Below are 115,343 nucleotides of genomic sequence, written 5' to 3'. Positions count from 1 at the left end.
AGAAATCACGGGGGCGGGTGTCGGAGAAGAAGATCCGGCCAATACGTTTCAGATTTTTAACACCGTATTTGACGGGAATGATCAGCCGAAGCGGTGCCCCATGCGGAGCCGTTATCGGTTGTCCATTCAGTTCGTAGGCCAGTATCGTTTGCGGGTGCATGGCGCTTTCCATGTCGATGCCTACGTAATAGCCCTTATCGGGGGTTTCCATGCCAATATGGGCAAACAGGTCGCTTGTATTGTCAGGGTTGGGCGCGTTGCCGCTTTTGGTACCCAGCTTGTATTTCTCCAGAAAATCGGACAGGCGGGCACCACTCCAGTGCTGCACCTGACTCCAGCCCTCAATGCACTTGAACTCATACACCATGTCATGTTTGGGCAAGGCTTTAATGTCGTCGATGGTGAGCATTAACGGTTCGGCACCGGGCCGGTCAATTTGCAGTTTCCAGTCTTCCGGAATGGGTGTCTTGATGCCATCATACCCATTGACCCGCGCTTTTTGCGCAGCCTCTCCGACCGGAAACGTGGGTACCATATGCGTGTTGCTGAAATAGGTGCGGGCGACTTGCTCATTCACGTCGAGCACGCGCCGGAAGGGTTTCTTGACACCCAGCAGCTTGGGACTGTGGGTAATCCATTCGTAGACACCTACGGGAACGGTGGCAGCCAAAGCAAACCAGCCAAATGATTTAAGCATCCGCCGACGGGCTACCGATTCGGGAATGTCGCTTTCGGGGAGTTTGGGTTCGGTCGACTGGCTCATGATAAAACTGGTTTAGGAGTTGGCGTAACGGGTTCTGTCGGTAACTCACTGGCGGGTTCGGGGGCTGCGGCTGGCCGCTCGGGATCATTCCGTTTGATCACTTCAAAACCCGTTACCATCGACTGAAAATTGTGCCAGCCCGCGCGAATCACCTGCCCGATATGCACGAAAAAGAACAGCACATAGCCGACCGTCAGGACGAAATGTTCAAGTCGGGCCGCTTTGTAGCCGCCCAGTAAAGTGGTCAGCCACGAAAACTGAGTGGGTTTATAAATGGCAAAGCCCGTCAGCACCGACCCCACGCCCATGAGCATGATCGAGAAGTAAGCAATCTTCTGAGCCCCGTTGTACTTCACGAAAGGCGGTTGTGTTTTGCGCAGGCCCATGTCATAGAGCGTCACCTGAATCGCTTCGCGAAACGAGTTTCGGTTGGGCACCAGGTGCCGCCATTCGCCGGAGGCAAAGGTGTAGATCACGTACGCCAGACCATTCAGTATGAACAGCCACATGAACACCCAGTGCCAGGCCATACCCTCGGCCAGCCGACGCGGAACATTTAGAAATTCGTAGAAACCATCCGGGAAAAACGAGATTAGCGTGTAACTGCCGATCGTGATCTTATAGGGGTCGTAGGCCCAGTAGATCAGCAGCCCGCTCCAGATCATGACGAACAGAACGGGGAAGTTGATCCAGTGAAACCACCGGATGGCCAGCGGGTGTTTGTGAACAATTCGTTTCATGCGATAGGGCTTAGGGGAGTGAAAGGTTGATTGCGTCAGGCAATTATATAACGAATAATCCGGGAAGTTCGATTCCTTCTTCGGCCTTTGTCGTAAAAATGAGCTATGTTTCTCTGACCGTTCATGCGGCAGGCATGCGTTAGAGCGATGCTTCGGCTGCGGCTTTCAGCAGTTTAGCCGGCATCCGCTCTTTGAAGTTGGGGTTAATGTATTCAAACTTAATAACGCCCTGTTGATTTAGCAGGAAAACGGCGGGTACGGGCAGTAGTTTTTCAGTATTCTTGCCACCGCTGCCTTTTTCCAGGGTTGAACTGTAGGAGATAGGCGCTTTAAAGGCGATACCAAAGGCTTTGGCTGCCGTTACCTCCGCATCGGATAGCAGGGTGTACGTTAGCTCCGTTTTGTCGAGTGTGCTTTTCAGGTTGGCGGGGCTGTCGGTACTGATGGCAATGAGCTGATACCCCATTTTGGCCAGATCGGGCTCCAGCGTGCGTAGCTCCGCTAATTGCCGGCTGCAATAGGGACACCAGCCACCCCGGTAAAAAACCAGAACCGTTGGCTTTTTGGCAACTTCGGTAAGCAGAGCTATTGATTGCCCGTTGATGGTTTGCAGCCGTACATCCGGAATCGTTTCCCCAATTAGCAGGGGGCTGATGTCTTCCGGCTTTTGGGGAATAGTATCCGCCATTGTGAAGGCAGTTAGAACGGCGGCCAGGGCTACAGAAAAAATAGACGTCATGGTTTTTATCGAGTTGGTGATGAGTAAAGTCCGGCCAGACACAAACGCCGGCCGGACCGTTTTTTTAGGCCTCAACGGTTTCGAGAACCGGTGCCGCCGGGAAATCGACGGGAATCTGGGTGAGGCTGTGGAGGTAATTCGAGATGATTTTATCACCAACCATCAGGATAAGGTCAACGATGCTGTTTTGCGGATAGCCAGCCGCCATGTAGGCATCGACCAGGTCAGCCGCCGGATGGCCTTTGGTTTCGGTGATGGCTTTGGCCAGTTTAACCAGCGCGTCGAGTTTAGGGTCGAAGTCGGCGTAACCGGCGCGGAGTTGCAGGATCTGTTCGTCGGAGAAACCATTCATTTTGCCCAGAGCCGTGTGGGCGGCCAGACAATACACGCAGTTGTTTGCCTGCGAGACGACCAGATTGATGGCTTCCCGCTCTTTGGCTCTAAACGCACCTTTGGTCTGGCTTTGCTGAAACGCCAGGTACGACCCCAGACCATTGTCCGACAGGCCAAAGGTGGCGTAAAGGTTCGGAACAAAGCCGAGTCCTTTCTGTAGATTATCAAATAATTGCTGGTTTTGCGCTGAAACCTGATCCCGGGTGGGTACTGTGAAGGTGGCCATGATCGTGTCGTTTTCGTTTATCGTTTTGACATTGCAAAGGTGCGGCATCAAAACGCGCCTGAAAATGACTGGACTACCCGCCCTGTTATCAATTCTTCCCGACGGATGAATGAATAGCCAGATTATGTTTGATCTGCTCTTTAAACTCCGATGGAGGCAGGTTAACCTGTTTCTTGAAAAAACGGCTGAAATGCGGGACTTCCTCAAAGCCCAGTTCAAAGGCAATTTCTTTGGTCGACTTATCGGTATAAAGCAGTAACCGTTTGGCTTCCAGTGCTATCCGTTCGTGAATGAGTTGCAATGGACTTTTCTGATTATAAAGTCCAAACAGGTTCGACAGTGTCTTTGGGGATTTGTTCAGCAGATCGGCGTAGTCGCTGACGGCGTGCAGCCGGCGATAGTGAATTTCAACCAGCAGATTGAACCGGCGAACAATGTCGAGGTCTTTTTCCCTCAGTTCCGGGTCGAGGTACTGGTCTTTAGCCAGCCGCGTGAGCTTAATGATCAGACGCTTTAGCAACATGCGAAGCATTTCACCCTGAATGGTATCCTGAGTCGAGAACTCATCGAAGAAAACCGTCAGTAAGGCGTTGAACTTCCGCTGTTCGCTATCGTCCAGCCGAAGAAAAAGTGGGTCTTTGGCACCGTAAAAGAGAAACCCAACGCAGGACACTTCTTTATCATGATCGACAATACAGTAAAACGCCTGGTCGAATTGCCAGGCTACTATGTCGGCTGGCCGTTCGAACGTGACCGTTTGGCTGATCATCAGGGGCAGCACCGTTTGCGAAGGGAATCGATAATCGATGCCGTCGATGTTGACTGTTTGGTCATGACCTGTATTCCAGGCAATGGTCAACAGTCGGTTTTGACGTTCCTTAAAGAACTGCCGCCCAAATGTGGCCTCCTGGCAGATCAGGTTCAGGGTGCCTTCGGTTTTAGGTTCGTGATAGGTGTATAGCATACAGTAGTGAATTAGCTGGTAAACGTTTTTTGCCAGCAAAAAGTCGCCCGGCCAAAACCTGCCCTTTGGTCGCTTTTGACTTGCTCATGGCCTGAAAGGAACGTCTATGTTTAAAGGTATCGTAAGCTGTTCACTTAATTCATAAGTGCCTTAACATCTTTGGGTTAAATGTTTAAATAACTCGATATGACTATTATATTCAGCCTTTTATCTACGCCCAAACGACATGATTCGCTTAACAATAGTGCTACTGGTTTTTCTGGCTGTATCATCCGTATCAGCACAGCCCGTAGTTCATCCGGTTTCCGGGCAGCTTGTCGAAATGGGGCCGAGTGCATTTATTCTGGATGATCCTACCCAGCGGCTCACGTTTGCTGACATAGCTGCTTATCCGGATTCCGCTTTTCGACGCAGCCAGCAGCAGAAACTTAATTTTGGGCACACATACTCGCGTATCTGGCTGAAGTTTCGCGTGACCAATACCTTAGCTGATCCTCTTTTTTTTCTGTTCACAACGCAGGATGTTGATTATGTCGATCAGTATGTGGTTAGTGAAACGGGCGTGGTGACAGAGCGGCATTCGGGTATGTTACAGCCTTTCGAAAATCGGCATTTTCTGACAAATACCGTCGTTTTACCACTTGGTCAGCGCCCCCGTACCGTATTTCTGGCTTTGCGCGACGATAACATTTTACACTTCTCCATACTGATGGCACCGGTTCAGCCTGTTGTCAGCCATTTACAGAAAGAGTCGCTTTTTAACGGAGCTGTTATGGGGCTGATGCTGGTTATGGTGCTCGTCAACTTGTTTGTGTATGGTCTGGTTCGCGACCGGGTTTATCTGCTCTATGCTGTTTACGTGACCCTGTCGTGTCTGACGTTCATGTCGTTTGAGGGATTGTTATACGATCTGCTCTGGCGAGCTGTACCGGCCCTGAACAATGGGCGGCTTTACTTACTCATTACGGCCATGACCTTTGGCGCGGCCATCTGGTTTTCCATGGTTTTCCTGCGAACCCGCGAGTTCTTACCGGTATTTTACCGCTATTTCAAGGGTCTGCTAAGCCTGGTGGCCTTAACAACCGTACTGCGTTTACTCGATGTGCCGGGGCTGGAACGGATCTTTTACGGACTTACCTTACTGGGTTTCGTGTCACTGCTGGTGTTGGGCATCCGAACCTATCGGCAAGGCTACCGACCGGCCCGCTATTACCTCCTGGCCTGGAGCTTTTACATTGCCGGAGCTATGACGAGTGTGCTGGCCCTGCTCGATATTCTGTCGTTTACGCATCTCTGGGTTGTCTATGGCTATCAGATCGGAGCGGCTTTTGAGGCAATCCTGCTCACGCTGGCGCTGGCCGACCGACTTCAAACTTACCAGACCGAATACCAGGCCGCCCAGCAACTGGCCCTTCTGCGCGCTGGTGAAAATGAAGAGCTACTGGCCCGGAATAATAAATTGCTGGAAGAGAAGATCCAGCAAGAACACCGTCAGGAACCCTTGCCCGACGATATGCTTAACCTGTTGCGCAGCATGAAGGAGGACCGCGACCGGATTCGGAAACTACCCATTCCCACCCTCGACGGCATACTGCTGTTCCCGGTGGGCGACATCACCTGGCTGGAAGCTGCCGGTAGTTACACGACCATTCATTTTTCTAACCAGAAAACCGTATTAGCCTCGCGGGGGCTGGCCGAATTCGACCACCTATGTGGAGAAGGAGACCCCTTTTTTCGGACCCACAAGTCACATATCGTTAACCTTAACCACGTCGTCAAATACCTGCGGGGAGAAGGGGGCCAGGTCGTACTTGATGACGGTTATACGGTCGATGTATCCCGGCGTGCCAAGCCCGACCTCATGAAGCGGCTGGTTGGGGAGGAGTGACGGGCCAGGTGTTAAATGAGTTTGAAGCGACAAACATGCGTCATCCCGAATTCTAGCTGTATAGCTATACCGGAGCGAGCGTTCTGTGTCCTGTGAAGTCGGGTTCTTCAACCCGACTTGGGTAGGTTTTGAGAAACCTACCCGATATCTATTCAGTAGGTTTTGAGAAACCTCCCCAAGTCAGGTTTGAGAACCTGACTTCACGACTCCGCCCGGTTCTGCCATCCGTAGGCGCTATATTTAAATTCGGGATGACGCATGTTTGTCGTTCCTGTTATCGCCAAAAAGCCTCCGTTTATCAACCCAATCCCTCCATTACACAATTGAACGTAGTGTTTGAGGACTTTTGCGGCCACTTTTGATCCACCATTTAGCGTGTGCATTGACGGTCTGTAAGGCATTGGCCATGTAATGACCAGACCGGCGGGAGGGGTAAGGTGGTATATAGGTTTTCGACATTCTATCCACACCATCACTGTATGAAACACCACCTTACGCTCTGCTTCGCCCTGCTGATCTGTAGTTCTTATTCGCAGGGTCAATCGCCAAAGCCCACCTTTTTTTTACGGCGCTACGTGGCTCACATCCGGCTGGAGTCGACCGCCAGCCAACAAATGGGTGTACTGTTTGACCTTACCGACTCCACACTGATTTTGGCCCCTATCCACGACCTAAAGGCGCAGATCAACACCCTGCTGGCGGCTCACAGGGGCGTTCTGCCACCCACCGATTCGCTGATGTCCGTTTTGTCGTTGCGAGCGTACCGATATGCACAGATCAGGCGGATCACGCTGCACCGGCGGGGGAGTGGCGGCAAGGGCTTTCTTCTCGGGGCTGGCATTGGCATCGGGCTGGTTTTAAGTGCTGGCGGTGGAAGCCGTGACGGCTATACAACCCCTGTCCAGAACGCCCTGGCCGGTGTTGTTTTATTCGGTATACCCGGCGCGATAATTGGAGCCAGTATAACCAAACACATTGATGCCAGGACGTATTCTGTCGCATCGGAAACAGAAAAACGGTTTCGGACTAACACGATCGTCGATCAGGTTAAGAAGGCCACTCTTTACGTAAAGTGAAAGCATACCCTACACATCCAATCCCTGTAAACGGACTGATATTACCCTGACCTATCCTTAAGCCTATATCTCATGAAACAACTTTTATACATCCTCGTTGCCCTGTTGTGCCTCAACTGCACGAAGTCAATTTACCACGTAGCCTCGGTGGAGTCTGAGCAGGTGAAATTAGTTGACAATGATTTTGTCTATGAAAACGAACAGTTGGCAGTTGTTTACAACTTCTGGGAAGAAGGCGGCCGCATGCGTTTTCTGCTTCATAACAAAACAGACCAGCCCATTTACATTGACTGGTCGAAAAGTTCGGTGGAGCGCAACGGAGTTACAACGATGTATAGTCAACTTCCTCAACCCAAAAGCCGGTTCGCCGACACCGCTCGGTACACCTACCGAAGCGAAAAAGTGGAGCCCTACCGACTGACGGCGCAGGGAACTACGCTGACCGAAATTCCACCAGAGCGATATGTCGCTATTGCCGACTTTCCCATTCAGCATACGATTCAGCCTGTCGATGCCAATACGAAAGTATTCAGCTACACGAAAAGCAACTCGCCACTCCGGTTACGGCAGCAACTGGTCTATTCATTCGATAAATCGCTGACCAACGGTCAACGGATAGACAATACGTTCTGGGTCGATAAAATTAGTTTGCTGCGCCATGGTGAATTAATGAAAGCCTATGGATCGCTGCAAAAAGGCCAGCCGGGTGCGTTGTATGCCATTGAGAAACGCCCGGCACCGGGCGGAACGATAGCCCTTGTTGTTGCAACGACGGCCGCCCTGGCCGGGGTAGTTCTTGTTGCCCTTAGTCAGCTAACCTTTACGGTGGGTGGGATCTAAGTATGAATGGTGAGATGGTTAGTAAGGTTTGCACAAAGCGCGTAGCCCTCTTCAGATACGTTGTTGATTGTACAATCTAATGCCCTAAATACGATTGAAACGCAGCCTCGCGGGCGGCTTCTGTATCATCGGGTTCCAGAAAGCGAATGATACGGGCCGGTGAACCCGCCACAACGGCGTAGGCCGGTACATCCTGCGTCACAATTGTTTTGCTGGCCACAATGGCACCCCGACCGATGTGCACGCCCGGCATGACAACAGCCCCGAAACCTACCCAGCTGTTATCGTCCAGCACGACGGGAGCGGGGGCGGTGCCGGGAATAAGATACCGTTCCAACGTATGCGCCACACCCTCCAGCAACGCCCGTCGCTGTTGGGCGGTAACGGCGCGTGAATCAAGCCAGGTATCGGTAATGATGGAACCCCAGGCCAGCATGCAGTGATTGCCAATGGTGATCTGGTTGTTGCAGATCAACTTCGTTGCGTTCAGTACGGAATAGTCGCCAACGGTGATTCGCCCTTGCGGGCCGGTAATAAAACAGGGGTTGTCGTAGCAGCCACTCGCCATACCAATGGCCAGGCCCGGTTGCAACTCCGACCGAAATTCGGCAAATCCATACGAGGTGTCGATGTACACACTGTCGCCCAGGTCAACATTGGCGGGTATGCCCCAGTTGCACCAGTCATCGGGCAGATATAGGCGGCCGTCATCACCCAGTTGACCGGTTACGGTTATATTTTCTCTCATGCCGCGTCGACGGGTTTGGCCGGGTTGCCCGACACGGTGCTGTTAGGAGCTACATCCCGAATGACCACGGCACCCGCTTCGATAACGGCGTTTTCACCAACACGGACGCCTTTCATGATCGTCGCGTTAAAGCCAATCCAGACGCCGTTCTCAATAACGATCGGTTTCGACGCTACCGCGGGCCGGTGCTGGTGATTGCCCAGGGGCGAGGTCGCGATGGTATCGGCCAGCCGGGCCGCCGGGGCAATGGGGTGAAAGTCAGAGTCGGCAATGGTAACGCCCCCGGCAATGAATACGTGCGATCCAATGGTAATGCGTTCGGTACACACCAGGGCGGCATTCGACACGTAGCAATAATCCCCAATTTCAACAAGTCCCTGCGGTTCGGTGGCTATTGAAGCCCGGCACAGCGTTACATGATCGCCGATAACAAGGCCCGGCTCACGTTTGGAAAAGAAATGCTTAAACGTCGATGCCGAGTCGATTACGGTGTTTTCGCCAATCCGGATGTTGGGCGGGATGCTGCCCTTATACCAGTCATCGGGCAGTCGTTCACCGGGCGTAAGCGGGTAAAAAATGGATTCTGTCTGCATACGGCAACGCCGGTTGGGACTAGGCGATCTGTTGATGATTGAACATGTCGGCGTAGGTTTCTCCCTTGCCCAGCAAATGGTGGTGCGTACCGCTCTCCACCACAACCCCATCTTTGAGCGTGATGATCAGATCGGCGTGTTTAATGGCCGACAGGCGGTGCGTGATGATGAAAACGGTTTTGCCGCGTGTAATATCGGCCAGGGCTTCGAAGACTTTAGCCTCCGTCAGCGCATCCAGGGCCGAGGTGGGTTCATCCAGAATCAGGATTGGTGCTTTTTTCAGGAAGGCGCGGGCCAGCGATATGCGTTGCTTTTCCCCACCCGAAAGCGACAAGCCCGACTCGACAATAACGGTGTCGTAGCCCTGCGGAAGTTTCAGGATAAAATCATGCGCCTGAGCCGCCCGGGCTGCCTGTTCGATGTCTTGGAAAGACGCATCGGGGTTGCCAAAGCCAATGTTCTCGGCAATGCTCATCGGGAACAAAAAGGGGTCCTGCAATACCAGCGCCATGTTTTCCCGCAGCCAGTGCAGGGGCATGTCACGAACATCGTACCCATCAATGAGCACCCGCCCCGACCAGGGATCATAAAAGCGGGACAGTAATGAAATGAGTGATGTTTTGCCCGCGCCCGTTGGCCCCACAATGGCCACGGTTTGCCCTGCGTCGACCGTCAGATTGATGTGTTTCAGCGTCGGCCGGTTAGGTTTGGTGCCATAGCCAAACACAACGTCGTCGAGCACAACCACACCCTGAAGCCGACTGGGGGCTATGGGTGTGGTACTCTCGATGACCGTTTCATCGGAGTCCAGAATCGAAAACAACCGTTTGCTGCGCGAGCCGATCACCACCGCCGTGCCCACCGCCGTCGACAGGGCGTTTACGGGTCCGAACAGGGCCGTGATATAGCCCAGAAAGATGTAGAGGTCGCCCGCCGATAAGGTCCCGTCAATACCCTGTTGCGCGCCCAGCCCGACAAGCGCTACAGCGGCTAGTCCGGTTATCAAGGTAGAGACCTGGTTGTAACCCGCCGATATTTTGGTGGCCGTCTGAAACGCCTTGTTGTATTCGACCGCGTGCGCTTCCATTTTCTGCCGCATATACGACTCCCGGGCAAAGGCCTGAATGATGCGCATCGACGCCAGACTTTGCTGCACAAAGGCAGAAAAGTTACCAAACTTCTCATATTGGAGCTCCGTTGTCCGGTCCATCGGTTTCGAAAAAGCGGCCAGCGCGATAGCTAGAAAAGGCACCACCGACAACGCCACCAGTGCCAGCGACAGGCTGATGGTAGCCATCACGTAGAACATAGCGCCCAGGCAAACCAGCGACGTAATGGCGGGCATAATGATCTGCGCCACCAGAAAGTAGACCACGAACACATCGCTGCTCATGCGCTGCAACAGATCCCCCACTTTGTTTTTCGAGTGGAACGAAAGTGAGAGCTGCTGCAGTTTGGCGTACAGATCAATGGAAAGATCGTTGACAAGCCGCTGGCAGAGCCGGGCTGTAAAACTGGTGACCAGAAACGCAATAAGCGTAGCCCCAACCGTGCTGATGAAGATGACGCCCAGGCAGATGATCAGTACCGATTGCTTATTGGCCACCGAGCCCGTGATGCCCAGCAACTGTTGCGCCACTGCGGGCAACGGCTTGTTGCCCAGCACGGAGTCGATCACGATCTTGAGCGGAAGCGGCTTCATCACTTCGAAGCCAACCCCTATCAGCGCAATCGCGATCAAACCGGCCAGCTTACTCCAATAGGGCGACACATAGCGAAATAGCCTTACTAAAAGCTGTATGTTGTTCATGAATGACTAGCGCATATTCCCGATGGAGACCAACTCTTCCAATTCCTCCTGAACAGCGGGTTTGCTGTCGTCAGATTCCGTTTCCCCAATTGGAAGTAAAAACGCGTTTTTCAGGGTTGCCATCGCGCGGGCCGTACCGCTGAAGTAGTCTTTTAGAATTAAGCCTGCCAGCAAACCCAGAATGGTCCCAACAATCGGCTGACCGCTCACGACCGCCAGAGCAGCCAGACCCACCAGAATGGCCAGAATGATGTTACTGGCCATGGAGTATTTTGTCCAGCATTTAAAGCGCAACAGCTGCTTGCCCGCACCATGTTCTTCAATCACCAGCACCCCCCGGACTACTGACGAAAAGCCCCCGCCAATCTGAAGGTCCCATTTGTCGAACGTGCCGCCGGGACGGATGCGCACCGACGACTCCAACAGGGTTTTCTCCATGGTTGTCAGCCACTCTTCGGTAGAATACCAGGTCTCCGACCATTTGGTTAGCACGGTGGCATGGCGGAAGAGATTACTGAAATGGTACGGATCCGGCCCGCGCCGACGCCAGGGGGTTAGCCCGTAGGTAAACCGTCCGTACAACCGGGCCAACGGCTGAATAAAGTGAAGCCAGGTCGTTAAAGACCAATATTTAAGGCGCTGAATACTGGATTGAGCCGGTAAATCAGCTTTGGCGGCACTTATACCCGCCTGCAGCAGCAAAACAGACAACGCCAGCAGCGCCACGGGGGCCGCCCAGATCAACGGTGCCCAGACGAGGCTAAGGACAGACAGAAAACCCAGGAAACCAATTAACAGGTACCATTCGGGCATCAGCGGCAGGAGGGCGATCAGGTTAGGAGCTGGCTGATAAACGGACTGGAAGGGAGCGGTTCCCCAGATACCATGAAAGATCTTGCCGCGACGAGTTTCGAGCGGCTGCGTCAGCCCATTTCCATAAATCTGTCCGGTCCAACTCAAGTGGCCAAGCCGGTTATAGCGTTCGGGCCACTTCTGTTCCAGCAAGGCTTCGGCACGTCCGTAACCTTTCTGCTGTTTCCAATACGCTTTAACCGAATTTCGGCGGTGGTGCCAGACCATTGCTGACGGGTGAAACCCAATGGTTCGGCCGGTGAGCTGAACACGCCAGCAGAGGTCAACATCGTCCCCCGCCGACCGGTAAATTGGGTCGAGGCCGTCAATTTCCAGCAGAACGTCACGCCGGAACGACATGTTGCAGCCCGGTATGTGTTCGGCAATTTCGTCGGTTGTCAGTACGTGAACCGGTCCGCCCGGCGCATTGGCGACACAGGTGGCAATAGGGCCATCGTTGGCGGGTAATAAATTAGGCCCGCCAATGCCGCCGTGGCTGGTGGTCAGGTAGCTGAAGGCCAGATACCGCAGCCAGTGAACATCGGGGTAGGCGTCATCATCAATGAACGCCACAATGTCGCCGGTAGCGGCATAAATGCCTGTATTTCGGGCATTGCTCAGTCCCCGGTTTTCGGTCGATATAAGCTGAAAAGGGTATTCACTGACAATCTCTGCCGTTTTATCGGTCGAGCCATCGTTCACAACAATCACCTCAAAATCGGGGTAATCAACTTTTAACAGCCCTTCCATGGTGTCGCGGATGGTCGATGCGCCGTTGTAGGAGCAAACCACCACCGACATTTTTGGCAGTTGTTGCTGGCTGGCAAAGGGTGCTTCTTCAAACGCTTTTGCTACAGCAGCCAGCGCGGGTTTGGGTTGCCGGTCCCGGTCAACGAGGCCGAAGTCCCAATCGTCGATGGGAAATCCACCACGCCACCATTCATCTGTCCAGGCAAAAACGAACGTCCCGGCGCATCCTTTGCCCAGAATGGTTCGGATCTGCCAGTCGAGTACGTGGGCCTGATGGTCGAGGCTATTTCGCTGGCTGTCCAGCCCGATTTCGGCAAGAACCAGGGGGCGGTCGCCGGTCAGATTGTGCAGACGGGAGAGGTATATACTTAACTTTTCTTCTGTTTCGAGGTAAACGTTGAAACAGTCGAAATCCAGAAAGGGCAATTGAAGGTATTCGGTCGTTGGGTAGTTAACGTAAGTCACCAGGCCTTCGGGGTCAACGGCTTTGATGGCTTTGTAGAGCGTATGAATAAATTTCTCCACACGTTCGGGTCCATACCAGCGAACGATAGGAGCGGGAATTTCATTGCCGACCGTGTAACACAAAACGGCGGGGTGGTTTGAACAACTGCGTACACCCTCCTGCACACGTCTGATAATATCCTGCACCCGACTGTCGTCGTCCAGAAACGTGATGTGCTGCTCCCAGGGTAGGCCGACCATTACTTTCAGGCCGTGCTGCCGGGCCAGATCGAGCAGGTAAGTGGGGGGGACTGTATAGGTGCGAACGGAATTAATACCATGCGCTTCCATCAGGGCGAAATCCTGCTCAACTACATACGGTTCCGGGAACTGAACCCCCTCGTCGTTTGGCGCAAACGTACCATAGGTGACGCCTTTAATATAAAATTTTTCATTGGCTACTGTGATGAATTTACCCTCGACTTTGGGTCGATTGGTAGACAAGCTACTTAATTGTTTATCAACCATGTTAAGTTAAGAATCAGCCTGTTAAGCTATTTTATATTAATAATTAGACATAGTAATTCATTGAGGATAGAATGATGAACAGAAAGGTGCTGGAGATAGATACTAAAGAGCGTAATCCGTAAATAAAGTGTGGAAATTCACGGATATGTAATATATACTTAGACTGTAACGGACGGTTTCGTTCGTTGGTATGTAGCTCTATTTCTTTCTTTCATTGGGAAAGGCACATTAAATAGTAACAAGAGTTTACCACCTTTATTGAAAAAAGTATATTAAGCGGTAGAATAAATGATATTAATTAAAAAAATATCATTTATGTAAATATAAAATCGTCATAAATGTTATAACTGTGAATGTTATGAATTTTATTTTGTAGTTTACTGAATTTGTATTTAGGTATCTTATAGTGTGTACTAATTCGAATGATTTGTTTTTTCGGGCAATGCTTCCTGTGTGTATAACCTGTAAAAGTACTTATGATCAATGACCACTCATCTGCTGATACCGGTTTGTGACGAAAGGCCGGGCCAGGTCGGCGATGCCTGGTATCTTGTATGTTCAATCGCTGGCCGGTTTGTTGGAGGTGTTTTGAATAACCCAGCCAGAAGCTGCCGAACAATCAGCCCGGCATGTTATTTCAGGGGTATATTGGGTTAGCGCCCGCCTGCATACTTCCAACGGAACCTCTTCCCTAAGCCATTTTCTCCGCCATTGGGCAATCCTAAAGCCCCTAAAAACGCTCCGTTGGTCAACTCAAGCCTTCCGTTCCTGAACTGGGTCTGTTTCTTCTGAAAGGCGTCTGCCATTTTTGGAGAGTCAGATGGGCAGTGTTGCTTCGAGACGCTGCCATGCTTTTATCCACACTCTTTCAACATATGCCCTGTTTCTATCCACACTCTTTTTTACCTTTTGTCCAGTGAAAAAAAGCCTACTACTGTTGTTTGTACTCTGTGTGTCGATGTACACATATGCCCAGTCGACCTACCAGGTCGCTTCGATGCAATCAGACCAGGTGAAGCTTGTTGAGAATGATTTCGTCTATGAAAACGATCATTTAAAAGTCATTTATAATTTATGGGAGGAGGGAGGCCGGATGCGTTTTATGCTCTACAATAAAACGGATCAACCCATATACATCGACTGGTCGAAAAGTTTTATCGAGCGCAACGGCTTTGTCACAGTTTATAGTCGACTGGCAGAGACAGCTAGAAATAGTTCGGCAGACGTCGGGCAATATATTTACCAGAAAGCAGAGGTACAGCCTTTACGAAGAACGGCACGAACCAATCCAATCGCAAAGGTTCCACCACATACGTACGTGGCTATTGCTGATTTTCTCATTAATCATGTCCAGGAACAAACCTATCCGTTAGGGGAAGTTTATACCTACACGAAAGGGAACTCCCCTTTGCAAGTAGAACACCGATTAGCTTATTCCTCCGACAAGTCTTTAGCCGATACCCTGATCATCTCGAATTCATTTTGGGCTGAGTCAATTCATACGCTTGGAAGAGACGAATTAAGCCGTCTATACGGATCACTACAATTCGGCAAGCCCAATGCCTTGTATGCCCTTCATCGTCAGCCCTATGAACCTATATCCAATTATGAGCGCAGCCGTGGAGACAGGGTGACCAGTCGTATTCTTTTAGGTATTTTAAGCGTCGTGGTTTATATAATAATTAATGTTAGACGGTAATTGTGGTTATCAGGTTAAAAGCTACTGTCCTGGTTTTCTTCTTATTTAATTTCTCTCACTTATCCTCATCGCTCAGTCAATGATTACACGTCTAACACTTGTCTGTTTACTGCTTTCTATTCATTGTCGAGCACAACTGACCCAAACGCTGCGTGGTCGGGTGGTCGACAAAGAATCCAAATACCCGCTGGCTGGCGCTACGGTGCAGATCGTCGATCAAAAAGGAGGGACAATAACCGATTCGATCGGGGTGTATCGCGTTGCCAGTGTGCCGGTTGGTCGACGAACCGTTCGCATAACGCTGGTGGGCTATAAAGAGGTACTGCTCAATAACATCATTGTCGATGCGGGTCGAGAAACCATTCTGGACGTCGACATGGAAGAAAGTATCCAGCAACTAACCCTTGTTACGGTTAAGGCGCAACGCACGGGAGAGGCCCGCAATGATATGGCGGTGGTGTCGGCGCGGCAGTTTTCGGTAGATGAAGCCGACCGCTATGCCGGTAGCCGGGGCGAACCGGCCCGGATGGCGTCTAACTTTGCCGGGGTGCAGGGTGCCGATGATTCGCGCAACGATATCGTTATCCGGGGCAATTCGCCACAGGGTGTACTCTGGCGGCTCGAAGGCGTCAGCATTCCCAACCCCAACCACTTTGCCATTGCTGGTACATCGGGTGGGCCAGTGAGCATTATCAACAACCGCTATCTGGCCAATTCTGATTTTTTTACGGGCGCCTTTCCCGCTGAGTTTGGCAACACCGTGGCGGGTGTGTTTGATCTCAAGCTTCGTAACGGCAACAATGAAAAGCACGAAAAAACGGTTCAGTTTGGCTTTTTAGGTACCGAAGCCATGGTCGAAGGTCCTTTGTCGCGTAAGTCTGGCAAGTCCATGTCGGGAGCTTCCTACATGGCATCCTTTCGTTACGCCAACCTGGGTTTGTTCAATAAGATTGGCCTGGACATTGGCACCCAGGCCGTCCCTTCCTATCAGGATGGTTTCCTTCGGCTGAACTTCCCCCTCAAAACCCGCACGGGGGCACCGGCCGGTAGTATCGCCCTTTGGGCGCTGGGGGGGACGAGTACGGTAGATATTCTGGTGAGTGAGCAGAAAGCCGACGACCGGAACATTTTTGGACAGAATGACCGGGATCAGTACTATACCTCCCGCATGGGCGTGGCGGGCCTGACCTATACGCGCCCGGTCAGCAAACAAACGTTCTGGAAGACTACGCTGGCCGTGTCGGGCAATGTGCAGGATGCCAACCATAATTACCTGTTTCTGCGAAAAGATGGTGTCGGCAACCCCATCGTGCAGAATAGCCGCTTTGTGATCGACTCGCTCCGACCCATTCTGGACTACCGGTTTCAGGAAATTAGGTACACGGTTTCCTCCTTTGTCAACCACAAAATCGGGTCGAGGAGTACCCTTAAGCTGGGGTTGAATACCGACATTATTCATTTTACGGCCTTCGATAGTGTGCGGACGTTTGAGCCGCCAACCTCCACCCGATTCACGCGCTGGGAAAGTCGGTGGAACACCAATGAGTCGTTTGGTCTTATCCAGCCTTACGTGAGCTACCGCACCCGCCTGTCGGACAACCTGACGCTGACGGCGGGTCTCAACGCCCTCATCATGACGCTGAATCGCAACAGCATTTCTCCGCTCGAACCCCGGCTTGGCCTGAGTTATGACTTGCCCAACCGCCAGAAGCTGAGCGTAGCCATGGGCTTACACAGCCAGATGCAACCCACTTATACGTATTTCTATAAAACACCTGATCGGACCTCGTCAACCTACCCGAGTCCGCTGGTAGAAGAAAACCGGAACGTGGGGCTGACAAAGAGCTGGCACTATGTCGCCAGTTATAACCGGCTGGTGGGGCAAAACATGCGGCTGCTGGTCGAAACCTATTACCAGCGGTTAGTCAACATACCCGTTGAGCGGGTCGAATCGTCGTTTTCGATGGTTAACTCCGGGGCCGCTTTCTCGCGTATTTTCCCCGGCCCGCTGGTCAATACCGGCGTTGGACGTAATTACGGCGTTGAACTGACGCTGGAAAAGTTCTTTAGCGACAACTACTACTTCCTGGTGACAGGCTCCCTGTTCGACGCGAAATACAAAGGCTCTGACAATGTCTGGCGGAACACTGACTTTAACGGTCGCTACGCCTTCAATGCCCTTTTTGCCAAAGAGATACCCTTCCGGCGGTCCAGCTTGAGTGTGGGGGCTAAATTTACGGCGACGGGCGGGCGCTGGTATGGTCCGGTCGATGAAGCGGCTTCGCGCCGGAACCAGGAGATTGTCTATGCCAGTGCGACCCGCAACTCGCTCCAGTTTGCGCCCTACCGCCGATTTGATTTGAAGATCGACTACAAGATCAACCGGCAGCGGCTCACGCATACCATCGCCGTCGATCTGGTGAATGTGCTGAGTATTAAAAACCTGTTGACCCTGAGTTACGCCCCCCAGCCCGATGGTACATTCGTTAAACAGGAATATCAGTTGGGCTTTCTGCCGGTGTTTTACTACCGGGTAAACTTCTGACGAGTGCGTTTTCCGGCAATTGACAGAAAAGTATAACTTGCCGAAAATCTTGCTTATGACTCTTCAAACCCTGGATACTGGTCTTTTTAAATTGGACGGGGGCGCCATGTTTGGTGTGGTGCCCAAGTCGATCTGGCAAAAACAAAGTCCTGCCGATGAGCGGAATCTCTGCGACTGGGCGCTGCGATGCCTGTTGGTTGAACAGGGAAATCGGTTGATGATCGTCGATACGGGTGTGGGCGACAAGCAGGATGCTAAATTCTTCGGCTATTATGACCTGCCCAATGGCAAAACCCTGACCGGTGCCGTGGAGCAGGCGGGTTATTCGATCAATGATATTACCGATGTACTGCTGACCCACCTGCATTTCGATCATGCGGGCGGAGCCGTTCGCTACCGCGACGCCAGCCGGACAACACTCGAAGCGACCTTTCCCCAGGCCACCTACTGGAGCCATAGCGGGCAGTGGGACTGGGCTACCAATCCTAATCCACGCGAGCGGGCTACCTATCTGCGGGAAAACTTCATGCCCTTGCAGGCCAACGGTCAGCTGCAGTTTCTTGACCGGGATGAGCTGAACCTGCCGGGTGTCGATTTTATTTATCTGGATGGCCATACCGAAAAGATGACGCTGCCCGTATTTCAGCTCGGCGCTAACACGGATAAGCCCCGCACGGTTGCTTTCTGTGCCGACCTGATTCCGTCGGCCGCTCATATACCTATTCCTTATGTAATGGGCTACGACGTTCGGCCGCTGGTGACGATGGATGAAAAGACGAGCTTTCTCAACCGGGCCGTCGATGAGAACTGGTTGCTGGTGTTCGATCACGACCCCATCTGCGAAGCGGCTACGCTGGAACGCACCGAAAAAGGAATCCGGATAAAGGATAAAGGAACGCTGGCAGAACTGCTGTAGCGTTGATATGGCGCATGGGCAGCCGACCGCCCACGCGACAAACCAAACCTTTACGTCTTTCGTTAAAGAAACACGTTTATTTCATTCATTAAGCTATGAGAATTGGTCTGGCATTATCGGGGGGAGGGGCGCGTGGTATTGCGCACCTGGGTGTTATCAAAGCCCTTCAGGAACTGGGTATTCGCTTCGATCAGATTTCGGGAGCCAGTGCCGGTGCCATTGTGGGGGCGTTGCTGGCGCAGGGCTATACACCCGACGAGAGCCTGAAGATCATCGAATCCTCCTCTTTTGTCCGTCACATCCGACCGGCCTGGAACCGGATGGGGCTGCTGCGACTGGATACGGCTGTTGATTTATACCGCAAATACATTCCGCACGATTCCTTTGAAGGGCTGAAAATTCCGCTTCACGTCGTAGCCGTCGATTTGAATGCTGGTGAACAGGTAATATTCGAAACCGGGGAACTGATCAGGCCAGTGCTGGCTTCCTGCTGCCTGCCGGGTATTTTTGAACCGATGCTCATTCATAAGCGTCAATTTGTGGACGGGGGTGTATTGAATAACCTGCCCATTGATGTGATCGAGAATAAGGTTGATTTTCTGATCGGCTCACATTGTAACCCGTTCGGTACAACCCGCCCCATTCGATCGATGCGGGGTGTGATTGAGCGAAGTATCATTCTGGCCGTCCAGAGTAAAACAAGGGAGCGTTTTGCCCGTTGCAATATTCTGATTGAACCTCCTCAACTCACCCAGTACGGAACAACCGATATTAGTAAAGCGCGGGAGTTATTCCGGGCTGGATACCAGTATACACGCTCCATATCGGCTGAGATTGGTAAAGCGCTGGATAAACCGACGGTGGAAACATCCTAGTCGGTAGAGTGCCAAATTAGTGTACAAAACCAAAAAACGCCGGACTACTCAGTTCGGCGTTTTTTAGTTGAAGTGTTTCAGGAAAAAATATAAAGTTCTAGTGATAAGTATAAAATAAGTAATCCAAATACGGTTTTTATAACTCAATCAAATCATGGCTCCAGCCGAGTTGTATTCAGTTTATTTAAGTATAAATACGCGTAATTAACCAAATTTTAATCCTGATTTCTGGGGCTTTGTGGGTTCTTTATCAAAATAATATTTTGAATAAGCTCCTGTTGATGTGATGAAATTAATACTGTAATGCATTTATGTAAAATTTTGATAGATAGATTGCTTAGTATACTTTTGTTGAAAGTACTCATTTCTTAACTTACTAAATAGCAGCATTTATGAGGAAAATTTTACTGATGAGCTTACTGCTTGTATGCTCATTTTGGCTCCCGGCCCTGGCTCAGGAGCGAACAATTACAGGTAAGGTAACAGCCTCTGAAGATGGTTCGCCCATGCCTGGAGTATCTGTCGTTATTAAGGGCACAACACGAGGAACAAATACAGATGCGAATGGTAGCTATTCCATCAGTGTTACCGAAAAAGGCAGTCGGTTGATTTTTAGCTTCGTAGGTTCTGCCTCGCAGGAGCTTGAAATTGGCAATAAGTCGGTCATCAATGTTGCTCTGGCCAATGATGCCAAGCAATTGGGCGAAGTTGTTGTAACAGCTTTGGGACAGCAGCGGGATAAAAAAGCGCTCGCTTATGCCGTCTCCAATGTAAAAGGAGATATACTTCAGCAACGCTCCGAGCCAGATCCACTACGGGCGCTGTCAGGTAAAGTACCGGGTGTAAACATTACGGCCGGTAACGGAGCACCCGGCGCGGGTACCCGGATCACCATCCGGGGTAACAACTCTTTCACAGGCAATAACCAGCCGCTGTTCGTTGTCGACGGTATTCCTTTTGACAACTCGGTAAATACACCCCAAAACGGTAGCCAGGGGTATAATACAAATACAGTAACGACAAACCGCGCCTACGACATCGATCCGAACAACATCGAAGCGATGACTGTATTGAAAGGTGCGGCTGCATCGGCTCTGTACGGTTCACGGGCTGCCAATGGTGTAATCGTGATCACGACCAAATCGGGTAGCAAATCGGCCCGGAAAGGTCTTGAAATTAATTTCAACTCGTCGTACTCGGTCGAGAACGTATCCACAATTCCAGAATACCAGGACACCTATACGCAGGGCTCTAACCAGACTTACAACGGTGGATTTATTGGAAACTGGGGAACCGTTTTCCCTTCAGAAGTTGACCGCATTAACGCAAGTTTAGGTTTTGAGCGGTATTCTAAAGTAGTTGACCCCGATTATCCGGCGGGTACCATTCCTCATCCACTGGTCGATGCAACGGTCCCTTACGGCGCTGCCCGTTACCAGACGGCTTTCCCTGAATTGCTGCAGTCAAATGGCCGGGGTATTGCCGTACCCCTTAAGCCTTATGATATCATTGGTGGCTTTTTCAAGACCGGTAAAGTGATGGAAAATGGTATCCAGATCACCTCTACCGGCGATAAGACGTCGCTGAACGCATCGGTGTCGAAGACCAAAAATGAGGGGATTATCCCCAATTCCTTCACCGATCGTACTACCCTGAGCTTTGGCGGTAATGCTCAACTTAGCAACGGTGTGAGCGTAGCCGGTAGTGTTGCCTATACGAACACGAATCAGCAAAGCCCACAGTCGGGAGCTGGTTACTATGCTGACTACGGCGGGCTGGCTTCTGCCGGTTCCATCTATAGCCGTTTGTTTTATCTGCCCCGTAACTTTGACCTGAATGGCTATCCGTTCGAAAACCCGGTTGATGGCTCGAACGTATTCTACCGGGCGCTGGACAATCCGCTCTGGACCGCTAAGTATAATCTCTATAACTCCAGCGTAAACCGGGTTTACGGGAACATGACGCTGACCTACGATATAACACCCTGGCTGAACTTTACCGCTCGTGGTGGTATCAATACCTATTCCGAAACGCGTAGAAACGTGCTCCGTCCCGGTGGTTCGTTTTCTCCGCTCGGTTCAGTATCGCGGACTGATCTGACGAATACAGAAATTGATTTCACCTTTCTGGCGACGGCACAGCACGATTTTTCGGAAAAGATTAATGCCAAGCTGCTGGTTGGTTTCAACCCAAACCAGCGGACCTACACGGAGTCTTCGGTTAGTGGAGCGCCTGTTATCGATCCAAACATCCTGACCATTGGCGGTACGCTGAACCAGAACGCGGCCGATTACCGGAGCCAGCGTCGGTTATACGGAATTTTCAGTGAGTTGACGGTAGGGTATGGCAACTTCCTGTTCCTGACGGCTTCGGTTCGGAATGACCAGTCTTCGACACTGCCTGCCGCCAATAACAGCTACTACTATCCGGCCGTATCCGGTTCGTTCGTATTCTCCGATGTGCTGAACCTGCCCAAGAACATCATCAATCTGGGTAAATTACGGGCTAACTACGCCAAAGTAGGTAAAGATGCTTCGCCCTACCAGGTGTTTACGGCGTATAACCTCGGTCGTACGTTCTACAATGGCACCGCCATTTCAACGGCCAACCTGCCAAGCCAGTTGAACAACGTTAATTTGAAGCCTGAGTTTACAACTGAGGTAGAGTTAGGTACTGAGCTCCAGTTCTTTAACAACCGGATTGGTATTGACGCGGCTTATTTTGATCGTGTATCGACTGACTTGATCGTTACCCGGGAGTTACCCCGCACATCGGGTTTTGCTACCGAAATAACCAACGCCGGTAAAATTTCCAACAAAGGTTGGGAAGTGGGTCTGACGCTTGTTCCGCTGCGCATGGCCAATGGTCTGACCTGGACGTCTTACTTTGCGTTCACAACCATCAAGTCGAAAGTGGAAGATGCCGGTCCCGGTGGTGAAATCTTCATTGGTGGTACCGGTCTTACGTCGCTGGGAACCATTTTCCGGAATGGCCTGCCTTACGGACAGATCATTGGTTCGAAGAACGCTCGTGACGATGCCGGTAACCTATTGATCAACCCAAGCACGGGTCTTCCCATCCGGGCTCCCAAGTCAGATATTATTGGCGATCCGAATACGAAATACCAGGTGGGCTGGACCAACACGGTAAACTTTAAAAATTTCTCGCTGAGCGTATTGATGGACTACAAAGCTGGTGGTAGCCTGTTTTCCAGCACAGCGGCTTCGCTGCTGTTGCGTGGCCAGCTCAAAAACTCCGAAGATCGCGAAGGTATGCGGGTAATTCCGGGGGTGTTGGGTGATCCGGCTACCTACAAGCCACTGGTTGGTGACAATGGCCAGCCCATTAAAAATACCATCGCTATGTCGGCTTTCCAGTACCACTTTACGGATGGATACGGGGCTTACGGTGCTGACGAAGTAAACATCTACGACGCTACGGTTGTGCGCCTGCGGGAAGTATCGCTGGGCTATAGCGTACCGAAAGCCTTTCTGAAGCGCTATGCGAAAGTATTTGGCAGCCTGCGTATGTCGGTATCGGGTCGTAACCTGTGGTTCTATGCGCCGAACATGCTGAAAGGACTGAACTTCGACCCCGAAGTGCTGTCTAACTTCGCCGATTCGAACATCCAGGGCTTCGACCTGGGCGCTTCGCCATCGACCCGTCGTTTCGGTATTAACCTCAATGCTTCATTCTAACTACGGTCAGGGAAATTTATTGGATAAATCTCCCTCAGTAAAAAATCAAACTAAGCAGTTACAATGATCAATACTAAAAATAGTATCAGGACACTGGCACTGGCTGGATTCATCAGCATAGCCAGTTCGTGTAGCTACACCGACCTGGATATCAATACCGATCCTAATAAACCAGCATCCGGTTCGCTGGGTCTACTGCTACCCGTAGCGGAAAACGCAGCCCGTGATGCGTTCACGAGTGTCAATAGCAGTGCTATGGGTTTTGCGGGACTCTGGAATTCCAACGATGCCTATAACCTGAGCAACACCAGCTTTCAGGGAACCTGGAATGATGCTTACCGAAACCTGCAGAGCATGGAGGAAATGCTGAAGGCTACGGAAGATGGTAAGAACCCCCGCTATCGGGGTATTGCCCTGGTGCTGAAGGCCTATGCCATGGGTAACTACGTGGATATGTTCGGCGATATGCCGTACACAGAAGCCTGGAAAGGTAACGCAGCCAAACAGAACACGTCACCTGTATTCGATAAGGACGCTGCCATTTACGAGGATCTGATTAAACTGTGCGATCAGGCCATTGTGGAGCTGGCTAAACCCCAACCGGTTGCGGTTATCAATGATTACATGGGTGGGGGTAACGCCACTACCTGGACGCGGATCGCCAGAACGGTAAAGCTGCGCCTGTTGCTGAACTCTCGCAAAGGCCGCACCAACGGCAATGCCGAACTGAAAGCCGCTTTCGACGCGGGCGGGTTCATTTCAACCCCGGCGCAAAACTGGTCTTACCTGTATTCAAAGCAGATTTCACCCGAGCGGAATACCCACCCCTGGTTCATTACCTATACCGGAACCTCGGACCCGACTTACATCAACCACCAGTTGATGGGCGAAATGATTCTGAACAAAGATCCACGTCTGCCTTTCTACTTCTACCGGCAAACGTCACGGATTCTGGACCAGAACAACCCAACCGACCGGGGTACTACACCGTTTGGTGGCTCATACCTGCCGCTGCGGGCGTCATTCCTTGATGACTACAAGAGCGCATTTGGTATCACGGGTGCTATTCCTGCCGCTGACCTGGCTTTCATTGCCGGTTACTTCGGCCGGGATCGGGCCGACGTATCGGGTGCCGCTGCCGATGGTCCATTGCGCACGGCTCCCGGTACCTATCCGGCGGGTGGCGTTTATTCTGACCGGACTGTGGCGGCTGTCGCTCTGACGGGTCAGGCGGCACTCAACTTTGGTGGTGATGGTATGTGGCCGCTGATCCATAGCTGGAACACGAAGTACTACCAGGTGGAAGCCATTCTAGACGGAACCGGTGTAACGGGTGACCCCAGGGCTCTTTTTGAAGCTGCTATGCGGGAACAGATTGCCGTGGTAGTAGCTCAGGGTCTTAAATCAGATCCTACCCGGGCTAAAGCCCCCGCGCAAGCCGAAGTCGATGCGTATGTGAAAGCATGGCTGGATTTATATGATGCGGCAACGTCTACCCAGTCTAAACTGAACGTAGTAGCCAAACAAATCTGGTTCTGCTCCTGGGGACAGGGCATGGATATGTGGAACCTGCAGCGCCGGACCGGCTATCCTATCCAAAGCCAGTTCAAGCAGTTCTCGGTAGGTATTCAGGCTCCTATTTCAAAGCCGCCCCGTCAGTATGCCTTGCGCTTGCCCTATCCGCAGTCGGAAGGTGCCCTGAATCCGAATGCCGCTAAATACGTTTCCGATGTGATTTTCGACCGGGATCCAATCTTCTGGGACAAGGTAAAAGTTAAGTGGGAATACTAAGAAAATCATAGCCCCCGGCTACGCACATGCGTAAGCACGTAGCCGGGGGCTCAACCAGATAACGACAGCAATGAAACAACTCTTTTTATATGCATTAACAGCCGCAGTTATGCTGCTGGTCGGTTGCCAGGATGAGTCACTCAATCCTAACAAACCCTGGGAGCCAGGCGTACACGCCCTGGGTGTTTTTGATGGAGTATCCGAAACTGCCAAAGCCAATTTTGCGGCCAATGCCAGAACCTTCCCGCTTACAGGGCAGGATGCGTCAAAAATTGACTTCAAAATTCGGTGGGTATCGCTTGATAATAAGCTCACCGTCAGTAAGATAGTGATTAAGGTGGACATGATCGAGTCGTATACTGACCCCGATGGAAACCCCAAAACGGTATCGTTGGGTAGCGGAGGTCGAGTCGTGAAAACGATTGACGCACCGACGGCGAACCGCCAGTGGAATGCATTCAGCATTTCTCCCGCCGATATCTATGCACTCTATAAAGATGCTACCGTCAAATACGACAAGGTGAACGCAGTAAAGGTATTTGAAAACCCCGCCCGTCCCCGCCCTGCTGGCGCGCGCTTACAGGGACCTCAGGTTGTAGGTGGTAAAACGGTTGCCAGTGCCGACGCCTTTGTAATTACCTGGGAGCTGACCACTACGGATGGTCTGGTATTTAAAGTGTGGAACGAAGACAGTATCTGCCTTGATCCAACGCCGGTATCGCAGGCCAACTCCAACTGCCGCCTGAACTTCATAGTTCGGTAGTAGCCTTAACGATTCATTGACTAGCAGCAGCGGGGTAACCCGTTGCTGCTATTTTTGTATATTCGACTACCATGAAGAAGGGGCCATTCGAGATCTTACTGTTTTTGTTGCTGACCGCTCCTGTGCTGCTGGCTCAGACCCCCACCTATACGGTTGATATACAGCCTATTCTGGCTCAGCACTGTGCACCCTGCCACCATCCTGGCGGCTTGGGACCGTTTAGCCTGCTCACCTACGAAGACGTTGCCAAACGGGGTAAGTTCGTTGCGAAAGTTACCCAGATTCGCTATATGCCGCCTTTTCCGGCCGACCGCCAGTTTCAGCACTATGCCAACGAACGGGGCCTTTCGGAAACCGAAATCAATACGATTCAGTCCTGGGTAAAAGGGGGAATGGTGCGCGGCAAAGAGCAGAGGGGAAGTAGCAAAGGGCAGGAGATAGCGGGAAGCCTGGCCGGTACGTTACCCCCCGCCCGAACGCCGGATCTTGTTCTTCGGATGAAGCCGTATGGTATCAGGGGCGATGCCCGGGAGGACTTTCGGTATTTTCATGTGCCTATGGGGCTAACGAATGACGTCTGGGTTGATGCCATTGAGTTTGTGCCAGGCAACCGGAAACTGCTTCATCACAGCCGACTCATGATTGATTCAACCGCAACAATGGCCGGTATTGACGGCATTACGGAAGAAGACCCTCGCTTGCGCAACTTTCAGAAAACACCCCTGGCTGATGAGTTTTTATACGGGTGGGTACCGGGGAATGACCGGGTAACATTTCCTGAAGGAGCCGCCAAGCGTATTCGGGCAGGGAGTGACCTGATCCTTAATATCCATTATTCGCCATCAGCGAAAGTCGATCAGGACCAGTCGGAGGTACGGCTGTATTTTGCCCGAAAACCAGTGGAGCGGATTGTAAAAACGCTTACGCTCACGGAGAATAATGTGACTAATCAACCGTTCCAATTGCCTGCCAACACCAAGCCTACGTTCTATATGAATTACGGTCCCCTAACCGATACGGTTCGGTTGTTATCTGTGTTGCCGCACATGCACCGGCTGGGTAAATCGGTGCGGGCGTTTGCCATTACGCCCGATGGCAACGTGATTAATCTGATAAAAATCGATGCCTGGGATTATAACTGGCAGTTATCCTATTTCTTTAGAGAGCCGCTCGTTGTGCCAAAAGGGTCGACGATCATTGCCGAAGCGAATTATGATAATACCGATCAGAATCCACTCAACCCCAATCGCCCCGCCCGAACCGTAGGCTACGGCTGGAACTCGACGGATGAGATGATGAATCTGGTTTTCTATTACATAAATAAGTGAGCAGATTTATTTCATAAGACTAGTAATCCCTACGGGGCAATCTGAATGATGAACCGATCAACGTTCAGTTCAATAAACAACCAATAGCTTCAGTCCAGGCCGGCGTAACTGCCTGATTAGCTATCAACGCATCGAGTGCATGTCGTAAGTAAGCATTTGTTACCTGCGGCCGACGTTTGCCCAGAGATACATACCAGTCGTCAATGGCACCCTGATAACGTATTGCCCCATTTTCCTGCATAACCACTACTTCGGGTGTGGTGCGCACCCGCAACTGCCGCGCCAGTCTGGCGTCCTTATCCGGACGGCCAGCAAAGGTGATCCTGTAAGCTGAGCGGAACTGCCTGATACGTGCCCGCGAATCGGTCGAAAGTGGAAAGACGGCCACAAACTGCACACCTGATACCCTGAAACGCTGATGTAAGTCTTCCAAAGTCTGGCTGTACTGCTGGCTGATGGGGCATTCCGTACTGAGAAACGCATAAACAGTCAGCCGGGGCGTAGCGGGCTTTGACTGAACAAACAAAAGCAGCAGGCAAGCTAAAGCGAACAGGTTCCTGAGTGGGTTATGCTGATTGATGGACATCTTATTCATATACGGCTCGTTCAGTGGAATTGGCTTGGTTAACCCGCTTGCTCTAAAGCTAGCTCTGTGCAGGTGTAGTTGCTTAATCTACACCTGCTAATGTATGTGATTAGACATAGAACTTTAACAGCATCAGGTGACTAATGTCCGATAATGGCCCTGGCTAAGCTTCTGACTGTGGCACGGTAGGTGTAAAACGTATATATGAGTACGTACATTTTCTTTAGCGAAATCACTTTGCCTTATCAGGTAAAAGCCAGCTGATCATACGCTAAAAATTATGTAATTAATCAGCAAATATCTTAAAAAGTAGGGCGTGAAGTAAACAAATAAGCGCCTGTCAGCTACGTATAAATTTTGTTTGTTTATGGACTTTTCTAATGTTGCTAAACAAGAATAAATTCTAAATGTAGATAACTATCCTTTCAGAGTGAAAAAATGGGAAAAGTATGATAAAATCAACTGACCTTAGTTATTAAAATCAGTTACTAAACACGTTAAAATAGATAAATTATGCACTTTTTGCTAGTCATAAGCGTGTCATTTATAATAGAAAGACATTCGTTACGTCGCAAAAGCAAATTATATATGGTTGTCTTTAATCTAATTTTAATGAGTCAATTGTACATTAATGTGTTGAATGTAATAAACATATTATAATATCTATTATTAAAAGCCCATTAAAATATTAATATTTAAATAAAATATTTTTTTTAACTAATTTTTCTTTCGTATGGTAGATATGTTAAAAATTAAATGTAAAGGTAAATAAATTGAATTATTCTACTTTTTTTCAACTTCTGCAAAAATTACTTAAGCATATTTTCTTCTGCGATTGTCGAAAATCTGAGTTACAATAATCTTTATCTATTTATAAGTTTTCAACGAAACAGAATTATATTTTGTTTTGTAACGATTTATGCAAATAAAGGTTTGATATAATGCTGACATTAAAAACTTTGTGTTGCCTTTTATTAATATTAGTTTTGTAGACAGGGAAAAGTACTTAATCTAAACTAACGACAAACATGAGTAGAATTCTATTATTGACTTTCCTTTTGGTGAGCTCAATTTGGTCCAGTGCATGGGCCCAGGAAAGAAGGATAATTGGTAAGGTTACATCGGCTGAAGATGGCTCATCCCTCCCAGGTGTTTCTGTCATTGTAAAAGGTACATCTAAAGGGACTAGTACCGATGCAAATGGTATTTACGACTTGACGGCACCTGCCAAAGGGGCTACACTAGTGTTTAGCTTTGTCGGAACGGCAACGCAGGAAATCAAGCTTGGTAACGAATCGGAAGTTAACGTAAGTCTGGTATCTGATTCCCGGCTGCTGACCGAAGTGGTTGTTACTGGTAGCGGGGTGGCTACCAGCAAAGCCAAGCTGGGTATCGCGGTTGAAAGTGTTTCGGCCAAAGATCTTCCTCAGACGCCTACGGCCTCCATTGATCAGGCACTCGTCGGAAAAATTCCCGGCGCTCAAATTTCCTCTACCAGCGGTAACCCCGGCGATCCGGTCAATATTCTGCTGCGTGGTATCAACAGCGTGCAGGGTGGTACCAAACCATTGATCATGGTGGACGGTGTGCAGGTTGCTGCTACCGACATTAACTCCCTTGATCTAAGTAACGTTGATCGTATTGAGGTGGCCCAGGGGGCTGCTTCGGCGTCTATTTATGGGGCTCAGGGTGCCAACGGCGTTATTCAGATCTTTACCAAAAAAGGTAAAAAAGGTCGGACGGCCATTAACTTTTCCTCAAGCTACTCGGCCAATGAATTTCTGAACACGGGTAACGTACACAAGGCAGATTTACACCCTTATTTGACCGATGCCAATAATAATATCGTTGACGCCAAGGGCAACATTCTGGATTACACCGAATACGGCGCTATCACGGGTATTTCCTATCAGTACGGTGGTGCCACCCGTTATGCTATTCAGGATATTCGGAACGTAGCCGATAAGCCTTATAATGCCAATCTGAAATATTACGATCACTTCAAGCAGGTGTTTCAGACGGGTATTACGACAAACAATACTATCAACATTTCAGGGGCCTCAGAAAAGAGCGACTTCAACATCGCAGCCGCTCACAATCACACAACCTCGCCTATTCTGACTAAAGACAATGGCTATATCAACCGTAGCAACCTGTCGGCCAATATAGGCACTGAGTTGTTCAAAGGGTTCACGCTGCGTTCGACCACCCAACTGGTGTATACCAAAAATACCCTCAAGCCTGGTCTTGGCGCCATTTACTCACCCTTTAATGGCGGAAGCGGCAATGTAGGTCAGGTATATGGTTTCTTAAACACTTCACCGTTTTTCGACCTGACCCGCAAGCTGGCTGATGGCACCTACCCGGTCTACCCAACGGCTGACTTCCTCAGTGTAAACGCCGGTAATCCTTACTACCAGGCCGAATATACGGATGCGGTCAACAACAAAGTGGACGTTCTGCAGAACTTCAACGCGAACTATAAAGTCAACAAGTTTCTGGAACTGGATGCCAAATATGGTATCAACTACCGCAATGAAACCGCTCGCTGGACCTACTTTAACCAGTCGCAGAATATCAGCACGCAATATTACGAGTCCTGGGCAAGCAACTATGCTCCGGATGATAAAGGTGAAATTGACAACTTCCAGTACAATAACACCTTTCAGAACTTCCTGGGTACCGCCTATATCCGTACCGATTTTCAGGATGACTTCCATATTAAACTGCCTATCCAGACCAGCACGCAGATCTCGTTCGATTATCGTAAGAACAAGTCAAGTCAATATGATACCTATGGGGTTGGTTTGAGTACGGCCCCCCCCTACAACATTGCTTCTACGTCGTCGCAGGCGGTCGCTAATGATGTCACAACGCCCTTTATCACGTATGGTTATCTGGTCAATCAGAAAGTAGATTTCGGTGATTATGGCGGTATTACAGCCGGTTTCCGGAGCGACTGGTCGTCGGCGTTTGGTGGTGGCTCAACGCCCTTTACCTTCCCGCACTTCGATGGACATATTGCTCCGCTGTCGTTCTTTAAAAACAGCGCCCTGTCGAACGCGTTACCGTATTTCAAATTGCGGGCGGCTTATGGAGAGGCCGGTATTCAGCCGGGTGCCTTTGATCGCTATCCGGTACTGAGCCAGCGTAACCTGGGGTCAGGGCTGGTCTATACCATTCCGACAACGACGCAAAATCCGAATTTGAAGGTTGAGGTATCGAAAGAATTGGAAATTGGTACTGACTTTATGATTGGTGGAAACGCGGGCCGTACCTGGCTGAACTCCATCTCGGGTTCGTTCTCCTACTGGAAGCGGTCCAGCGAAAACGTGATCTACACCGTAAGTGTGCCGCCATCCTTAGGCTCCACGGGGCAGTTGACCAACGCCATCAACATGTCGTCGAACGGGGTTCAGTTCTCGCTGACCTTGCCGGTTTATAGCTCCAAGAACCTGAAGTGGGATTTCACGACCAACTTTGGACACCAGGTCTCCAAGATCGACGCCATCTCGGGCGGTGCTGACATCATTCTGACATCAGCCGCTGGTAGTACAGCGCTGGTACTGACGCCGGGTCAGCCAATCGGTCAGGTGTACGGTTATAAAGCACTTACCAGTCTGGATTTTGTGAATCAGGCAGGTGTAAAATATATCTCGGAAGCCGACAAGGGTAACTATACCCTCGTTGATGGCCGGGTCGTGAGCAAAACCACCTACCAGCCTCAATTTACCAACGAGACTTACCCACTGATGAACCCGAACCCGAAGTTCAACGCATCCTTCATCAATGGCATTAGCTTCAAAAACTTCCTGACGCTGAACTTCCAGTTTGACTGGGTCTATGGCAGCCACCTGTACAACCAAACCAAAGAGTGGATGTACCGAGATGGGATCAGCGGAGACTTTAGTAAGCCTGTCACCATTGGCGACAAGACAGGGGCTTTCCCTGCCTACTGGTCGGGGGCTTATTACAACCTGTGGGGAAGCACACGCGGTGCCGGTAACAACGCCACGAAAGATTTCTTCGTAGAAGATGCTTCGTTTGTACGTCTGCGCAACATTTCGCTGGCCTTCGACGTGGCTAAACTGGTTAAGCTGCCCGCTCTGAACAAGTGTCAGTTGGTGTTCACCGGACGTAACCTGATGACGTTCACCAAGTATACGGGCTACGATCCGGAAATCAGTTCAGGATCATCGAACTCCTCGTTCGACCGGGGTGTCGATCACAGCACACTGCCGAATACGAAATCGTATCAGGTGGGTCTGAACATCGGATTCTAATCACTTAAGTTATAAAGCGTAGTAAATGGCGCTCTCTGACCGTCAACCAGGTACTGCTTTACGATTGATTACTGACAACTTAATTTCTTTTAAGATGAGACTTCTTTCTAAAAATAAAATTTTCTCCACGGTACTATTCTCGACCCTGATGCTGGCCGGGGTGTCCTGTAAGGAACAACTGGACGTAGGTAACCCCAACGCACCAACCGTTGCGGCCAATGTGAATACCGAAGCCGGTATGATCGCTTATGCGCAGGGTGGCGTATATGTTAATGGTTTTCTGAACGGCGACGGCTGGCTGGGAAACAGCTACTTTTCGCTCCCCTGGGGGTATAGCGAACTGATGGCCGATAACGTGGGAGCTGATGCCTCCAACAACCAGATTACGACCATTGGTGTACCCGATTACATCGTCCTGGACGATGGTACGAAGGTAACTAACCCCGCTCCCCAGGTGAGCATCATCCGGGCGTATAACAGCCGGGCCGCTACAGGGGCGGGTAATAATCCGCTTTATTATCAGTGGTTGAATATGTATGCGCTGAATAACGTCTGTAATCAGATTCTGGACCTGGTAGGTACTATTCCCTTCTCGGGTGACAAGGCCAGCAAAGCCAACACCGTTAAAGCGTGGGCTTACTGGTGGAAAGGATATGCGTATGCCTCTATTGGTTCGATGTATTACGCCGGTCTTATTGCTGATAAAACCGGTGCAACGGATGGTACATATGTGCTGCACGATGCCATTATCAATCAGTCGAATACCTTTTTTAACCAGGCGGCTACAACGCTGACGTCAATTACCAGCGCCAATGATTATAAGGAGGTTCTGGGCCAGTTGATTCCGTCGTTTACCCAGGTGGGCAATGGGGGTGTACCAACAGTCGATATGTGGAAACGCAGCATCAATACGATGCTGGCCCGCAACATTCTGGTTAATAAACTGGCTCCGTTTGTAAAGGGGAATCCTGCGGCAACGATTTCTAAAGCGTCGACCACCGCAATGACTGCTGCCGACTGGAACCAGGTACTGACACTGTCTACAAACGGGATCAAAAAGGGTGACATCGTCTTTACGGTTCGGAGCACGGCTTCTAACTCGCCTTTTTCACCAACAGGCGGCACGGTCGCTGCGTTGACATCGAACATCAACACCAGCTCGACCTTCAAGATCAGTGAGCGGTTTATGCAGTCGTTTAATGCCGGTGATCAACGGGTAGCGAACAACTTCAATACCAAAACCACCTACAAAAACAACTATACGTTCACAACCCGTTATAGCATGGTGCCAAATGGTAATGGCATCGCTGGTGTATACGTGTATGGTTCCAAAGATGTTGGCGCACACGAAGTGTTCATGGCAGGCAGCTACGAAGAAAATACCCTGATGCTGGCCGAAGCCAATATGCGTCTGGGTAACATCGAAACGGGTCTTGGGTTTGTCGATGAAGTTCGTGCCTATCAGGGAGCCGGTGTGGCTGCTACGAAAGGCACAGGCTTATCGCTGGCAGGAGCGCTCACCGAGCTGACGAAGGAAAGAAGGGTAGCCCTGTTCAACCGTGGACTGGCGTTCTATGACCTTCGTCGTTGGGGCTGGACGTATCCGATCGCTAGTGGTGGTGGCAGCTACGGCAACACAGTGATCACCAACGCCGGTGCTACGATCAACAAGAATGTGACGATTGATTACAACTTCATGGATTACTGGGACGTCCCTGCCGATGAAACCGTGTTGAATCCAACAACCGGCGCAGCCATCAAAAACCCTAATTTTTAAGTTGATTCCCTAAGCAAAAAACAAATACCAGTGGCGGAGGCCCTCTAACTAGTTAGAGGGCCTCTTTTTGTGTAACCGTGTCAAACAACTGCATCGAACAACCAATTATTCGCGTATATAAAGAGTATAAATACACAGGGAGAGAACTTACAAAGTGAGTTTCCGGGCGTTTACAAAGGCAAAATCAACCACAGAATATACTGGCGTTGAAGCCTCAAATACCTAATGGAATTATACGACGAACGTAAATTTTTCGTTTGGAAAAATAGTAGCTTGCCACTTTTCCCCTATATTGTTTTGTTTCGTGAGCGTGCCTGAACGTTAAATGATTTTACTTGGAGTATAACGTATACATGAGGAAATTTTACAGTAGTGTCATTTGGTCAGCCTTGCTGATCATGTTGCCCGGCTATTTGCTTGCCCAGAGTCAGCGTATAACGGGTAGGGTAACATCACAACAGGATGGGCTGCCGGTACCGGGAGTGAATATTGCGGTTCGGGGGACGACCAATGGGGTTAGCACCGATGCGAATGGTAATTATACGATCATGGTTCCGGGCAGTTCGGCCGTGCTTGTGTTTACCTCGATCGGACTGGTGCCGCAGGAAATAACGGTGGGCAGCCGTACCGTTATTAACGTGCCCATGAAAGAAGCCGTTAATGAACTGAGTCAGGTGGTCGTGACGGGCTACAATACAACCCAACGTAAAGACATCACCGGCTCCATCGCATCCGTCTCGCCCGAAAAATTCAAAGATATTCCCGTTGCCAGTTTCGATCAGGCCCTGCAGGGGCAGGCCGCCGGTGTGCAGGTGACGCAATCGTCGGGTACGCCGGGTGGCGGACTCACCGTGCGGGTGCGGGGTAATACCTCCATTTCGGCCAGTAACCGTCCGCTGTTTATCGTCGACGGTGTTCCCGTGGCCGATGGTGGCCTGTCGGGCCGGGAGTTTGGCGGGCAGTCCGATAACGCACTGTCGCTCTTTAACCCTAACGATATTGAATCGTTTCAGATATTGAAAGATGCTTCGGCAAAAGCAATCTATGGCTCACGGGCCGCCAACGGCGTGGTGCTGATTACGACCAAACGCGGAAAAGCCCAGAAGACAAGCTTTACGCTGGATGTGCAGCGGGGTATGACCGATGTGGTGAAGCGACCTGATTTGCTGAATGCAACGGAATTGCTGGAATTACAACGGGAAGCCGTTACCAATGCCAATCTGGATCCCGATAAACTGGGTTTGATCAAAGGCGTTACCGACGGACAAAATACGGACTGGATAAATTCTGTGCTGCGAAAAGGAATTTACCAGCAGTACCAACTGTCGACCCAGGGCGGCAACGACCGCACTCAGTTCTACCTCAGCGGCAGCTACCGCGACGAGCAGGGGGTGCAGTTGAACAACCAGTTTACGCGCTACACGGGCCAGTTAAAACTGGATCACAAAGCGACGGATAAACTTTCATTCGGCACCAACCTGACGTTGTCCAGAGCGCTCAACAAACGGGTAAAGGGCGACAATTTTCTGGATGGCGTGTACTCCGGCGCCATGAAAAGTTTGCCGTATTATTCGCCTTACAATGAGCAGGGGCGGCTTTATGGTCCTGCCGACGCTGAATATCCCGGATTCCCGAACTTTAACCCGGTAGCCCAGGCTCTGTTGCCGCGATTTAACGCCTACACGGTTAAACTGCTGGCCGGTTTGTATGCCGAATACGAAATCCTCCAGAACCTGCGCTTCCGGTCGAAAGTAAGCATCGACTACAACAACGTAACCGAAGATCAGTTCGAACCGTCAACGACAGCCATTGGCGGGTTTTTGTCCAGTGTAGGTGGTCAGGGGTACGGGGTGTACATCAACCAGTCTTCATCGACCTTTGTCAATACGAATACGCTCACGTATAATTTTCAGATTGCCGAGAAACACCAGTTCAACGCCCTGGCCGGGGTGGAGATCCTGCAGGCTACTGCCCGGGACGGAAATGTTCAGGGACGGGTATTTCCCAGCGATGACTTTACGTATATAAACTCGGCCGGTGTTGTCGACCAGGGCGGTTCGTCGGTGACGAACAACGGGCTGTTGTCCACCTTTGGCGAAGCCCGTTATAGTTATGACGAAAAATACCTGGCCACCATTACGGCCCGCTACGACGGTTCGTCACGGTTTGGACAAAGCCGGCGGTTTGGGGTGTTTCCATCCGCATCGGTTGCCTGGCGTATTTCGAGCGAAAAATTCATGGAGCGTTTTCGTTTCCTGAGCGACCTGAAGTTACGGGGTAGTTATGGCTTTACAGGGAATGAGCGTATCGGTGATTTCCTGTTTCTGGGCACCTGGGCATCGGTTACCTACAGCGGGGCAACGGGCGTAGGACCAGCCAGTCTGGCCAATGCGAACCTGCAATGGGAACGCACCCGGGAAGCGAACATCGGTTTGGATGCGTCGTTCTTCAACGGGCGGCTCAATTTTATTGTTGATGCCTATGACAACCTGACGGATAAGCTGCTGTTTGCGCAGCCAATCCCCCAAACAACGGGCTTCAGCACCGTTCAGGGGAACATTGGTAAGGTATCCAACAAAGGGATTGAACTGACTATCTCGACGGTGAACGTCGACCGCGCTGTTCGCTGGAATACCGATCTGAACCTCTCCCATAACCAAAACAAAGTTGTGGAGCTGGCCAGTACCGAGCCGGTGTTCCGGGGCTATCAGGGCAATGGGGTATCCAGTACGAACGTTGTTTTGCCCGGCCAGCCGCTGGGTACATTCTGGGGGTTAAAATTTCTGGGCGTTGACCCGGCTACCGGCGACGCGATCTACGACGATAAAAACGGCGATGGTCGTATTACACCCGCCGACGGACAGGTTATTGGCAACGCTCAGCCCAAACTATATGGTGGATTGACCAACAAGGTATCGTGGAAGGGAATCGACTTGAGTGCCTTGCTCCAGTTTTCGTATGGCAACAGCATTCTGAACTTCTCGAATCAAACGCTGCTCAACTCCGGCGCCGACATCCAGAATAACCAGACGCGGCAGGCCCTCAAACGCTGGCGTAAAGAGGGGGATATTACGAGTGTACCGCGTTACGAATACCAAAATACCTATAATAATTACACCAGCAGCCGATTTGTGGAAGATGGGTCTTACCTGCGCCTGAAAAACGTATCGCTTGGGTATAACCTGCCCAAAAAGTGGGTCAATAAGTACAAGGTTAGCAATGCCCGTTTCTACGTTTCGGCAACCAACATCCTGACCTGGACGCGTTATTCGGGAGCCGATCCGGAAGTAAGTACGCTCGATGGGTCTACCACAGCGCAGGGCATTGACTTTTTCACCTTCCCTCAGATCAAAACGGTATTGGTAGGGGCAACCCTTAGCTTTTAATTCGCTTTACGATGATTCGCTTTCTACGATATAGCTTATTGATTACACTGGTCAGCCTGGGAGCCTGTCAGGAAGTGCTGGAGCCCAAACCGGTTACCCTGCTCGTTGACGAACTGGTGCTGAATGAACCCAACGACGTGCAGCCCGTTCGAGTTGGTCTTTACAGTGCGTTTCGGGGAATGGCTTCTCCCAACATCATTGCCGGAGACTTTACCGCCGATTACATTCAGGCCAATGGTACGTTTACGGATAATATTGAGTTCGGAACCAAACGGATTACGGCAACGAACGGTGCTGTCGATGCGCTTTGGGCCAGTATATACAATACCATCTACGTAGCTAATTTTATTCTGGAACGGTTACCCACCATCCCGAATGTAAGCGAAGCTACCCGAAAGCAGGTGACGGCCGAAGCTCGTTTTTTGCGGGGCTGGGCCAACTTTATCGGTGCGTATACCTTTGGCGACATTCCCAAAGTGACGACCACGAATCAGGTAGCCAATACAACGATTGCCCGCTCCTCAAAAGCGGATATCCTGGCCTCGGTGCTGGCCGATTATCAGGCTGCGCTGACGGATCTGCCTAACGTAACCTCCGCTTCGACCAATGCAACGACCAATGCGGCTTACATCAATAAAATAAATTGTCAGGCCGCGCTGGCCCGCTTTTACCTGTATCAGAAGAACTGGGCACAGGCCGAGCAACTGGCCACTGTTGTGATTGGTTCGGGTGTGTACGCGCTGCAGCCCAACTACTCGGACATTGTCACGAAAGATTTTACCAGCGAGGCCATTATTGAGGTTGGCTATAACTTATCCGACGACCCAGGAACCGGGGCATACAGTTTGAACAACCTGCTGGTCGGTCGACGGGAAGTTATCCCCTCCAACCAGCTCGTCAGCTCGCTGCTTTCGGTCGAATCCGGTACGCGCAGTGCCACCATTACCTTCAATGCTCAGCAGCAGCGGGGAAATGATAATGGCTGGACGGTACGGAAATATGGTACCGCATCGGAAGACAACAATAACATTGTACTAATTCGGCTGGCCGAAATGTACCTGCTTCGCGCTGAAGCCAGGGCGCAACAGGGAAAGCTGACGGGGGCATCGGGTGCCATTGCCGACGTAAATGTGATTCGTACCCGGGCGAAAGCACCGGCCATTACCGCAACCGCCCAGGCCGATGTGCTGCTGGCCATTGAGCGGGAACGTGTCTATGAGTTCGCGTTTGAAGGCCAGCGCTGGTATGATCTGGTTCGGACGGGACGGGCGCAGGCCGTGATGTCGGCCTTCCTGCCGAGCTGGAACAGCCGCTTTGAACTCTGGCCGATACCGCAGCGGGAAATTCAGCAAAACACAGCCCTGACGCAAAATCCGGGCTATTGATTAGTTATTCAGTTATTCGTGCATACCAACACGTCGACAGCTAGTAAGCACGTGTGAGGAAGCGATAAAAATGTCTTGTTCTGGACTATGGAAAACACAAAAAAATATTCAATGACCAGGGGCCGCTGGTTGCTTGGTCTGTTGGCTGTTGCCCTGTTTAGCTGGGGTATAAGTGCCTGCGAACCGCAGGATCTGGATCGTACGTTTGCCGGACCTTATTTTGTACGCTTCTCAGATACTACCCTGACGTACAAGGAGAGCTACAGCAAGCCGATATCCCTTAGCGTACACAACGCAGGCCCTATACTGGACCAGCCGATCACGATTACCTACAACATCAGCGGTACGGCTCGCGAAGGCAAGGATTATACCATTGCCGGAACCAAAGGAACGGTCATTATTCCGGCCAAGGCCAGCTCAGGGAGTATACAGCTCCAGCTCATCAACAATGCCAACAATATTCTCGAATCGCAGTCACTCATTTTTACCCTGACGAGCGTTCAGCCCAGTACCTTACAGGTCGGGTTTGGCAAAGAAGGTGCATTAGGGAAGCAGTTGAAATTTACCATTCAGGACGACTGCCTGTTTGGGGGATCGTATTCCGGTACGGGCCGGGTGGGGACACAAACGTATTCCGTGTCGGATGTGGAGATTACCAGCACCGATTGTAAACAGTACGTTCTGAAAAACTGGAATATTGGTCTTCTTGATTTCAACGCGACGAAACCAACCCTTACGTTTATCGACAATGGTGATAACTCCATCACCATACCGGCGCAGAGTAACCCTGAACTCAGTTCGACCGACCAGATTTCGGGCCGGGGGGCCTGGAACCCGCGCGACCGTAAAATATCCCTGACGCTTCAGTTCAGGCTTAGAATGAGTAATGGCAGAGATACCACCTTATCCTACGCCCAAACCTATACGCCACAGTAGTTTGATTACTGGTTATTCAGTTATTGACAAATTTCGACCATGCGACATTTTATACGTTTAGTACTCATTCCGGTTATGATCGGGTGGCTCTTTGGGGGCTGCGCTGAGAAGCTGGAACCCAAACCCGCCACCTATTCGCAACTGCTGACGGGTACCGACAAAAAAACCTGGAAGATGGTCTCACTTCAGGTTATTGATGATGGCACGCCATCGGGCGTGATACCGGTGACGCAATCCGGTATCAATCCGTGTATTTATGACGATCTGCTGACCTTTTACGCCAACGCCGAACACAAGTTCGAAGCCAGTGAAGGGCCCACCAAGTGTAATTCATCAGACCCGGATATTTATGTAACAGATACCTGGTCGCTGGTTAACGCCAATGCCACACTGGAGTTTTACATTCCTCTACTTAATGGTAAATATCCATGGACGATCAAGAACCTGACTGCCAATACAATGACAGTTCAGTATTACTTCCCGGATATTAACGCCAGCTATCAATTTACGTTTAACTCGGTTGCTACTAAATAGGCGTATGTTCCGACTACTACTCAGCTTATTACTATTTGTCGTGTTGACATCGGGAGTACGGGCACAGACTTCCCAGCAATGTGCTACGATGCAGATGGATAGTCTGCTCCGCGCCCGCCATCCCGAACTGGGCACCCTCAACGACTTTGAGCGGGCGTTGCAGCAAAAGATGATTGAACTGAAAAAACAGATGGCTAGCGGCCGGGTGGGGTTGGCGACGGTCATTACCATTCCGGTGGTGGTTCACATTGTTCATAACGGTGAGTCGGCCGGGGCAGGACGTAACCTTAGCCGGGCGCAGGTACAGGCTCAGTTGACCACCCTCAATGAAGACTTTCGGCGGAAAGCCGGTACCCGCGGGTTCAATGAAAATCCAATAGGTGCCGATATTGAAATTGAATTCTGCCCCGCCATTGTCGACCCACAGGGAAAGTCGATGGCCGAGCCGGGAATCGACCGCTACAACGGCAACCGGGCCAACTGGAACCGCAATGATATTGAAGGTATTCTGAAACCCAGTACCTACTGGAACCCCGATAAGTATTACAACATCTGGGTTGTTGAGATCAATGATCCAACAATAGGAGGGCAACTGTTGGGCTACGCACAGTTCCCGAGCCGGTCCAATCTGCCCGGTATTCCCTCCGACGGCCCGGCCAGTACGGATGGTGTTGTGATCGACTATCGGTCCTTTGGCAATGTCGAGAAAGGAAGCTTTCCAACGATGCGGCCCACATATAACCTTGGGCGTACACTATCGCACGAAACGGGTCACTGGCTCGGTCTTCGTCACATCTGGGGCGATGCGAACTGCGGTGACGACTTCTGCGCCGATACACCCCCGCAGGCGTCGGAGAGTAGTGGCTGCCCGGTGGGCCGGGTGAGTTGCGGGTCGACCAATATGGTGCAGAACTACATGGATTACTCCAATGATGCCTGCATGAATATTTTTACCCTGAATCAGAAAGATCGAATACGGGCGGTTATGGCACTCAGTCCCCGACGGGTGAGTCTCCTGTCGTCGAACGTATGCGGTACGTTGGTGGCCATTCGTCCCGTCTCGAACTTCCGGGCCGAAAATCAGCAGGTGTTGTTAGGTGGTCAGATCAAGTTCAACGACCTGTCGGATGGATTCCCTACGAGCTGGTCGTGGACATTCGAAGGAGGTACGCCATCCACATCAACGGAGCAGAATCCTGTCGTAACCTATACCCAGCCGGGTAAGTTTAAAGTAACGCTGGTGACGTCCAATGCCGTGGGTCAGTCGGAACCGGTTACACGTACCGAATACATCGAAGTGCTCAATCAGGGACTTTGCAACACGGTTACCAACTTCAACGGAACGCCAACGGTGCTGCGCGAAGTGGGTGGAACGGGCTACGTAGCCGGGCAGAACAGCCGCAAAAGCAAAGCCGTTTCGGAGTTCTTCGCCAATAAGCTGGGCTATACGAATCTGGCCGGGGCGTCGCTTAAGTTTGGTGTAGCCAAAGCCGCCCGGGGAGCCTCCACCGAATCCGTCGTGACGGTAACGGTCTGGAACGGGCGCGGTTTTCAGGGTGGGCCCGGTGCCGTGCTGGGTGAGAAGGATGTCCCCCTGCGGGTTATTCTGGACGATGTCGCCAACAACCGCCCAACCACCGTTACCTTCGATAGAAACGTACCCGTAAGCGGGCTGGCCTTCCATGTGGGCGTCACGTTCCCGTACGCTACCGGTGATACCGTGGCCGTGATTACGACGAAAAATGGTGAGTCGCTGGATGCAACGTCCTGGCGGCAGAACCAGCAGGGCAACTGGCTACGATATGCCGACAGCCTGGGTCTGAACGTAGCGCATAACATTGTGGCCAACGTAGGCCAGAAACCATCGGTACAGGTAGCGGCCTCGTCGCTGTTCATCAACCCCGGCGAAACCGTTACGCTGAATGCCCGCGGTGCCGGTATTTACAACTGGGTTGGCACGGGGCTGAACACCACACTGGGGCCGCAGGTAGTGGCGCAGCCTACGCAAACAACCTCGTACACCGTTACGGGTTCGGGTCTGGATTTGTGCAGCACCACGGCCGTGGTAACGATCAATGTCCGGGCGGGTACCGTTACGGCGAATACACCCCTGGCCGAACAGGCGCTGCAAGTAACGCCAAACCCCAGCGACGGGCAAATGATGGTACTCTTCAGCGGTCCACAACGGGGCACCTTAACGCTGGGCGTTCGAAACCTGACCGGTGTTGAGCTATCCCGGCAGAATCATCAGAAAACAGCCGACCTCTTCCAGCAAACGCTCGATATAAAAACGGCCCCGCCCGGCGTGTACTTCGTAGAGGTCAGGGTAGGGGAACAGGTGTTCCGAAAGCGGATTGTGAAGCAGTAGCAGAAAGGGGGTCGGGTTTTAGAAACCGACCCCCTTTCTGCTACTGCTTCTAACTAAAAAACGAGAGCTATCTCAGTTAATAGATACCTAGCCTCATCGAAGATTATCTGGTAGTTCTATCAGGATGTACCGATAATGTATTGATTTATTATCTTCCATTTCCCTGATATTTTTTGTACCGATACGACCCAAGATTTGTTATATAGCCCTATTAAAGTGTAAAAAAATACGCCTTTATTTTTTGATTTATTAATAATGACTGGTGAGAATTGAAAATAACCTAATACATTATCTGGAAGAGTACCCATAGAACCACCTACTAAACCCAGTTTAACATCAGTCCTAGACACAGGTCTCACTGATTGAATGGAAATTTTTTCTCTTTTTAGATGACTTAAATAGTCTAAAAGTGGATGAAAAGTAGAATCAAACGCCATATAAACAACGTCAGATTTGCTTATGCCTTTTGTTTTAAATTTAGGTGTTACTTTGTCTATATATGTGCTATCCCAAACATAGACGATGTAGGGCTCTATTCGTTTCTTATCCGAAAAGTTTCGTGGCCAGCAAGATGGTAGGCATGCTTTATTGAGAAGATCCGTACTTTCCATAATGATAATCAGGCTACTGTCTATCGGAAGTTTAAGAATATCAGGGTGATGACTTTGCTTTGTACAAGACCAAAATAACTCTGCACAAATAATGAGGTATATTATGTATTTCATTTTCCGTTTTTTAAAACAATCTCGTCAATTACATTGCCGGGTAATGCAGCGTAGCCGAAAGCAGCTATATCAAACTTGTGTGGGCCATTACTTGTTGGACCATCAATCACATCAAGAGTTTGTGTATGATAAGCACCGTAATGAGCAGTTTCATGAATTAGAAGATTGGCTAAAAGTGTAAACCATGCTTTCTCCATTTCTGGCCAACTGTTTTCGGCTTCATAGGCTTGCACAGTTTTATAATCAATGTTTACTACATTTGGGTCTTCGTTATACTTAAAGTAGCCATAAGTATATCCTTCCTCCATCCATTTGCCTGAGCTAGGGATTTGTTTAATAATAATCCTAGGCCCGCTCCCCATTTTTAATAGTCCTAGAATTTTCTCATCATTGAACCCACTAAAAGTTTTAAGTGCATTTAAAATTTTTGGATTAGTCATTACATTAGTTACAATATTGTTCTTAACAAGATTAGTGAACTTTGGGTACAGAAGTTGATCAATAGGGCTCATAATGAATTTATTATTTCCATCCGGCTTACTACCATACTGATTAACATACGCTTGGATACGTTCATATAAATTATATTCTGCAATAACTGCCCTTTCTTCATCAGAGAAGTTAATACCCAAATTTGTCATATCAATGTAGAACTTGCTTATTTGCAGTACTTCAGGCGGTAAACTTGGATTCCAGGGCCCTGTCGTTCCGCCGGGAGTAACTGGCTTATCACAATTACCCGATGTAGTCATCGGTGAATTTCCTATGGGTGATACGTCATTTACGGGTACAACTTTTATGGTCAATTGGCGGCCATTCTTGTATGTATCTGGAATTGCCCATACAAAGCCACAATCAAGCGGAATATTGGGGTTGTTGCCAAAGGCTGCTCTTATATCCGGTCTTGATGCGGTATTAGCCTTTACAGTGGCAACTTTGACCATGTTTCCTGTCCCCAAGGTATATAAATCGGGTGCATAAATATCCAGATAGGCATATCCTCCTGAATTTGCAAAAGCCCAGCCACTGATTTTGTCACAATCAATAGCATCCAAAAAGGCGTACGAAACCTGACGGCGTTGAGCTATCCCGACAGAATCATCAAAAAACCGCCGACCTTTTCCAGCAGACGCTGGATATAAAAACGGCCCCGCCCGGTGTGTATTTTGTGGAGGTTAGGATAGGAGAGGATGTGTTCAGGAAACGGATTGTGAAGCAGTAAAAATGATTAGAGCCGGGTCAAGTGATTCGGCTCTAATCATTTTTAAGTACTACGGCTAATCTACATTAGCGTATTTTCAATTGAGATTTTTTGTCACGCTGAGGCACGAAGCATCTTTGGTAATTGGATTGGTGTTGCTACTGAAGATGCTTCGTGCCTCAGCATGACAAAAAATAATCTAAGCTATTTAGACTTGAGTACTTACCATGCTTTATTCACTAATGCTTTTCATACTTATTCAGAGGTTGGATGTGCTAAACATCTAAACAGGAGAAAAGCAGAACTAATAAGAAAGAAAACGCTTGATCCAATAAACCAGTGGTTTCGTTCAACGGTAACGGTATCCGGTTGAACACCGTTAAACAATGCAGATCCCTGTAGTAAAACTATTGTCCATAAAACGCCAATAGCTATTACAATTGCTGATCGTTTATAAATATGTCTATTGAAAAGCAATCCAACCAGATATAGCCAACTCAGGAGTATGAATAAGTAAGTCAACTTCTCAAGAATTGAACCTACAAAAACTGCGGCAAGAGCCAGTATTAGTATAGGCCAACCAAGTTTTGTGTCATCGAACGTGATACAGGCGAACGATAAAACAGTAAGTATCATCAGCATCTTTGTTGGCCCAAAGCGGAATTTGATACTCTCTAATTCTTTTGAATGTTGCATAGGAGTAGTTATAACTAGGCGTTAATTTATGAAAGTGCGAATAGGGGAGGATGTATTCAGGAAACGGGTAGTGAAGCAGTAGAAATGAACGGAGCCGGGTCAAGTGATCCGGCTCCGTTTCGTTTTAGAGGTAGAACAGCTCAACTTTCTTAATTCCCCATTTAGGATCATTAAAGGCACCGAGCATGCGTTTTAACCCTTCCACGCCAGCCGAGCCAGTATCCATTCGGAATACATATTCCCCGTCTTCTTCTCGCTCAAACGACAGCCAGTGAATATAGCCAGTCTGCCGGGTTGTGTCCTGGTCAGCCTGTTCATTCCAGTTGGCCTGCAGGGTCGCCAGTTCAGATTCAAGAGATTTGACTATTGCTGAATCGTTTAGTTGTAGGTAGAATTCAACGTCCTGACTATCAATGCCATTTTCTATTATAAGCTGGTAGTCTAGTGACAGGTTTAATCGTTCCCCCATGTTAAGGGTAGCAGGAGGCTGGCTAGCTATGTTGGGCAATGATAATTCAATCCACTTGAATTCAACTTCATTTTCAGCTATGTCATCTTCTGGCTTTACTAGCTTATCCATAGCCTTAGGTCGCCATCCAATTAAGCATTCACCCCAGTAATTACGTGTTTGAACTTCTATGCTTGCTTTTAATACTGCAGTGTACTCACCAGGTAGATAGATTAAATCAGATGGGCGCTCGGCGAATAAATACAGGATGTCAAATTCTCTTCCTGTAATATCCGTGTATTCTTTATGTAAGGCGTTATTCAGACAGGTCAAAAAAGATCTACTTGGTTTATAGGCGCTTTTGAAATCTTTAAGCCAATGAAGACTACGCTTTGCCATTTTTGGGAAACTATATAGCTTGATGCTTTATTTTTTACAGAGGGACGGGCTCTCAAATCCGACTTTCAAGGTTATCGACTAGCTGAAGTTGCTCCCAGGAGCGTACATAGGGCTCATCGTATAAATCATCTCAATTAACCTGGCAAGGTTTAGCCCAGCCTGTTTAGATAGACTAATTACTGCCTGTCTGATACTGTTTCCTACCTTCTCACCCATCCAAAAGTACTAAAGGTTTACTTACCTAAGTATACGCCCTTTAGTAATAAATCACAAATCAACATTGCGCATTTATCGCTAGTTGTACTATAGAATAAGATTATTTGATTTTTAGAGTAATAGTCAATATGCAAGAATATTGATTTGTAATTTCGTTGTTCGTAAAACTAATCTATCAACAAATGAAAAATTTTCTACTACTTCTGTTGGTAACCTGGTGCTCTATAATAGCCACTAGCGTTAGTGCCCAGCAGGAACGTCGAATAACCGGAAGGGTCATTTCGGCTGAAGATAACAACCCGCTACCCGGCGTGTCCATTGTTGCGAAAGGCACAACGGTGGGAACTCAGACCGATGCCAACGGGAATTATACGCTCAATGTCCCCGCCAGCATCGGAACGCTGGTGTATAGCTTCGTGGGCGTGGTAACGCAGGAGGTGTCTATCGGCAATCGCACAGTGGTCGATGTGACGCTGAGTAATGACACCCGCTCTCTCGATGAGGTGATCGTGACGGGCTATGGTGCCCAGTCGAAGCGCAACCTGACGGGTAACATCGCTAAGGTAGGGTCCCGCGATATTGAAAACATACCCGTTCCCAGCGTCGAACAGGCGTTGCAGGGCCGGGTTGCCGGGGTGCAGATTACCTCCCTGAATGGTAAAGTAGGGCAGGGGCTACAGATTCGGGTACGGGGAACCTCGTCGCTGACGGCCAGCAGCCAACCCTTGTACGTTATCGACGGTATTCCACTGACCTCATCGGACCAGTCATCGACAACGGCACCGACCAACCCCATTGCCGACTTGAACCCCAACGACATCGAGTCGCTGGAAATTCTGAAAGATGCCTCCTCGGCAGCTATTTACGGGTCGAGGGCGTCGAATGGTGTTGTCCTGATTACGACCAAAAAAGGCCGGGCTGCCAAGACCTCGTTTGAAGCTTCGGCCCAGATGGGCGCCAGCAACCCCACGCATCTGCGTCAGTTTCTCAACACCCAGCAGTATGTAGAGCTGTTCCAGGAAGCGCGGGCCAACTCGGAAGCGCTGGGTATTCCGGTTTATTCGGAAACGTCGTTGACGAACCGCCTGACGCGCTATGCCGCCGGTGACCCAACGGGCTGGCAGGGAGCCAATCCAAAATATAATACCGACTGGCAGAACGAAGCCTTCCAGAAAGCACCGTCGCAGCAGTATGACCTGAGTGCACGGGGCGGGGATGCCAAAACCCGGTTTTTCATTTCAGGGCAGTATTTCGACCAGAGCGGGATTATTATCAAAAACCGGTTCCGCCGGTTGAGCGGCCGGGTCAATCTGGATCATACCGCTACGGACAAGCTGACGCTGGGCGTGAACATGAACCTCTCGCACTCGATCAACGACCGGGTATCGAACGACAACGCCTTTTCGACACCCATGCAGATTGTGGCCCTGTCGCCCATGTCGCCGGTTATCGACCCCCGCACCAACCGGTTGAGCGGTGCCGATCCTGATCAGTACCCAAGCTATCCGCTCTATTACAATCCGCTCATCAACCGCGATTATGCGGCTTTGCAGGCGCGGGTATATCGCATTATCGGGAACGTATATGCCGATTATAAACTGCTGCCGGGCCTGTCGTTCCGTACGGAATTTGGCACCGACTTGTTGAGCCAGCAGGAAGAAGAGTATTATGGCCGCGAAACGCGGGGCAACACGGGGGCACCCAACGGCCTGGGGTCGAACACTTTCCGGCAGGTGGCCAACTACACCACCAATAACTACTTCTCTTTCGGGAGAACTATTGCCGAGAAACACGACATTGACGCCACGCTGGGTATGTCATTCCAGGAGTCGCGCAATAATTTCAACTCGGTAACGGGGCAGCAGTTTCCGAGTAGTGCCTACAAGCAGATAACATCGGCCGGACGAATTACGGCGGGCGACGGCGAGGAAACGCGCTTTAGCTTCCTGTCGTATTTTGCGCGGGTCAACTATCGGTTCAACAACCGCTATCTGCTGGGTGCCTCGGGCCGGATCGATGGCTCGTCGCGTTTCGGAACAAACAACAAGTATGGTTTCTTCCCGGCGGTGTCGGCGGGCTGGATCATTACGGAAGAGTCGTTCCTGCAAAATTTCAAAGCCCTTAGCCTGCTGAAACTGCGGGCCAGCTACGGCTTGACGGGTAATGCCGAAATCGGGAACTTCAGTTCACTGGCTTTGTATTCGTCAACGGGCTATGTGGGTGTGCCGGGACAGGCCCCTTCGCAAATTCCTAACCCGGATCTGACCTGGGAAAAAACGCTGCAAACCGATATTGGTCTGGAGTTCGGCTTCCTGAGCAATCGCTTCACCGGCGAAATTGACTATTATGAAAAGAACACGAGTGGTCTGTTGCTGAACGTCAACGTGCCGGGTTCGTCGGGTTTCCGGACGCAGCTGCGCAACGTGGGTAAACTGGAGAACAAAGGGGTTGAGTTTGTTTTCAATTCCAACAACTTCACCGGCCCCTTCAAGTGGACGACCTCGCTGAACATCGCTTACAACAAAAACGTGATCACTGATCTGGGGGGCACCACCATTACGGGTAGCTTCCTGAACCGGGCGCAGGAAGGCCAGCCGCTGGGCGTGTTTGTCGGACCAGAGTATGCCGGCGTCGATGTGCAGAATGGTGATGCACTCTATTACAAAAACTCGACCAATGCCGACGGCTCGCTGGACCGTTCGACCACGAACGATTACAACAGTGCTGCTTACGTACCGCTGGGTAGCCCAACGCCAAAGTTCATTGGCGGGCTTACGAACACGTTCAACTACAAAGGCATCGACCTGAGCGTGCTGTTCAATGGTCAGTTTGGTAATTACATCTACAATGGGGGTGGTAAATTCCAGTCGGCCAATGGCGATTTCTTCGATAACCAGTCGGTCGATCAGTTGAACCGCTGGAAAAAGCCGGGCGATATCACCAACGTACCCCAGGCTCGACTGCTCGGTGGCAATGGCACCGGTGAATCCTCCCGGTATCTGCAAAAAGGCGATTACGTCCGTCTGCGTACGATCACGCTGGGGTATACGCTCCCGAAAGAATTGCTGACGCGTATTCACCTGAGCCGGGTTCGTGTGTTTGCAACGGGGCAAAATCTGCTGACGTTCACGAAATACACCGGATGGGATCCCGAAGTGAACTCGGATGCGTATACGGGCAATCCGGTTAATCTCGGTATTGATTTCTATTCGGCTCCCCAGCCGCGCACGATCATCGGTGGTTTACAAATTGGTTTTTAAGCGACGACTCATACCTTATGAAAACGAATAAATCATTTATACTGGCGTCGGCACTATCGGTTGGCTTATGGCTAACCTCCTGCAACAACCAACTGGATATTAAGCCGGTCAATTCGGTTGCCACCAGTCAGGCATTATCTACTGCCGACGATCTGAAAGCCCTGCTGGTAGGTGCTTATGACGGCCTGAGCAGCGTTAACCTGTACGGGGGCGATCTACAGCGCGATGCCGAACTATTAGGTACGGTTCCCTCCACGGGCGATGTGCTGTGGACAGGTACATTTGCGGCTCCCCAGCAGATCTATACCAAGAATATACTGGTAAACAACAGTCAGGCCGATGTTACCTGGACGGATGCCTACCGGACGATCAACATCTGCAACACGGTGCTGGCGAATCTGAGCCTGGCCGCTACCGCCGATCAGCCCCGGATTGAAGGTGAAGCTAAATTCATTCGCGGTTCGCTGTATTTTGAACTGGTGCGTTTTTTTGCCAAAGACTGGAGTGACGGTGATCCTAATGCTAATCTGGGCGTTCCTCTCGTAACAACGCCAACGGCCAATCTGGATGGCAATTCAAACGTGCCCCGTAGCCCTGTTGCGGCTGTCTATGCGCAGATATTGTCGGATTTGACCGATGCCGAAGCCAAACTGCCCGCTACCAACAGCTTCTTTGCCACCAAAGGCGCGGCTGGTGCGCAGCTCTCGCGGGTGTACCTGCAAAAGGCGGATTATACGAACGCGGCCACCATAGCCAACCGGGTTATTACCAGCGGACGGTATCAATTGGTGGACATCGAGAGCGTATTCGATACGCGGGAGTTTCAGAGTGGGGCAAATACCGCCGAGACGATCTTTGCTGTTCAATTTACGGATCAGGATGGCATCAACGACCTGAACACGTTCTACGGATCGAGCGACAATGGTGGACGGGGTGACATTGAAGTGACTGAAACCTTCCTGAACCAATTCGACGCAAATGATCTGCGGACTAATTTGTTCTACGATGACGGCGGCCCGATCCGGACGGCGAAATATGTCAATCAGTACGGAAATATTCAGATCTTCCGGCTGGCCGAGATGTACCTGACGCGTGCGGAAGCCAACTTCCGGATGGGTACTACCGTTGGTGATACGCCCCTGAATGATATCAACAAAATCCGGAGCCGTGCGGGCGTCACGCCCTTAAACGCCGATCAGCTGACACTGGCTAACATCCTGAAAGAACGGCGGCTCGAACTGGCTTTTGAAGGGACATTCATTCACGATCTCAAGCGGACAAAGACCAGCGTAGGTAGTTTGCCCTACAACTCACCCAAGCTGATCTTCCCCATTCCGTTGCGGGAGGTAACGACCAACCCGGCTTTAGTCCAGAATGCAGGGTATTAGTAAAGATTAAGTAATTCTGGTTGTTTGCAGGGGTGCCACGGTTTGAACCGTGGCACCCCTGTTTGCTTTGAAGGGTAGCGGAGGGTTAAATGCCATTTCTTCAAGATATGGCATTTAACCCTCCGCGCGGTCCCTAGCTGAAAAGACAGAAAAAATACCCATATTGATTCTGATATGGTCCATACACTCGCTTCCCTGCTTCTTCGCCTTACTTGTCTCTTCTATCCACCAGCGGTTCAACAGCCCGCTCCTGCCTATACATCCTGGATTGTGGGTGATACGGCCGATGTGCAAACGCAGCCCCAGGGGGGTGTGGTGCTGGCGGGTGGCAGTACGGATGTCGATGCGGCCATGCGCTGGTTTTTACGCCGGTCGAGTGGGGGTGATGTGATTATATTACGGTCGTCGGGTAAGGATGGGTATAATGACTACCTCTTTAAAAAAGTGGGTGAAACGGTTAATTCCGTGGAGACCATCATGCTTGATAATCGGGCCTTATCGAGCCATCCGGACATTATCCGAAAAATACGGAATGCCGAAGCGATCTTTCTGGCCGGTGGCGATCAGGGCAACTACGTAAACTTTTGGCAGGGAACGCCCGTGGCCGATGCTCTGAATGAGCGGATTCGGGCAGGCGCTGTGCTGGGCGGTACCAGTGCGGGCTGTGGCATTCTGGGGCAGGTGTATTTTACGGCCCTGGAAGGCACAGTTACGTCGGCCGAGGCTTTGGCGAACCCCTACGACAAGCGGGTCGATCTGCGCCGGAATGATTTTCTGGAGCAACCCCTGCTCGCCAATACCCTTACCGATATGCATTACGCTGCCCGGGATCGGCAGGGACGGCATCTGGCCTTTATGGCCCGCGCCTTAACCGACTGGGGAATAAAAACGCGGGGCATCGGTGTGGATGAAAAAACCGCCGTTTGCATAGCACCCGATGGCAAGGCTGTTGTCTTCGGAAAAGGCAACGCCTATTTCCTGGAATCAGGTAACCGGAAGCCCGAAACCTGTCTGGTCAACCAGCCCCTCACCTGGAATCGAAAGGGGAAAGCCGTGTCTGTCACAACCGTTGTGGGGTCTGAAGTAGGAACGCCCGGATTTAATTTGATGACCTTTCGGGCAGACAACAACGCTGACAAAGGCTACTGGTTTGTTGAGAAAGGCGTGAGAAAGTGAAATTCATAAAAAGCCCTACCCATACTAGTCAGTTCAACCCCAAACAATACAGCCCTTATGGCCTTACTCTCCCTGCCGAACCTTGTCCGTTTATCTGCTTTTAAGTATCCGTGCAATTGCTTTGCGGCATTTTACCCCACCCCAACCCCTCCCCTTGAAATAAGGAGAGGGGCTAAAAAAGTAACCATCTTGAGCCTCTCTCCTTATTTCAAGGGGAGGGGTTGGGGTGAGGTAAAATGCCGCAAAACTTATGGTGACCTACTTAGTAGACTTGCACTGTTTTTACTATTGCTTAACTCTTCGATCGGGCAGGCGCAATCGCCCCCCGATGCCGATATTTTTCTGGTCGACATTTCGCTATCAAAGCAGGCCGTTCGGGTAGGGAAGCCGGTGAACGTAACACAGCGCAAAGGGTACGATAACCAACCCTCGTTTACGCCGGATGGTAAGGCTATCCTGTATACATCCATGCGTGAAGATGGACAAACCGACATTTATCGCTACGATCTTCAACAAAAATCGACTACTCAATTAACGCGCACCACCGAAAGCGAATATTCGCCCCTTGTTACACCTGACCGGAAATTCTTCTCGGTCATTCGGGTTGAGAAAGACAAAACGCAGCGTTTGTGGAAGTTTCCGATCTCGGGTGCCGGTGAGCCAACGCTGGTCCTGCCAACGGTGAAGCCCGTTGGGTATCACTGCTGGCTTACCCCCGACCGGTTGGCCTTGTTCATCTTAGGGACGCCCCATTCGCTTCAGCTTGCGCAGGTCAGTACCGGCGATACCCTGCGTATTGAAGGAAATATTGGGCGGTGTATCTTGAAAATTCCAGGCAAAAACGCCATCAGCTTCGTACATAAACGCACCCCGACGGACTGGGATATAAACCAACTGGATCTGCAAACCCGTCAGATAACAACCCTTGGCCGAACCTTGCCGGGCAGCGAAGATTACGTCTGGACACCCGATGGGACCGTACTGATGTGTCAGGGGGCGATGCTGTATCAGCTTAACCCCGCAAACGCTTCGAACTGGACACCCCTGACCGACTTCAGTGCGGAGGGTATCCGGCAATTAACCCGAATGGCCATTGATGGTGATGGTAAAAAACTGGCGCTGGTAGGTCAGTAACGCCAACCGGCGGTCTGGCAACCTTCGAAGGTTGCCAGACCGCCGGTTGGCGTTACTACAGATTATAATCAATACCCTGGATTCTGAACCAGGCTTTTATTCGTGTCAATTTCCCGTTGCGGAATTGGCAGCACCAGGTTGTTCGAGTTGAACGGTGCCGTTCCGACGGTACCGGCTGTACGCTTGATATCGGTTAGCTGCTGTCCTTCGAAGGCTAACTCCAGCCGGCGCTCCAGCAAAATGGCGGGCAGATCGACGGTCGTGAGCGGAGCGGCTTTGGCCCGATTTCGAATCCGGTTGACATCGTTCAGGGGCGTGTCGCCAATGCTTGTGCCTAACCGGAAGTTGGCTTCCGCACGAACGAGGTACATTTCAGCCAGACGCACGACCGGCACATCGCCGTAGCGATCCGTAAACTTACTGGTGAAGGTATTCTGACCAGCGGTGTTAAAGAATGTGCCCCGTACATCTCCGGCTGCATATAACTGCCGGAATTTGGTTTGTACGCGTACATCGCCCCGGCCCTGGTTGAGCGACGATGCGTAGAACGTATTCAGGTCATTGGCGCCATCCTGGTCGGTCACGATGATCTTGAAGATAACCTCCGGTCCTTTGGTGGCATCGTTGAACGCATCGGCAAAGTTAGGCACCAGGCTGTAGGTGCCGGATGTGATGACCCGGTTAGCCGCATCGCGGGCCGCTGCGAAATTCTGCTGCTGCAGGTAAATACGGGCCAGCGTGGCAGCCGCAGCTCCTTTCGTGGCTGAACCAAAGCCAAGGGCACCGGTTTGCGTGGCGGGTAGTAAGCTTTCAGCTTTGGTCAGGTCGTCGATGGCCTGAGCGTATACTTCGGCAACGGTATTCCGTGCTTTGTAATCGGCGTCGGTCACGCTGCTGGTGGGCGTGAGCACCAGCGGTACACCCGGATTGGCCGTAGGGCTTCCATCGTTCCAGCTTTTAGCGAAGGCTTTGACCAGTTCGAAGTATAGCGCACCCCGTATAAAGCGGGCCTGGCCTTCAAAGTTGTTGCGTTTTGCCGTTCCAACCTTGTCTAACGCAGCCAATATGTTATTGGACCGGTTAATGGCATTATAACCATCCAGCCAAAAGTCGCGGGTTACCGTATTGGAGGTCGTAACGGTCTTCCGCCAGATTTCGTCAATGGTGGCAAAGGTGCCGCCGAAAACAACATCGCGGTTGTCGCCCATCAGGTCGCCGATGTACTGAATACCACCGCCGTATAAATTGACGTCACTAATGCCATCATAAGCGCCAACGAGGGTAATCTGAACATCCTGCTCGGTACTCAAAGCCTGACTGGCTTCGATACTTTGCGTAGGCGTCACGTTTAATTTGTTATCGCAGGCCATCATCGAGAGACTGAGGGTTCCGGCGTATAACCAATACTTTATAGATGAATTCATAAGAGAAAATTCGTTTTTAATGTCTGTTGATCGACTCTGGTGTACGTGCGTACTAGAAACCAATGTTAATACCCCCCGTGATGGTGCGGGCCTGTGGCGCCGTATAGAAGTCGTACCCCTGGGCAATGTTCGACACAATGTAGTCGGCGTTGACTTCGGGGTCCCAGCCGGCATACTTCGTGAATGTCAGCAGGTTTTGCCCAGAAACGAACAGCCGAACGCTGTTCATCTTCACCCGGTTGACCAGCGTTTTAGGCAGGCTATACGACAGGGTAGCGGTACGCAATCGAACGAATGAGCCATCGAGAATGAAGCGGCTGGACGACTGAGCGCCGTTGTTGTAGAACAGACGGGCTTCGGGAACGTCGGTATTGGGGTTCTCTTTGGTCCAGGCGGCTAACTGATTGACCGTCTGATTATCCTCGAAACGACCGTTGGCCGACGAATAACGACCCACACCGTAGAAGTTGATCTTGTTGCCAAAGACGCCATTGAACAGCACACTTAACGAAAACCCTTTGTAGCTGAAGGTATTGGTAATACCACCCGTCCATTTTGGGAGCGGGCTACCGGAAACTACCCGCTGCGCCTGGCTATAAGTGCTGGTGGTTGTGCGGTCGAGGCTGCCGTCAGCGTTGGTCGTGTTCTTGTACCAGAGCGCGTTGCCATTGGCGGGATCAACACCCGCGTATTCCTGCGTGAAGTAGACACCCAGCGGTTGCCCTTCTACTGCCCGGCTCATAGCGTTAATACCGCCTTCGATAATCTGTCCCTGCAAATTATTGATTTTGTTCTGGTTCAGGGCCGCGTTGAAGCTGGTTGTCCAGCGGAAAGCACCGGTCAGATTTTCGGTATTGATAACGATCTCAACGCCTTTGTTTTCGAGGCTACCCACGTTTCTGAACTGTGTGGCAAAGCCCGTCGTTCCCGGCACGTTTACGCTCAGCAGCAGTCCCGTGGTTTGTTTGTTGTAGTAGTCGATTTCGCCGTTGATCCGGTTGTTCAGGATACCAAAGTCAAGACCAATGTCGAACTGGTTGGTGGTTTCCCACTTCAGGTCGGGGTTGGCCAGCTGCGATGGACGCTGACCGGGCAGGGTGCCGTAGCTGGCATCGCCGGTGAAGAGACCCAATTGCGGGAAGTTCTGAATTTCGGCATTTCCCGTCTGTCCGTAACTCGCCCGCAGTTTCAGGAAGCTGATGGCGGTTGTATTTTTCATGAACGATTCTTCGCTCAGCACCCAGCCCGCCGACACCGATGGGAAGAAGCCATACCGGCTGTTCTTACCAAACCGCGACGAGCCGTCGACCCGTGCACTCACGCCCAGCAAATAGCGGTCGGCAAATTTATAATTGGCGCGGGCGAAGTACGATAGAAACCGGTAATCTGTTTGCGAAGAGCTACCGTCCGTTTTACGGGCTGCACTGGCAATCATCCGGTAGGCATCAGACGGGAAGTCCCGTCCTTCCGTAAAGTTTGTTTTCTGCTGCGATTGCTGATAGGACATCCCCACCGTAGCGTCGAGATTACTGCGACCAAAAGCGGTACCGTAATTGAAGAAGTTGTTGGTCGTGTAGTTTTCAACCCGAGCAAAGCGGTTCCGGCCCAGGCCCAGCGGTGAACCGAAGTTCCGCTGCGTTTTGCTGTTGTAATAAAGTTCTTCCTGCTGGTTCAATACGTCCAGGCCAAACTCAGTGCGGAACGTCAGCCCTTTCATGATTTGCAGCTGCCCATACACATTACTGATGTTGCGGTAAACGGTGGTGTTGAAGGAAGCATTGCCTATGTTGATCAGCGGATTGTAGTAACTCGGAATGCTGATGTCGCCGGGAGGAGTACCCACCGGTAGCCCGGTAACGGGGTCCGTTGCCGGTGTCATGGGCGGCAGGGCCACCATCTGCATGGGGTTGTCGAAGGCGTTATCGCCCGAAAGGCGTTGGTTCAGTGTCCGGGTCAGTCCCATGTTGAAGCCCGCTTTGAACCGGCTCGATACCTGATGCTCGATGTTCAGGCGACCGGCATAGCGCTGCAAGGCGTTACCAATCAGAATACCCTTCTGGTCCAGCAATTGTCCCGACAGGTAGAAGGTCGTTTTCTCATTACCACCGTTCAGATTCAGATCATATTGCTGATAAGGGGCATCCTGATAAGCCAGGTCGCCCCAGTTGGTACTGGCCTGGTTGGCCGTGCCGTAGGTACCCAATCCCTGCGTCTGGTAGAAATCCTTCATGTACGTGGTGTACGAATCCGGATCGTTAGCCGCAAGCCCTTCGATACGGTCGGAGTTGGCAGCTGCCTGGTTGTAAAAATTAACGTACTGCTCCGTATTCAGGAACTCCAGCTTACGGGTTGGCTTGCTTGAGCCGTATTGGGCTCCGAAATTGATGTTCGTGCGTCCGGCTTTACCGCGCTTGGTGGTGATCAGGACAACGCCATTGGCCGCTCGGGCACCATAAATCGCACCGGCCGACGCATCCTTTAAAATATCCACCGACTCAATGTCTTGCGGGTTAATATCGGCCAGGGGGTTGGTCGCCGAACTACTGATACTGAGGTTGTCGGTCGTTACGGGAATACCATCGATAATGTAGAGCGGCTGGTTCGATGCCGAAACCGACGACTGGCCCCGGACACGTACCTGGATGCCCTGCCCCAGTTTGCCCGAACCCGTGTTGATTTGCACACCAGCGGCTTTCCCCTGCAGGGCCTGATCGAATGTTGTTACGGGCTGGTCCTGGATGTCGGCTGCCCGGACTTTGGCGATGTTGCCGGTCAGATCACGCTTGATCTGCTGGCCATAGCCCGTGACGACGACCTCGCTGAGGCTTCGTACATCGGTTTTGAGTTGGACGTTGATAACGGAGCGATTCGTTACCGATTCTTCGAGGGTTGTGAACCCAATAAAACTAAAAACGAGTACGGAACTATTGCCGGCGTTAAGGCGGTAATAGCCCGATGCATCGGTTAAGGTTCCCTGGGTTGTTCCTTTTACCGTGACGGATACACCCGGTAAACCGATCCCATCGTCGGATGACGTTACCCGGCCCGAGACCGCCTGATTTTGTGCGTAGGTAGTCCATACCGTCAGCAAAATCAGGCAACTAACTAGTAGTATTTTTCTCATAGTATTATTATAGAATAAGTTGATGAACGGCAAAGTTACACCCACGAAGGCAATATTAAAATAAGATTAACTGAGATAAATTTTGACAATACGTCGGTAAACAAAATTTTATTCTATATAAGAAAATATATATAGTTTAATATTCTAATATGACAGCTAGTATTAAATTATTGATTTTTAGTTTATATGCACTATTTTCTTTGGATTGTTATAATTGTCTTATTGATTTTTAGTCACTTGAAGGTGCTTGGATGATGAGTAGATCGTTGTAGGGGAGGGGAGTAGTTATGCTCAACTGACTCCGCCCGATAATTGAACACATGGCTTTGTCGCAGATCGTGTTTTTGCCGGGTCTGATTGACAAGCCACTTTGTAGGATATTCATGAGGGGATTAAACTCTGGAACAGCCGGGATTGTCTAAGTGTTATGTAGTACGCATCGAGGATATGGGTCAGTAAACGCAAACTCAATGAAATTCAGACTTTTCACGATCATTTGTCTGCTGGTTGCCTCCAGCCTGCACGCTCAGGTACAGTTTACGACTGATAACCCGCGTGTAGATGACATTAACGATAGAGACGTGAGCATCCAGCGCGTCGAGCTAACGTCGCAGTATACCATCATTTACATGAAGTTTCAGGCAAGACCAGCAGGTTTTAATGGGCGGCCGTTGCCATTCGAGATTCCGATGCCCAATGGGCGGGGTCAGTTGGAAGCCCAGAACAACATCGGCTTCCAGCCAAGCTCCCGGCTCTATGTGAACCAGGGCGAGCGCTCCTACAAGTTTATCCGGGCCGAAAACATACCCCTCGAAGTGCGTCGGAAAGTACAACCCGGCGAACGCGTCGATTTTGTGGCCTACTTCGAACGCATTGAACCCGGCTACACCACCTTCGATCTGTTTGAGTGCAAGGACGGCCGGGGCTACATCTGCTTTAACTTCTGGGGCGTTCACATCATTAATCCCCGTAAAAAAGAGCCTTATGCACAGCGGACGCCTAAGCCGCCTGTTCAACCCAAAGTACAACCCCGTTACACGCCCCGTACGCAGCCAGGCATTGGCGATGCTCCGAGTGAGCCGACTACCCCGGCACCGGTGCAGCCCAAAGCAACGCCCGAACCTGTTGCCGTTGCTATCAACGGAATTACGCGGGATGCAAAAACGAAGCAGCCCATTGTGGCCACGGTTACCTATCGCCTGATTTCGGGTGCCGAAGCCTCGGGCGACGATCCGGCCGATTCGGTGGAGAGTGTCAGCCCGACGGGAAAGTATAAAATTTCAATTGATCGACGGGGCGTATATGCCGTTACGGCTTCGGCCAAAGGGTATTTCAGTCAAAGCGATACACTCGTTACCAACCGGGTGGATGTAGCCCGTGATTTTAACCTGGTGCCCATTGAAGCGGGTGCAAAAATCACGCTGAAGAACATCTACTTCAACGTGTCCAAATACGATCTGAAACCGGAATCGTTTCCGGAAATGGATCGGCTAGTGACGATGATGCAGTCGAACCCGACGATGCAGATTCGGCTGGAAGGGCATACCGATACGGTTGGCGAGTTCGATGCCAATGTTGAACTGTCGCGTAACCGGGTCAATGCCGTAAAACGCTACCTGGTCGATAAAGGCATCAGTGCCAGCCGTATCGAAACGGTTGGGTATGGTCCGTCGCGGCCCATTAATACCAACAAAAGCCTGAAGGAGCGTCCCGAAAACCGCCGGGTAGAAATGGTTATCGTGAAGGTTTAACTTTTTTTAAACACAGAGATAACGGAGTTGTCACGGGGTACACAGAGATTTCTTCGTGTGTTCCGTGACAACTCCGTTATCTCTGTGTTTATACTTTATGAAACCCAACTTCGACCTCAACGTTGTTTTAGCGCATATTGACGAAGCCATTCGGCCGTATCCGAAGGCGGCTATGTTCGATTTGTTTGAACGGGGGTATAATACCCTGTTCGAGCAACTGATTTCCTGCATCATCTCCATACGGACGCTCGACGAAACGACCATCCCGGTATCCCTGCGGCTGTTTGAACGAGCCCGTACTCCCGAACAGCTCCTGGCTCTTGATGTGCCCACCTTAACCGAATTGCTGTACGGTACCACCTATCCCGATCAGAAAGCCTACACCATGCTGGGTATTGCCGAACGGATCGTTCATGAGTTCAATGGTGAGTTACCGGCCAACTATGAGACGCTGACGTCGCTGAAAGGTGTTGGGCCGAAGTGTGCCAACCTGGCGCTGGGTGTGGCAACGGGTCAGGCGGCCATCAGTGTGGATGTGCATGTGCACCGGGTGGTTAACCGCTGGGGATACGTGCATACCAAACAACCCGAACAAACGCTGAAAGTGCTGGAAACGCAGGTGCCTCAAGAACAGTGGGTAAACATCAATCGCCTGCTGATGCCGTTTGGCAAACACATCTGTACGGGCACTTTGCCGCGTTGTTCAACCTGCCCGGTGCTAGCCTGGTGCGATCAGGTAGGCGTGGAGCGGCACCGCTGAGTTTGAGGAGTGATTCAATAGTCAGCAATGGCCTACCGCTAGCTAGCCGTCATAGCCTGTTTCAGGCTGGTCAGCGTTCCTTTGCAGGATTTGTCAATTTGCCGGTATAGCTCCGCCTGCTGTTTCGCGGCTTGCTCGGCCAGTGTTTTGTCGGCACTGCTTCCCGCCGACCGGCTGATCTCGCTGGCTGTGCTGCTTATGGTTTGAACGGGTAAAGCAAGGCCATTGGTTTCCGTGATCAGGTCGGTGATGGTGGCCCGGTAGCGGCCAAATTTGGTTTCGATGGTAAGTGTATAGCGCACGATCTGTTTGTTGATCGTATAGCCCGATTTAATGAAGAGAATATTATTCTGCTGGTCGAACTGCTGTTCGGTAGAGGCTTCCTTGGCGAAATACTGACTTGACCACGACCGTGCCTGCTCCATTAGCTGACGGGCGGGCCGTTTGGCGTCCGGTACTTTAACAAGTTCCTGATACTGAACCTGCCCGACTTCATTGGCCGGTAGGCGAACCTGTGCCAGCGCGTTGATAGATAGGAATAAAGAGAAGAATAGAACGTATTTCATGTTGAATTAAACGTGTACTACGCGTGCCCAACCAGCGGCATCGCCCGCAAATCAACACGAAGATAAAGTTTTTTAGTCGGTAAGTCAGTAAGCGGCTACGCCTAAGTTGGTAAGTTGGTAAGTAGCTGGCGCGAGAGCAATGTACATGCGCCAGCTACTTACCGACTTACCAACTTAGGCGTAGCCGCTTACTGACTAATCCTTCAAGCCAGTGCGTCTTCCAAAGCTTCTTTCGCCTTATCGACGGTTTCTCTGACCGAATTCCCAACGGACTTCGATGACTTTTTGGCTGAGCTAAGCGCTTTGCTCGCTTTATAGCGGTATACCGCCCGGTCGACCGGGCTGCTTTGCCGGTAAGCCAGGTACAATCCGGCGACGACGCCCGCTACCAGACCCACGCCAACGGCAATGTTCATCAACGTATCTTTCTGATCGTCCGACTCATCTTTCGGCATCATGTCTTTCCGGGCATTGGCTGCAATAACGGGGTCGGGCAGCACGTGGGCCATCGCCACCCGGGCTTTATTCATCCAGCCCGCGACTACATGGTCCTTACCTTTCATCAGGGCATCATACCCCTCTTTGGCTACGTCGGCGGGGTTCGCCGTTTTGGATGGATCGGCCCCTTTGATGTGAGCGGCTCCCGCTTTATTGAAGAAGTCAGTGTTTGTCGCGCCCGGCATCAGTACCGTGACGGTGATGTTGGTATCGATCAGTTCGTTTCGGATGGCCTCAGAGAATGATTTGATGAAGGCTTTGGTGGCTCCATAAACCGCCATCATCGGATTGGGTACCACCGAAACTTCAGAGCCCAGCATCAGAATCTTTCCCTCATTGCGGCTCACCATATCTTTCAGATACAACTTTGAGAGATGCATCAGCGACACGGCGTTGATCTGAACAATGTCTAATTCTTTTTGCAGGCTGGTTTCGGTGGCAAACTTGCCGTATTCGCCCATGCCGGCATCATTGACCAGAATATTCACCGTAATACCCTGCTGCTTTGTTTGTTCGTAAATGGCGTCGGCCGCTTTGGGGTCGGCCAGATCCTGGGTGATGAAGGTCGCTTTGATGCCGAATTGCTGTTCGTATTCACTGGCAATCTGTTGGAGGCTATCGCCCGAGCGGGCTACCAGAACGAGGTTGTAGCCATCTTTGGCAAATAGGTTGGTCAATTCGCGGCCAATACCGCTGGTAGCTCCTGTGATCAGGACTGTTTTTTCGGTTGTGTTTTCCATTGTTGAGTTTGTTAAAGAATTAGTAAGTCAGTAAGCGGCTAGGCCTAAGTCGGTAAGTCGGTAAGTGGCTAGGCCTAAGTCGGTAAGTCGGTAAGTGGCTGACGCATGTACATTGCTCTCGCGTCAGCTACTTACTGTCTTACCGACTTAGGTGTGGCCGCTTACCGACTCATTGACCATCCGGTCTTGTCAGTAGGCCTACGACCGTGCCAAAAAGCCCGATGGCAAGGAAGGTGTTGCGGGCGCGTTTATTCTTCGAAAAGCCCAGCAGCCAGGGGGACGCTAAAGAAAATGCACTGACGGCGGCATCGGCCGCCAGGTGCGCGTTGAAGGGTATGACTTTCCAGACACCCCACTCATAGCGGGTTAATAGGCTGGACGCCAGGACGCCACCGCTGATGATTCGGGCCAGTCGGGTAGCGGTTGGCTCATTCTCGAAACCTACTAAAGAGGGGGCCGCAGCAACCAGAGGGATGTATCCATAGTCGGCAATGCCGTGTTGTTTACGCGAAATGGGTTGTTCCATCGTCTTGTTGAGTTAGTTGACCGGAGAAAAGCAGTCAGGATGTAAACTACCCCACCCCAACCCCAACCCCTCCCCTTGAACTAAGGGGAGGGGCTAAAAAAGTGACCAGCTTGAGCCCCTCCCCTTAGTTCAAGGGGAGGGGTTGGGGTTGGGGTGGGGTAGTTTTACCTAATCAGGGCTTTAACACAACTTTGGTACAATCGTCCTGTTTCTTCTTGAACATATCGTACGCTTTTGAGGCATCGGCCAGCGGAAGCGTGTGTGAGATGATGTCGTCGAGGACAACTTTACCCTGCACGACCAAATCCAGCAGATGGCTCATGTTCTTGTGAACGAACGATTGTCCGAAGCGAACCGTAATGCCTTTGTCGAACATGCGGCCAATGGAGATATTGTCGAAAGGTGTGCCATAGACGCCAACCACCGAGACGATACCGCCCCGCCGAACCGCCTGAAAACACAGTTCGAGTATTTTGGGCGTTCCTTTCTCGAAGTTGATCACGGCCTTTGCTTTTTCCAGTATCGTCCGGTCGGCTTCCATCCCCACCGCATCGACACAGAGGTCAGCACCACGTCCGTTGGTCATCTGCCGAATGGTTTCGATGACGTCGACTTCATCGGGATTGATGGTTTCTACGTTGTTGACGCGCCGGGCTTTTTCCAGGCGGTAGTTGAGCGGGTCGATGGCAATCACGCGGGCCGCTCCCTGAATCCAGGCCGATTTCTGCGCCATCAATCCCACCGGTCCCGATCCGAAAATAGCGACCGTTTCACCGCCTTTTAACTCACCCCATTCAATAGCGCTCCAGCCCGTTGGAAAAATGTCGGTCAGGAAGAGTACCTGCTCATCTTTGAGCGACTCGGGCACGGTATGCAGGCCATAATCGGCGTAAGGAACCCGCACAAATTCGGCTTGTCCACCATTGTAGCCGCCGTACAGATCAGTATAGCCGAACAGGCCGCCCCCTTTCTCGGTGAGCAGACCGCCATCGGGGCCGTAATGTTCGGGGTTGGAGTTTTCGCAGTGCATTTGCAGATTCTTCTGGCAGAAATAGCACTTGCCGCAGGCTACCGTGAAGGGAACGACCACGCGGTCGCCTTTTTTCAGGTTGGTTACCTCAGAGCCGACATCTTCCACAATGCCCATGAACTCGTGGCCGAGGACTTCGTTTTTTAGTTGGGGAATGAACCCGTCGTAGATGTGCAGGTCGGAACCGCAGATCGCCGTGGACGTCACCCGGATGATGGCATCCCGCGCTTGTTCGATGCGGGGATCGTCGACAGTATCGACCTGAATGTCGCCAATTTTGTGGAATACGGCTGCTTTCATGAGAACATGTTGAGTAAGTAAGGACCCCGCTGCGCGGTTTCGTCTAATAACTAAAGTCTATAGATTTGGTTTGGTAAAATTGCCAGGCGGGGCCTTGTAGGGTAACGGTTTAGTGGGTTATTCATTGGGTTAACACCGGCAGCGACTGACTTGAAAAACAACCGTTTAATAAAGCGCCCATACACATTACCTGAATCCTATTATTATTGTTTAGTGATAGGTTAAGTAGGATAAAGTCATGCTAAACAGCCCATCTTTAACCATAGGCATGGGTTATGGTTGGCTGATTACGCTCCGTGTTGTTTCGCCCTTATTGGCCAAAGGGCTGATTTCGCTGAGGCCGAACGGTTGTCAGGCTCTGTACAATTCGATAACACGTCGGTATTAGCGGACTGAACAGGCTGACGTGTTTCTTCTAAACTCAACGCTTTTCTATGAATCCTTTTCTACGTTTCGCTCCTTCAGGCCTGCTCAAGGGAAATGGCTTGACCACAGTCAACTATACTGATTTTGCCTGTCGTTGGGGGTTGGTGATTTTGTTTCTGACCGGACTCTGCACCGGGAGCCGTGGACAATGTTTTACCACAACGACTCTTACCTTTCCCGCTGAAAGCACGGTTCGTTCGGTAGCCACAGGTGACTTCAATAACGATGGTAACATAGACTTGGTGACAGCTGTTAGCAGTACGTCAAATTCGTCGGGTTATGTGTCCGTCCAATTGGGAGACGGGCATGGCGGATTTGGTGCATCGGTAAAATTTACCAACTTTTTTAGGCCGAATTGGGTGATAACAGGCGACGTGAACGGCGATAGAAATGAGGACTTGCTCATCTCTTATTTTCCGGTTGGCGGCATCCGTGTGTTGCTGGGTAATGGCCACGGCGGATTCGCGGACGCCCCCGACATTCCTCTGGGTGATAATATACTTTCGGCTGCGCTGGCCGATTTTAACAGCGATGGTTTTGATGATTTGGTCTACGCCCGTGGGTTTGCTCCCAGAAATACGAATACAGCTTTCCTGCTGCTCAACAACGGGCACGGGGGATTTGACCCATCGATCAACTTAATCGCCGGGGAAATTCCCTACTCAATAGCGGTGGCTGATTTCAATAGCGACGGGCGGGCCGACATCGCGACGGCAAATATGGGTTCAAGCGGTATCTCGGTGCTACTTGGTAATGGCAGTGGCGGATTTGCTTCCTCAATAAACCTGGAGATTGCCCCCGGAACGATCACGGCCGGAGATTTTACAAACGATGGCCGGGCTGACCTGCTTATATCGCATTATGGGTCGCCCATTGTTTCGGTACTGCCAGGTAATGGAACAGGGGGTTTTGGCACGCCCTTTACTTTCACACTCGGAGAAGGGATTTCTTCGGTGGCTATAGCTGATGTCAATGGCGATAAGCGGAGTGACCTGATCACCATCAACACGACTTCAAACACCGTCTCCATACTGCTTGGCGGGACCAACACCTATTATGCCGATCAGGATGGAGACAGTTTCGGCGATCCGGGGAACTCGATTTCGGCCTGCCTGCCAAGCCCGCCAGCAGGTTACGTACTGAATAAGTCAGACTGTGACGACCATAACGCGGCCAACGTCCCAACCACAATTACTGCCCAGCCGGTTAGTCTGCTCGTTGAGGAGAAGCAAACGGCTACCTTTAGCGTTAATGCCACGGGCTATAACCTAACTTACCAGTGGTATTTTCAGGGGAGTGTGCCCGGTAAAGAACTTAAAAAGGAAACCTCTCCCACGCTGACGATCAAGCACGTCAAGGAAGGGAATGGTAATTCCAATGATGCCGGTACCTACTATGTGCGGGTAACGGGAGGCTGTGGCAGCGTACTCTCCAAAGGCGCGATATTGACGATATCGAGTAAAAAAGGGCGTATGGGTGCTGAAGAACCGGTTTCTGCTTTTCAGGTTCGGGTACTGCGTAACCCGGTGGCGGAGTCTGTCGAGGTTAAGGTGACGGGCGCCGAAAACCAGCCGCTTCAGCTATCATTGACGGATGTGAGAGGGCGAATAATAGGCCAGAAGCAAACAGAGACAGCGGCCGCTAGCGAGCCGTATCGGTTCGATGTATCGAGTCAGCCAGCGGGCATACTACTCCTGCGGGTCAGTAGCCAGGGGCAGTCCCAAACCGTTCGGGTGCTGAAAGCAAACTAGCGGGTTTTCTAGCCGTATGCCCCTACCTGTGGTCAGTGTGCCGGATGAGAACACCTTCTATTTCACGGCCTGCTTCTCGCGTGTCCAGACAATAAAGTCGGTGATGGGAGCCTCCTTCAGCATAGGCCGGATGAGTTGTACGATCTGCCCCCGGTGGTAAGCCGCATGGTGGCTCATGTGCGTGAGTATGTCGAGGAGCGAACTTTTATATGGAATGCCGTTTGAGTTGTTGTACTCAACGAATTCAGTTATATCAGGCTCCTGAAGGGAGGATACATGCCCAACCACTTGCCGGTGCTGGCGTTCGGCGGTTTCGATCATCCAACTCACGGGAATGTCTTCCCAGATGGTGATGAACGTTGTGGTGTGCATAATCCGACCGAACCAGATGTGCTGAGCCGATAAAATATGCCCCATTACGGCCACCGCACGGGAGGGTGGGTTCGTCAGCGAATCGAGCGATTCGATAACGCGCTGGTTGGCCCAGAGTTCGTAATCCAGTAACTGAATCAGATGATCTTTCATGGCAGTCCTCGTTTCGTTGCCTGATACAATGCCTCGACAATGTTGGTGCGGGTATTCAGATTACCAAGTTTAGGGTTATTTCGGGTAGGATACACACGGTTGCACAAAAATATGTACGTCAGGTTATACGCCGGATCGGGCTCAACCCAAACGAAGGTACCTGTATACCCCGAATGTCCGTAGCTGGCTTTGGTTGCCGACTTGGGTGCGTTGCCCGTGTAGGTGAACGAAGGCTTGTCGAAGCCCAGACCGCGCCGGTTGCCCAGCTCCGGAAACTGGTAGCGGGTAAACTCCGCCATCGTCTTTTCCGAAATAAACCGCTGTCCGCCGTAGCTGCCTTTCTGCCGGTACATTTCATAGACTTTCATCAGGTCGTTGGCATTGCCAAACAAGCCCGCGTGCCCCGACAGTCCGTTGAGCATGGCCGCGCCTTCGTCGTGAACACGCCCCCAGATGAGCGTTTTGCGAAACAGCGAATCATACTCGGTGGGGACAATGCGTGTGAGCGGATAGAACCGGCGGGGCAAAAAGGTAAGCGTGCTGGCTCCCAGTGGCTTATAGAAGGTTTCCTTGAGGTAGTCTTCAAAGTTTTCGCCCGTTAGCCGCTTCACGATCTGGGGGTACAGGATGAACGACAGATCGGAGTAAATGTATTCTTTTTTGGCGTTCAGCGGAGAGTCTCTGATTTGTTCGAAAATGGTCTTTGGGTAGTTTTTGAACTCAAACAGGCTGTCGGTCACTTCAATCGGATACCGGTTGGAGCGTTCTTTCTGAAAGGTTTTGGGCTTCCACGAACCGTCGGGGTTCTTAGTGTCCATCCAGAACGGAATCCACGCTTTTAATCGGGCCTGGTGGGTGAGCACGTCGCGCCAGAGCAGATCCGCTTTGTTCGATTTCTTGAAACCGGGCAGGTAATCGGCCATCTTGCCGTCGAGGTTAAACTTCCCATCGTCCACCAGGTGCATGAGGGCAGGGGTGGAGGTGCTTACCTTCGTGACCGATGCCATGTCATACAGGTCGTCGAGTTGCACGGGCAGCGGTTCGGCGCCCAGCGAGGCATCGTAGGTGTGCTTGCCATAGGCTTTCCGGAAGATCACTTTCCCATCTTTCGCCATCTGAACCACGCAGCCTGGAAACGCCCCCTGGCTGATGCCCACGTTCACGAGCGAGTCGACCTGCTGAGTCAGGTATTTACTGCTGATGCCCACCTCTTCGGGAATGGTGTATTTGAGTCGACCGATGGGTTTGATGGTCAGGCCGTCGCCCAGCCGGAACCGCTGATTGACCGTAACGGGCAGCCTTCCCGAAGCGCCGATGGCACCGAAGATCAACTGCGCCGACAGTTCCTCGGTGTAGTTCGTGAGCTGATACGGCATAACAATGGCGCGGGCCTGTTCAATGTTCCGGTTCGGTTGAATCGTATCATTCGGGAACGTGAGCCTGTCGAGTGCGTACACGTTGCCAAAGACCGTTACAACCGCTTTGCCGGTCTCTACGAGTTCACTGACGATGCCCGCCGTTTTAGCCTGCAACCCGTATTTAACAGCGGGCCGGATGTTGTTCAGGTGTACATCGACCAGAATGAGGTTGTAGTTCTTCAGCGAATCGCGAATAGCTGCCCAGGTCGAATCGGCGGTTTTTGAGGTTACGTGGAAATGGTCAACCTGAGTATAGTTGCTCGCCATTTGCTGGAACGCCGTGACCTTGTCGCTTTCGATGGCAACGGAGGCAATTCGCAGCGTGTCGAGCCGTTGCAGCGGCAATAGGCCCTTTTCATTTTTGAGAACCGTCAGGCTGCTTTCGGTCAGTTTTCGGTTCAGTAACTCGTCCTGTATGGGATTCAGGTCGCTGACCAGATTCGCCATGTCGATGGGTTTATACTGGTCCAGTCCTGCCCATGCTTTGGCTTGCAGCACTTTCAGGCAGCGGGCGTCGATAGAGGATTGCGGAATGCGGCCATCGGCAATGGCCTGCTTGATCTGGGCCAGGGCCGCGGGGACATCTTCCGTAAATTCGAGCACATCCATACCCGCTTCCAGCCCCAGCTCATCAGCTCGTCCCGACGGGAAAAACTTGGTCACGCCTTTCATATTCATGGCGTCCGAAAAAATCAGACCCTTGAATCCCAGTTCGTCTTTGAGCAGATTGGTAACAATAGCGGGAGAGAGCGTCGATGGGCGGTTGCGGGTGGTATCGAGAGCCGGAATGCTCAAGTGGGCAATCATCACCCCCGTAGCACCGGCCTTGATCAGCTCCCGAAACGGATACAGTTCGAGTGAATCGAGTTGCGAACGGCTTTTGGCAATCAGCGGCAGGTCGTAATGCGAGTCGGTACCGGTATCGCCATGGCCCGGAAAGTGTTTCAGGCTGGTTAATAGTTGGTTGTCCTGCATGCCGCGCATGTAGGCAAGGGCTTTGCGCGCTACGGCGTATTTGTCTTCGCCAAACGAGCGGAAATTAATGACAGGGTTATTGGGGTTGTTGTTGACATCGACCGATGGCGCAAAGTTGACGTGCATACCCAGTCGGCGTGCCTGCCGGGCCAGATTAGCGCCCATCTGGTAAATAAGCGAGTCGGAACCGGCTCCCTGCATGGCACCAAGGGTCATCTGGTATGGGTAACGGACGGTGCTGTCGAGCCGCATGGCAATGCCCCACTCGGCGTCCATCGCAATGAGCAGCGGAACGGGCGAGTTGGCCTGCAATCGATTGGTGAGGTTGGCCTGCCGAACGGGCCCACCCTGGAACATGACCACCCCGCCGAGTTTGTTGGTTCGCACCAGCGTAATCAGCGAATCTTCATAGCCCGGTCGGCGGTTCGAGTAGCCCGCTACCATAATGAGCTGGGCAATACGGTCTTCGGGTCTCATGTTCGTAAACACCGAATCGGCCCAGCAGGCCTGACGCGCATTGAGTTTGAGAAAAGTGGGTGATTGGGATTGGGCGAAAGCTGTTTGTAAGGACAGAAGAACGCTAATGAAACCAACTAAAACTGACCGGCAGAAGGGCATGAGAACGTGAATTGGGTCGTGATCCCTCAAAAATACAAAAAAGTGTCCTCGCTAGCTCATTAAATAAGCATAGCGAGGACACTTAGACTTTGTGCCTTTGTGGTTAATCCCTTTTTGGATCAATGGTAAACTATTTCCGGTACCGGCTGCGGTATTCGGGACCTACGCCGAAGCCGTAGCCGAGCGTCAGGGTAATGGTTGAGTTGTTGATATTCTGGCCATCATTCAGGGTAATGTCGCTCAGGCCGTATCGGTAGCGGGCATCGATCAGAAACCGCTGACGTTCGCCCAAGCCTTTGAAGTTGAGCTGGAAACCGGCTATTAAGCCTAAATCCATAGCGCGGTAGGCATTGCTGTTATCGACGTCTACCTGATTAACACCGTTTGTGATTCGATCGGTTTGCTTGGCGTTCAGCTTAAAGCCTAATGATGGACCAAAGAATACGTTTGGCCGGAAGTTGCCGTTCAGCGTCAGGAAATAGCGTAGGGCAAGGGGAATTTCCAGGTAATTGATACGCTGCTTGAAGGAATTTACCTGTGCGCTGTTGGGCTGCGAATACTTAGCTCCCATTTGTGAGTAAAGAATATCGCCCGAAATACCGAAATGATTCAGCGAACTGTACATCAGAAAGGCACCCGCTGTTACACCCGGCCGTAACGTATAGTCCCGGGCGTCCATACCAAATGTGGATAAATTCAAGCCAACCCGCGGGCCGGCGCTAAACCGCTGCTGGGCTAAACTGGCTGACAGACAGCCGGTAAGAAGTAAAAATGATAGAAATGAGATACGTAGTGAATTTGCGCGAAACATAGAGAAATCAATAAGTTGATATGTCCGCTTAACGTCCTACGTTTTGTAATTGTTTTATTTTGGGGGAATAATATCGAGCATCCGGCCCAAAAGAAATCCGGCTCAGTCGAAACGAATCGCCATATTGTCCGTCTGTTGTGGGCTGCGTTGCATTGCCAAAGCCGTCGTACTGAGTGCCGTACGGGTTACGGTTGGCGTTGGCTTCTGTATGGATTTCGTGGGTTGTTTGGGGGCAAAAAAGATGAAATAAATAGCCATCGCCAGCATGAACAGGATCGCTGCCGTGGTCGTCGCAATCCAGAGGGGCCAGAGCCGTTTCTGATTGGCCGACGCATGAATACGTTCGTGTAAGGCAGCGCGTAAATCGTCCAGTTGCTCGCTGGTGGGGTGAGTGGCGGTTTGCTGCATGGCCTCCAGACCGGCCAGCGCATCGGCATAGAAGGGGTTTTCCAGCAAAAGACGCTCAACACGATGCCGCGCTGGTCCCGTTAGCTGGCCCGACTGGTAGGCCCGTAAATCGTCAAAAGTCAATTGGTCTATCATGGTTACAGCGCAGGCATTGACCTGCTGTCAACTAAAGCATAGATTGTTATAAATGAGCTACCCCATACTACGGTGGTCTCTACGCCTTGCCCATACAAATTTTCAATTTTCGTCGGCCATTTTGCAAATAACTTTTCACCTGTTTCAGGTCATAGCCCGTTAGCTCGGCTACTTCGGTGTATGTCTTTTTCTCCAGGTAAAAGAGCGTCAGGCAGGTTTTCTGCTCGTGGGGCAAGGTTTGCAGGCAGGCCTCCATCGTACTTAGGTCGTCTTCCAGGTCCGACATGTCGCTCTCTTCGTCCGGAAGGTGCATAATGGGTTCATCGTCCAGGTCAACGCCCGTGCCGGTTACCAGCGTGGTTTTCGGGTGTGACTGACTTTTACGAAGCTGCATCAGGCAGTAATTCCGGGCCACACTATGGAGCCAGGGACCAAACTGCTGCACCTCGTGCTTCTTCAGGTCGGTCACCAGCTGTTCAAACAAATTCATGACGGCATCTTTAGCCTCGTCTTCGTCGCGCAGGTAATTGAAGCAAACGGCATAGACAAGGTCCATGTGCTGCTCATAGAGTTCGCCCAACACGGCTAAATCGCCGGTAGCGCGGTAGGTCGCAATGTAGTCGGCCGGATCATGGCGCGATCGGTCGGTTGTGGCCCTGGGCTTACGAAACAGTTTTAGAAACATAAACAAACAGACTGCTTATGCATAACGATGCAGGAACAGGCTGAATTCCATATTTCTTTTTTTTTCGGCCAATCAAAAAAAGCAGACGCTGACAAAACCACGGGATCGGCAGGTCATACTCTAAATAACCTATTAAAACTATAACCTAAAGGGTCTTTAAGCCGTTACCATCGGATACAAACTCAACGAACGTATGAAACGATTCATGTTTGGTATGCTGGGTATGGTGCTAAGCCTAAGCGCGGTTGCCCAGAGCAACCAGTCGCCTACGATGCAGCAGTCCACCTCAACGACCGATACGCGAAAGGCTAATCCCGCCCGGCCTAAGATGAAGATCAGTCGGCAGGAGCGGATGAAAATGGAATCCGGTCTGGATACAACCTTGCCTAAAAACCGGAAGCAACGCCGGTTGCCGCCCGATTCCCTCCGCCGGGGTGGTGCCACCAAAGTGGATAGTGTTCGGTAATTAAATTCAACAAAACGTTATGATAAAAGTACTGCTCGGTGTGCTGCTCACAACCTCGGTTCTGGCGCAGACAACCCCCCAAACCGCAAAAACAGGTTCACCTAAATCGACAACAGCCAGCGCTACGAAGCCCAAAGCGACGTCGGCAGCCATGGCGCGATCGAACAAACCCATTCCGCCACCATCCCGGAAAGATAATCTGGAGAGTAAGGACAACGCCATTCCATCATACAAAATGGAAAAAGATGCGGGTAAGCACAAAATACAAAACCGCTACACCCCCCGTCGAACGGAATCAGGTGCCCGTAAGGATACTATGATTGACCGCAAAAAAAGTCAGTAGCAGTGGCGTAATGTAACCGTGTCGTACCAACCCTTGATACGACACGATTACACCGCTCCACTACTTTTTCTTCTCACGCTCAGCCTTTCGTTTGGCACGTTTCGCTTTACGCTCGGCTTTTTTCTCCGCCCGTTTTTCTTTTCGTTCGGCCTTTCGTTCTGCGCGCTTTTCCTTGAAGTCCTCCTTAAATGTTTTGAGGGCGTCGGTCAGGGTGACGTTGTTGTCGAATTCGCCTTTAAATGCTTCAATATAGGCGTTGCGCAACACGCCGAAGATGGTTGGCCAGGTGAAGGTTTCAATGTTGTCGATCGTACCGCTGAGTGGTACGCGGGTGGCTACCTGATCATGCTTCTGATTCTTAAGGACAGCGGTGCCGGCCTGGGCCAGTAACTCCGTGAAAAAACGACCCACCGAACGATTTTCATGCTCATTGAGCTTAAAAATCTGCATGCCCTTGGTGAGGGGCTTAAGATAGCCGTTAAGCTTGCTGTCAAGCATGGCCATCTCGCTGTATACACTCACCGTACCCCGCTCGAAATCCAGGTTGGCATACTCTTTGGCCAATGGGTTTAGCTTAACCAGCTGCAGGTCGCTGAACCGCAGTTTATAGTCGAAATCCGGCACAACCTTTAACAGATTCATGTTGGCCGAGAAGGTCATTGTGCCGCCATATCCCGGTACATCGCCCGAAGCCACAACAGGAGAGGGGAGCTTATTATTCTTATCCTCCACGTTCCGGATATTGCGGATTTCGCCCTGAAACTTCTGAATGGATAAGTCGGCGCGGGGTTTCGTGATCAGACTGGCCAAATTGACTTTACCATTGACAACGGCGAAGCGGTTGATACTGATGGGCAGCAGCTTTTTCAAGTAAGCGGTCCAGTCAACATCGGCGCCGGTCTGGCTGCTGGCCTCGCTTTCGCTGAAGGCAAAGTTGATTTCGGGCTCGTAGCACTCGACCTCACTGACCAATTTCCCTTTAAAGAGCGACTTCCACTCAACCGAAAGATCCGTTTTGGGAATGTATAAAAAGGGCTCTTTTACCTTACCGTTGACTTTTCGAATGCGAAGCCCATCGAGTTGGTAAGCTCCGCGAATAAGTTGAATCTCAATGTCTTCAACATGTCCTGTGTAGCCACCGCCCATGTCGGCCAGCGTCTTGTTCACATACCGCAGCACGAAATAGGGTAACAACAAACGGGCGATGATCAATAAAACGACAAACGCAATGAAAATTTTAGTGGCTCGTTTCAAAACGTTGAGTTGATTGTTTGTTATTTAACCCGTTCTGGGGTCAAATGGTTAGTAAGCGGCTGCGCCTAAGTTGGTAAGTGGCTGCGCCTAAGTTGGTAAGTCGGTAAGTCGGTAAGTGGCTGACGCGCGAGTGTTGCTTTCGCGTCAGCCACTTACCGACTTACCGACTTACCGACTTAGGCGCAGCCGCTTACTGACTTACTAACTCACCGACCGTTCGGCGAAAACTTGCGGCCGTCGAGGGTGGTGTATTTGAAGTCAGACGAACCCTCAAAGCGAGTATTGTCGAAGTTTGTACCGCGTGGCAGGTGTGTGTACTTAAAGTCGGCGTTGCTGGTAAAGCGGGCCTGGCTGAAATCAACCCGTTCGTCAAATTTTGTGTATTTGAAGTCGGCGTACCGCTCAAAAGCTACTTTCCTGAACGACGATGCCTCATCGAATTTTGTGTACTTGAAGTCGGCATAGTCGTGGAAGGTCGAGCCGCTGAAATCGGCGTCGTTCCTGAACTTACTGTACTTGAACAGGGCGTTGTTCCTGAAGGTATTGTCCGCAAAAATGGCCCGCTGATTAAAATGGGAATACTTGAAGGCGGCATCGTCACTGAACGTGCATCCCTCAAAGGTCACCGCTTCGGTGAAATCGGTATTATACACCGTATTGCTCACTTTCAGAAGCCGCCCATCTTTATCCTCGGTACGATACGCCAGTACCTTACCGGTGAAGGTGCAGTTTTTAAACGTCAGCGGCACGTCGACTACACTAAGAAATTGCTCGGAATTGCCCCCAAACATACCGTCCCGTACTTCTTTTCGATTTGCCAAACTCGTCAGGTCGAGGTCGCCGGTGATGGTGGCGTTTTGGTAGGAAATGGACTCTTTACGATTGATCCGGTCGATGATCTGGTTAGCATCAACGGTCTTTTGAGCCAGTGTCGGGGCGATAGCAGCACAGGCCACCAGAAAAGTAAGGAAGAGAGTTTTCATCTTTCGTCAGAAATTAGAGTGTCTTTTCCTGAAAGATGCAAACCAGGGGGGGGAGGTTGCACGGCGCCGTCAGTTGGTAAGCGGCTACGCCTAAGTCGGTAAGTCGGTAAGTCGGTAAGTCGGTAAGTCGGTAAGTCGGTAAGTGGCTACGCCTAAGTCGGTAAGTCAGTAAGTGGCTAACCGCACCGGCGGACCGGCACGAGTGTTGCTTTCGCGTCAGCCACTTACTGACTTGGGCGTAGCCGCTTACCGACTTAGGCGTAGCCACTTACCGACCAAAAAACTCAATCCATCCACATCACTTTATCATACGCCACTTCGTAGTCCATTTCTTCGAGGGGCGTCAGACCGGCGAAGTGGCCCGTCTCGTCGGTTTGGACAGCATTCCAAAGGCCGGATGCGTCGCGTAATAGCAGCCGGTAGCCGTATAAGGGGTGGAGCGTATCGCCATCTGTCCGATGGTCCCAGCCCGTTTGCAATTCAATGGCAAAGGCGATTCGGTCCATTACCTCATTCATTTGACCCGCCAGACTGTCGGCACCATCCAATTCTTCAATCCACAGCACCAGCCCATCGGTACCCCAGTCAAAATGGAGTTCGGTAGGGGTGAGGGTAATTATCGATGCATTCATAGTATGTTGATTTAGGCACTCATACTCCAGGCAGAAGCGACCAGGGGTTCGGTGGCCTGTTCGTCGCGCCATTTGCGAAGCCAGAATCGGTATTTCTTCCGGCCGTAGTCGATAAAGCCCGGAATCGATGTGGCATCGACGGCAAACAACCGATACGGGCTTTGTTTCATGATGCCGATGAAAACGAACCGAAAATGCTTTGTCGTACCCCATTCGCGCCCATCGGCGTGACGCAGGCTGTCGATGTAAAAAGCGGCCTGTCGGTCATAATCATAGGTGTAGCACGATTCCAGAAACTGGGCCTGCGTTCGAGCGGAGGTCGTTTTCAGGTCGATCACCATCGCGTTCCGACGCTTGGGGCTGGTATACACCATATCCAGCCGGGCTTTGCAGGGCACGCCGGTGGTGGGTTCGGTCGACAGCACAATGCGCTCCCGCTCCGATAGCCGCAGATACCGCCGACAGAAACCATCCTGTCGAATCGTCTGCATCAGCGTTTGCAATTGCTTCGTTTGCGCCGGGGCCAGAGCATCAGTGCTGAGCGGAGATCCTAGCATATCGGGCAGAAACTGCGACAGAACCGTGCCCACCGTTTCGGGTTCGAGCAAATGCTGGTGAAAGGCCCGGCCAAAAGCTTTCGTCTTTTCGGGAATAAACCGCGCCGAAGGCACCGACCAGTAGCCAAGGTGCTCTTCTTTCAGGCGGGTTAGATCGGAGTTCGATATACGGGGCAGTGCCCGGTAATCGTCGCCGGGGGTGTAAATGGGTTGGGGTGAAGAGGTCAGCCGTTGAGAGATCATAGCAAAGGAGTGAAGTGAAACAGAAAGATGCCGGTGGCCCGCATTATCCGGCCGCCAACAGTTCCGGCTCATCGGCTAGGTTAACAAAGGGGTTGTAGTAATTCATGGCCGTTTTGATGTTGGCAATGTCGGTCAGGGTTTCCTGACGGAATACTTTAACCTCCTGGGCAAACTGTTTCAGCTCCTTCGTTGTCTCGACATCGGCCATTTTATAAGTGAAGTTAGCGATGTAATAGACCCCCTTAGGCTGAATTTTATTGTTCTCTTTCTTCTCGGCAACGGCGGTGATCACCACATCGGCCAGCGTCAGGTCGTCGTAATAGAGTGGTTCGATCAATCGAAAAATATTATCGACGGAATAGCCATGAAACAGCACCGCCGACACGCAGTTTTTCTCATCGATGAAGAAAATCTCCGCCCAGTTCTTGGTGCCCATGTTCAGGATATTATCCGTAAAGATTCGCCAGGCAATTGGCTGGAAAGTAAGGGTACGGCCTAGCTTTTCGTTGCCGTTGATGTTGAACACACCTTCCTTGGCATCGAACCGATATTGGCGGGGATGGCCTTCCAGATATTTATACTTATTCACGACTTCGCCCGTCAACTCATTTACCTTTTGATAGGGTTTAAGTGGGCTACCGCTTTGAATTGTCGAAAGTTGGCTTTTGTTTTGTGTGTTCATTAGTATTTGTTGTTTACTGTTCAAGCAGGGGGCCCATTTTGAGGTCCCTTTTGCCTTTTTAAGGTGTTGTGTTTACTGATTTAAAGTTACACAAAACTGTGTAAAAAACAAGCCCTTTCTATAAGTATTTTAGGCCATTTTAAGCGCCGGTTTCGGGCCGATGGAAAGGTTGCTGCATTTGTCGAGAAAGTTCCCTGAAGGCCCCTTAAAATCAATTTAGTTCCCTGTTTGCTGCGGAACGACGGAACTTTAGAAACTAGAAAACCCGTTTTCCATCCAGTCGATCTGTGCAACCTGTGTTCCCGCCCGTTTTTACACAAATAAATGTAAATTATGACCATCCATCTCCGCCTTCAGCAGCTCATTGACGCGCTCGATATCAGTGTACTTGAATTTGCCCGTCAACTGGGTGAACACCGGGGCGAGAAAGTTTATCATATTTTACACGGCCGATTGAAACCCCGCTACGACACGCTCGAAAAAATACTGACGGCCTTCCCACAGGTAAACGGCGACTGGTTGCTGCGGGGCGAAGGGTTGATGTTCAAAGTGCTCAACTCCCCATCGGCAGCCATCACCACCGAGGAGCGTCTGCGCAACATGGAGTTTCTGCTGTTTCAACTCAACGAGCGCATGGCCCTGCTTCAGCAAACCAACGATCAGTTACTGGAGCGGCTACGCCTAAGTCAGTAAGTCAGTAAGTCAGTAAGTGGCTACGCCTAAGTCAGTAAGTGGCTGGCGCATAAACAAAACACTCGTGCGCCAGCCACTTATCGACTTACCGACTTAGGCGTAGCCACTTACTGACTTACTGACTTAGGCGTAGCCACTTACCGACTCACAAAAAACAACCCACCCTCCTTCCGGGTTATAGGGTAAAATAACACTGAACGCTATGGCAACTACATCACCATTCGACCCGGATAAAGTAGATCCTGAATTCTATTCAAAAGACCCTAACCAACACGGCGATTCTGACTTTGGTCGGGAGTCGGAGGGCGTGGGTACCAATCAGCTTGGTGCTACGTCGGGTATGGATATGGATACCGATAACAGAAACATAACCCACAATACACGCGAAGGCAGCACGGGTGAAGGTCGCGTTGGTGATCCCAAAGGAGAAAGTTTGGGTGGAAATCAGGAGTGGGACGTTGACGCCGATGCCATTGCTGACGCGCCAAAAGGTCACATGATGAGCGATGAAGCCGCTAAGAAATTAAGTGAAATAGCGGAAAATCCGTCCGACGATGCCCTCCTCCACCGAGCCGATGCTACGTATCTGGAGGAAGGCGACAAACCCGGCGAAGGGTACGATCCTCACCACGTTGGCTATACGGATACCGACAAAAAAGACGGATCAGGCAACGATACGAAATAAGATTGTTGGAACTCTTACGATAAAAAAAGCGACCGGAAATATAATTTCGGTCGCTTTTTTTATCCTACTGCCTGTCTCTCCGGCCGTTATCTTAATGAATCTTTCGTAAACTTGTCGTCTAATTGTTAGCCAACTACTACCTGTTTCGCTACTATTTTGCTTATAGAAACCCGTGCCTATGCCCGGGCGGGGCTACTCGGCAACCCGTCTGATGGCTTTTTTGGCAAAACCATCGCCATTTCCGTCCGTAATTTTGGGACGTCTGTTACCCTTTATCCTTCTCCTGAGCTGCACATCGAAGCCCAGCCACAGGACACCAATGTATTCCGAAGCTTGTATCACCTGCGCGACTCCGTTAGCACACTCGGCTATCATGGGGGTGTTCCGTTGTTGAAGGCTGCCGTCAAGAAATTTGCCGAATATTGCGAGGCTGAACACATCCGCCTTCCCAATCAGAATTTTTCGATTCGGTATAATACGTCCATCCCTCGCCAGGTAGGTTTGTCGGGTTCCAGTGCCATTATTGTGGCCACCTTCCGGGCGCTTATGCAATTTTATAATGTCGAGATTCCGCAGCCCATACTACCCAACCTGGTGCTGGCTACCGAAGTCGAAGAACTGGGCATTACGGCGGGGCTGCAGGACCGCGTTATCCAGTGTTACGAAGGCTGTGTGTACATGGATTTCGAGCGCGAAACGATGGAGCGCCAGGGGTATGGGCAGTATGAACCGCTCGACTCGCGTTTGCTGCCCAAGTTATACATCGCCTACAACACCGATCTGGGTAAACAGTCCGGGCGTGTACACAACGACGTTCGGACGCGGTGGCTCAAAGGCGAACCCATCGTTGTGGAGACCATGAGCGCCATTGCCGATGTTGCCCGCGAAGGGCGGGAGGCCGTGCTTCGGCAGGATACCAAATCACTGAACGAACTGGTAAACCGCAACTTCGACTTACGCTCCCAGATCTATACCATCACCGACCGCAACCTCAGCCTGATCGAAAAAGCCCGTTCCTGTGGTGCCTCGGCTTCCTTTACGGGATCGGGCGGCTCCATCATCGGCCTGTATCGAGACGATGCCATGCTGAACCGGCTCTTTGTTGAATTGAAAAAAATTAATGCCCGCGTTATAAAGCCATATGTAGTGTAAACATGGTGAAAGAGCGAAAGAATGAAAGAGCGAAAAGCTATAATGAGCCATTTCCACTCTTTCACTCTCTCACTCTTTCGCTCTTTCATTTATGATAAAGAAAGCCGTTATCCCCGCTGCCGGACTTGGAACCCGGTTTCTGCCCGCCACCAAGGCCCAGCCGAAAGAAATGCTCCCAATTATTGACCGCCCCACGATTCAGTATGTCGTGCAGGAAGCTGTCGATTCGGGTATTGAAGATATTCTGATTATTACGGGGAAAGGCAAGCGGGCTATTGAGGATCACTTCGACCGTAACTTCGAACTCGAAATGAGACTCGAAGAAAAAGAAGACCAGTTACTGCTCGACGAGATGCGTCGGTTGTCGGACATGGCCAACCTGCACTACGTTCGTCAGCGTGAATTGAACGGGCTGGGCGACGCCATCCGCTATGCCCGGCATCACGTTGGTAATGAGCCCTTTGCTGTGTTGCTGGGCGATACCATTATGGATTCGGTGATTCCGGTGACCCAACAGTTGATCGACACCTTTGAGCAGTTTGGCGGGTCGGTCATTGCCGTGGAAGAAGTGCCGCATGATAAAGTAAACCGGTATGGTATTGTGGGGGGGAAGTCGCTGAGTGAGAGCATCTTTGAGCTTGATACGCTCGTTGAAAAACCATCTGTCAGTGAAGCTCCGTCGAACCTCGCCATTGCGGGTCGGTACATTCTGACACCCGAAATTTTCGCCATGCTGGAGCAAACGCCGGTTGGCAAGAACAACGAAATTCAATTGACCGATGCCCTGTTGTTGTTACTGAAGCGTGAGAATCTATACGCCCACCGCATCGAAGGCAAGCGCCACGACATCGGCAACAAGCTCGATTTCCTGAAAACAACCGTCGAGTTCGCCCTCAAGCGCCCCGAATTCGCCGACAAGTTTCGTGCGTTCCTCGAAGAGATTGTGAAGAAGTAAGTAAAAAGGCCCCGCTCTTCGCGGGGCCTTTTTGTTCATTCTCAGGTTACATATTTCGTATACTCAGCGACGCTTCATCATCTTCGCCTTTTATGTAGCCATTACCGGGCGTCGAATCCGGGTCGGCCTGCGTAACACTCAGTATCTGCGAACGAAGCGTTCCCGAACCGGAAACCCGAACCAGGAGAATCATAGCGGTAGACGTGCCCGCCGGAATAGACCCCACGGAGGCTGTTACGATTTGGCCACTAATGGTCAATCCGGTCGTAACGGTTAACTGCCATCCGGTAGGAAGGACTGTCTGCAGATTAACATTTGTTGCCGCAGCTCCCCCCAGGTTATTACATACCAGTGTTACGCTGATCACATCATTCAGGCGAGGGGCCAGCTTGTTGCTGATCATCAATAAACTCAAATCAGCTTTGGTTGGGTCAACGGCGGGTTGATTTGACTTAACAGAGGGTAATGGGGTTTGATTGGGGTTGTCCGACGAAATAACCTTGCCCGTGGCGTTGGGTGTTCGAAAGTCGGCGGTAGCCACATCATCCTCACCGTCGCCGGTGCCCGAGTTCGGCTGGCTATCCGGGTCAAACAGGCTGCTGGCCGTAATCTGGGCAGATGTCGCGAAGATACCTGACTGGCTCGGTTTGACCCGGAACACAAAGGGCTGGTTAGCGCCAACGGGGAGGGTACCTGCATGGATCGTGACCGTGTTGGCCGAAGCGCTGATAGCCCCTGTGGTTGCATCGACAAAGTCGACGCCGGTGGGGAGCAGGCTTTGAGCTTGTACGTTGCTGGCAACGGCAGGCCCGGCATTGCTCAGGATAAGCGTAAAGGTCACGGGCTGGTTCAAGGTAGGGGTTCGGCTGTCAGTGATCAGGCTCATCGACAGATCGGCACCACCCGGACAAATGGACAAGGGTTGACTAGGGGCGCTAATAACGGCGGGGTTTGTCGCTACGACCCGAATTCGGTAATTGTTGCCGGTTGGTAAAGAAGGCAGCAGTGTAACACTAACGGGGCTGGTCGTACCGGTACCGATGGTGGTTTCATTGGCAAAAGAGCCATTAACGTCCGACAGTCGAACACTGAATACATTGCCGCTGTTGAGCACATTATCGGCTACGTCGATAGCCACATTAAACGAGCCGCTGAGGCAGGATGTCTGCGAACTGGTAACGGTGAGCACGGGCGGGATGTTTGTAACCGGCTCCATCGGGTAATAAAGTATCTGTCGCCCATCGAGCAGCACCATCTCAAACCACAAACCCTCCCCTGTATCGCCCTGACGCCGGACGGAGTAGCGATACCTGCCGGGGACAACACCGTCGACGCCCGCCGTTCTGGCCGGATAATTTCGAATGTAGTTAAAATCGGCAAACGAATCAAAGTTGGGGGCCTGTGAGCTTGGCGGTGCCAGATACCAGTTTGAATCGGTAAAGCCGCTGTTGTCCAGACTTTCCAGCTTCACCTCGACGGGGGCTGTTGCCTGAATCATTCCCCAAAATGTGGTAGCGCCCTTTTCATATCGGTACCCAAAAAGACGAATGGCTGGATCGGCGGTGCCCCCGCTCACAGGAGGTCTGTATATGGGAAAAGAACGGCTGGGGGCGGCATCCTGCTGTACATTAAACGGTTCACCCAATGTGCCCGTAATGACCGGATGGGTTGAGCGCGTCCGCAGACGGTATTGGCCGTTTGCCAGGTTGAACGGTAAGGTTACTAAAATCGGGTTATCGGTTGTGGGAGAGGATTCATATACGGTTTCTCCATCGCTCACCCGAACGATCTGGGCTGTGTACTTGCTATCCGCTTCGTGCGGGTCGCTGCGCAGGGAGGCAACGGCTATAATCTCGCCCGGTCGTCGGGTAAGAGGCAGTGTATAGCCACTGGTAATCAGCGTGGCTGAATCCGTGGGCATAAACGGAACTGAATTCTTGAAAAACGAAGTGGTTAAACTCTGATCCCAGGCACTGGCAAAGCGATACGAGCCTTCCCCTTTAAAGTGAATGTTGTCTTCCCGATTGGCTGAGCCAATGATCGTGTCGGTAGCGGGGCCGGCAAATACATTGGGTACATTATCGATGAGTTGATTTTGTGCCGTTATGACCTGCGGGTTCGTCTGCCCGGAAATAAAGCTGGCTCTGGAAATAACCCAGGCCAGTGGTTTCGATCCGACCTGCTGACGACTTTTTTCGATGACGTATCTGATATTATCGAAATACGTTTGTGTTGTTGAGGAAAGGTCGCTCTCGCCCTGATGCCAGAGAACGGCTCGTGCTCCTGTTCGAACAATATAGTGGAGAAGGACTGCGCCTAACCGTCTGTAAACGGCCGGGTTTGGGGTGGTACCGATATTTCCGGCCGCCGATTGTCGCCACTCTGTACTGCTGGTGCCACCCAGGGCAGCACCGATAAACAGGATAGGTACATTGAGCCGCTTGGCAATCTTGTCGCCCAGCAGGCCATAGATGTGCGGAGGCTGGCTCGGGCCAATGCTGGCGCCGTAACTAATGTGACTGAATCGAAGCGGTAATAACTGTTCGCTTAAACTATCCTGCCGGAAATCGACGCACATCACCCGATCGTCTACTGCATTGGGAACCCGCTCAAATCCACCGAACGCATTGGACTGACCGGCAATGATAAATACTTCGCCAACGCCCACCCGGTTAACGTACGTTTGGGCCAGTGTTATTTCGCCGGCTTTGGCCCGAACATCCAGTTTATACCAGCCCGCTGGCACTGTTACTTTTCCCTGAAAGGCCGATGATCCGGCTAACAGGCGCATGGGCGTCCAGGCCGTAACAGCCCCCTGTCCAATGGCTAAAGGAACGAAACGTGCTTCAACGCTTGTAGCTGTCGATGGAGCCATGCCCGCCACCAACACGCTCGCTTCATTGGCAGCGTTGCGTTGAAAAACCATTCGTTGAACAGGCGTGGTAACGGTAAGTTGAGCATAAGAAAATACAGGGATAAAATAATATATAAGTAACCTAATTAATCGAAAAGATATATACATATTCTATAGGTTAAAAATTAGATAAAGTCCTTAGACTCTGTGCAATTTTTATGCCTATAGTTTTACCTACAAAGATGTGATAATAGCTAAAAAACTACTTAGTATATACTAATATATTAAATATATAAACAGCTGATTGTTGTCAAAACTTTATTATTGAATATAATTCATTTTGTCTATAATATTATCTGTTTATGTAATTGAAATTGGGAATCTTATATAATTATCTTAAGCTAGATTAATTCTTTCAAACTATATTTATTTATTAACGATTTTACGGTGACAATTAGCAGAGCGGGTCAAATCATACCATAAACGAAGCCCTCAACGAGTTATAATGCTCGTTGAGGGCTTCGTTTATGGTATGAACAACGATCTACTTCGCTATCGTAGCAATTTTTAGCTCGTTTAACTGCGCCTGCGAAATGGGGGAGGGGGAGTCGATCATGACATCCCGACCCGAGTTGTTTTTCGGGAAGGCGATAAAGTCGCGGATCGAGTCGGCACCACCGAAGAGCGAACAGAGCCGGTCGAACCCAAACGCAATACCACCGTGCGGAGGAGCTCCAAACTCGAAGGCATCCATCAGAAATCCGAACTGCGCTTTGGCCTCTTCGTCCGAGAATCCCAGAATGCTGAACATGCGTGCCTGTAGATCGCGGTTGAAAATACGGATTGAGCCGCCACCAACTTCGGTTCCATTGATGACCAGGTCATAGGCGTTGGCCCGAACGGCCCCCAGATCGGTGTCGAGCAACGGAATATCTTCCGGCTTGGGCGAGGTGAACGGGTGGTGCATGGCAAACCAGCGGTTCTCTTCTTCGCCAAACTCCAGCAGCGGGAAATCAAGCACCCATAACGTACTGAATACGTTTGGATCGCGGAGGCCTAACCGGCTGCCCATTTCCAGCCGCAGTTCGCTAAGTTGTTTGCGGGCTTTCGCACAATCGCCCGATATGATCAGCATCAAATCGCCGGGTTTGGCACCAAAGTGAGCGGCCCAGGCTTTCAGATCGGTTTCGGAATAAAATTTGTCGACGGACGATTTCAGGCTGCCATCTTCATTATAGCGAACATAGATCAGCCCTTTGGCACCAATCTGCGGACGCTTTATCCAATCGGTCAGTTCATCGAGTTGTTTGCGGGTATAATGGGCGCAACCTGTAGCGTTGATACCCACGACCAGTTCGGCCGAGTCAAACACGCCGAACCCTTTGCCCGACGTCATGTCGACGGTATCGAAAGGCGCTTTCAATTCAACGAACTCCATGCCGAAGCGGGTGTCGGGCTTGTCGGAGCCGTAGAACTTCATAGCGTCGGCATAGGTCATGCGGGGCACCGTGGCCATGTCGATGCCTTTAACGGCTTTGAACAGGTGGCGAACCAGTCCTTCAAACATATTCAGGATGTCTTCCTGCTCCACAAACGACATTTCGCAGTCGATCTGCGTGAATTCCGGCTGACGGTCGGCGCGGAGGTCCTCGTCCCGGAAACACTTCACGATCTGGTAGTACCGGTCAAAACCCGACACCATCAGCAGTTGCTTAAAGGTTTGTGGTGATTGCGGCAGGGCGTAAAATTCACCCGGATTCATGCGGCTGGGCACCACAAAATCCCGTGCGCCTTCGGGTGTCGATTTGATCAGGACCGGCGTTTCTACTTCGATGAAGTCCTGCCCATCCATGTACACCCGCGTTTGCTGCGCCATCCGGTGACGCAGTTCGAGGCTTTTCCGAACGGGGTTCCGACGCAGGTCCAGATACCGGTATTTCATGCGGAGATCATCGCCCCCGTCGGTTTCATCTTCGATCAGGAAAGGAGGAAGCTTGGCGGGGTTCAGCACCTCCAGCGAGGTTACTTTCAGTTCAATGTCGCCGGTAGGGATATTCGGATTTTTCGATTTCCGTTCGATCACCGTGCCCGTGGCTTTCACAACAAACTCACGACCGAGCGAACGGGCAATGGTGAACAGTTCAGGGGCTGTTTGTCCGTCTTCGAGTAAAAGTTGGGTAATTCCGTAGCGGTCACGGAGGTCAATCCATAAAACACCGCCTTTGTCGCGGATGGTTTGGACCCAGCCGCAAAGGGTGGCGGTGGTGTTGTGGTCGGTAAGGCGGAGTTCTCCGCAGGTGTGTGTACGCAGCATTAGGTAAAGAGCGAAAGAGTGAAAGAGTGAAAGAACGAAATCGGACCGCCGAAGCGGAGTGAAAGAGTGAAGCGTGTCGGCGAAAATGATTCCGCTCTTTCACTTATTCACTCTTTCGCTCTTTCTTTCACTCTTTGAATTCTCCCGCAAAGGTACAGACTTCAATCGCACGGGACAAGGCTACTTCCGGTAATCCAATGCTGGCTTTCTGTCGCCGAGTAAGGCTTCGTATTTAAAGTTGGCTCCGCGCTTCTGTATCCATTCAGCACGGGCTTTCTCAATGAGGGTAGGGGTCTTGTACAAGTCCAGGGCCGTCAGGGCGAGTGTCTTGGCAGCTACGATCATGCCTTTCTGCCCGATGCTCATGCCACTGGCCGCCGTCGACTGCCAGCTGTGGGCCGATGAGCCCGGTACCCAGGTCGCCGTCGACAGGCCAACGGTGGGGACCGCCCAGCTCACGTCGCCGACGTCGGTTGAGCCGCCACTGGTAGCACTTTCGGAGGCATCCCGGAAATCTTTTATCAGAGCCGCGTTGGTAACCGGCACTTTTTGTTCACCAAACGTTTCGCTGATCTTTTCGGCGAACGCCGTTTCTTCGGGGGTGTAGGTAATGCCACCCACCGTTTTCAGGTTCTGGTGCATCACTTCGGCCAGCGTAACGTTGGGCAGGAGGTTAAATACGCCACCCAGCACTTCCCACTCTACCTTGGTTCCGGTGCCTTTAGCCGCGCCTTCGGCCGCGTTTTCAATGCGCTTCCAAATACTGAGCAGCACGTCGCGGTCTTTATGCCGGGCGTAGTAATACACTTCGGCAAAGGCCGGTACCACGTTGGGAGCATCACCCCCTTTGGTGATCACGTAGTGAATGCGGGTGTCCTGCGGGATATGTTCGCGCATCATGTTGACCATGTAGTTCATGGCTTCAACGCCATCCAGCGCCGACCGGCCCCGTTCGGGCGAAGCGGCTGCGTGGGCCGCAATCCCCCGGAAGCGGAACTTGGCGTTTTTATTCGCCAGCGATGTACCTGCATCGGCGGCATTCTGCGAGCCGGGGTGCCAGTGCAATACCACGTCGACATCGTTGAACAGGCCTTCGCGTACCATATACACTTTTCCCGCGCCACCCTCTTCGGCCGGGCAGCCGTAAATTTTGATCGTTCCCGAATGACCGGATGATTTGAGCCAGTTTTTTACTTCGATAGCCGCTGCCATAGAGGCTGTTCCGAACAGGTTATGACCGCAACCATGGCCGCCCCGTTGTCCCTGAATGGGTGTAAAATCGGGTTTGGCTTCGGTAGCGAGGCCCGGAAGGGCATCATATTCGCCCAGGATTCCGATGATGGGTTTGCCGGAGCCGTAGGTAGCGACAAAGGCCGTTGGAATACCTGCAACGCCGGTTTTCACGTCGAAGCCTTCTTTTACAAGTTGCTCTTCCAGCAACTTCGAACTCTTTTCTTCCATGTAGCCCAATTCGGCAAAGTCCCAGATTTGTTTGGAGATGCCCGCAAATTCGGGCGACCGCTTATCCAGGTCGGCAAGGATCGCCTGTTTGTCTTTGTCGACAGCTGCGGGTGATGCCTTTTTGGGTTTGGGTTGTGCCAATGTAAGCAGGGGCAGCAACAGCGCTACGGTAAGGAGTTGTGATCGCATGGAGTTAGTTGTATTCGGATAAGTAGACGTGAGAATCCATAAAATTAGGATAAAAACACGAGTACGTCAATTTCATTAGGATTACGTTGTAATTGCCCAAATAAAAAATGGTTTATTGTTAGAAAAGTTATGACACAGAGATGCACAGAGAAAAAATACCTCTGTGTATCTCATTTTTCTCTGTGCATCTCTGTGTCATAATCTATCCCTAATAACGATATAGCTTCAGCGACTACTCCCTGAGCACCCTGCGCGTCATCTTCATGAATAACATGGTGGCGTTTGGTGTCCAGGGGTCCCCATTCGGCGGGGTCGGCGGAGGTGAAAATGATAACACTGGGCGTATGGCAGGCCGTTGCCAGGTGCGCTACGCCGGTGTCGTTGCTGACTAACAGAGCACTAAAATGAAGGATGGCTCCCAGCAAACGCAAGGTCGTTTGACCCGCTAGCGAAACGGCCGGGTGGGTCATCTGCGCCCGCACGTCTTCTACGATGGGCACTTCGCCGGGTGTTCCGGTCAGCACGACCGCATAGCCCCGTTCGGCCAGGGCATCAGCCACTTCGGCAAAGCGTTGCGCGGGCCACCGCCGACCCGACACACCGCCGGGGTGCAGGCATACGTAGCGTCCTGGCTCCAGCTTCAGGGTCGAGACCAGGTTTAACGCTTGTCGCAGTGCCGTTTCGCCGGGTGCAAATTCGAGGTCGTACCCTTGTGGGGTAATGCCCAGAAAGCTCATCAGACGCACGTGCCGGAGCACCTCATGACTGACAATAGGGTAGGGCATGAACAAGCCCGTGCTGGCCACCCACGCTTCCGACGGTACGCCTTCGGGATAATAGCCCGCCAGTGCTTTTGCATTCAACAGGCTCAGCATGGCGTTGACCAGCGTTCCATTGCCCTGCATCTGAAGTACAACATCCCACTGGCGGGACTGCATCTGTTCTAAAAAAAGCACCGTACGAACGGGGTCGACGGGTTGTTCGGGTAGGCCGGGCCAGCCGGGGAAGTCGACGAACTCATCGAAATATTGCGGGTAACTCGCTACGAATTCCTCCGCCCACGGTAAGCCCATCAGCGCGATGTGTGCCACCGGAAAGGCCGTTCGCAACGCCCTGAAGGCAGGCACGGCGCATAGCAGATCACCCAGTTTGATGGCCCGAAAAATGGCAATGCGTTGCGGGGCACGCCCGAGGGATGTAGTCAGCTTATCTACGGGATGGAACACAGATTTTTATGGTTTTTATGATTAAAGATGATACAATCCCAATTCAGATTTATTGAACAAAGAGATTAATCTTCTGACTTTTTGTAATTTAATCTCTGTGTTCTCGGTGCCGCCACGGCGGACCGTCTCTGTGTTCAATAAATTCGTTCGATTGCTCAATTCACTGGTTCTTGAAAACTTATAAAAATCATACCTTGTCATAAGAATCATAAAAATCTGCGTTCCATCACCAGTACCAGACGCGGTACGAAAAGGCACCATACAGCCGCCAGTAAACGGATAAAAAAGGGCTCGCCACACTCGTTAGAAAAGCTCCTTTGATAGACTCCCCCTTAACCGGCTGGCCCGATAATCGATCCGTCATCAACAGCAGCGTCAGCAGCAACCAAAAGCCCAGACCCAAAGCCGCTGCCTGCCCATGGCCCGTTGCCAGGCCCAGCAGCCCAATGAAAAAAGCCAGCACGCTGCTGTAATATCGGATGACCAGCCATCTGTAGGCCGGAATACGCTCCCGAAACAAGGCCGGATGCTTCTTGAAAAGCAGGGCATCGTAACGGTTTTTACGCTCGTCGCGGAGGGGCGCATACCAGGGAGCGGGCCGCAGCGGATGAATAATCACCGCTTCGGGGCAGGCCAGGATCGGGATGCGGGCGCGTAAGATCTTAAAATGCAGATCGCTGTCTTCGCGCCACGCAATGTCGAACCGCTCGTCGAAACCGCCAACCTGCTCCAGCACCGACCGGCGACAGAACAAGTTAGCCGTAACGAACTCTGCCGTTTCCAGCAAGGCCGTTGTTTTGTCGTGGTGGGTAGGCTGCTCCGGCAATGGCATCCTGACCCGACCTGTTATTACCTGCGCGCCCCGGTTAAATTGGGACAGACCAATACTCAGCCAGTCGGGCTGGGGCAAACAGTCATCGTCGGTGAAGGCGATGTACGGGGTCCGGGCCGACTGCCAGCCTGCGTTGCGGGCCGCTGCCGGACCCCGGCGCTGTGATTGCCCCAGATACCGGACCGACAACCCTGTTTGCTGAAAAACGGCTTGCAGGAGTTCGGCCACGGCGGGTTCATTCCCATCGTCGACTACCAGCACCTCAAACTGGTCTTTAGGTAGTTGTTGCTGTGCCAGAGCCGCCAGGCAGTTGCGTAGCAGAGCGTGCCGTTGGTAGGTGGGAATGACAACAGTAACGACCGGTTGATGCATAGTTTACTGAGCGTCGGCGGTGAGGGGTTCCTGTTGGGCCAGCTGATCGTACGCGCCCTGGTGGTCAGCACTGTTTTTGACGAGCATGAACGAGCCAATTACCAGCGCGTCGAGGGGCGACGTCCAGAACGACTCTACCGCATCCCGGGGGGTACACACAACCGGTTCTCCCCGTGTATTAAACGAGGTGTTGACCAGTACCGGCACGCCCGTTTGTTCGGCAAAGGCTTTGATAAGGTCGTAATAGGGCTTGTTCTGCTGCTCGTTGACTGTCTGAATCCGGGCCGTTCCGTCCGTATGCGTCACGGCAGGTATGGCATCGACCATTTCAGGGCGTACATCGTTGACGAACAGCATGAAGGGCGATTGACGGGCATTCAGGAAATAGGTGTCAGCGGCTTCCTCCAGCACGGCCGGAGCCACGGGGCGGAAATCTTCGCGGTCTTTCAGGTCATTGAGCTTTGCCTGCATCTCGGCCGGAAAAGGCGGAGCCAGAATGGAACGGGCACCCAGAGCGCGCGGGCCAAATTCCATGCCCTCCTGAAACCAGCCAATGATATGGCCCGATGCCAGATAGGCCGCCACCTCCTGCGCCCGATCGGTCAGGCGACGGTAGGGAAGCTTCGACCAGCGGAGGAACGACTCGATTTCGGCGTTGCTGAAGCTGGGGCCGAGGTAGGCGTGGTGCATTTCGTACCGTCGCTCGTGGCGGGTGGCCTCTTCCCGTTGTTGTGCATCTATCCACATGGCGGCTCCGAGGGCGGTACCGGCATCGCCCGCTGCGGGTTGTATCCAGATGTTTTTGAAGGGTCCCCGGTCGCGCAGACGGGCATTCATGACGCAGTTGAGGGCCACCCCGCCCGCCAGACAAACCGAGTCGGCCTGTGTTTTCTCGTGGAGCCAGGTCAGCAATTGCAGCACGGTTTCTTCCAGAACAACCTGTACCGAGTGTGCCAGATCGAAGTGAAACTGTTCCAGCGGGCCACCCCGTCGGCGGGCGGGGCCAAACGTTTCTTCCAGTCGTAGCGGGGCAATAGTGTACTGGCCCTCCTCGCCAATCTGAATGACCTGTCGGAAATAATCGACATACAGCGGTTGCCCGTAGGAGGCTACGGCCATCACTTTGTACTCATCCGACGAGTGCAGAAAGCCCAGATAGGTGGTCAGCTGCTCATACAACAGCCCCAGCGAATGCGGCAGTTTTACGTCGCCCAGCAGGGTCATCTCGTTGCCTTCGCCCAGCCAGTAGCTCGTAGTGGCTACTTCGCCCCGGCCGTCGAGCACCAGTACAGCCGCCCGTTCGTAAGGACTCGGCAGAAAGGCGCTGGCGGCATGGGCCAGGTGATGGTTCACAAAATGCCACTGGTACGGCCCCTGCGCCGTCGCTCCCCGGAATCGATCGGCCAGATGCAGCGGCACCCCATCGACCAGATGCCCCGGTGCGTTCAGGATAGACGATAGAAAGAGCCCGTCGTAGGGATTCGGCCAGCCGTTGAGCGAGGTAACGCCCGGCCGAAGGGGAATTTCAACGGTCTTCTTATCGTGATGATCGCCGATCATCAGCGACGGGTCGAAGGAATAGGCGATGTGGTCAACGTCGGTCAGGGTAATGCCGGCCGTTTTCAAACAAAAGTCAATGGCGTTATAGGGAAGTTCGTAGGTGGAAAAAGGGATGGGACGTTTGCCGTGTTTAACATGTGTGAAGCGTTCCTCTTCGGCGGCTGCCAGCACAATACCGTCTTTAACTAGGGTGGCGGCAGGGTCATGAAAAGCCGCATTGATGCCTAATGTGTACATAAACTATACGTTGAGGGTTAACGAAATAGGGTGCCGTTCGGCCATGAGTTCCTGAACGGCCCGGACAATATCCTGGGGTGACGACCGGGTTTCGGTCGGTTCCGGGAACTGCTGTAACAATTGATTTTTTGAGCGAAGGTCAGCGGGTACATCGACATACAGCACCCGATTCGGCACCTGCCAGGGCGTGTGCTGCGGATTCGTTTTGGCATACAGCACTACCACGGGGGTTCCGGTGGCCGCGGCTATGTGGACCGGCCCGGTGTTGTTGGCAATGAGCAGTGGCGCTTCGGCGATGAGGCCTGCCAGCTGGCCAATCGTCAGCGAACCGGCCAGATCTACCGCCTGTCCGTCGAGCTGATCCAGAATCGACTGGGTGAGGGAACGTTCGTCCTTACTGCCCGTCAGAACGATCTGGTAGCCAAACTCCTGAATCAGCCGGGAAGCCGCCTGGGCAAACTGTTCGGCCGGGTACCGTCGTTTGGCTTCGCTAACGCCCGGATGCAGTACCAGCCAGGGCCGCTGAAGGTCCAGTCCGGTGGCTGTCAGGGTTTGGCGGGCCTGCTGTCGGTCGGTAACGGACAGGGCGAACGACAGGTGCTGATCGTTGGTATGGCAACCAATGGTTTGTACCAGTTCCAGTTGTCGAACAACTTCATGCCGGGTGGCCACCAGAATTTCCGGATCGGGAACCCAGTCGGTCATTAGTTGGTAGGGGTTCTCCCGGCAATAGCCCAGCACTCTTGGAATCCCCGCCAGATAGCACAGCATGGCTGCCGGCAGCGGATTCTGACTTTGGACCGTAAAAATAATGGCGGCATCGAACGACTGCTGCCGGAGGTGGCTGGTCAGTTCCAGCACCCGTTCGGGCTGGTTGCTCTGCCCCGACACCCAGGGCACATCGAACGAAATGGCGTGGTCGATCTCGGGAATAAACCCGGCCACAGCTGCCCCGACCGATGAGGTCAGCAGAGTCAGGTGACAGCCGGGCCAGGTCTTTTTCATTGCCCGGAAAGCGGGTGTTGTCATCAACACATCACCCAGGTTATCCAGCCTGATGCACAGAATACGCAAGCCATCTTTCCAGAAATTCATTGGAAATTGTTAGGTAAAGGGTTGGGTCAGCACACGTTTTGCATCGTTGGCTAGAATATAATCGGTAGCCTCCATCAGGGAGTTTGCCCGGGCTGTTGGCAGCCGATAGGTATTGATGAACCATTCGGTTTCGTTCCCCCGGTCGATCAGCACTGTCCGGCACCCCGCCCGGTTGCCGGCCTCCACGTCGTTCAGAATATCACCAACCATCCAGGAACGGCTCAGGTCGATGGTATGCTCCTGCGCGGCTCTGAGCAGCAAACCTGGCTGGGGTTTGCGGCAGCTGCATGCCTGGCTATACGCGGGCATCACCCCGCCGGGATAGTGCGGGCAATAATAAACGCCGTCCGGCTCTGCCCCGAAAGGACTCAGCAACTGCGTCAGCCGATCCCAGACTTTCGACAGTTTATACTCGGGAAATAACCCCTGTGCTACCCCAGACTGGTTCGAGATGATAAACAACTTGAAGCCAAACGCCCGCAACCGGGCCAGACTGGTTCCCGTATCCGGATACAGGGTGATTTGGGACGGGTTCACATTATAGGGGATATCGGGAATCAGCGTCCCGTCTTTATCCAGAAAAATAGCCTTGTTCACGACCGGTTGGGGACTGGAATCGATGCTGTCTGGTAATCGGAGGGGCGTAGCCAGAAGCCGGTCTGAATGCGGCCATTGGTCACCAGGTCATACAGGTCAGCTGTTTGCTGCGCCACTCGTGCCCAGGTGTATCCTTCCTTCACATGCCGGACGGCCTGCTGGCTATAGCGTTGGCGGAGCGGTTTGTTGCTAATCAGGACCGCCAGCTTGTCGGCCAGGGCTACCGGGTCGTTTGGCGGAACCAGGAAGCCGGTTTTGTTCAGCAAAACCGTATGCTTGATGCCGCCAACGGCCGACCCGACGACGGGCGTTCCGCAGGCCATAGCCTCCAGGGGCGTGATGCCGAAGGGTTCGTACCAGGGTGTGGTCACGAACACATCGGCAGCACTGTAATAATGCCGGAGTTCGTCCCGGTTGCGGCTGCCGGTGAACGTGACCTGCTGGGCTATCCCCAGTTCACCGGCCAGCTGCTGAAGCCGGCCAATTTCAGGCGTGCACACAGGGTCTGGCTGGCGCGAATCACCGCCAACGATCAGGAGCCGGGCCGCAATGCTGTGCTGTTGCCGGAGGTGAGCCAGTGCCCGAACGACATTGTCGACACCTTTGCGCGGCACCATGCGGCCAAGTTGCAGCAGCGTGGGTTCCTCGGCATCGAGGCCAAGGGCCTGACGGGCTACTTCCTGCCGAATGGGGAAAAAATCGAGGGGGTTGTAGCCGTTGGGGATAATCGTAATTTTCGACGCGTCGGCTCCGTACAGTTTAAGCAGATCGTCGCTGTCCTGCGGGCACAGAGCCACAATACCGTCGGCGTCCTGCATGATCCGCTTTTCGATCATGGTGCGTTCAATCGGGAAGCCGTCGCTGCTGCCCTGGGATAATCGCCGGACCAACCCCAGCGCATGGAACGTGATGACGAATGGAATGCGGTGGATTTGTTTAAGCCGCAAAGCCACCAGACCTGACATGAAAAAGTGGGCGTGAATGATGGAGTAGGGCAGCACCTGTTTCTGGATAAACCGGCTCATGTTGCGGGTAAACTCATCCATATGAGGTAGAAGCGCTTCTTTGGGAAGGTACTGCCGGGGCCCGGCGGGTATATGAATGACACGAACTCTGGGTTGCCATTGCACAATCTCAGGCTCCGTTGGCGAACAGCATCGGGTAAATACGTCGACCATAAAACCTAGCCTGGCCAGCGAACTGGCCAACTCGGCCACCGCAATGTTCTGACCGCCCGCGTCAACACCGCCAATCGTAGCCATTGGCGACGCATGTTCGGAAATAAGCGCTAGCCTTTTGTCCATAGCCAAATTCGTTAGGTTGGGATAATTGAGGAAATAATTGGTACGAATCTCTTGTGTAGTAGTGATCAGGTAAATGGTTGATTGGTTAAAAGCTTGATTATTAATTATTTAAGTATCGAAAGCTAATCGACCAATTACCTGTTTACTAATCAACTGCTACTCAAACGTCCATCGTTTTGAGGTGGGGTAGCCCTTACTGAAGACGTGAAGAGGTAACCCGTGCTCCGAAAGTAAGGTTAGTCGAAGGCCGCATGAAGAAGCGTTTAGGTTCGGAAAATGAGGAAACGGACCAGCCCTTAAAAAAAGGCGCCTAAACGGTGAAAACAGCAAACAGTTGATGGATGGACTACGTTAGCCCTGTCAATTCAACGGGCGTGAACAGCGCGTTTGCCGCCCCTGTTTATCCATAAGGAAACATCTTCCATGCGACGATTGAACATTCTGATCTGGCACATTCACGGAGCCTATCTAACTGCCCTTACACAAGCCGAACATAACTGGTATTTGCCGACTAAAGCCGACGGGTCCGAAGGCTACATTGGCCGTGGCCAAGACTCGACCATGCCGGACTATGTGCGGGAAATACCGGCCGGGGCTGTCGGGGACCTTGATATTGACCTGATCATTTGCCAGACACCCCAAAACTATCAGGCTGATCGGTTCGAGATTCTATCGCCCGAGCAGCGAAAACGCCCTACCATCTACCTCGAACACAACACGCCCGAACCACACCCTACCAACTCCCGGCACCCGGCGGCCAACGACCCCGATGTGGTTCTCGTGCACGTGACAGACTACAACCGGTTGATGTGGGATAACGGCCACACACCCACCCGGGTCATTAAACATAGCGTGGCCATTGACCCCACCATTCGGTACCGTGGTGAGAAACGGGAGGGTATTGTGGTGGTGAACGAATTGCACCGCCGGGGCCGAATGGCAGGTTTCGACCTCTTCGATCAGTTTCGGCAGCAGCTCCCCCTGACGGTTGCGGGCATGAAGTCGGCGGAGATTGGCGGTATTGGCGAAATATACTATTCCCGACTGCATCGGACCGTGGCGGAATACCGGTTTCTTTTCAGTCCTATGCGATACAGCAGTCTGCCGCTGGCCGTTATCGAAGCCATGACCATCGGGATGCCCATTGTTGCCGTTGCCACCACCGAACTGCCAACGGTTATTCAGAACGGTGTGCACGGCTTTGTCTCCGCCGATCCCGCCAAACTGGTCGAGGGTATGCAGTTTTTATTGGACAACCCCGACGAGGCCCGCCGGATGGGAAAAAACGCCCGCGAACTGGCCCTGCGGGATTTCGGCATAGCGCGTTTTGTGCAGGATTGGAATGATGTCTTCAGGAGCCTGACATCGGCAGCGTATAGGTGGAAAGAAGTGGCGGGTTAGGACTGAATGACCACCCCCCAACCCCCTCCTAAAACAGGAGGGAGCTTAAAACAAGGGTAGCCCGTTACAAAGCCCTCTCCTGTTTTAGGAGGGGGTTGGGGGGTGGTCATTCAGTCCTAACCCGGGCTCTCCACACTTTTCTTCTGAAGCAGGGGATCCTGCTGGAAAATGAATTCGTGTAACTTATTGGCCCGGTCGCGGTTTTCCCGGGCTTTGCTGAAGAATTTCTCGGCCGAAGCCGCATCGCCCCCCTCAGCCGAAGCCCGGCCCGACTCTTCGAGCAGCATAATGGCTTCTTCGATCGCACGAACCGATTTCCAGAGGTTATCTTCAACCGATTTGTCGACTTCGGCCAGCAGGGCCCCTGCCGTATAGGCGTGTCCGGTATGGCACCGAAACCGAATCAGCTTGCCTTCCCTGAAGCGGACAAGGGCACCACTGCACTCCGGACAGGTCAGTGGAGTGAGATCGCCCATATCTAAAATTCCCATTTCGAATGCGTTAGTTTGGGACGCTATTTTAATCTCGGTTTCAAGCCTCTCTTTCTCATCCGGCGAGAGTTCCGGTGGGGTGGGTGCATCTTCTTCCGTCGTCAAACGGTACAACAGGGCAGCCAGTTCGGTCAGCGGGACAACGTGGTCCACGTCAACATATTCAAGTACGCTGGAGGGCATACTGGGGTATTGGGCATCGTCGGGTTGCTGAACGATACCAAGGCCACCCAGCCGCTTGACCGACCACATGCCCGATGTGCCGTCGTCGAGCAGGCCCGTCAGCACCACGCCGATCACCCGCGAGCCGAACGTGTAGGCCGCCGAACGAAAGAGCGCATCGATTGACGGGCGGAACCGGTTTTCTTTCGGCCCCTTTTTTACCAGCACCCGATCTGACTCGACCAGAATGTGATGATCCGGCGGAGCGATGTAGATGTACCCAGCCTGGATGGGGTCGCCATCCATTGGGTGAACGGCTTTGAGTGGACCTACGTGGTTGAGAATGGCCGGCATCATGCTTGTTGCATAAGGGGCCACATGCTGTACAATAAAAATAGGAGCACTGAAATCAGCCGGTAAAGAAGCAACTAACTCTTTGAGCGCCAGTACGCCACCGGCCGATGCGCCAATCACAACGATATCCCGTTTTATCATTTTCTTGCTCCTTTCAGGCCACTTACTAAACAGTAACCTGTTTTATTAATCTTCCAATATGAGTAAGTTTCGGCTCCTGACTCTACCGGCTCCATCTTCAAACAGATAAAGGAAATAGTTCCTGAGCAAATTATTCAACAACAAAACCACCATTTGGTTTTTTCGAAAACTGAACACAATGTCTGATCAACATCCACCTGATGTAGCCGTTCCCGTTGTCGCTATTGGCGCATCGTCCGGAGGGCTGGAGGCATTTTCTGACCTGTTAACATCCCTTTCGCCAACAACGGGGCTAGCCTATGTGTATATCCAGCACTTTAATTCGGGACCTGAAAATGACCTAACGGCTATTCTGGCCCGGACTACGTCAATGCCCGTGGTGGAGGCCGAACACCTGGTTAAAATAGAGCCTAATCATGTGTATATTATTCCATCTGACAAAAACATGGAAATTGTCGATGGGGTAATTACCCTCATGCCCCGCCGACTTAAAGCAGAGCCCGATTCAGAAACCGCTGACCAGCCCCCCGTACATTTGCCCATCGATCAATTTCTTATTTCGCTGGCGGAGCGTCAGAAAGATGGTGCCGTGGGAATTATTCTGTCGGGTATGGCGCAGGATGGCGTGCTGGGCCTGAAAGCCATTAAAGTAGCTGGCGGTATAACCTTCGCCCAGGATGCGTCGGCCAGGTTTCAGAACATGCCCCAGTCGGCCATTGCAGAGGGCGTCGTCGATATGATTTTGTCGCCCGCCGGAATGGCGGGCGAACTGGAGCGGCTGAGTCAGCAGTCAATTATTTTTCAACGGACGGCACTGGCCGATCTTCAGCGTGCTGCTGATACCGACGCCCTGAGTGACGCGCCCTATGCCGATGATGAAGATTTGCGGGAAATTATTCAGCTTTTGCGCAACATTATTGGCGTTGACTTTGGCCAGTATAAGATGACCACCATCCGTCGGCGAATTATCCGGCGCATGGTTCTCTACAAGCTGGATACCCTGAACGCCTATGCGCAATACCTGCTGCAGAACCCTTCCGAAGTCAGATTGCTTTATAACGACCTGCTGATCAACGTCACCAGTTTTTTTCGGGACGAAGAGACGATGGAGTTTTTGAAAACTACTATTTTTCCTCAGTTGATCAGGCAAAAAAGTGATCACCAGCCTATACGGATCTGGATACCAGGCTGTTCGACAGGACAGGAAGTGTACTCGCTGGCTATGCTCCTGCTGGAAGCGCTCGACGAGTTGAGGACGGTCAGGGATATTCAGATTTTTGCGACTGACCTGAGCGAAATAGCCATTACCAGAGCCCGGCAGGGCACCTATACCCTAAGCGAAGTAACCAATATACCCCCCCGGCGACTGGCACGTTTCTTTACCAAAGGCGAAGGACTGTTCGTGATCAGCAAACTAATTCGGGATATGTGTGTGTTTGCTCCGCACAATATTTTTAAGGATCCGCCATTTTCCCGAATCGATCTGGTGAGTTGCCGTAACCTATTAATTTATCTCAATACAGTACTACAACGGAAAGCGCTTATTACCTTTCACTATGCATTGAATCCGACGGGCTTTCTGCTGCTGGGTAAGTCCGAAACGGTGTCTGCCTCCGTGGCCTTATTTACCCCCGTAGACAAGAACCATAAAGTATTCAGCCGGAAGAACGAGCGATCGGTCAGTGCAACGATCAACCTGCCCCTGGTCGACTGGAAAGATACACAACCCGTAGGCCGTGTATCCGATCCCGTTGCCCAGGAAACCAGGTTTAAAAACCAGACAAACAAAGCCCGTAAAGCCGTGACTGATTTAGATAAAGTAGTTGATCAGGTACTTTTAAGCCACTACGTACCCGCCAGTGTGGTGGTCGATCAGGAACTGGACATCATTCAGTTTCGTGGCGAAACCAGCCTGTTTCTGGAACACACGTCGGGGAAAGCCAGCCTGAACCTGATGAAAATGGCCCGTCCGACGTTGGCGCTGGAGATCCGTACGGCCGTTCATAAATGTCGGAAAACCGGCCAGCGGATTCGCCGGGAAGGGCTTGAGCTAGTCGTAAACGATAAAAAATACCGGGTTGCCCTAGAGGTCATGCCGCTCTCGGACGGAGCCGCCGGGCGACTGTTTTTGATTCTCTTTCAGGATATGGGGCTGGTCAATGCCGGCGATACACTACCGGGCGACGAACACAATGGCCGGGTTCGCCAGTTGGAAGAAGAACTCGTGCTGGTGCGGGAGGAGATGCGGGCGATCATTGAAGAACATGAAGTGGCCAACGAGGAACTTCAGTCGGCCAATGAGGAGATCGTCAGCAGCAATGAAGAGTTGCAGAGCATCAACGAAGAACTGGAAACGAGCAAAGAGGAAATCGAATCCAGCAATGAAGAGCTACAGGCCATTAATCATGAACTACAGCTGCGTAATGATCAGCTCACGGAGGCTTACATGTATGCCGAAGCCATCTTCGCGACCATCCGCGAGGCCACGCTCATCCTCGATAAAGACTTGCGGGTGAAGAGCGCAAACCTGGCTTTCTACCAGACCTTCCGGCTGAGCGAAGCCGAAACGGTTGGGTACCTGATTTATGAAATTGGCAATCGGCAATGGAACATTCCGCGTTTGCGCGAATTACTGGAAGAAGTTATTCAGAAAGATGCGTTCATCCGGGGGTTTGAAGTGAAACATCAGTTTCCCAATGCCGGTGAGAAACTGATGCTGGTACACGCCCGCCGGGTTATTCATCAGCAACGGCAGGAAGCCATTCTCCTGGCTATTGAAGATGTTACAGAACAACGTCAGGTGCAGCAGCTGCTGGAAGAACGACAGGCCTGGTTCCACGATATCATTGACAATGCCCCCGCGCTGATCTGGGTGGCTGGTCCGGATGGCCAGTATAATTTTTTCAACAAAGCCTGGCTCGACTACACGGGTCGCACGCTCGACGGCCAAAAAGGGCAGGTCTGGACCCAGGCCATCCATGCCGAAGACCGCAAAGATTACATTGCCACCTATCTGGCCAGCTTCAATGCCCGTGTCGCCTATCAGGCCGAATACCGGTTGAAGCGTAACGATGGCGAGTACCGCTGGATGATGGAAAATGCCCGCCCTACCTTCGGGGCAGATGGCGCCTTTACCGGTTATATTGGCACTTGTGCCGAAGTGCATACGCAGAAGAGCCTCAATCAGGAACTGGACAACCGGGTGCAGGAGCGTACGCAGGAGCTGACCCAGGCCAATCAGGAACTGGTGCATACGGCCGAGAATTTGCAGGCCGTACTCAACACATCGCCGGCATCGGTTGGGTTATTAAAGGCGGTTAAAACAGAACAGGGTGAGGTCGTCAATTTTAAGGTGATCGTTTGCAACCTCAAATTTGCTCAGATGGTGCATCAGCCCATTCGGCAGGTGACGGGCAAGCTGGCCACTGAACTGGCTCCGGCCTTATGGCAGGAAGAAACACTGGACCAGCTTCGGCAGGTGTACGAAAGCGGAAAGAGTGCCTACCGCGAACAGCATGATTTCCTGGACAGACAGGATCGGTGGCTGGGTATGTCCATTAACCGGCAGGATGATGGGGTCATTTTGACGGGACTCGATATTACGGCCCTCAAACATGCCGAATTGCAGCAGGACCGGTGGTTGCAGGAACTCGCCCGCTCGCAGCAAACCATGCAGGATCTGGAGCAGATGCGCCGGTACGTTCGGGAGCGGGGCGAATTTCTACGGACAACGTCGCACGACCTGCGCGGGAGCTTTGGCGTTATTCAGGGGGCTGCCGCTTTGCTGAACCTGATGGATACCAAAGAAGAACGGGAACAAATGCTGAGTATGCTCAACCGGAATCTGAGCCAGGTAACCGACCTGTTAACCCAGCTTCTGGACTACTCGCGGCTGGAGTCGGGTCAGGAGCAGGTGTTCCACCAGGCGTTCGACGCAGCCGACCTGCTGCGCGAACTGGGTTCCAGCCTGGAGCCGTCAGCGGGCGAAAAAGGCCTGAAACTGCTCATAACGGGCCCTCAATCGCTACCCGTTCAGGGCGATATGGTAAAAGTGCGTCGTATTGCCCAGAATCTGCTCCTGAATGCCATATCCTACACGCCTGCCGGAGAGGTGACCCTGAGCTGGGGAAAAAATGACGAAGCCAACGGCTGGCAGTTTAGTGTGCAGGATACAGGACCGGGATTGCCCGAGCAAAGCCTCCGGCAACTGCGCAATGATGAGGGCGGGACCAGAACGCTGCCCAATCGCCAGTCGAGTACCTTTGGCGCATCGGGTGAGGGTATTGGCCTCTCCATTGTCCGGCAACTCAGCAATTTGCTGCGGGCTACCGTAGAGGTGACGAGTGAGCCGGGGTCTGGGACCCTGATTCAGGTATTTTTTCATTAAGTACGTGTGCCGTCGTAATCAGGTAAACGGTCGATTGGTTAAGGGCTTGATCGGTAATGTCCTTCTGTAAAAAACCAGTCGGCTGAGTACCTGTTTACGAATCAACGACTACTTGAAACCCACCCATCCACTCATTATTTCTCAGCTTACGTATCGGGAGGGCAACTTTTGCCGTATGTATGGAGAGCCAACAAAGCTCATGGCGGCTTCATGCCCTGCCATAACCTTTACGGATGCCCACGCATAGGTTGTTTCCCCACGGGCGGTCCGGCTTGCCAAAACTAGTCCTCAAACCTTGTATCATCCGGATGATAGCCAAACGAGTAGTCTATATTGTGGATGATAGGGCTGACTACCGCTTCCTGCTCCAGCAGATTTTTGACCGGTTCTTACCCGAGTTCCCCGTTCAGTTTTTCGATAGTGGGGAAACCCTGTATCAATACATACAGACTCCTGGGGCTGATTCGGCGAAACCCGGTCTGATTCTTATGGATCTGGATATGCCGGGCATGGGCGGTTTGCAAACACTGACGATGGTAAAACAACAACCCTTCTGGCGTCGGGTGCCTGTTGTGGTCATGAGCAGCGGCCAATCACCTCTGGCAATAAAACAGTGCTATGATATGGAAGCGAATTCATTTTTGTCCAAGCCCGTCAACTTCGAGCAGTTGACCCAGCAGATGAAAGAGATTTGCCCGTATTGGCTGGTGCTGAACGAACTGGCCTGATGGTAACTGGCTGCCTGCTGACAACCACATTGCGAACGGCCGCATAGCCCCTGATCGCGCCTGGATGGATTTTATACCCATGAAGCGAAAAAAAGTACTCTTACAGTGAGGATTCAGCAACGTTTGGGGGCTCCGCATCGTATACTACTCTACAAACAGGATAACGCTTTCGTTAGCCGTAAACATTGTACAACTACTATGCGTGCACTCACTCTATTGGCTGCTCTGCTGACAGCTACATTCACCTATGCTCAGGACAATATCATTCTACGTAATGGCGGAGAAATTCCGGCCAAAGTGCTGGAAGTAACCCCCAGCGATCTCAAGTACCGGAAAGCGGACAATCCCGATGGCCCGGTATATACGGCTCCCATCCGCGATGTACTGATCATTAAGTACGCTAACGGTACCAAAGATTCTTTTGAGTCGGCTGCGACACCCGTGATAGGGCCACGCCAGGCCGGGCCACGCCAGGCTCAGACCGTTACCGTAACCGTTGGGCCGGATGGCGTGAAGAGTCTGAGCAATAGTTCGTCGGGCTTGTCTTCCCTGCGTTACCGGAGCCGTTTTCTCAATCATCATTTCGTGGATGGTACCGGGGAGCGGATCAGTTTGAACGAAACGGAGTCTGTTTTGCAGCTCCAGCCCGACGCGCTCAGGTCGTTTGATCGCGGTCGTTCCTTAAAAACCTGGTCTACGGTAACGGGCATATCGGCGGCTGCGCTCATTGGCGTAGGCGTTGGTGTTGCTGTAGGCGGGCGGTGGGACCGTATGGACGGACGTGGTCGGGGTATCGACGGGCCAAATGGGCCGGGTAATGATCCAACGATGGATGGCCGTTTGGGCGGTCGGGATGACAACCGTCGGGTAGGGGCTGCGCTGGTGGGTGGCGGTGTTGTGCTGGGACTGGCTTCTCTCTGGCTGGAACATCGCGCTACCAAAAATTTCCGGCGAGCCGCCAATCAATACAACCAGCGTCCGGCCACAAGCCTCCATCTGTCACCATCCAGCACAAGCTTAGGGATGGGGCTGGCCTTGAGGTTTTAAATGCCCGTGAATAGTTAATCAGGTAAATGGTGTAGTGGTTAAGTCGTTGATTTGTAACTGTTTGTGCATAAGCTGCCCGTTAACCATTTACCTGATTAACTATTTAGGTTGTAAGTTGTCAAGTAGTAAGTAAGCAGTAGTTGGCTGATAGTCAGCTATTTACCGCTTATGTACTACTTACAACTTAACAACTTACTACTTACTACTTACTACTTACTACTAACCTATCTGGCCAGATACCCGCCATCTACGGGATAATAGGACCCGGTAACGAACGACGCTTTGTCGGACGAGAGCCAGATAACCAGTTCGGCTACTTCTTCCGAACGGCCTAGCCGCCCGATGGGGTGCAGACCGATCAGCATCTGTTTCATGTCGTCAGATAATTGTTTCAGTAAGGGCGTATCGATATAGGCAGGCCCGACAGAATTGATACGAATGCCCTGAGCCGCATACTCGATCGCTGCCGTTTGGGTCAAACCCAGCAACCCATGTTTGGCCGCCACATAACCCGGTGCCATAGCTGTACCCACCTGCCCCAGAATCGACGCCATGTTGACAATGGCGCCCTGGCTATTCTGTTTCAGCATGGCTTCCAGCTCATATTTAAGGCAATAGAAAACGCTGTTCAGGTTGACATTGATGATGTGCTGCCAGCCCTCGATGGAGTAGTCGGCGGTGAGATTCATTTCGCCACCAATGCCCGCGTTGTTGCAGGCTATATCCAACTGGCCAAAGGCCGAAACGGTTTCCTGAACCAGTTGACGACATTGCTCCGGGTCGCTTACGTCGGCTTTGAAAAAGCGTGCGTTTACACCCGAATCCTTCATTTTTTCGGTTACCGACAACCCTAGTGATTCATTGACATCAGACAGCATCACATTGGCTCCATGCTGTCCATACAATTGAGCGACGGCTTCGCCAATCCCCGATGCAGCTCCGGTTACGAGTGCTGTTTTCCCCTGTAAGTCCTTGTCCATATGCTTGGTTATTGAGTACGTCAAAACGGTCAGACGGTGTGGCGGACGGTTTGGTTATTCCGCAGCCAACGCCTGAACGTGACCCGACAAAAGTACCGGCCCATACCAGGTTTCGATATGACAGGGAGCAGGAAGAAAACTGATTTCAGTACATGGGGGAACACCGCTTTTGCCCCAGTCGTCCGGTGAAGTTATCGATTCTCCTGCGCACAATCCAGCGACGAAAACAGGAGGTGACGAAGAAAGGGGAGAATATCGTCTTTACGATTCTGCGAGCCAAAATCGGTGAGAGAGGGCAGATGCTCAGAAAAAAAGTACTGATAATGAGCGGTTTCGATGATGGAGCTGGCCCTTGATCGGGCGTAGGGATAAGTGGGTTGATAGTCGAGGATGATCGACGCGATACGGCCGCACAAATCTTTATAAGGCTTAAATAGCTGCTGCTTATTATCGTCGGTGACATGGTGAGTGAGGTACACTTTGCTCGACTCGCGGATAACGATATGGAAAAGCGCACTGAAGTCAATATCATTCCCGGTTGGTTGGGATACCGGATTTGTGAGATCTTTGGGAAGCAGTAGCTGCAACACCCGTTCCAGCTTTTCGCGTGGGTCGCTCACGTTATTGGTTTGGTAAATGACCTGATATTCCAGCCACTGCCAGTACCAGGCTACCAGGTAAACCAGCAGGCGGTGCTTGTTTTCGAAGTACCGATAGATACTGGCTTCTTTCGTGCCAACCCGATCGGCCAGTTTACGGAAAGTCATGTCTTCGAAACCAAGTTCGTTGATGAGCAGAATACCTTGTCGAACAATGCGCCGACCCAGATCGGAGCTTTCCGGATCTCGGAGAAATAATTTCTCGTTCATCCGTACCAATACCGTATATTCCATTTATTGACTGTAAAAACCACCTGACCGAAAACTACTCCGCAAAGAAACGAACTTTCCGAATTAAAAGTTATGTTTGCAATAGTGATAGTATTACTATCAAAAAATTAAAGCATTTTAATCTATGGCAACAAGCGCCTTTCAACAACCACAGCCTTCGCCAACACAGCGGTTGCTACGGCTATTGAGCAGTGACAAAAAAGATATTGGCTACATCTATCTGTATGCGATCATTACGGGGATTATCAGCCTGTCGCTTCCCCTGGGTATTCAGGCTGTATTTAATCTGGTTTCGGGTGGCCTGGTCTTCAGTTCAGTCTATGTGCTGATTGGCCTGATCATTGTTGGCGTGCTGATTACAGGCTTGCTGATGATCGGGCAGATGACGCTGGTCGAAATTTTACAGCAACGTATTTTTGCAAAAGCTGCGTTTGAGTTTACGTACCGCTTGCCGCATATTCAGCCAAAAGCGCTGGCAGAATACTTTCCACCCGAGTTGATGAATCGCTTTTTCGACGTGCTGACCATTCAGAAAGGGCTGCCCAAAATACTCATCGACCTGACGGCCGCCATTGTGCAGATCGTCTTTGGCATCATTTTGCTGTCGTTCTACCACCCCGTATTTCTGGCCTTTGGGCTGTTCACGGTACTGGTTGTGGTGGGCATCTGCTGGGCGTTTGGCCCCAGCGGATTAAAAACGAGCCTTAATGAATCGAAATATAAGTACAAGGTTGTGGCCTGGCTGGAAGACCTGGCCCGTGATCTGCCAACCGTTCGGAGCCAGGCCGACAGGCTGGAACCCATCGATCGAATGGATGACCTGGTGGCGCATTACCTAACCTACCGCAATGCTCACTTTAGAGTTCTGAAGCGCTTCTTTTATAGCGGCATCGCCTTCAAAACCATCGTGACAGGGGGGCTGCTCATACTCGGAACAACGCTGGTCGTTGGCCGTCAGATGACCCTCGGGCAGTTTGTCGCTTCCGAACTGGTAATCGTACTGATCACCGGGGCCGTTGAGAAACTGATATCCGGTATTGATACGGTTTTTGATATGCTCACGGCAGTTGAGAAAATTGCCAACGTAACCGATCTGCCACTCGAAACCGATACCGCTCATGCTTAATCTATCAAACGAACGGGTTGACGAGGATCTCTTTAATCACTACCCGCTCAAAACATTACGGACCCTGCCACAGCCCGACAGCGGTCGGCGACTGGGGCGCTGGATGATGCTTTTTCTGTTCATTGGCCTGCTGGTCATGTTTTTACCCTGGCAGCAGAACATCAACGGCGAAGGCACCGTAACGGCCCTTAGTCCGCAGGATCGGCCGCAAACGGTGCAAAATGCCATTGCCGGCCAAATTGAACACTGGTCTATTCAGGAAGGCCAGTACGTAAAAAAAGGCGACACGCTGGTGGTCATTTCCGAGATAAAGGACGAATATTTCGACCCCAATCTGCCCGAGCGTCTCGACGAACAGCTGGGTGCCAAGCGAGGGAGTTTTGTGGCCACCGATGCCAAGATAGCCGCGCTGGATGCCCAGAAGAAGGCACTTGAAACGGGGTTGCAGGTCAAACTGGCATCGGCCCGTAACAAGGTTCGCCAGAGTCAGTTTAAGGTCATCAGCGATAGTACCGACCTGATTGCCGTTCAGAAAAATTATCAGATCGCCCTCGACCGGCTGGAGCGATTTGAGCGGGGCTATAAGAACGGGCTTTTCTCACTCACCGACCTCGAATCGCGTCGGCTGAAAGTGCAGGAGGACAACGCCAAAGTCATTGCGCAGGACAATAAACTCAATGTGTCGCGGCAGGAGCTGATCAACGCCCGGCTCGATCTGGGAAATATTCTGGCCGACTATCAGGAAAAGCTGGCCAAGACCCTGTCTGATCGTAGCTCGGCCTTATCGTACCGGGCCGACGCCATAGGCGAAATCTCCAAGCTACAGAATAAAATCAGCAGCGTCGATGTTCGGCGGGGGCGTTATGTAGTGCGGGCTCCGCAGGATGGTTACGTAGTGCGCTCGTTCAAGGCGGGTATTGGCGAAACGATCAAGGAAGGTGAGTCCATTGCCATTCTTCAGCCCGCTAATCCGGCCATTGCCGTGGAGCTTTACGTGCGGGCTATGGATGTTCCGCTCATTCAGCGTGGCCGCAAGGTACGGCTCCAGTTTGATGGCTGGCCAGCCATCCAGTTTGCCGGCTGGCCCAATGTGGCCGTGGGCACCTTTGGGGGTGAAGTGGCTGTTATTGACGCCGTTAGCAGTGTAAATGGTAAGTACCGGCTGTTGGTAAGACCCATCGTACAACAGGAAGACCAGCCGTGGCCGAAGCAGTTACGGGTAGGCTCGGGCGTATATGGCTGGGTTATGCTCGACGATGTACCCGTTTGGTATGAATTATGGCGGCAGTTGAATGGCTTCCCGCCAAGTTTGCAGGAAGAACCCAAAGAGGAAAAGAAAAAATGACGTATAAACAAGTCAGTTTGTGGTCGATACTGTTGGCTGGTATTACCCGATCAGTATTTGCCCAGGCTCCGGCCGATACGGTCACGTTTACCGCGGCTGATTTTTACCAGGCTGTTTTGCAGCACCACCCAGTCGTTCGGCAGGCTACCCTCTTGCCTGCCGAAGCGCAGGAAGAGGTCCGGCAGGCACGGGGCGCGTTCGATCCGAAGTTATTTTCGACCTACGACCGCAAGGAGTTTGGCAAGACGCTCTACTACGATAAGTGGCAGTCGGGTTTGTCGGTGCCGGTGCTGCCAGCGGGTATCGATCTGAAAATGACGTACGACCAGAACATGGGCCAGTACATTAACCCCGAAGATCGTGTGCCTTCGTCTGGGCTGGCGGCTGTGGGCGTGAGTGTGCCCATCGGGCGCGGTCTGGTGATTGATGCCCGGCGTACTGCGCTTCGGCAGGCGCAGCTGGCCGTTACCCTGGCCGATGCCGACCGCCTGAAGCTGATCAACAAAACGCTTTTCGATGCGGCCAAAGCGTACTGGGAGTGGTATCTGGCCCACCAACAGTATAAGCTCATCGATGAGGGCTATCAACTCGCCGATACCCGCTTTGCGGCCGTTCGGGAGCGGGCGTTGCTGGGCGACGCTGCGGCTATTGACACAACCGAAGCGCTCATATCGGCGCAGGACCGGCTGGTCATGCTCCGGCAGGCCGAAGTGGGCCTGCAAAATGCCCGGTTGCGGCTAACCACTTTTTTGTGGACCAGTAGTGAGTCTGGGGGCGTGCCAAAGCCCGTCGATATGCCCGCCACGGTGGCCCCACAGGCCGCATCGCTGGCGTCGGCAGGTGAGGATGTTCTGCAGGGGCTGCTCAACCGGGCGGCCGAGCAGCATCCGGAACTGATGAAGCTAACTACGAAAGGTCAGCAACTCGCCATTGAAGAGCGGTTTCGCCGGTCGTTGCTGCAACCTCAACTGGTGTTGAACGCCAGCTTGTTGAGCCGCACGCCAGACCCGGGCGTGGGCTATGACTGGTCGAGTTATTATTCGTTTCGAACCGACAATCACAAGATTGGTGTTGACTTAACGTTTCCATTGTTTCTGCGGAAGGAGCGGGGCAAGTTGCGGCAGGTGCAGATCAAAGCGAAACAGCTTACCCTGGAGCGTCAGCAAACGTGTCGGGAAATAGCCAATGATGTGCAGGCGGCCTGGAATGACCTGCAGGCCCTGAACCGACAAATAGCGGTGCAGCAGCAAACGGTTGTTAATCAGCGCATACTGCTGCGGGCCGAACAGGCTAAATTCGATATGGGCGAAAGTTCCCTGTTTCTGGTCAACAGCCGCGAAACGAAACTGATCGACCTGCAATTGAAACTGGAAGAACTTAAGGTGAAATACCAGAAAGCGGTGGCGGCTCTGTGGTACGCTGCCGGTACTAACCTAAGTGTATAAACTGTTGGTTCGGGTTAACCGCGTGTGGTAGCCAAGGGCACTTCAGGCAGGTGATCGGCATTGACCGGCGGGAAGCGAACGCTTACCAACGTTCCTTCTCCCTGTACGCTATGGATCGTCAACAGCCCTTTATTGAGGGTAACGAACTCCCGGCAGATAGCCAGCCCCAGACCGGTACCTTTTTCTCCGGCTGTTCCCCGGCTCGATCGTTTCTCATCATTGGGCTGGGTTGGGCTCCCGGGGGCCATCCCAATACCCGAATCTTGTATAATCAGGGTACTGAAGTTATCAACCAGACCCGTAGATACCGAAATACGGCCACCCGCAGGCGTAAACTTAATGGCATTGTGAAGCAGGTTGCGGATCACAATCTGAATTTGATGCTCATCGACGCTGACCATGGCTGGCGTATAGTGCGTGGAAAGCGTCAACTGTTTGGCCTGACATTCATCCCGTAATAATCGGTCTACCATCTCAGTCTGTTCGGCCAGATCCGTTTCAGTCGGGTAGGCCCGCAGACTATTTCGCTGAAGCATGGACCAGTGCAGAAGATTATCCAGGGTTAAATACACGCTGTCTACCAACTGCCCCAACTGGTTCGTGCGTTGGATGAAATCGGCAGAGGAGATGTAACCATCCTGAACGCCCATAAGCTGGGATTTTAAACCGGCAATGGGGCTGCGCAGGTCGTGACCGATAACACCAAAAAGCTTGTCTTTTACCAAGTTCAGTTCATGCAACTTCTGATTGGCCTGTTGTAACTCGCTGTTTTGATGTTGTATAATGTTATGAATAGTGACCGCCGATTCTCTGAAAACATAACCGAAATAGAACACTACGCCAAATATACTACCGCCAGAAACCAGCTGTCCTATCTCTAACAGGAGTTGCAGATAGTGAAAGACCAGCAGTCTGGCTGCCAGATAATTAATGGCTAAAAAAATGACAGCTATAAGGGCCGCTTTGCTTTCTATCAAAACAATACAGAAAATGCCTATCATTATATAATTAAGCTCCAGATGCACATCCACATGCGCTATTAGCCGGATATAAAAGATGACATTGCTGAAGATATAGACTGTACTGACGAAATACCAGGAGGCTAGCTGAATTTTATGCCGATAAACAAACCAAAGCGTTGGAATTATCGAGATAAGGTACGTTAATGTACCGAATACTCGGTCGCCTTTATGAGAGAGAATGTTGATCGCCATTATGATCAAGACGACCAGGAGACTAAACCAGCAGGTATTGAGTAGGGTCACGAACCGGAGCCGGTCAAAGGTCGATAACCCATTAAGACGATAATGATAATATAATTTTTTCCTGAGCTTTAGCCAGTTCATGGATCTTTTCAAAAATGGATAGCTACATGCCTGCCTGTACCCGTTTGGCTCATCGCCCGGAAACAATTTGTCCCATATAGGAGCTACTACAGACATGGTGTGTTCAGTTCAGGTGGGTGGGTGATGGGAAAGACTGTCCCGGAAGAGTCAGATTAAACTCAATCCTGACGGTTGTACCCCGGCCGGGTTCACTCTGTATACTGAAATCGCCCTGATTGAGTCGTATAAATTCGCGGCAGATTTCCAGCCCAAGCCCCGAGCTGTTTTCACTGACGGTGGTCTGTTCCAGCAGCGAACCTCTCACCTGCTGTAGTTTGTTGACCGACATACCGATGCCGGAATCGACAATCTGCAGTACGCCCCGACCACGCTGCTGACCAGTTTGGATAGAAATGCTACCTCCAGTCGGAGTGAACTTGATGGCGTTATGAAGCAGGTTGCGAACTACGATCTGAAGCTGATACTCATCGGCAGTAATGAGGGCGGGTTCGTGTCGGGTAGTTATCTGAAGCTGCTTCTGCTGAATCTGGCTACTGAATAGATCAAGCACTGGTTCGGCCAGAATGTTCAGATGGAAACTGGTGGGCAATATCCGGAGGCCGCCCCGCTGGAGGAGAGACCAGTTCAGCAAATTGTCGGTTGTATTATATAAACCATCGGCCAGATGTTGAACGCTGGTCAGGCGGGTGTTGCCGGTGGTTAAGGCGGGGGAGGTACGAACCAGATTGGCGAGTTGAATTTTCAGGGCAGCCAGTGGGCTGCGCAGGTCATGGCCAATAACACCGAAAAGCTTATCTTTTAATCTGTTTATCTCCAGCAACTGATTGGCTTTCTCTTCAATGTCGGCTTTTTGCACAGCCAGCAGGCGGCCCGTGCGTTTTTCACGCCGGAAAACAATATATAAGCTTACTACAACCAAGATGAGCAGCAGGGCGAAAACCGTCAGGAAGAGCTGTCGTTGTTGCTGGGCGTCTAATTCTTTCTGGTTTTGCTTCAGGGTTAATCTGCGCAGCGCGGCATCTTTCTGAAGAAGCTCAATGGTTTGCTGTTTTTGGGTGACCTGATACTGTGCCTCAACCTGGGCCACGGCTTTGGCTTTCTCCGCCGTAAACAGACTATCGTTAATGGCGTTTAACTGCCGTAAATGAGCCAGGGCGGCCGGGTATCGTTTCTGGCTTTCTTCTAGCCTAATGAGCGTACTCAGAGTCGATTGGATCTGTTTAAGATATCCTTTGCCGAGGGCCAGTTGATAAGCCTTTTGGCCGTAAACCAATGCCGTATCCGATTTTCCCAGTTGCTGATAAGCTAACGCATAAATCTCGTAGGTATCTGAAACCGGATAGGGAATAAGCTTTTTGCGAAACGACTCATTCAAATACCGAATGGTCTCTACGGATCGCTTCTGTTTTATCAGATTATTGCCCAGTCGTATAACTGCTTCATTTATTTGTAGCTCGTCGTGTTGGGCAATGAAGTAGGCAAGTGATCGGGTTAGGCATTTTTGTGCCAGGGCGTATTGTCCAGTTTTATCATAAATGATGGCCAGCACGTCGTCGCCTGTAGTATTTAACGCTTGATTTTGCGGGTGTCTGGCGACTACCTGTTTGCTCAATTGATCCAGCCTTCGGGCATAGGCCAGCGCTTTTGGGAGTTCGTTTAGGTCTATGCTGGCAAGCGTTAATAGCTGTAATGAATAACACGTGAAAATGCTATCCCGGAGTTCTTCAGCTACGTTAAGAGAGGCTATAGAAGTTTGAATGACCTTTTGATACATTCCCTGGTCGCCATAAACGCTGGCCAGGTGGTTTAATAATTTCCACCGGAGCGGGGTGGCTTTGTTTTTCGAGATGAGCTGTAAGCCCGTCAGATAGGATGCCTGGGCTTTGGCGTATTGGGATTTTCGCTTGTAATAATACCCTAGATTCTTATGCAGCTCACTTTCAGCAATTGGTAGCCGGTACCGTCTGGCTAAAGAAAGTCCCTGCCAGGCCATCTTATAGGCACTATCCAATGGAGTTTCGAGCCGGCTATAGAGACTGGACAGTTGAATATACAGTCGTATTCGGACAGTGTCATGCCTTGCCTGCGCCAGTTGATGGCGAAGTTCCGGAATAATGGCGTTCTGGCCATAGGTGTACTGGAACAGCAGGATCAGGAAAAGCGCAAGGACCTGTTTCATCTGGAAAACACAATAAAAAGGGCTGCGGATTATTTTTCACTAATACCCAGAGCTTTCATAAAGTCATGAACGACAGGCTGATAGGTAACGCCAATAGGAAGTTTGGTCGTTTTTATCCAGAGTTGTTTGGCTTCCAGTCGCTTAAGGTGAGCCACATTGACGATGTATGATTTGTGGATGCGCAGGAATCGGTTGGGCGGCAGTTCCTGAGCCAGCACAGAAATACGCTTGTTTACGGCAAAGGTGCCATCGAACGTATGTAATTTCGAGTAGATACCATACGCTTCAATATGCAAAATGTCGTTAAAGGCAAACCGCTCCAGACGCCGGCCCGATTTGAAATAAATCTCGTCTTTCTCCAGATTCGCCGTTGGGATGATGTCAACAACCGGCGCCGACTGAGTGCGCTTCAACACACGGGTCAGTCCGCGTAAAAATCGGTTGAAGTCGTAAGGTTTGGGTAAAAAGTCAATAATATCCAGATCAAAGCAGTCGATAGCCCGTTCGCTGTAGGTAGACGTGACCAGAATGGCCGGCGGGTTCTGTATAGCCCGTAGTAAATCCAGTCCCGTCATATCGGGCAGCGACAGATCCAGAAATAGAACATCAACAGGTTTAGTCCCTAAAATATGAAGGGCATCGACGCCAAAGGTGCAGACCATCGGAGGGGCCAGAAAGTTCACCTGGGCAATGTATTGACTTAACTGTTCGACGAAAATGGGCTCATCTTCAACAATCAGCGTGTTATAGATATGTTTATGGTTATTCACAGTACTCATACAAGTTAGTTCCGGTAGGTATTCAGGGAGTTACAATAATCATGTCAATTTAATAATAAATAATTGGGAAATTACTTCAATAAGCTTATGATAAGTATATATTAATATAAAAAATATATAGTATTAATGTTATAAAAGGCTTCATACAGGTCAATTAACTGTACAATTCGCTTGCTAGGCAGATCAATTATTTCATTCGAGTATATATACAGTTCATACGAGCATCATAAGGCTGAATTTAGGTTGAGCATATGCTATAAATGATTTAAATAAATCTACAGGGCCAATTTGGCAAACGAATCGCTATAGACATGGAGAGTTAACTGAAATACTGAAAAGCAGATCAGCTCAGGTAAATACGTAAAACCACAATCATCAGCAGAATCCTGGAAGGACTTTACTGCCAGCCGGAGACATAATGGCGCGTGCGCTTACCTGACAACGACTGGCAAAACCAATAGTGCGTGTTCTGGGCAATTGGCCAAGTAATCACTACTCAAAGACAATCGTTTTCGGGTGATGACGATTTGCGTATATGCCTGTGCGTTAGGAAATGTCAGGCTGGCTGAAGAGAAATATCGGACGATATAATAGCCTGCCGTAACGCATTCATTTTTAATAGACCTGTACGTACCCATTGCGCCCTGAAGGCTGATTGGGTTTTGCTGTATCACACCAACTTAACCAACCTGTATGAATGAAAATCTCTACGTTCAGTTCATATGCTAGTCTACTGACAACCCTAAGCCAGGTCATTGTCTGGCTTGGTTTAATCGTCGTCTTTCTGTTGCCAGCGATAGCCATCTGTCTGGCTGCCCGTGTTTCTGCGCGGGTAAGAAAAGGTACGTTAATTACGCTCGACTCCATAACGCCATTTCAGGCAAATAGCCCTTGGCCGGGCAACCACCTACCGAATACATTTAGATCGTAACAGGAATGGATCATTTTACTTTCATTACATACAGCAAGCTACAGGTACGGTCCGTTTTCCGTACCCTTTCTGCGTTGTTGAGTGCGTCAGTCGGGCTCATGATAAAGCCTGTTTCTGTTCGTCTACTCCTGTTCATGTTCCTGCTGTCGGGAATGCTCTTGCCTGCGATGGCCCGACCAAAAAGAGGTACGTTGGCTCCCGTACGAAGCTATACGGAAGTGGCAGGCCCCGGTAAGGACAAACAAACCCGCTTGGCCTCTTCAATGGCATCGGCACCCAACGCGTTGAATGCCAATGCGCTGGCTTTGGATACGGATGGCGATGGTATTGATAATAGCATCGACCTCGACGATGACAACGACGGCATTCCGGACTCAGCCGAGAACTCTTGTAATCAACTGGTAAATCTTGATTTCACCAATGGTTCTACGGGTTGGAGCCAAAGTTATGGTACGTCGCCTTTCTCGGGAGGAATCACCTACACAGGCGGGCAGCTGGTGGTGAATGTTGACAACAACGGTAACCTGTTTCCCAACAATGTTCTGCTGGCCAACAGCAGCTTCCTGACCTATACGGCAGGGCGTCAGTACACCTTCAAGGTCGACAGTAAGGTTTCCCTGGTAATTAATAACTCAAGTTTTGCCTTTGTGCTGCTTGATGCGGGGGGCAACATTGTCAAAACTATAGAAACCTATAAGACCAGGACGAGTGGGTCTGCTAACTTCATTGTAACGGAGACCATGACAACCTACAGTACTGACTTTTCTGTTCCGGCCACCGGTTCGTACAGAATAGGCATGACCTGGGTGGGCAGTGGCGCAAGCGATAACGACGATGTCACATTCGACAACATCACAGTAGCCTTCTGCGATACGGATAACGATGGTATTCCCGATAGCCTCGACCTGGATTCAGATGGCGACGGTTGTCCGGATGCCATAGAAGGGGGGGGCACCTTTACCACGGCGAATATTACCCCCGCCGGTGCCTTGACGGGTACGGTCTCCTCGGCTGTAGCAACTTATGGCATACCCACCATTGCGGGCGCGGGACAGACCATTGGGTACAGCCAAAATAGTAATACCAATGCCTGTTTAGATACCGACAATGATGGCATTGGTAATCCGGATGACCTCGACGATGACAACGACGGCATTCCAGATACAGCTGAAAATACGTGTAGTTTACTGGTAAATCTTGATTTCACCAATGGTTCTACGGGTTGGAGCCAAAGTTATGGTACGTCGCCCTTCTCGGGAGGAATCACCTACACAGGCGGGCAGCTGGTGGTGAATGTTGACAACAACGGTAACCTGTTTCCCAACAATGTTCTGCTGGCCAACAGCAGCTTCCTGACCTATACGGCAGGGCGTCAGTACACCTTCAAGGTCGACAGTAAGGTTTCCCTGGTGATCAAAAACTCAAGTTTTGCCTTTGTGCTGCTTGACGCGGGAGGCAACATTGTCAAAACTATAGAAACCTATAAGACCAGGACGAGTGGGTCTGCTAACTTCATTGTAACAGAAACCATGACAACCTACAGTACTGACTTTTCTGTTCCGGCCACCGGTTCGTACAGAATAGGCA

Annotated in this window: 88 protein-coding genes (1 of these 88 running past the window's edge); 41 read left to right on the top strand and 47 right to left on the bottom strand. The window is 51.5% G+C overall.

Translation table 11 applies throughout. From position 1 onward, the window contains the following. The 5 genes from ACYVK4_RS06870 to ACYVK4_RS06850 all read right to left on the bottom strand — a co-directional run. Positions 1 to 763, bottom strand: partial view of a molybdopterin-dependent oxidoreductase gene (locus ACYVK4_RS06870; RefSeq protein WP_461126753.1) — the 5' portion only. 38 nt of this gene lie to the left of the window's left edge; the window shows 763 of its 801 coding nt (coding positions 1-763); it begins with the start codon at positions 761 to 763; its stop codon lies off the left edge, out of view. Continuing rightward, positions 760 to 1,503 carry a cytochrome b/b6 domain-containing protein gene (locus ACYVK4_RS06865; RefSeq protein ID WP_461126752.1) on the bottom strand — a complete coding sequence of 248 codons (744 nt, stop codon included), beginning with the start codon at positions 1,501 to 1,503 and terminating at the stop codon, positions 760 to 762. Before ACYVK4_RS06865 ends, ACYVK4_RS06870 begins: the two co-directional genes overlap by 4 nt. A 139-nt stretch (positions 1,504 to 1,642) precedes the next feature. Then, positions 1,643 to 2,242, bottom strand: a complete 600-nt coding sequence (locus ACYVK4_RS06860; protein WP_461126751.1) for a peroxiredoxin-like family protein — start codon at positions 2,240 to 2,242, stop codon at positions 1,643 to 1,645. A 64-nt stretch (positions 2,243 to 2,306) separates the two neighbouring features. Continuing rightward, entirely contained in the window at positions 2,307 to 2,861 is a 555-nt protein-coding gene (locus ACYVK4_RS06855) for a carboxymuconolactone decarboxylase family protein (RefSeq protein WP_461126750.1), read from the bottom strand. Between the two features lie 88 nt (positions 2,862 to 2,949). Next, on the bottom strand, positions 2,950 to 3,825 hold the full coding sequence (locus ACYVK4_RS06850; RefSeq protein ID WP_461126749.1) for a helix-turn-helix domain-containing protein: 876 nt from the start codon (positions 3,823 to 3,825) through the stop codon (positions 2,950 to 2,952). Between the two features lie 226 nt (positions 3,826 to 4,051). On the opposite strand from ACYVK4_RS06850, the gene ACYVK4_RS06845 reads away from it, so the two are divergent. The 3 genes from ACYVK4_RS06845 to ACYVK4_RS06835 all read left to right on the top strand — a co-directional run bounded on the left by ACYVK4_RS06845 (position 4,052) and on the right by ACYVK4_RS06835 (position 7,629). Next, positions 4,052 to 5,713, top strand: a complete 1,662-nt coding sequence (locus tag ACYVK4_RS06845; RefSeq protein WP_461126748.1) for a 7TM diverse intracellular signaling domain-containing protein — start codon at positions 4,052 to 4,054, stop codon at positions 5,711 to 5,713. 479 nt (positions 5,714 to 6,192) lie between these two features. Continuing rightward, positions 6,193 to 6,789, top strand: a complete 597-nt coding sequence (locus ACYVK4_RS06840) for a hypothetical protein (RefSeq protein WP_461126747.1) — start codon at positions 6,193 to 6,195, stop codon at positions 6,787 to 6,789. Between the two features lie 72 nt (positions 6,790 to 6,861). Further along, the gene (locus tag ACYVK4_RS06835) at positions 6,862 to 7,629 is read left to right on the top strand and encodes a hypothetical protein (RefSeq protein WP_461126746.1); all 768 of its coding nucleotides are present in this window, start codon (positions 6,862 to 6,864) and stop codon (positions 7,627 to 7,629) included. Positions 7,630 to 7,705: 76 nt separating this feature from the next. Here the strand turns inward: ACYVK4_RS06835 and ACYVK4_RS06830 are convergent, their stop codons facing one another. From ACYVK4_RS06830 to ACYVK4_RS06810, 5 genes are all read right to left on the bottom strand, one after another. Next, positions 7,706 to 8,065 (bottom strand): acyltransferase, encoded by a 360-nt coding sequence (locus tag ACYVK4_RS06830; RefSeq protein ID WP_461126899.1) that lies wholly within the window; start codon positions 8,063 to 8,065, stop codon positions 7,706 to 7,708. Between the two features lie 308 nt (positions 8,066 to 8,373). Then, entirely contained in the window at positions 8,374 to 8,970 is a 597-nt protein-coding gene (locus ACYVK4_RS06825) for an acyltransferase (protein ID WP_461126745.1), read from the bottom strand. Between the two features lie 19 nt (positions 8,971 to 8,989). Further along, positions 8,990 to 10,780, bottom strand: coding sequence for an ABC transporter ATP-binding protein (locus tag ACYVK4_RS06820; protein WP_461126744.1), 1,791 nt, complete (start codon positions 10,778 to 10,780; stop codon positions 8,990 to 8,992). A 6-nt stretch (positions 10,781 to 10,786) separates the two neighbouring features. Beyond that, on the bottom strand, positions 10,787 to 13,330 hold the full coding sequence (locus ACYVK4_RS06815) for a glycosyltransferase (protein WP_461126743.1): 2,544 nt from the start codon (positions 13,328 to 13,330) through the stop codon (positions 10,787 to 10,789). Between the two features lie 677 nt (positions 13,331 to 14,007). Beyond that, positions 14,008 to 14,160: a hypothetical protein gene (locus ACYVK4_RS06810; protein WP_461126742.1), complete on the bottom strand. Its 153-nt coding sequence runs from the start codon at positions 14,158 to 14,160 to the stop codon at positions 14,008 to 14,010. A gap of 110 nt (positions 14,161 to 14,270) precedes the next feature. Here ACYVK4_RS06810 and ACYVK4_RS06805 point away from each other — a divergent pair, with 110 nt between their 5' ends. The 8 genes from ACYVK4_RS06805 (at position 14,271) to ACYVK4_RS06770 (ending at position 26,969) form a co-directional block, all read left to right on the top strand. Then, positions 14,271 to 15,053 (top strand): hypothetical protein, encoded by a 783-nt coding sequence (locus tag ACYVK4_RS06805; RefSeq protein ID WP_461126741.1) that lies wholly within the window; start codon positions 14,271 to 14,273, stop codon positions 15,051 to 15,053. A 79-nt stretch (positions 15,054 to 15,132) separates the two neighbouring features. Continuing rightward, positions 15,133 to 17,598 carry a carboxypeptidase regulatory-like domain-containing protein gene (locus ACYVK4_RS06800; RefSeq protein ID WP_461126740.1) on the top strand — a complete coding sequence of 822 codons (2,466 nt, stop codon included), beginning with the start codon at positions 15,133 to 15,135 and terminating at the stop codon, positions 17,596 to 17,598. Positions 17,599 to 17,653: 55 nt separating this feature from the next. Further along, positions 17,654 to 18,514: an MBL fold metallo-hydrolase gene (locus ACYVK4_RS06795; RefSeq protein WP_461126739.1), complete on the top strand. Its 861-nt coding sequence runs from the start codon at positions 17,654 to 17,656 to the stop codon at positions 18,512 to 18,514. 95 nt (positions 18,515 to 18,609) lie between these two features. Further along, complete coding sequence (locus tag ACYVK4_RS06790) at positions 18,610 to 19,389, top strand: patatin-like phospholipase family protein (RefSeq protein ID WP_461126738.1); 780 nt, start codon at positions 18,610 to 18,612, stop codon at positions 19,387 to 19,389. A 392-nt stretch (positions 19,390 to 19,781) separates the two neighbouring features. Beyond that, positions 19,782 to 23,087: a SusC/RagA family TonB-linked outer membrane protein gene (locus ACYVK4_RS06785; RefSeq protein WP_461126737.1), complete on the top strand. Its 3,306-nt coding sequence runs from the start codon at positions 19,782 to 19,784 to the stop codon at positions 23,085 to 23,087. A 63-nt stretch (positions 23,088 to 23,150) separates the two neighbouring features. After that, a complete protein-coding gene (locus ACYVK4_RS06780; RefSeq protein WP_461126736.1) occupies positions 23,151 to 24,878 on the top strand; it encodes a SusD/RagB family nutrient-binding outer membrane lipoprotein in 1,728 nt (575 codons plus the stop codon). Positions 24,879 to 24,948: 70 nt separating this feature from the next. Beyond that, entirely contained in the window at positions 24,949 to 25,641 is a 693-nt protein-coding gene (locus ACYVK4_RS06775; RefSeq protein ID WP_461126735.1) for a hypothetical protein, read from the top strand. A gap of 71 nt (positions 25,642 to 25,712) precedes the next feature. Continuing rightward, entirely contained in the window at positions 25,713 to 26,969 is a 1,257-nt protein-coding gene (locus ACYVK4_RS06770) for a c-type cytochrome (RefSeq protein WP_461126734.1), read from the top strand. Between the two features lie 64 nt (positions 26,970 to 27,033). On the opposite strand, the gene ACYVK4_RS06765 is transcribed toward ACYVK4_RS06770, so the two are convergent. Next, positions 27,034 to 27,564: a redoxin domain-containing protein gene (locus ACYVK4_RS06765; RefSeq protein ID WP_461126733.1), complete on the bottom strand. Its 531-nt coding sequence runs from the start codon at positions 27,562 to 27,564 to the stop codon at positions 27,034 to 27,036. 1,019 nt (positions 27,565 to 28,583) lie between these two features. Between ACYVK4_RS06765 and ACYVK4_RS06760 the strand changes: the two genes are divergently transcribed. From ACYVK4_RS06760 to ACYVK4_RS06730, 7 genes are all read left to right on the top strand, one after another. Then, complete coding sequence (locus tag ACYVK4_RS06760) at positions 28,584 to 31,838, top strand: SusC/RagA family TonB-linked outer membrane protein (RefSeq protein ID WP_461126732.1); 3,255 nt, start codon at positions 28,584 to 28,586, stop codon at positions 31,836 to 31,838. A gap of 94 nt (positions 31,839 to 31,932) precedes the next feature. After that, complete coding sequence (locus tag ACYVK4_RS06755; protein ID WP_461126731.1) at positions 31,933 to 33,615, top strand: RagB/SusD family nutrient uptake outer membrane protein; 1,683 nt, start codon at positions 31,933 to 31,935, stop codon at positions 33,613 to 33,615. A 353-nt stretch (positions 33,616 to 33,968) separates the two neighbouring features. Next, entirely contained in the window at positions 33,969 to 37,001 is a 3,033-nt protein-coding gene (locus ACYVK4_RS06750; RefSeq protein ID WP_461126730.1) for a SusC/RagA family TonB-linked outer membrane protein, read from the top strand. Positions 37,002 to 37,012: 11 nt separating this feature from the next. Continuing rightward, positions 37,013 to 38,386: a RagB/SusD family nutrient uptake outer membrane protein gene (locus ACYVK4_RS06745; protein ID WP_461126729.1), complete on the top strand. Its 1,374-nt coding sequence runs from the start codon at positions 37,013 to 37,015 to the stop codon at positions 38,384 to 38,386. A gap of 87 nt (positions 38,387 to 38,473) precedes the next feature. Then, positions 38,474 to 39,322 carry a hypothetical protein gene (locus ACYVK4_RS06740; RefSeq protein WP_461126728.1) on the top strand — a complete coding sequence of 283 codons (849 nt, stop codon included), beginning with the start codon at positions 38,474 to 38,476 and terminating at the stop codon, positions 39,320 to 39,322. Positions 39,323 to 39,361: 39 nt separating this feature from the next. Next, the gene (locus ACYVK4_RS06735; protein ID WP_461126727.1) at positions 39,362 to 39,856 is read left to right on the top strand and encodes a hypothetical protein; all 495 of its coding nucleotides are present in this window, start codon (positions 39,362 to 39,364) and stop codon (positions 39,854 to 39,856) included. A gap of 4 nt (positions 39,857 to 39,860) precedes the next feature. Beyond that, the gene (locus ACYVK4_RS06730; protein ID WP_461126726.1) at positions 39,861 to 42,224 is read left to right on the top strand and encodes a M43 family zinc metalloprotease; all 2,364 of its coding nucleotides are present in this window, start codon (positions 39,861 to 39,863) and stop codon (positions 42,222 to 42,224) included. A gap of 119 nt (positions 42,225 to 42,343) precedes the next feature. Here ACYVK4_RS06730 and ACYVK4_RS06725 read toward each other — a convergent pair whose 3' ends face one another. After that, entirely contained in the window at positions 42,344 to 42,949 is a 606-nt protein-coding gene (locus tag ACYVK4_RS06725) for a hypothetical protein (RefSeq protein WP_461126725.1), read from the bottom strand. Next, on the bottom strand, positions 42,946 to 44,004 hold the full coding sequence (locus ACYVK4_RS06720; RefSeq protein WP_461126724.1) for a hypothetical protein: 1,059 nt from the start codon (positions 44,002 to 44,004) through the stop codon (positions 42,946 to 42,948). Before ACYVK4_RS06720 ends, ACYVK4_RS06725 begins: the two co-directional genes overlap by 4 nt. 77 nt (positions 44,005 to 44,081) lie before the next feature. Between ACYVK4_RS06720 and ACYVK4_RS06715 the strand changes: the two genes are divergently transcribed. Next, positions 44,082 to 44,171, top strand: coding sequence for a T9SS type A sorting domain-containing protein (locus tag ACYVK4_RS06715; RefSeq protein WP_461126898.1), 90 nt, complete (start codon positions 44,082 to 44,084; stop codon positions 44,169 to 44,171). A gap of 234 nt (positions 44,172 to 44,405) precedes the next feature. Here ACYVK4_RS06715 and ACYVK4_RS06710 read toward each other — a convergent pair whose 3' ends face one another. Continuing rightward, positions 44,406 to 44,846 carry a hypothetical protein gene (locus tag ACYVK4_RS06710; protein WP_461126723.1) on the bottom strand — a complete coding sequence of 147 codons (441 nt, stop codon included), beginning with the start codon at positions 44,844 to 44,846 and terminating at the stop codon, positions 44,406 to 44,408. Positions 44,847 to 44,970: 124 nt separating this feature from the next. Then, positions 44,971 to 45,693 carry a hypothetical protein gene (locus tag ACYVK4_RS06705; RefSeq protein ID WP_461126722.1) on the bottom strand — a complete coding sequence of 241 codons (723 nt, stop codon included), beginning with the start codon at positions 45,691 to 45,693 and terminating at the stop codon, positions 44,971 to 44,973. A 398-nt stretch (positions 45,694 to 46,091) separates the two neighbouring features. On the opposite strand from ACYVK4_RS06705, the gene ACYVK4_RS06700 reads away from it, so the two are divergent. The 4 genes from ACYVK4_RS06700 to ACYVK4_RS06685 all read left to right on the top strand — a co-directional run bounded on the left by ACYVK4_RS06700 (position 46,092) and on the right by ACYVK4_RS06685 (position 52,867). Beyond that, entirely contained in the window at positions 46,092 to 49,169 is a 3,078-nt protein-coding gene (locus ACYVK4_RS06700; RefSeq protein WP_461126721.1) for a SusC/RagA family TonB-linked outer membrane protein, read from the top strand. Between the two features lie 17 nt (positions 49,170 to 49,186). Next, on the top strand, positions 49,187 to 50,557 hold the full coding sequence (locus ACYVK4_RS06695) for a RagB/SusD family nutrient uptake outer membrane protein (protein ID WP_461126720.1): 1,371 nt from the start codon (positions 49,187 to 49,189) through the stop codon (positions 50,555 to 50,557). A gap of 174 nt (positions 50,558 to 50,731) precedes the next feature. Next, positions 50,732 to 51,733 carry a cyanophycinase gene (locus ACYVK4_RS06690; protein ID WP_461126719.1) on the top strand — a complete coding sequence of 334 codons (1,002 nt, stop codon included), beginning with the start codon at positions 50,732 to 50,734 and terminating at the stop codon, positions 51,731 to 51,733. Between the two features lie 288 nt (positions 51,734 to 52,021). Continuing rightward, entirely contained in the window at positions 52,022 to 52,867 is an 846-nt protein-coding gene (locus ACYVK4_RS06685; protein WP_461126718.1) for a TolB family protein, read from the top strand. A gap of 68 nt (positions 52,868 to 52,935) precedes the next feature. Here ACYVK4_RS06685 and ACYVK4_RS06680 read toward each other — a convergent pair whose 3' ends face one another. The 3 genes from ACYVK4_RS06680 to ACYVK4_RS06670 all read right to left on the bottom strand — a co-directional run bounded on the left by ACYVK4_RS06680 (position 52,936) and on the right by ACYVK4_RS06670 (position 57,800). Next, positions 52,936 to 54,291 (bottom strand): RagB/SusD family nutrient uptake outer membrane protein, encoded by a 1,356-nt coding sequence (locus tag ACYVK4_RS06680; protein ID WP_461126717.1) that lies wholly within the window; start codon positions 54,289 to 54,291, stop codon positions 52,936 to 52,938. A gap of 52 nt (positions 54,292 to 54,343) precedes the next feature. After that, complete coding sequence (locus tag ACYVK4_RS06675) at positions 54,344 to 57,415, bottom strand: SusC/RagA family TonB-linked outer membrane protein (protein ID WP_461126716.1); 3,072 nt, start codon at positions 57,413 to 57,415, stop codon at positions 54,344 to 54,346. Positions 57,416 to 57,644: 229 nt separating this feature from the next. Further along, the gene (locus ACYVK4_RS06670) at positions 57,645 to 57,800 is read right to left on the bottom strand and encodes a hypothetical protein (RefSeq protein ID WP_461126715.1); all 156 of its coding nucleotides are present in this window, start codon (positions 57,798 to 57,800) and stop codon (positions 57,645 to 57,647) included. Positions 57,801 to 57,885: 85 nt separating this feature from the next. On the opposite strand from ACYVK4_RS06670, the gene ACYVK4_RS06665 reads away from it, so the two are divergent. Next, on the top strand, positions 57,886 to 59,166 hold the full coding sequence (locus ACYVK4_RS06665) for an OmpA family protein (RefSeq protein WP_461126714.1): 1,281 nt from the start codon (positions 57,886 to 57,888) through the stop codon (positions 59,164 to 59,166). 97 nt (positions 59,167 to 59,263) lie between these two features. Then, complete coding sequence (locus ACYVK4_RS06660; protein ID WP_461126713.1) at positions 59,264 to 59,926, top strand: endonuclease III domain-containing protein; 663 nt, start codon at positions 59,264 to 59,266, stop codon at positions 59,924 to 59,926. Between the two features lie 38 nt (positions 59,927 to 59,964). On the opposite strand, the gene ACYVK4_RS06655 is transcribed toward ACYVK4_RS06660, so the two are convergent. The 4 genes from ACYVK4_RS06655 to ACYVK4_RS06640 form a co-directional block, all read right to left on the bottom strand. Then, positions 59,965 to 60,492 (bottom strand): hypothetical protein, encoded by a 528-nt coding sequence (locus ACYVK4_RS06655; RefSeq protein ID WP_461126712.1) that lies wholly within the window; start codon positions 60,490 to 60,492, stop codon positions 59,965 to 59,967. Positions 60,493 to 60,695: 203 nt separating this feature from the next. Next, on the bottom strand, positions 60,696 to 61,730 hold the full coding sequence (locus ACYVK4_RS06650) for an SDR family NAD(P)-dependent oxidoreductase (RefSeq protein ID WP_461126711.1): 1,035 nt from the start codon (positions 61,728 to 61,730) through the stop codon (positions 60,696 to 60,698). 169 nt (positions 61,731 to 61,899) lie between these two features. After that, on the bottom strand, positions 61,900 to 62,256 hold the full coding sequence (locus tag ACYVK4_RS06645; RefSeq protein WP_461126710.1) for an SPW repeat domain-containing protein: 357 nt from the start codon (positions 62,254 to 62,256) through the stop codon (positions 61,900 to 61,902). A gap of 172 nt (positions 62,257 to 62,428) precedes the next feature. Continuing rightward, positions 62,429 to 63,586: a zinc-dependent alcohol dehydrogenase gene (locus ACYVK4_RS06640; protein ID WP_461126709.1), complete on the bottom strand. Its 1,158-nt coding sequence runs from the start codon at positions 63,584 to 63,586 to the stop codon at positions 62,429 to 62,431. A 434-nt stretch (positions 63,587 to 64,020) separates the two neighbouring features. Between ACYVK4_RS06640 and ACYVK4_RS06635 the strand changes: the two genes are divergently transcribed. Continuing rightward, positions 64,021 to 65,763, top strand: a complete 1,743-nt coding sequence (locus tag ACYVK4_RS06635) for an FG-GAP-like repeat-containing protein (RefSeq protein WP_461126708.1) — start codon at positions 64,021 to 64,023, stop codon at positions 65,761 to 65,763. Between the two features lie 57 nt (positions 65,764 to 65,820). On the opposite strand, the gene ACYVK4_RS06630 is transcribed toward ACYVK4_RS06635, so the two are convergent. The 5 genes from ACYVK4_RS06630 to ACYVK4_RS06610 all read right to left on the bottom strand — a co-directional run bounded on the left by ACYVK4_RS06630 (position 65,821) and on the right by ACYVK4_RS06610 (position 71,338). Beyond that, the gene (locus tag ACYVK4_RS06630; RefSeq protein ID WP_461126707.1) at positions 65,821 to 66,288 is read right to left on the bottom strand and encodes a DinB family protein; all 468 of its coding nucleotides are present in this window, start codon (positions 66,286 to 66,288) and stop codon (positions 65,821 to 65,823) included. Next, positions 66,285 to 69,299: a glycoside hydrolase family 3 N-terminal domain-containing protein gene (locus ACYVK4_RS06625; protein ID WP_461126706.1), complete on the bottom strand. Its 3,015-nt coding sequence runs from the start codon at positions 69,297 to 69,299 to the stop codon at positions 66,285 to 66,287. The genes ACYVK4_RS06630 and ACYVK4_RS06625 overlap by 4 nt, the downstream gene beginning before the upstream one ends. A 130-nt stretch (positions 69,300 to 69,429) precedes the next feature. Then, the gene (locus tag ACYVK4_RS06620) at positions 69,430 to 70,110 is read right to left on the bottom strand and encodes a porin family protein (RefSeq protein ID WP_461126705.1); all 681 of its coding nucleotides are present in this window, start codon (positions 70,108 to 70,110) and stop codon (positions 69,430 to 69,432) included. Between the two features lie 102 nt (positions 70,111 to 70,212). Further along, positions 70,213 to 70,653 (bottom strand): hypothetical protein, encoded by a 441-nt coding sequence (locus tag ACYVK4_RS06615; RefSeq protein ID WP_461126704.1) that lies wholly within the window; start codon positions 70,651 to 70,653, stop codon positions 70,213 to 70,215. A 79-nt stretch (positions 70,654 to 70,732) separates the two neighbouring features. Further along, on the bottom strand, positions 70,733 to 71,338 hold the full coding sequence (locus tag ACYVK4_RS06610; RefSeq protein WP_461126703.1) for an RNA polymerase sigma factor: 606 nt from the start codon (positions 71,336 to 71,338) through the stop codon (positions 70,733 to 70,735). Between the two features lie 193 nt (positions 71,339 to 71,531). On the opposite strand from ACYVK4_RS06610, the gene ACYVK4_RS06605 reads away from it, so the two are divergent. Together ACYVK4_RS06605 and ACYVK4_RS06600 are read left to right on the top strand one after the other, a co-directional pair. Continuing rightward, complete coding sequence (locus ACYVK4_RS06605; protein ID WP_461126702.1) at positions 71,532 to 71,804, top strand: hypothetical protein; 273 nt, start codon at positions 71,532 to 71,534, stop codon at positions 71,802 to 71,804. A 19-nt stretch (positions 71,805 to 71,823) separates the two neighbouring features. After that, positions 71,824 to 72,147 (top strand): hypothetical protein, encoded by a 324-nt coding sequence (locus ACYVK4_RS06600; RefSeq protein ID WP_461126701.1) that lies wholly within the window; start codon positions 71,824 to 71,826, stop codon positions 72,145 to 72,147. 60 nt (positions 72,148 to 72,207) lie between these two features. Here the strand turns inward: ACYVK4_RS06600 and ACYVK4_RS06595 are convergent, their stop codons facing one another. The 5 genes from ACYVK4_RS06595 to ACYVK4_RS06575 form a co-directional block, all read right to left on the bottom strand. After that, positions 72,208 to 73,401, bottom strand: a complete 1,194-nt coding sequence (locus ACYVK4_RS06595) for a DUF748 domain-containing protein (protein ID WP_461126700.1) — start codon at positions 73,399 to 73,401, stop codon at positions 72,208 to 72,210. Positions 73,402 to 73,607: 206 nt separating this feature from the next. Continuing rightward, complete coding sequence (locus ACYVK4_RS06590) at positions 73,608 to 74,384, bottom strand: pentapeptide repeat-containing protein (RefSeq protein WP_461126699.1); 777 nt, start codon at positions 74,382 to 74,384, stop codon at positions 73,608 to 73,610. Between the two features lie 284 nt (positions 74,385 to 74,668). Continuing rightward, on the bottom strand, positions 74,669 to 75,016 hold the full coding sequence (locus tag ACYVK4_RS06585) for a hypothetical protein (protein ID WP_461126698.1): 348 nt from the start codon (positions 75,014 to 75,016) through the stop codon (positions 74,669 to 74,671). Positions 75,017 to 75,027: 11 nt separating this feature from the next. Next, entirely contained in the window at positions 75,028 to 75,816 is a 789-nt protein-coding gene (locus ACYVK4_RS06580) for a PD-(D/E)XK nuclease-like domain-containing protein (protein ID WP_461126697.1), read from the bottom strand. A 43-nt stretch (positions 75,817 to 75,859) separates the two neighbouring features. After that, positions 75,860 to 76,498 (bottom strand): hypothetical protein, encoded by a 639-nt coding sequence (locus tag ACYVK4_RS06575; RefSeq protein ID WP_461126696.1) that lies wholly within the window; start codon positions 76,496 to 76,498, stop codon positions 75,860 to 75,862. Between the two features lie 333 nt (positions 76,499 to 76,831). On the opposite strand from ACYVK4_RS06575, the gene ACYVK4_RS06570 reads away from it, so the two are divergent. From ACYVK4_RS06570 to galU, 4 genes are all read left to right on the top strand, one after another. Beyond that, positions 76,832 to 77,191, top strand: coding sequence for an XRE family transcriptional regulator (locus ACYVK4_RS06570; protein WP_461126695.1), 360 nt, complete (start codon positions 76,832 to 76,834; stop codon positions 77,189 to 77,191). 202 nt (positions 77,192 to 77,393) lie between these two features. Further along, positions 77,394 to 77,876 (top strand): hypothetical protein, encoded by a 483-nt coding sequence (locus ACYVK4_RS06565; RefSeq protein ID WP_461126694.1) that lies wholly within the window; start codon positions 77,394 to 77,396, stop codon positions 77,874 to 77,876. 156 nt (positions 77,877 to 78,032) lie between these two features. After that, the gene (locus tag ACYVK4_RS06560; RefSeq protein WP_461126693.1) at positions 78,033 to 79,028 is read left to right on the top strand and encodes a mevalonate kinase family protein; all 996 of its coding nucleotides are present in this window, start codon (positions 78,033 to 78,035) and stop codon (positions 79,026 to 79,028) included. A 91-nt stretch (positions 79,029 to 79,119) separates the two neighbouring features. Beyond that, positions 79,120 to 79,983 (top strand): UTP--glucose-1-phosphate uridylyltransferase GalU, encoded by an 864-nt coding sequence (galU, locus tag ACYVK4_RS06555; RefSeq protein WP_461126692.1) that lies wholly within the window; start codon positions 79,120 to 79,122, stop codon positions 79,981 to 79,983. Positions 79,984 to 80,029: 46 nt separating this feature from the next. Here the strand turns inward: galU and ACYVK4_RS06550 are convergent, their stop codons facing one another. The 9 genes from ACYVK4_RS06550 to ACYVK4_RS06510 form a co-directional block, all read right to left on the bottom strand. Then, positions 80,030 to 82,909, bottom strand: a complete 2,880-nt coding sequence (locus ACYVK4_RS06550) for a sialate O-acetylesterase (RefSeq protein WP_461126691.1) — start codon at positions 82,907 to 82,909, stop codon at positions 80,030 to 80,032. Between the two features lie 472 nt (positions 82,910 to 83,381). Next, the gene (gene aspS, locus ACYVK4_RS06545; protein ID WP_461126690.1) at positions 83,382 to 85,151 is read right to left on the bottom strand and encodes an aspartate--tRNA ligase; all 1,770 of its coding nucleotides are present in this window, start codon (positions 85,149 to 85,151) and stop codon (positions 83,382 to 83,384) included. Positions 85,152 to 85,331: 180 nt separating this feature from the next. Continuing rightward, the gene (locus ACYVK4_RS06540; RefSeq protein ID WP_461126689.1) at positions 85,332 to 86,801 is read right to left on the bottom strand and encodes an amidohydrolase; all 1,470 of its coding nucleotides are present in this window, start codon (positions 86,799 to 86,801) and stop codon (positions 85,332 to 85,334) included. Between the two features lie 170 nt (positions 86,802 to 86,971). After that, positions 86,972 to 88,027, bottom strand: a complete 1,056-nt coding sequence (locus ACYVK4_RS06535) for a glycosyltransferase family 9 protein (RefSeq protein ID WP_461126688.1) — start codon at positions 88,025 to 88,027, stop codon at positions 86,972 to 86,974. Between the two features lie 226 nt (positions 88,028 to 88,253). Continuing rightward, the gene (locus ACYVK4_RS06530; RefSeq protein ID WP_461126687.1) at positions 88,254 to 89,231 is read right to left on the bottom strand and encodes a glycosyltransferase family 2 protein; all 978 of its coding nucleotides are present in this window, start codon (positions 89,229 to 89,231) and stop codon (positions 88,254 to 88,256) included. 3 nt (positions 89,232 to 89,234) lie between these two features. After that, positions 89,235 to 91,028, bottom strand: coding sequence for a carbamoyltransferase family protein (locus ACYVK4_RS06525; RefSeq protein ID WP_461126686.1), 1,794 nt, complete (start codon positions 91,026 to 91,028; stop codon positions 89,235 to 89,237). 3 nt (positions 91,029 to 91,031) lie between these two features. Beyond that, positions 91,032 to 92,123, bottom strand: a complete 1,092-nt coding sequence (gene waaF / locus ACYVK4_RS06520; RefSeq protein WP_461126685.1) for a lipopolysaccharide heptosyltransferase II — start codon at positions 92,121 to 92,123, stop codon at positions 91,032 to 91,034. A gap of 9 nt (positions 92,124 to 92,132) precedes the next feature. Next, on the bottom strand, positions 92,133 to 92,720 hold the full coding sequence (locus ACYVK4_RS06515) for a D-glycero-alpha-D-manno-heptose-1,7-bisphosphate 7-phosphatase (RefSeq protein ID WP_461126684.1): 588 nt from the start codon (positions 92,718 to 92,720) through the stop codon (positions 92,133 to 92,135). Then, on the bottom strand, positions 92,717 to 94,024 hold the full coding sequence (locus tag ACYVK4_RS06510) for a glycosyltransferase family 4 protein (RefSeq protein WP_461126683.1): 1,308 nt from the start codon (positions 94,022 to 94,024) through the stop codon (positions 92,717 to 92,719). Before ACYVK4_RS06510 ends, ACYVK4_RS06515 begins: the two co-directional genes overlap by 4 nt. A gap of 423 nt (positions 94,025 to 94,447) precedes the next feature. Here ACYVK4_RS06510 and ACYVK4_RS06505 point away from each other — a divergent pair, with 423 nt between their 5' ends. Further along, positions 94,448 to 95,425: a glycosyltransferase gene (locus ACYVK4_RS06505; RefSeq protein ID WP_461126682.1), complete on the top strand. Its 978-nt coding sequence runs from the start codon at positions 94,448 to 94,450 to the stop codon at positions 95,423 to 95,425. Positions 95,426 to 95,541: 116 nt separating this feature from the next. Here the strand turns inward: ACYVK4_RS06505 and ACYVK4_RS06500 are convergent, their stop codons facing one another. Then, a complete protein-coding gene (locus tag ACYVK4_RS06500) occupies positions 95,542 to 96,573 on the bottom strand; it encodes a chemotaxis protein CheB (RefSeq protein ID WP_461126681.1) in 1,032 nt (343 codons plus the stop codon). Between the two features lie 178 nt (positions 96,574 to 96,751). Here ACYVK4_RS06500 and ACYVK4_RS06495 point away from each other — a divergent pair, with 178 nt between their 5' ends. From ACYVK4_RS06495 to ACYVK4_RS06485, 3 genes are all read left to right on the top strand, one after another. After that, positions 96,752 to 100,960: a CheR family methyltransferase gene (locus ACYVK4_RS06495; RefSeq protein ID WP_461126680.1), complete on the top strand. Its 4,209-nt coding sequence runs from the start codon at positions 96,752 to 96,754 to the stop codon at positions 100,958 to 100,960. Positions 100,961 to 101,268: 308 nt separating this feature from the next. Next, positions 101,269 to 101,688: a response regulator gene (locus ACYVK4_RS06490; RefSeq protein WP_461126679.1), complete on the top strand. Its 420-nt coding sequence runs from the start codon at positions 101,269 to 101,271 to the stop codon at positions 101,686 to 101,688. A 198-nt stretch (positions 101,689 to 101,886) separates the two neighbouring features. Beyond that, positions 101,887 to 102,735, top strand: coding sequence for a hypothetical protein (locus tag ACYVK4_RS06485; protein WP_461126678.1), 849 nt, complete (start codon positions 101,887 to 101,889; stop codon positions 102,733 to 102,735). 224 nt (positions 102,736 to 102,959) lie between these two features. Here ACYVK4_RS06485 and ACYVK4_RS06480 read toward each other — a convergent pair whose 3' ends face one another. Together ACYVK4_RS06480 and ACYVK4_RS06475 are read right to left on the bottom strand one after the other, a co-directional pair. Further along, complete coding sequence (locus ACYVK4_RS06480; protein WP_461126677.1) at positions 102,960 to 103,715, bottom strand: SDR family NAD(P)-dependent oxidoreductase; 756 nt, start codon at positions 103,713 to 103,715, stop codon at positions 102,960 to 102,962. Between the two features lie 191 nt (positions 103,716 to 103,906). Continuing rightward, positions 103,907 to 104,608: a TetR/AcrR family transcriptional regulator gene (locus ACYVK4_RS06475; protein WP_461126676.1), complete on the bottom strand. Its 702-nt coding sequence runs from the start codon at positions 104,606 to 104,608 to the stop codon at positions 103,907 to 103,909. A 121-nt stretch (positions 104,609 to 104,729) separates the two neighbouring features. Between ACYVK4_RS06475 and ACYVK4_RS06470 the strand changes: the two genes are divergently transcribed. The 3 genes from ACYVK4_RS06470 to ACYVK4_RS06460 are packed head-to-tail and all read left to right on the top strand — an operon-like array spanning position 104,730 to position 108,521. Then, positions 104,730 to 105,731, top strand: coding sequence for an ABC transporter transmembrane domain-containing protein (locus ACYVK4_RS06470; RefSeq protein WP_461126675.1), 1,002 nt, complete (start codon positions 104,730 to 104,732; stop codon positions 105,729 to 105,731). Continuing rightward, positions 105,724 to 107,076 (top strand): HlyD family secretion protein, encoded by a 1,353-nt coding sequence (locus ACYVK4_RS06465; RefSeq protein WP_461126674.1) that lies wholly within the window; start codon positions 105,724 to 105,726, stop codon positions 107,074 to 107,076. The genes ACYVK4_RS06470 and ACYVK4_RS06465 overlap by 8 nt, the downstream gene beginning before the upstream one ends. Further along, positions 107,073 to 108,521: a TolC family protein gene (locus ACYVK4_RS06460; protein ID WP_461126673.1), complete on the top strand. Its 1,449-nt coding sequence runs from the start codon at positions 107,073 to 107,075 to the stop codon at positions 108,519 to 108,521. Before ACYVK4_RS06465 ends, ACYVK4_RS06460 begins: the two co-directional genes overlap by 4 nt. Before the next feature lie 14 nt (positions 108,522 to 108,535). On the opposite strand, the gene ACYVK4_RS06455 is transcribed toward ACYVK4_RS06460, so the two are convergent. The 3 genes from ACYVK4_RS06455 to ACYVK4_RS06445 form a co-directional block, all read right to left on the bottom strand. Beyond that, a complete protein-coding gene (locus ACYVK4_RS06455; protein ID WP_461126672.1) occupies positions 108,536 to 109,867 on the bottom strand; it encodes a sensor histidine kinase in 1,332 nt (443 codons plus the stop codon). Positions 109,868 to 109,970: 103 nt separating this feature from the next. Beyond that, positions 109,971 to 112,046 carry an ATP-binding protein gene (locus ACYVK4_RS06450; protein WP_461126671.1) on the bottom strand — a complete coding sequence of 692 codons (2,076 nt, stop codon included), beginning with the start codon at positions 112,044 to 112,046 and terminating at the stop codon, positions 109,971 to 109,973. A gap of 29 nt (positions 112,047 to 112,075) precedes the next feature. Next, positions 112,076 to 112,816, bottom strand: a complete 741-nt coding sequence (locus tag ACYVK4_RS06445) for a LytR/AlgR family response regulator transcription factor (protein WP_461126670.1) — start codon at positions 112,814 to 112,816, stop codon at positions 112,076 to 112,078. Positions 112,817 to 113,522: 706 nt separating this feature from the next. On the opposite strand from ACYVK4_RS06445, the gene ACYVK4_RS06440 reads away from it, so the two are divergent. After that, positions 113,523 to 113,756, top strand: coding sequence for a hypothetical protein (locus ACYVK4_RS06440; protein ID WP_461126669.1), 234 nt, complete (start codon positions 113,523 to 113,525; stop codon positions 113,754 to 113,756). A 5-nt stretch (positions 113,757 to 113,761) separates the two neighbouring features. Then, a partial coding sequence (locus ACYVK4_RS06435) for a thrombospondin type 3 repeat-containing protein (protein WP_461126668.1) occupies positions 113,762 to 115,343 on the top strand: 1,582 nt, incomplete at its 3' end.

This window comes from Spirosoma aerophilum, from assembly GCF_054782495.1.
This window is presented reverse-complemented; position numbering and strand designations above follow the sequence as displayed.

Excerpts from the sequence above, each read along its gene's own strand:
- ACYVK4_RS06825 (WP_461126745.1), bottom strand. The coding sequence starts at position 8,970 with ATGCAGACAGAATCCATTTTTTACCCGCTTACGCCCGGTGAACGACTG.
- ACYVK4_RS06670 (WP_461126715.1), bottom strand. The coding sequence starts at position 57,800 with ATGAATATCCTACAAAGTGGCTTGTCAATCAGACCCGGCAAAAACACG.
- ACYVK4_RS06565 (WP_461126694.1), top strand. The coding sequence starts at position 77,394 with ATGGCAACTACATCACCATTCGACCCGGATAAAGTAGATCCTGAATTC.
- ACYVK4_RS06525 (WP_461126686.1), bottom strand. The coding sequence starts at position 91,028 with ATGTACACATTAGGCATCAATGCGGCTTTTCATGACCCTGCCGCCACC.
- ACYVK4_RS06530 (WP_461126687.1), bottom strand. The coding sequence starts at position 89,231 with ATGCATCAACCGGTCGTTACTGTTGTCATTCCCACCTACCAACGGCAC.
- ACYVK4_RS06855 (WP_461126750.1), bottom strand. The coding sequence starts at position 2,861 with ATGGCCACCTTCACAGTACCCACCCGGGATCAGGTTTCAGCGCAAAAC.
- ACYVK4_RS06865 (WP_461126752.1), bottom strand. The coding sequence starts at position 1,503 with ATGAAACGAATTGTTCACAAACACCCGCTGGCCATCCGGTGGTTTCAC.
- ACYVK4_RS06785 (WP_461126737.1), top strand. The coding sequence starts at position 19,782 with ATGAGGAAAATTTTACTGATGAGCTTACTGCTTGTATGCTCATTTTGG.
- ACYVK4_RS06465 (WP_461126674.1), top strand. The coding sequence starts at position 105,724 with ATGCTTAATCTATCAAACGAACGGGTTGACGAGGATCTCTTTAATCAC.
- ACYVK4_RS06645 (WP_461126710.1), bottom strand. The coding sequence starts at position 62,256 with ATGGAACAACCCATTTCGCGTAAACAACACGGCATTGCCGACTATGGA.
- ACYVK4_RS06510 (WP_461126683.1), bottom strand. The coding sequence starts at position 94,024 with ATGGACAAAAGGCTAGCGCTTATTTCCGAACATGCGTCGCCAATGGCT.
- ACYVK4_RS06860 (WP_461126751.1), bottom strand. The coding sequence starts at position 2,242 with ATGACGTCTATTTTTTCTGTAGCCCTGGCCGCCGTTCTAACTGCCTTC.
- ACYVK4_RS06790 (WP_461126738.1), top strand. The coding sequence starts at position 18,610 with ATGAGAATTGGTCTGGCATTATCGGGGGGAGGGGCGCGTGGTATTGCG.
- ACYVK4_RS06700 (WP_461126721.1), top strand. The coding sequence starts at position 46,092 with ATGAAAAATTTTCTACTACTTCTGTTGGTAACCTGGTGCTCTATAATA.
- ACYVK4_RS06605 (WP_461126702.1), top strand. The coding sequence starts at position 71,532 with ATGAAACGATTCATGTTTGGTATGCTGGGTATGGTGCTAAGCCTAAGC.
- ACYVK4_RS06695 (WP_461126720.1), top strand. The coding sequence starts at position 49,187 with ATGAAAACGAATAAATCATTTATACTGGCGTCGGCACTATCGGTTGGC.
- ACYVK4_RS06850 (WP_461126749.1), bottom strand. The coding sequence starts at position 3,825 with ATGCTATACACCTATCACGAACCTAAAACCGAAGGCACCCTGAACCTG.
- ACYVK4_RS06570 (WP_461126695.1), top strand. The coding sequence starts at position 76,832 with ATGACCATCCATCTCCGCCTTCAGCAGCTCATTGACGCGCTCGATATC.
- ACYVK4_RS06660 (WP_461126713.1), top strand. The coding sequence starts at position 59,264 with ATGAAACCCAACTTCGACCTCAACGTTGTTTTAGCGCATATTGACGAA.
- ACYVK4_RS06690 (WP_461126719.1), top strand. The coding sequence starts at position 50,732 with ATGGTCCATACACTCGCTTCCCTGCTTCTTCGCCTTACTTGTCTCTTC.
- ACYVK4_RS06505 (WP_461126682.1), top strand. The coding sequence starts at position 94,448 with ATGCGACGATTGAACATTCTGATCTGGCACATTCACGGAGCCTATCTA.
- ACYVK4_RS06495 (WP_461126680.1), top strand. The coding sequence starts at position 96,752 with ATGTCTGATCAACATCCACCTGATGTAGCCGTTCCCGTTGTCGCTATT.
- aspS (WP_461126690.1), bottom strand. The coding sequence starts at position 85,151 with ATGCTGCGTACACACACCTGCGGAGAACTCCGCCTTACCGACCACAAC.
- ACYVK4_RS06740 (WP_461126728.1), top strand. The coding sequence starts at position 38,474 with ATGGAAAACACAAAAAAATATTCAATGACCAGGGGCCGCTGGTTGCTT.
- ACYVK4_RS06845 (WP_461126748.1), top strand. The coding sequence starts at position 4,052 with ATGATTCGCTTAACAATAGTGCTACTGGTTTTTCTGGCTGTATCATCC.
- ACYVK4_RS06600 (WP_461126701.1), top strand. The coding sequence starts at position 71,824 with ATGATAAAAGTACTGCTCGGTGTGCTGCTCACAACCTCGGTTCTGGCG.
- ACYVK4_RS06710 (WP_461126723.1), bottom strand. The coding sequence starts at position 44,846 with ATGCAACATTCAAAAGAATTAGAGAGTATCAAATTCCGCTTTGGGCCA.
- ACYVK4_RS06830 (WP_461126899.1), bottom strand. The coding sequence starts at position 8,065 with ATGCTGGCCTGGGGTTCCATCATTACCGATACCTGGCTTGATTCACGC.
- ACYVK4_RS06575 (WP_461126696.1), bottom strand. The coding sequence starts at position 76,498 with ATGAACACACAAAACAAAAGCCAACTTTCGACAATTCAAAGCGGTAGC.
- ACYVK4_RS06780 (WP_461126736.1), top strand. The coding sequence starts at position 23,151 with ATGATCAATACTAAAAATAGTATCAGGACACTGGCACTGGCTGGATTC.
- ACYVK4_RS06580 (WP_461126697.1), bottom strand. The coding sequence starts at position 75,816 with ATGATCTCTCAACGGCTGACCTCTTCACCCCAACCCATTTACACCCCC.
- ACYVK4_RS06610 (WP_461126703.1), bottom strand. The coding sequence starts at position 71,338 with ATGTTTCTAAAACTGTTTCGTAAGCCCAGGGCCACAACCGACCGATCG.
- ACYVK4_RS06500 (WP_461126681.1), bottom strand. The coding sequence starts at position 96,573 with ATGATAAAACGGGATATCGTTGTGATTGGCGCATCGGCCGGTGGCGTA.
- ACYVK4_RS06730 (WP_461126726.1), top strand. The coding sequence starts at position 39,861 with ATGTTCCGACTACTACTCAGCTTATTACTATTTGTCGTGTTGACATCG.
- ACYVK4_RS06550 (WP_461126691.1), bottom strand. The coding sequence starts at position 82,909 with ATGGTTTTTCAACGCAACGCTGCCAATGAAGCGAGCGTGTTGGTGGCG.
- ACYVK4_RS06750 (WP_461126730.1), top strand. The coding sequence starts at position 33,969 with ATGAGGAAATTTTACAGTAGTGTCATTTGGTCAGCCTTGCTGATCATG.
- ACYVK4_RS06460 (WP_461126673.1), top strand. The coding sequence starts at position 107,073 with ATGACGTATAAACAAGTCAGTTTGTGGTCGATACTGTTGGCTGGTATT.
- ACYVK4_RS06800 (WP_461126740.1), top strand. The coding sequence starts at position 15,133 with ATGATTACACGTCTAACACTTGTCTGTTTACTGCTTTCTATTCATTGT.
- ACYVK4_RS06475 (WP_461126676.1), bottom strand. The coding sequence starts at position 104,608 with ATGGAATATACGGTATTGGTACGGATGAACGAGAAATTATTTCTCCGA.
- ACYVK4_RS06630 (WP_461126707.1), bottom strand. The coding sequence starts at position 66,288 with ATGAAAGATCATCTGATTCAGTTACTGGATTACGAACTCTGGGCCAAC.
- ACYVK4_RS06665 (WP_461126714.1), top strand. The coding sequence starts at position 57,886 with ATGAAATTCAGACTTTTCACGATCATTTGTCTGCTGGTTGCCTCCAGC.
- ACYVK4_RS06745 (WP_461126729.1), top strand. The coding sequence starts at position 37,013 with ATGATTCGCTTTCTACGATATAGCTTATTGATTACACTGGTCAGCCTG.
- ACYVK4_RS06540 (WP_461126689.1), bottom strand. The coding sequence starts at position 86,801 with ATGCGATCACAACTCCTTACCGTAGCGCTGTTGCTGCCCCTGCTTACA.
- waaF (WP_461126685.1), bottom strand. The coding sequence starts at position 92,123 with ATGAATTTCTGGAAAGATGGCTTGCGTATTCTGTGCATCAGGCTGGAT.
- ACYVK4_RS06640 (WP_461126709.1), bottom strand. The coding sequence starts at position 63,586 with ATGAAAGCAGCCGTATTCCACAAAATTGGCGACATTCAGGTCGATACT.
- ACYVK4_RS06680 (WP_461126717.1), bottom strand. The coding sequence starts at position 54,291 with ATGAATTCATCTATAAAGTATTGGTTATACGCCGGAACCCTCAGTCTC.
- ACYVK4_RS06615 (WP_461126704.1), bottom strand. The coding sequence starts at position 70,653 with ATGATAGACCAATTGACTTTTGACGATTTACGGGCCTACCAGTCGGGC.
- ACYVK4_RS06485 (WP_461126678.1), top strand. The coding sequence starts at position 101,887 with ATGCGTGCACTCACTCTATTGGCTGCTCTGCTGACAGCTACATTCACC.
- ACYVK4_RS06655 (WP_461126712.1), bottom strand. The coding sequence starts at position 60,492 with ATGAAATACGTTCTATTCTTCTCTTTATTCCTATCTATCAACGCGCTG.
- ACYVK4_RS06770 (WP_461126734.1), top strand. The coding sequence starts at position 25,713 with ATGAAGAAGGGGCCATTCGAGATCTTACTGTTTTTGTTGCTGACCGCT.
- ACYVK4_RS06440 (WP_461126669.1), top strand. The coding sequence starts at position 113,523 with ATGAAAATCTCTACGTTCAGTTCATATGCTAGTCTACTGACAACCCTA.
- ACYVK4_RS06585 (WP_461126698.1), bottom strand. The coding sequence starts at position 75,016 with ATGAATGCATCGATAATTACCCTCACCCCTACCGAACTCCATTTTGAC.
- ACYVK4_RS06810 (WP_461126742.1), bottom strand. The coding sequence starts at position 14,160 with ATGGCAGACGCCTTTCAGAAGAAACAGACCCAGTTCAGGAACGGAAGG.
- ACYVK4_RS06490 (WP_461126679.1), top strand. The coding sequence starts at position 101,269 with ATGATAGCCAAACGAGTAGTCTATATTGTGGATGATAGGGCTGACTAC.
- ACYVK4_RS06820 (WP_461126744.1), bottom strand. The coding sequence starts at position 10,780 with ATGAACAACATACAGCTTTTAGTAAGGCTATTTCGCTATGTGTCGCCC.
- galU (WP_461126692.1), top strand. The coding sequence starts at position 79,120 with ATGATAAAGAAAGCCGTTATCCCCGCTGCCGGACTTGGAACCCGGTTT.
- ACYVK4_RS06620 (WP_461126705.1), bottom strand. The coding sequence starts at position 70,110 with ATGTTTCGCGCAAATTCACTACGTATCTCATTTCTATCATTTTTACTT.
- ACYVK4_RS06650 (WP_461126711.1), bottom strand. The coding sequence starts at position 61,730 with ATGGAAAACACAACCGAAAAAACAGTCCTGATCACAGGAGCTACCAGC.
- ACYVK4_RS06795 (WP_461126739.1), top strand. The coding sequence starts at position 17,654 with ATGACTCTTCAAACCCTGGATACTGGTCTTTTTAAATTGGACGGGGGC.
- ACYVK4_RS06450 (WP_461126671.1), bottom strand. The coding sequence starts at position 112,046 with ATGAAACAGGTCCTTGCGCTTTTCCTGATCCTGCTGTTCCAGTACACC.
- ACYVK4_RS06775 (WP_461126735.1), top strand. The coding sequence starts at position 24,949 with ATGAAACAACTCTTTTTATATGCATTAACAGCCGCAGTTATGCTGCTG.
- ACYVK4_RS06705 (WP_461126722.1), bottom strand. The coding sequence starts at position 45,693 with ATGGCAAAGCGTAGTCTTCATTGGCTTAAAGATTTCAAAAGCGCCTAT.
- ACYVK4_RS06835 (WP_461126746.1), top strand. The coding sequence starts at position 6,862 with ATGAAACAACTTTTATACATCCTCGTTGCCCTGTTGTGCCTCAACTGC.
- ACYVK4_RS06725 (WP_461126725.1), bottom strand. The coding sequence starts at position 42,949 with ATGAAATACATAATATACCTCATTATTTGTGCAGAGTTATTTTGGTCT.
- ACYVK4_RS06625 (WP_461126706.1), bottom strand. The coding sequence starts at position 69,299 with ATGCCCTTCTGCCGGTCAGTTTTAGTTGGTTTCATTAGCGTTCTTCTG.
- ACYVK4_RS06635 (WP_461126708.1), top strand. The coding sequence starts at position 64,021 with ATGAATCCTTTTCTACGTTTCGCTCCTTCAGGCCTGCTCAAGGGAAAT.
- ACYVK4_RS06765 (WP_461126733.1), bottom strand. The coding sequence starts at position 27,564 with ATGAATAAGATGTCCATCAATCAGCATAACCCACTCAGGAACCTGTTC.
- ACYVK4_RS06590 (WP_461126699.1), bottom strand. The coding sequence starts at position 74,384 with ATGAAAACTCTCTTCCTTACTTTTCTGGTGGCCTGTGCTGCTATCGCC.
- ACYVK4_RS06760 (WP_461126732.1), top strand. The coding sequence starts at position 28,584 with ATGAGTAGAATTCTATTATTGACTTTCCTTTTGGTGAGCTCAATTTGG.
- ACYVK4_RS06455 (WP_461126672.1), bottom strand. The coding sequence starts at position 109,867 with ATGAACTGGCTAAAGCTCAGGAAAAAATTATATTATCATTATCGTCTT.
- ACYVK4_RS06840 (WP_461126747.1), top strand. The coding sequence starts at position 6,193 with ATGAAACACCACCTTACGCTCTGCTTCGCCCTGCTGATCTGTAGTTCT.
- ACYVK4_RS06675 (WP_461126716.1), bottom strand. The coding sequence starts at position 57,415 with ATGAGAAAAATACTACTAGTTAGTTGCCTGATTTTGCTGACGGTATGG.
- ACYVK4_RS06755 (WP_461126731.1), top strand. The coding sequence starts at position 31,933 with ATGAGACTTCTTTCTAAAAATAAAATTTTCTCCACGGTACTATTCTCG.
- ACYVK4_RS06480 (WP_461126677.1), bottom strand. The coding sequence starts at position 103,715 with ATGGACAAGGACTTACAGGGGAAAACAGCACTCGTAACCGGAGCTGCA.
- ACYVK4_RS06735 (WP_461126727.1), top strand. The coding sequence starts at position 39,362 with ATGCGACATTTTATACGTTTAGTACTCATTCCGGTTATGATCGGGTGG.
- ACYVK4_RS06470 (WP_461126675.1), top strand. The coding sequence starts at position 104,730 with ATGGCAACAAGCGCCTTTCAACAACCACAGCCTTCGCCAACACAGCGG.